Source organism: Brucella sp. H1_1004, from assembly GCF_047308065.1.
In the GTDB taxonomy this organism is placed as follows: Bacteria; Pseudomonadota; Alphaproteobacteria; order Rhizobiales; family Rhizobiaceae; genus Brucella; species Brucella pseudogrignonensis_B.
Window position 1 is genome coordinate 1,384,941 of sequence record NZ_JAYKZA010000001.1, and the last position, 106,407, is coordinate 1,491,347.

Here is a 106,407-nt window from a genome sequence, read left to right on the forward strand (position 1 = left end):
TCCTTCCATTTTTGTTACTGAAGACGAATGGCGCCATACCGCACGCGATACGTCACCAGTAGCCCCCCGTTTTCTTCCGCAGTCGAACGACCAGCCTGCAGTTGAGTGGTTGATTGCTGAAGGTCTAACAAACTACGAAGCAGCGCTCACGTTCATGGAAAAGCGTGTGCAAGCAATTCGCGATGGCACCGCAAACGAACTTGTCTGGCTTGTCGAACATCCGCCGCTTTACACTGCTGGCACCAGCGCTCATACCGAAGACCTGCTGACGCCGGATCGTTTCCCAGTTTTCAACACCGGACGTGGCGGTGAATACACCTATCACGGCCCCGGCCAGCGCGTGGCCTATGTGATGCTGGACTTGAAGCGTCGCCGTGAAGACGTCCGGGCATTTGTCACCGCACTTGAACAATGGATCGTCGAGACATTGGCGCAGTTCAATGTCAAAGGTGAACGCCGCGCAGATCGTGTTGGCGTATGGGTTTCACGCCCGGAGAAGCCACTGCTTACCAATGGTGGCATGTGTGAAGATAAGATCGCCGCTATCGGTATTCGTCTTCGCCGCTGGGTGAGCTTCCACGGCATTGCCATCAATGTCGAGCCAGAGCTCGAACATTTTGGCGGCATTGTGCCCTGTGGCATTGCGGAATATGGCGTGACCAGCCTTGTCGATCTAGGCCTGCCGATCACCATGGGCGACGTTGACGTGGCACTGGGAATAGCTTTTGAAAGCGTCTTTGGCCCACGTCAGACGAAATAATCAGACGGCTTTTATTCGCCTTTCGCGCATGAAGACGTAAAAGCCAGATCCCACGATAATGAAGATACCGAACCATTTGGACGGTGTCGGAAAATCACCAAATATAATCAACCCAACCAAAACCGCATTGACGATTTCCAGATACTGAAACGGTGCCAGCATGGATGCTGGTGCAAGCTTAAATGCCTGCACAACCAACAAATGGCTGATTGTGCCAATAGAGCCCAGCAAAAACAGCAACAACCAAGGCTGTAGACTATGAGGCAGCGCGAAGCTCAAATCTTCAATGCCGGCAGCCGTGCCAAAAATCATAAACAGACCTGCGATCAACGATCCGCCGACGCCTGCATAAAACTGCATGACGACAGGACCTTCTTTAGCGCCGTATTTTCGGTTCAAAATCAGATAGATTGCAAAAGTGACGGCAGTCGCCAATGGCAACAGGGATACCGCGCCAAAAATCTCAAAACTTGGCTGAATAACAATCATCGTTCCGATCAGACCAATCCCGACCGCACTGAACCGACGCCAACCGACATTTTCTTTAAGAAAGACAGCAGATAGCAATGTTAGGATCAGCGGCTCGGCAAAAAACACCGCCATGGCGTCGGCGAGCGGCATATATTTAACGGCAGTGAAGAAACATGTTCCGCCGAAACCCATCAGGGCGCCACGCACAAGATTGCCCGTAAGATGCTTCGTATGCAGCGCACTCAGACCGCCCATAACAATAAGCACAAGAAACATCAGCCCTGACTGAATGAAAAAGCGCATGAAGGTGACAGTCGCCGGTGGCATATTGTCCATCATGGCAAGCCACTTGCCGATGGCATCCATAAGCGGCAGTAGCAACACCGAAAGCACCATGATCGCCATGCCTTTAACGTGTGCTTCGGTACCGCCTGTCGCCTTGCCCTGCATTTTATTACTCACAATTTCATCACTGCAATTGCGCTTACGCGAATGGTTGGCCGGTTTCTATCTTAATCCGCGTAAGGAAGCATGCGGTTTGACTTTAGCCGTGCTTATGGTGCAAATCGGTCTCGCTTTAGGCAAAACCACTTGATAACTTGGGACTAAACTGGAACGTAAGGCGAACTTTATTCGCAATGCGGGTATTACAGTGGCATTATATATGTGATTCGCAGATATAGATTTGGTGCCGTTCGCTGGGGGCGGTCCTTCAGGTTTCAGATAGAAAGCTTTTCGGACAAAGATGGACGATAACGATCTCTTTTCCAGAGTAGTGAACAATGCCCGTGAACGGCAGATGGAACAGCAGCCCAAGAAGGCTTCTGTATCGACGCCTGCTGCGCAAACGGCAACGGCACCGTCTACAACGAAGCCAGCGCCTGTCGCGACCAAGGCTCCACCTGTTTCATCTGGTGCTGATGATTACAACGCCTCCTCCATTCGTGTTCTTGAGGGCCTCGAGCCTGTGCGTCTGCGCCCCGGTATGTATATCGGCGGCACCGACGAAAAGGCGCTGCATCACCTTTTTGCAGAAGTCATTGATAACTCGATGGACGAAGCCGTTGCAGGCCACGCCAACTTCATCGAAGTCAATCTTGATGCCGAAGGCTTCCTGACCGTCAGCGATAACGGACGCGGTATTCCGGTCGACGAACACCCACAGGTGCCTGGAAAATCGACCCTTGAAGTCATTATGACAAAGCTGCATGCAGGCGGTAAGTTTGACGGCAAAGCCTATGAAACCTCAGGCGGTCTGCACGGTGTCGGTGTTTCGGTGGTTAACGCGCTTTCCGATGTTCTGGAAGTCGAAGTTGCACGCAATCGCCGCCTTTATCGCCAGCGCTTTTCGCGCGGCATTCCGCAGGGTGGTCTCGAAGATGTCGGCGAAGTGCACAACCGTCGTGGTACGCGCGTCCGTTTCCATCCCGACCCGGATATTTTTGGCAAGAATGCACATTTTGATCCGCACCGGCTTTATCGCATGGCGCGCTCAAAGGCTTATCTTTTCGGTGGCGTAGAAATTCGCTGGAGCTGCGATCCCGCACTTCTCGACCCGAAAAAGGAAACACCGGAAAAGGCTGTATTCCACTTTCCCGGTGGCTTGAAGGATTATCTTGCGGCGTCGCTTGGCAAAGAGCATCAGGTGACGCGTGAGATTTTCTCCGGTCGCACTGAAAAGCAAGGCGGTCACGGCGCTGTTGAATGGGCCGTGTCGTGGTATGGCGGTGACGGCTTCGTCAATTCCTATTGTAATACGATCCCGACGGGCGACGGCGGCACGCATGAAGCAGGTCTGCGCATTGCATTGACGCGCGGCCTCAAAGCCTATGCCGAACTGACCAACAATAAGCGCGCTTCGATCATCACCACGGATGATGTGATGATTTCAGCGGCAGCCATGCTTTCGGTCTTCATTCGGGAACCGGAATTTGTCGGTCAGACCAAGGACAAGCTCGCAACAGTTGAAGCGCAGCGTATCGTGGAAAATGTCATCCGCGATCCGTTCGATCATTGGCTTACAGCCTCGCCACAGGAAGCATCCCGCCTGCTCGACTGGGTTGTCGATCGCGCGGAAGAACGCCTGCGTCGCCGACAGGAAAAGGAAACCGTTCGCAAAAGCGCGACGCGCAAACTGCGACTTCCGGGCAAGCTTGCAGACTGCACGCAGAATGCGGCTGCGGGTGCTGAATTGTTCATCGTGGAAGGTGACTCAGCTGGCGGCTCTGCCAAGCAGGCACGCAATCGTTCCAATCAGGCGATCCTGCCGCTACGGGGCAAGATTCTGAACGTTGCCAGTGCAGGCCGTGAGAAGCTGACAGCCAACCAGCAGATTGCCGATCTTGTGCAGGCGCTGGGTAGTGGTACCCGTAAGAATTATCGCGAAGACGATCTGCGTTATGATCGCGTCATCGTCATGACCGATGCTGACGTGGATGGTGCGCATATTGCATCACTGCTGATCACGTTCTTCTATCAGGAAATGCCAGACCTCATCCGCAACGGTCACCTCTATCTGGCTGTCCCGCCGCTGTATCGTCTCAGTCAGGGTGGCAAAGTCGCTTATGCTCGTGATGATGCGCACAAGGACGAGCTGCTTCGTACGATGTTTACCGGACGTGGCAAAATTGAAATCGGCCGCTTCAAAGGCCTTGGCGAAATGCGCGCCGAGCAGCTCAAAGAAACCACCATGGATCCGAAAAAGCGCACGCTTCTTCGTGTTCATGTGGATGAGGATTATATCGATGAAACGCGCAGCACCGTTGATGACTTGATGGGTACAAAGCCGGAAGCGCGCTTCCGCTTCATTCAGGATCGCGCTGCGTTTGTGGAAGAGCTTGATATTTAACTCAGCCTGACGATAGGCAATCAATTCGTTGGATTATCAATCCGTGAAAGATAGCGGGCGCATATAAACGCCCGCCATCACTTTATTTATTGTGCTCTGTCAGCCATTGCTGCATCATTTTGATTTCGGCTTCCTGTGCGGAAATGACTTCTTCCGCGAGCGCCTTCACCTTCGGATCAGAACCATATTTTAGTACCACCCGAGCCATATCAATGGCACCCTGATGATGAGGGATCATTCCACGCATAAAATCTGCATCAGCATCACCGCTATATTCTATAGCCATACCTTGATGCATACGGTCATTGGCAGCTTTATAAGCCAACACCGCAGAATCTTCAGAAGATGCGTCAGCTTTCTCAGGGCCACCACCATGGTGCATATGTGCATCGCTAGTTCCAGTCTGCGCTTGAGCAATACCCGCTCCGAGACATGCAACCAATACGCTCACTAAAAAAGTCTTTGTTATGCGTTTATTGCCACCCAAAAGCATATTCAAAAATGTCATGAGAACCTCCATGGTTTATCTCATGTCAAAAAATAAGGGTTCCCATCGCTGGAAGGTCAAGCGATCAAGTGCCAAAAAACGAAGAAAAGCCAATCGCTGATCGCGTGATTTATTGTTTCACATCGATGCCTAGCTTCGTTTGTAAGTCATCAATAGATTCCTTGACGAAGAATGTGAGATCAGCACTCAGCGTCACAATACGCGTTCCCGTACCATAGGCATTATATGACAAAACATGGTTGAAATTGACCGCAACCCGTTCGCCGCTAACGTCCGTAAGCATAATCCACATGTGCCCCTCCTCTGAAAAAAACGATTCCTTACAAGAGGATAGGCGTATGTCTCAAAATGGCAATGACGCTTTATAAGTCAGCACGCATTCGCACTTTTTCAACGATGCACCCAAAACTCGCCGACCATTCTTCGCCGCGCTGATTAATGTGAAAACCAAATTTCTCATACAGCCCAATCGCTCGGAAATTATCGGCATGAGTTCCGATTTCAGCGTCAGAAAAACCATTCAGAATGATCTGCGCCATCAGCGCATCAAGCAGTGCTCCGCCAACTCCCTGACCATGATGGAGCGGATGAACCCAGAGGTCTGAAATATAGTTTGTGTTCGGGACATAAGCGCCCCAGCCGAGAATCTCACTGCTTCGTTCCACCAGCAGAACACCATCGGCATTTTCATGTAAATCCCGCAAGAATTTGGTTTGAAGCGCCAATCTGCTTTCATCCGTCAGCGTAATGTCACGTGCAACCGTTTGCCATGCGCGAACTGCTAGATCAGCCATCAAAACAAATTCGCCGGGGAATGCCCGGCGAATGAGAGTTTCAGATTTTACCACCATTTTTTCGGGGTAAAGCGTCCGGCTGCCTGCTCAATTGCACCTGCTGCCTGGAACAAAGTTTCTTCCTCGAACGGGCGACCGATCAGCTGCAAACCAAGCGGCAAGCCCTGATCGTTGAGGCCCGCAGGAACAGCGATTCCCGGAAGACCAGCCATATTGAGTGTAATGGTGAAGATATCATTGAGATACATCTTGACCGGATCGTTCGCGAGTTCCTTATCGCCGATGCTGAATGCAGCAGAAGGCGTAATCGGCGTCAGAATTGCATCAACACCGCTTGCAAAAACATTTTCAAAGTCCTGCTTAATCAGCGTACGAACCTTCTGCGCACGCAGATAATAAGCATCGTAATAACCTGCCGACAGAACATAGGTTCCAGTTAGAATACGGCGCTTTACTTCCTTGCCAAACCCAGCGGCGCGACTCTGTTCGTACATGTCGGCAATGTCCTTGCCCGGCACACGCAGACCATAACGTACACCGTCATAACGTGCGAGGTTGGAAGAAGCTTCCGCAGGTGCCACGATATAATAAGCAGCAAGTGCATATTTCGTGTGGGGTAGCGAAACATCGACAATTTCAGCGCCAGCATCTTTGAGATATTGAATGCCCTTCTGCCAAAGCGCTTCGATTTCTTCTGGCATACCATCGATACGATATTCGTTCGGAATGCCGATCTTGAGGCCCTTCAGTGACTTGCCAATCGCTGCTTCATAATCTGGAACCGGCAGATCAACTGAGGTTGTATCTTTCAGATCGACCGATGCCATGGATTTCAGCAAAATTGCGGCGTCGCGCACATCGCGCGCAATCGGACCAGCCTGATCAAGCGACGACGCATAAGCGACAACACCCCAGCGCGAAACGCGGCCATAGGTTGGCTTGATACCAACGGTGCCGGTAAATGCCGCTGGCTGACGGATTGAACCACCCGTATCAGATGCCGTGGCACCAGCACAAAGATGCGCGGCCACCGCCGCTGCTGAACCGCCCGACGATCCCCCCGGCACCAGATCAACATCTGAGCCGTTCGCACGCCAAGGGTTTTTCACAGGGCCGTAATAAGAACTTTCATTGGACGAGCCCATGGCGAATTCGTCCATGTTGAGCTTGCCCAACATAACAGCGCCGTCAGCCCAGAGGTTTGAAGTGACAGTTGATTCATATTCAGGCTTAAAGCCGTCCAGAATATGCGAGCAAGCCTGCGTGTGAACACCCTTCGTCGCAAACAGATCTTTTACGCCAAGTGGAATGCCTTCGAGAGCACCGGCCTTGCCTTCGGCAATGCGTGCATCGGAAGCTTTTGCCATCTCGCGCGCCTTTTCAGGCGTTACAGCGACATAGGCATTGAGCTTGTCATTGGCAGAATCAATAGCCGCAATATAGGCTTCAGTCAGTTCCGTCGCAGTGAAGGCTTTGGCCTTCAGCTTATCGCGCGCTTCGGCAATGGTCAGTGCGGTCAGTTCGCTCATCATCTAATCCTGTAAAGTCATGCCTCAGCAAGGCGCTTTTCAAAAAAGGCGCTGTATTCGGAATCGGGATAATCTAAAACCACTCCGCAGCGCGCAAAACCCGAATTTTCATAAAGCCGCCAGGCACTCTCAAAGCCGGGACCAGTACCCGTTTCAAGGACCAAATGCGAAGCACCCTTGGCTTTTGCCTGCTCGACAATCGCATCAACAAGATGTGAGCCGATACGCTTACCGCGAACTTCAGGGCGCGTGAACATGCGCTTAAGTTCACCAACATCGTTGTCATGCATCTTCAATGCGCCACAGCCGACGGCCTTGCCGTCTTCATCTCGCGCGACGAAAACTGTCGTGTCTGGCTCCGCCATCTGTTCAACAGTCATCTTGAACTGGAACTCGATAGGCGAAAGCGGCAGCATATGCGCGTTCAATGCTTCAACAAGATCACGCACATCATCCTGCAATGGGGTCTCGATGGAAACCCGGATAGCCATCGGCTTACTCCACGACCTTTGGCACGACAAAGAAATTGTCTTCGGTCACAGGCGCATTGGCAACAACCGCACTGGCGATATTTCCATCTGTCACTGCATCTTCGCGCAAGCGCATTTTCATCGGCGAAACCGACGTCATGGGCTCAACGCCTTCGATATCGACTTCGTTCAATTGCTCGACAAAGCCCAGAATTGCATTGAGTTCGCCGGTCATGCGCTCTGCTTCGTCTTCAGTGACAGCAATACGCGCAAGATGCGCGACGCGCTTGACGGTGGAAATATCGACGGACATCCTGTTCTCCGCAATTATATGTTTAGGACGGCACGAAACCACCCCGAAAAGGTTCTTTTACCGGCTATAACGGTGTGGGTGCGGAAGCGCAACATTTCTTGCGCTTCCATCCATAGTTAGAAACTATGAACCGTGCCCGCTGGAGCAACCAGAACTTTGGTATTCGTCTGTCCTTCCATGCCAGCAACGAACTTATCCGCATTCTGATCAATGATCGGGAAAGAACCGTAGTGGCATGGCAGTACGGTTTTAAAGTTGAAATAACGCTGACAGGCAAGAGCTGCCACAGCACCACCCATTGTAAAGCGATCGCCAATAGGAACTATACCGATCTCCGGCTGATGCAATTCATTGATAAGCGCCATATCGGAGAAAATATCCGTATCTCCCATGTGATAAAGCGATGGAGAATTGTTGAAATGGAATACCAACCCGTTCGGGTTGCCCAGCGCCTGACTTTCACAGCCGTCCGTCAGGGTAGCTGATGAATGGAGCGCATTGACAAATGTGACAGTAAATCCGTCAAAAGAAAGCGTGCCGCCAGTATTGCCCGGATCCAGCTTTTCCACACCCTGACTCCCAAGCCAAGCGGCAAGATCGGCATTTGCTATGACCGTTGCACCATGTTCCTTTGCGATTGCCACTGTATCGCCGATATGGTCACCATGACCGTGAGTCAGCGCGATATGCGTGGTGCCTTTAGTCGCTTCATTAAAATCGATGCCCTTGGCGCCCGGATTTCCATTGATAAACGGATCAATGAGAATGACCGCTTGTTCCGTTTCAACGCGATAGGCTGCATGGCCCAACCAGGTGATTTTCATTGTGTGTCTCCTTGCGGCTCGATTTTCAGTTTTAAAACAGATATTACGTTGCAATTCCATCAGGCAATATGAAGCCTGATCAAAATACTATGAGGACATATGGCCGTCGTTGAGATCGAAGACGTTTTGGAAATTCTGCAACCCGGCCAGACAGTCGCCGGGCTTGATCTTGGGACCAAAACTATCGGCCTTGCGGTTTCTGATCTCGGCCTGTCGTTCTCACATCCGCGTCCCGTGATTAAACGCACCAAGTTCACAATCGATGCACAGGTGCTGCTGAAAGCACTCGAAGCAGACAAGGTCGGCGTCATTATTATTGGCCTGCCGATGAACATGGACGGTTCAGCTGGTCCACGCGTTCAGGCGACGCGCGCCTTCGTGCGCACTATGCAGCCACTGACCGACCTGCCCTTCGTCTACTGGGACGAGCGCCTGTCTACAGTCGCAGCCGAACGCGCGCTGATCGACATGGACGTTTCACGCGGAAAGCGGGCCGAACGGATTGATTCGGCCGCAGCTTCCTTCATTTTGCAAGGTGCGCTCGATCGCCTGCAAATGCTGCGCTCATCGAACGTCGATGACAGCGATTACGACGCCGGATAAAGCTGGTCCAATATCCGATTGGCATTATGGCGTGCGTCCAGCATGCCATAGGTCGAACGCCACTGACCACCAAGACGCGTTTCGATAAATGCATCGGCCACATCATCCGCGCCAAGATTACGCAGTTCTGCGGCGGCAGCAGCATAAGCGAGTTGCTCCGTCAGAAGACGCGCAACGCCCTGATCGGTTTCGGTTAGCTGCAAGGCCGCCTGCAACACATCAATCGTCCCCTGCCCGCGTACGCCCAGCTGCCCGCTGATCCAGTCGAGAACTTCATCGAACAAAGCTGGAGCACGCGAAAGCACACGCGCCACATCAAGCGCCATCACATTGCCCGAGCCTTCCCAGATCGCATTGACCGGCGCTTCGCGATAGGCCCGTGCGAGATTTCCTTCCTCTATGTAGCCATTGCCGCCAAGGCACTCCATCGCTTCATAAAGCAATGCCGGTGCAATTTTGCAGACCCAGTATTTCACAACTGGCGTCATACAGCGTGCAAAAGCCGCTTCCGCGCGATCACTTGCAGCCATATCAAAAGCGCGCGCCAGACGCATGGAAAGTGCAGTCGCGCCCGCGACATCCAGTGCCATATCAGCGAGAACACGGCTCATGAGCGGCTGTTCAATAAGTTTTCGCCCACCCACCTCACGATGACGCGCATGATGGACAGCTTCGGCCAGCCCTGAGCGCATCAGCCCCGCAGAGGCAACCGCGCAATCGAGCCGCGTCAGCGTAACCATATCCATGATGGTTTTGACGCCTTCGCCCAGATTGCCGACCAGATGACCAATCGCGCCGTCGAACTCGACTTCGGATGAAGCATTGGATTTGTTGCCAAGTTTGTCCTTCAAACGCTGGAAGAAGAAACCGTTTCCAGCCGCTTCATTGGTCAGACGCGGCAACAGGAAGCAGGAAAGCCCCTCTTCCGCCTGTGCCAGCACCAGAAAAGCATCCGACATAGGCGCCGACATGAACCACTTATGGCCGCTAATTGTATAGGTGCCGTCTTCGTTGCGTTCTGCGCGGGTAGTATTGGCGCGCACATCCGTGCCGCCCTGCTTCTCGGTCATGCCCATTCCAAGCGTTATGCCTTGCTTCTGCAGAGCAGGCTTTTGCGAGGAATCATACTTGCGCGACAGAATCTGCGGCGACCATTCCTTGTAGAGATCCGGCGACGCCATGACGGCTGCAAGCGACGCATTGGTCATGGTCAACGGGCAGAGATGCCCTGCCTCAAGCTGTGCTGTCAGGAAGAAGCGCACGGCGCGAGCCTGATGGCGACGTCCGGCTTCAGCTGGATTGGCCTCCCAAATTGAGCAATGAAGGCCCTGCGCAATCGAACGGCGCATCAGCGCATGATAAGCGGGGTGATATTCCACCAGATCAGCGCGACGACCCTGACGATCATGCGTGCGCAGCTTTGGCAATTCGGTGTTGGCAAGACGCGCCAGATCCTGCGCTTCTGCCGACATGACGAAACGCCCGGTGTTTTCCAGATCAGAATGCAGTTCTTTTGGGAAACGCGCTGCGATCTGTATCAGAAGCGGATCGCCCAGATATGCATTTGTGCCCGTCATGGACGGTGTCTGGTTGGTGACTTCGTGCGTTTTCACAGGCTCATCCGTTTGGTTCTGTTCAATTCAAATTCAGCTCGTGAGCCTTTTGCGGCTCAGCGATTTAACATTCTATGCTTTCTTGCATCGTAATTTCCTAACATTTTCACACAGCCCACCGCTTTATGCCCAAAGAATACAGGTTTTTCTTTGTGAATCGGCCAAAGCCATTATAAGGGCGGTTGCGGTCCAGTTCTTGCGGCTCTATACGGGTGACTTGCCATGACAAATCAAACGGTCTCACCGATTTTCCCTCATCGCCACCTGCTTGGCATCAAGGGGCTATCGCCCCTGGACATTAATTGTCTTCTCGATCTTGCGGATCAGGAAGTGGCTGTCTCCAGACAGTCAGAGAAGAAAAAGTCCGTGCTGCGCGGTCGCACCCAAATCAACCTCTTCTTTGAAGCATCGACGCGAACGCAATCATCGTTCGAACTCGCCGGAAAACGGCTGGGCGCGGACGTGATGAACATGTCGGTGGGCAATTCATCGGTCAAAAAGGGCGAAACGCTCATCGACACCGCGATGACGCTGAACGCCATGCAGCCAGACATTCTGGTCATTCGCCATGCATCCGCTGGTGCTGCGGCGCTCCTTGCGCAAAAAGTCGGCTGTGCAGTCGTCAATGCGGGCGACGGTGCGCACGAACACCCCACACAGGCGCTGCTCGATGCGCTGACCATCCGCCGTGCCAAGGGCGACATCGGGAACCTGATCGTTGCCATTTGCGGCGATGTGCTTCACTCGCGCGTTGCGCGCTCCAATATCCTGCTTCTCAATGCACTTGGCGCGCGTGTTCGCGTCGTCGCCCCATCGACTCTGTTGCCTTCCGGCATCGCCGATATGAGTGTTGAAGTTTACAACACCATGGAAGAAGGTCTGAAAGACGCCGATGTCGTCATGATGCTGCGCCTCCAGCGTGAGCGTATGGCTGGCTCTTTCGTACCATCGGTGCGTGAATATTTCCGCTTCTACGGTCTCGACAAGGACAAGCTGAAAATCGCGCGGCCCGACGCACTCGTCATGCATCCGGGCCCGATGAATCGCGGTGTCGAAATCGCATCTGATGTCGCGGATGGTCCACAAAGCATGATCCAGCAACAGGTGGAAATGGGTGTCGCCGTGCGTATGGCGGTTATGGAAGCCTTGCTCGATCCGCGTCGTGCAGAAGCCGCAGGAGAACGCGCCAAATGACCAATATGAGTGCGATCCTTTTTGAAAATGCCCGCATCATTGATCCGTCTCGTGGGCTCGATGAAGTTGGTAGCCTTTTGATCAAAGACGACAAGATTGTCGCCAGCGGTGCAGATGCCCGTAATCAAGGTGCCCCGGAAGGTGCTGAAATCATCGACCTCAATGGCATGGCTATTTTGCCGGGTCTGGTTGATTCCCGCGTCTTCGTAGGCGAGCCGGGCGCCGAGCATCGTGAAACCATTGCATCGGCCAGTCAGGCCGCAGCGGCTGGCGGTGTAACCTCAATCATCATGATGCCGGATACCGATCCGGTTATTGATGACGTGGCGCTTGTGGAATTCGTCAAGCGAACCGCACGCGACACGGCTATCGTCAATGTGCATCCCGCCGCTGCCATTACCAAGGGCCTGCATGGTGAGGAAATGACGGAAATCGGCCTGCTTCGCGATGCAGGTGCGGTTGCCTTCACTGAAGGTCGCAACACGCTTGTTAATACGCAACTGATGCGCCGCGCTCTCACCTATGCGCGCGACTTTGATGCCGTTATTGCGTGTGAAACCCGCGATCCATATCTCGGCGCCAATGGCGTGATGAATGAAGGCTTGTTTGCGAGCTGGCTTGGACTTTCGGGAAGCCCGCGTGAAGCGGAAGTGATTCCACTGGAACGTGATCTGCGTTTGGCTGCTCTAACCCGCAGCAAATACCACGCAGCCCAGCTCTCGTGTGCCATGTCAGCCGATGCACTCAAACGCTCGAAAGATCTTGGCAGCAACGTAACGGCAGGCGTTTCGATCAATCACTTGTCGCTTAACGAAAACGACATCGGCGAGTTTCGTACCTTCTTCCGGCTCTCACCACCGCTTCGCAACGAAGAAGATCGTCTGGCAATGGTTGAGGCCGTCAAAAACGGTACCATCGACATTGTAGTATCAGCCCATGATCCGCAGGATGTAGACACAAAACGTCTGCCTTTTGCAGATGCGGAAGCTGGCGCGATTGGTCTGGAAACGCTGCTGGCAGCGGCTCTTCGTCTTCACCACAACGACAGCATTCCCTTGCTTCGCCTGGTTGAAGTGCTTTCAACCGCTCCTGCGCGGATTTTTGGTCTCGATGCTGGAACGCTGAAGCCCGGCGCAAAAGCTGATCTTGCGATTGTTGATCTCGATGAGCCTTGGGTAGTTCGCGAAGAAGACCTGCATTCGCGCTCAAAAAATAGCTGTTTTGAAAGTGCCCGCTTCCAGGGCCGTGTCAACCGCACGGTCGTTGGCGGGAAAACCGTTTATACGGCTTAGCATTAACTAAATAAGCATCAAGAATAATGCCTTAGGCTTTTCTTATCGCTCTCACAAATTTTGAAAAGCCGTCTTGATTTTAGGCGGCTTTTCTTCTCAACTGATTTCATAAAGAAGATATGGGGAATTTCATGGCCGACACAGGTCTTATCAATTTGGTGACACTCGGCACGCTGATATTCGGCTATATCCTTGGTTCCATTCCCTTTGGGCTTATCCTGACAAGGCTTGCAGGATTGGGCGATGTACGTTCAATCGGCTCGGGCAACATTGGCGCTACCAATGTTTTGCGTACCGGCAATAAGAAACTCGCCGCAGCAACTCTCCTTCTCGACGCACTGAAAGGCACAGCAGCGGTTCTTATTGCATCAAAATTCGGTCCGGATGCGGCTATTGCAGCCGGTTTTGGTGCCTTTATTGGCCATTTGTTTCCGGTCTGGATAGGCTTTAAAGGTGGCAAAGGCGTCGCGACCTATCTCGGTATTTTGCTCGGCCTCGCATGGCCAAGCGCACTCATTTTTATCGCAGCTTGGATCGTAACTGCCCTTCTCACCCGCTATTCGTCGCTGTCTGCGCTCGTAGCAAGCCTCATTGTCCCAATCGCGCTTTATGTGCGCGGTGATCTGTCGATTGCGACACTGTTTGCAATTATGACGATTATCATCTTTATCAAACACCATGCCAATATTTCACGCCTTCTCAGCGGTACCGAAAGCAAGATTGGTAAAAAAGGATGAAACAGAGCGCGAATTCAAAAAACGGAATTCGCCTCTCAGATAAGCAGCGGCTCAACTGGCTGCGTCTCATTCGCACTGAAAATATCGGACCCGTCGCATTCCGCGACCTCATCATGTTTTGTGGCTCTGCGGCCAGCGCCATAGAACGTCTTCCTGATCTTAATATACGTGGCGGTGGTTCAAAACCCGTCCGTGTTACGCCGCTCGAAGATGCCGAACGCGAGATTGAAGCAATTGCGCGCATGGGTGCGCGGCTTGTTGGCATGGGTGAGCCGGATTACCCAAAACAGCTTAAAAACTGCGAAGCACCGCCCCCGCTTGTCATCATAAAGGGCAATCCAAATGTCTTTCGCAAACCACCCGTTGCCATTGTAGGATCGCGCAATGCATCCGTTGTCGGCGCCCGCTTCACGGAAAAACTGGCTCGGGATCTTGGAGACGCTGGCTTCGCAGTTGTTTCAGGCCTTGCGAGGGGCATCGACGCTGCGGCACACAAGGCAAGTCTAACAAGCGGAACAGTCGCTGTGCTGGCAGGTGGTCTCGACAGACCTTACCCCCCCCGAAAACCTGCCCATCTATCGCGCAATACCGGAACATGAGAGCGCATTAATCAGCGAAATGCCGATGGGGGCAGAACCACGCTCACGCGATTTCCCACGCCGTAACCGCATCATTGCAGGGCTGTCACTCGGACTGATCGTCGTTGAAGCAGCGGAACATTCAGGATCGCTTATCAGCGCACGTATGGCAGGTGAAATGGGCCGCACGGTGTTTGCCGTACCCGGCTCACCGCTTGATCCGCGCGCTCGCGGAACCAATTCACTGTTGAAACAAGGAGCCACACTCGTCACGAATGCCGATGACGTTATTGAAGCCTTGAACCCACTGATAGGTCGAGAAGCAATTCAGCGAGACGCAGATCAACCGGACCTGCTCAAACAATTTGACGAGCCGCCAGAACCGCCTCATGCAGTCACCACTGATGAACAGCGTGACATTCTGCTTGATGCGTTAAGCGTCGTCCCGATTGATGTGGATACCCTTGTGCGACATACCAGCCTTGATGCCAGCAGCGCGCAACTCATTCTGTTGGAGCTTGATCTTGCCGGGCGACTTTTACGTTATCCCGGCAATCAGGTGGCATTGGTGCCTCAGTAGAAAATATATTTGAATATTATTTTGCAGACTTGCGTTTGCGGCTGCCTTCTTTCGCCTCCTGCAACGCCATGTCCATCATGTAAACAAGTAAAGGCTGATTAGTTTCTTTAGCCATCACTATCAATTCCCCAAGCATTTGCTCAATATACATTAACAACTCCCGGCGTGTCGCCACCCGTTGAACCATACTTGCCCCCAAGATCGTTCGTTTATCTCCATCCTAAAATCATCTATTTGGCATATGCATTTGGATAATTCCGACAACAATTCTACCATCTGGTTTATAATTAACAATATCAATCTTTGGTTGTATTTGACGAATTTTCGCTTGTCGCTCTTGACCAAACGCAAACCGCTGTTCATGTGAAAGGCAACAATTTGAACGCGATGAATTGGCATTTTGCCTGTGAAGATCGCGAATCTGGGCTGCTTTAATGAATGTTGTCGTCGTAGAATCGCCTGCAAAGGCAAAAACCATCAATAAATATCTTGGCTCGAACTATACGGTTCTGGCCTCGTTCGGTCACGTGCGAGATTTGCCAGCTAAAGATGGTTCAGTCCGCCCGGATGAAGACTTTGCGATGTCATGGGAGGTGGATGGCAATTCTACCAAACGTCTGGGGGATATTATCAAAGCGCTGAAAGACAGCGACGCATTGTTTCTCGCAACCGATCCGGATCGCGAAGGCGAGGCTATTTCGTGGCACGTGCTGGAAGTTTTGAACCAGAAAAAGGCGCTGAAAGGCAAAACCGTAAAGCGTGTTGCGTTCAACGCGATCACCAAGAAATCCGTTCTGGATGCTATCGCCAATCCGCGTGATCTCGACATCCCATTGGTCGATGCGTATCTGGCGCGCCGTGCACTGGATTATCTGGTGGGTTTCAATCTATCGCCGGTTCTTTGGCGTAAACTGCCGGGCGCACGTTCTGCTGGACGTGTTCAGTCGGTTGCATTGCGCCTTGTCTGTGACCGCGAATCTGAGATCGAACGCTTCATTCGTGAAGAATACTGGAACATTGCCGCATCGTTGAAAACGCCGCGCAATGATGCGTTTACCGCACGCCTGACGGCAGTTGACGGCAAGAAGCTCGGCAAGCTCGACATTAAGAATGAAGAGCAAGCAACGGCAATTCGCACCATGCTGGAAGGCGCAAGCTTTAAGGCTGTGTCTGTCGAAGCAAAACCAACCAAGCGCAATCCCGGCCCTCCATTCACCACCTCAACGCTCCAGCAGGCCGCATCTGGCCAGCTCGGTTTTTCGGCCTCTCGCACGATGCAGATCGCACAACGTCTTTATGAAGGTGTCGATATTGGCGGCGAAACTGCCGGTTTGATCACTTATATGCGTACTGACGGTGTGCAGATCGCACCAGAAGCGATCAATGCCGCACGTGACACGATTGCTAAAAACTTCGGCCCAAATTACGTGCCGGAAAAGCCGCGCTATTATTCCAGCAAGGCCAAGAATGCGCAGGAAGCTCACGAAGCAATCCGCCCAACGGATTTCTCGCGTCATCCAAAAGAAATGCGCCGTTTCCTTGATGAAGATCAGGCGCGCCTTTATGAACTGATCTGGAAGCGTACCATCGCAAGCCAGATGCAGGCAGCAGACATTGAACGCACCACAGCTGACATCGAAGCCACCAACGGCGCGAAATCAGCCATGCTGCGCGCAAATGGTTCGGTAACAAAATTCGACGGCTTCCTCGCTGCCTATACGGACCACCGTGAGGAAGAAGACGAGGATGAAGACAGCGCAAAGCTGCCTGAAATCCGTTCGGGCGAAGCAATCGCACGCGAAAAAATCGATGCGACACAGCATTCGACAGAACCACCGCCACGTTATTCTGAAGCTTCTCTCATCAAGAAGATGGAAGAGCTGGGCATTGGTCGTCCATCGACCTATGCCGCGACACTGGCAACGCTTCGCGATCGCGAATACATCACGATCGACAAGCGCAAGCTGACACCTGACCCGAAAGGTCGCTTGGTAACGTCGTTCCTCGAAAGCTTTTTCAAGCGTTACGTGGAATATGATTTCACCGCTGATCTCGAAGAAAAGCTCGATCTGATTTCTGACGGCAAGCTGCTGTGGAAAGACGTATTGCGGGATTTCTGGCGCGATTTCTCCGGCTCAATTGATGACATTAAAGAACTGCGCGTTACTAATGTTCTTGATGCGCTTAATGAAGAGCTTGCACCGCTCGCCTTCCCTGATCGTGGCGACGGCAGCGATCCGCGCTCGTGCCCAACGTGTGGCACCGGACAGCTATCGCTGAAGCTTGGCAAGTATGGCGCATTCGTTGGCTGCTCGAATTATCCTGAGTGCAAGTTCACGCGTCAGTTGAGTGGCGACGGCAATGGTGAAGCTGCGGCTTCAGATGAGCCAAAGTCGCTCGGCAAAGATCCATTCACTGGCGAAGAAATCACCGCGCGCAGTGGGCGCTTTGGTCCCTATATTCAGCGTGGCGAAGGCAAAGAAGCAAAGCGCGCCAGCCTGCCAAAAGGTTGGTCGCTGGATACAGTTGACCATGAAAAAGCGATTGCCCTTCTGTCACTGCCACGCGATGTTGGACAGCATCCTGAAACCGGCAAAATGATCTCGGCAGGTATTGGCCGTTATGGTCCTTATGTCAGTCATGACGGAACTTTCGCGAACCTTGAAAACGCGGAAGAAGTCTTCTCTGTTGGCCTGAACCGTGCTGTTGCTGTACTTGCGGATAAAAAGGCCAATGGCGGCGGTCGTGGCCGTTCAACGCCTGCAGCACTTGCAACACTTGGCGATCACCCAGATGGCGGTTCAATCACTGTTCGCGATGGCCGTTATGGTCCATATGTGAATTGGGGCAAGGTCAATGCGACACTTCCAAAGGGACAAGACCCGGCGAGTGTGACGTTGGAAGAAGCCTTGGTCCTGATCACCGCAAAGGCTGGCAGCACCAAGACCAAGAAAGCTCCTGCTCGCAAGTCAGCTGCTAAGACGGCAGACGGCGAAAAGAAAACCGCACCCAAAAAAGCTGCTGCTAAAAAGCCAGCGGCGAAGAAAACAGCAGCTTCCAAAGCAAAAGCCCCGTCTAAAGCAACAGCGAAGCCGGCAGAGGAGTAAGAATTGGCACGTCGTTTCCCCAAACCCGATACCGGACGATCCGCACGGACCGAACGGCGTGCCGCAACAGCGAAATTGAACGAGGCAAAATCAGCCGACCCTATTGCTTATCTGCCAACGCGTGAGGAAGTCCTCAAATTTATCGAGGAAAATCCCGACCGTGCAGGCAAGCGCGAATTGGCTAAGGCGTTTAACATTAAGGGTGATGCGCGGGTTTATCTCAAAGACCTGTTGCGTGAGTTGAGCGATGAAGGCTTGGTCCAAAAACGTGATCGCCGCTTGTCGCGCCCGGGTTCATTGCCGCCTATTGCCAGCTTGAACATCACCGGTCGCGATAAAGAAGGCGGTCTCGTTGCTAGCCCTGTCGATTGGGACGAGGCAGAATATGGCAAACCACCCGTCGTTCTGATCCGTCGCACACGCTTGAACAAAACCTCTGATGGACCGGTTGTGGGCGTCGGTGATCGCGTTTTGGCGAAGATTTTCCGCAGCAAAGAGCATGACGGCCCGGAATACTCGGCGCGTGTCATCAAGGTTCTTGAGCAGAACAACAATGCCGTTCTTGGTGTTTTGCGCAAGCTTAGCAATGGCGAATGGCGGCTTGAGCCGGTCAATCGCAAGCAGCCGGAAGTGCAGCTTGACGCGCAATCACTGCAAGATGCCAAGAGTGGTGATCTGGTCGAAGTGGAACTTCTGTCGTCGCGCCGTTATGGCCTGCCTTCTGGCAAAGTGCGTCAAGTCGTTGGTTCCATAGACAGTGAAAAAGCGCTGTCGATGATTGCTATTCATGAGCATGAAATCCCGCATATCTTCCCTGAGGAAGTTTTGCGCGAAGCAGCGGCTGCAAAGCCTGCAACGCTGGATGGTCGTGAAGACTGGCGCGAAATGCCATTGCTCACCATCGATCCAGCAGATGCAAAAGACCACGATGATGCCGTTTATGCGGAGCCGGATACGGATCCAAAGAATATCGGTGGCTTTGTCGCTGTTGTTGCGATTGCCGATGTTGCAGCTTACATTCGCCCCGGCTCTGCTCTTGATCGCGAGGCATTAAAGCGCGGCAATTCGGTCTATTTCCCAGATCGCGTCGTGCCGATGCTGCCGGAACGCATTTCAAACGATCTGTGTTCATTGCGTGAACTGGAAGATCGTCCGGCACTTGCTGTGCGGATGGTGTTTGACGCAAACGGCCATAAGAAATCACATAAGTTTCATCGCATCCTGATGCGCTCACACGCCAAGCTGTCCTATCAGCAGGCACAGGCGGCGATTGACGGTGCAACGGACGAGAAGACCGCACCTATCCTCGACACCATCCTGAAGCCGCTTTGGGCTGCCTACGCAGCACTTAAACGCGGACGTGATGCACGAGAGCCGCTTGAGCTTGATCTGCCGGAAAAGAAAATTATCCTCGCGCCTGATGGCAAAGTCGAAAAAGTCATCGTGCCGGAACGTCTGGATGCACATAAGCTCATTGAAGAATTTATGATTCAGGCCAATGTGGCGGCCGCAGAAGTTCTGGAAGCGAAGCGCCAGCCGCTCATTTTCCGTATCCATGATGCACCGGCGCTTGCCAAACAGGAATCGCTGCGCGAATTTCTGCGTACGCTTGATATGAACCTCGCCAAAGGTGCAGAACTTAGGCCGGGCCAGTTCAATCGTATTCTTGAAGCAGTCGAAGGCACCGACCATCAGGATCTGGTCAATCAGGTTGTGTTGCGTACGCAAAGCCAAGCCATTTATAGCCCTGATAATATCGGGCATTTCGGTCTGCATTTGCACAAATATGCGCATTTCACCTCGCCTATCCGCCGTTACGCCGATCTGATCGTGCATCGCGCTTTGGTGAAGGCTCTCGGACTTGGAAATGATGGCCTGACCACGGCTGAAGAGGCGCAGCTCGTAGAAATAGCGGCACTTATTTCATCAACCGAACGCCGCGCCATGCTGGCCGAACGCGAAACCGTTGATCGCCTGATTGCGCATTTCCTCGCAGCGCATCTTGGCGATGAATATGAGGGCCGTGTTACCGGCGTTACGAGAGCCGGACTTTTCGTTTCTCTTGCGACATATGGCGCGGATGGACTTGTGCCCATTTCAAGTTTGGGCAATGAATACTATCTGTATGATGAAGCAAACCACGCAATCGCTGGTGAAAGAAGCGGAAAAGGCTTCCGGCTCGGCGATACAGTCACGGTGAAGCTTGTGGAAGCGCTCCCTGTCGCGGGTGCGCTTCGTTTTGAGATGGTTTCGGAACCGCACTCTCTGCCGATGTCGACGCGTTCGCATCATAAGGCAACCAAGGGAATGCGCGGACGCACGGGAAAGCCAGCAGGCGTTTCGCGCTCAAAAAGAAAAGGTCGCAAATGAACACGTTAGAGGCCAGTTCAACAGATAATCAAATCCACGTTTTCGGCGGCGATAACCAGAAAACAACCCGGCCAACCCGCAATCTGGGTCAGGCAATGTGGCGCGGATTTAAATCCCGCTGCCCGCATTGCGGCGAAGGCAAATTGTTTCGTTCTTTTGTAAAGCCAGTTGATCATTGCTCTGTCTGTGATGAAGATTATACCGAACAGCGCGCCGATGATCTTCCTGCCTATCTGACGATTTTGATTGTTGGTCATATCGTCGTTGGTGCCTTCATGGGCGTTGAGGCGACGACAGACCTTTCACTCATAGCGCATATGGCCATATGGGGACCGATGATCGTTCTGATGTCACTGGCGCTTCTGCAACCGATCAAGGGTGCGACCATTGGACTGCAATGGGCCTTGTTCATGCATGGTTTTGGCGGAAAAGGCGAAGGTGAATACGGCGACGTCACCTGACAGGGTTTTTCCCGTGACATCCGCCTCACACACCACAAATGATAAAATAAAACCGCTGCTTCGCCCTCTTGATGCAGCGTCGCTTCTTCTTGTTGATCGCACCGAGCGTATCCCGCGTATTCTGATGGGACGCCGCCATCAATCTCTCGCCTTCATGCCAGGAAAATATGTGTTTCCGGGAGGTCGGGCTGACCCCGGCGATGGCAGCATGGCCGCTGCATCCGAATTAACCGCTGAGGACACGGTTAAGCTTATCACAGGCATGGGAGTGCGCGCGACGCTAAGGCGAGCACGAGCGCTCGGGCTTTGTGCCATTCGCGAAACTTTTGAGGAAACCGGTCTTCGTTTTGCCCGACAAAACCATCAAGCAGCCATGTCGTCAAACGATGGCAATTCTCCTGCAAACAAAGACTGGTTGTCATTTCTGGAGGGTGGCGCGCTGCCTGCGCTGGGCGATCTGCGCTATTTCGCACGCGCGATCACGCCGCCCGGAAATGTCCGACGATTTGATGCGCGTTTTTTCATTGCTTTTCGTGACAGCCTGCCAGAACTGCCAAAGCAGAAACTTGTTCCCGGTGGAGAACTTCAGGATTTAAATTGGGTTTCGATTGATGAGGTTGATAAACTGGATGTTGCCCGTATTACTCAGGCCATTCTGAAGGAAGCGAAGACGCTGCTGACAGAAACCCGGTACGAATTGCCAGCCACCCTTCCGGTGGTACAATACAGCAAGCGGTATGGCCGCTTTGTGCGTGAAGTGATCTGACCTTATGAACAAAGAAATTCATCCCGCCGATCTTGCAGCGCAGCAACCCGGCAAGGGGCCCAGTGAAGGCGAATTGCATTGGCCTTCGCTTGCGGCAGCGATTGCTACGATCAGCGCTATGGGTGCCGCTATCGGGCTAGGCATTCCGCTTTTGAGCGTTTTGCTGGAAAGCCGAGGCCACTCAGCCAGCCTGATTGGTGCCAACACCGCTGTCGCTGGGCTTGCATCCATCGTTGCAGCACCACTTGCAGCACCGATTGCAGCGCGCCTTGGTGTTGCGAAAGCAATCGTTCTTATGCTGCTTATCGGCAGTTTCGCATTTCTTGGATTTCATTTTTTGCAGCCACTTTGGGCATGGTTCGCACTGCGAATCGTACTGCATTTCGCACTGACCGTGCTTTTCGTTCTTTCCGAATACTGGATTAACGCTTCCGCTCCACCAGAAAAACGAGGCTTGGTACTTGGTATCTATGCGACGTCGCTCTCACTCGGCTTCGCACTCGGGCCGTGGTTATTCTCAAAAATCGGCAGCGCGGGTGGCATGCCCTTCTATGTCGGTTTCGCAATCATCATAATTGCCATCATTCCAGTATTGATCGCATGGCGCGATAGCCCAGATTTCGAGGAAGGCGAGCACGTCCCCTTCCTGCCATTTATCTTTGCAGTTCCAACCGCGACAATGGCTGTGTTTGTTTTTGGTGCCGTCGAGACCGGAGGCTTCGCACTGTTTCCAGTCTTTGGCGCACGCGTCGGCTTTAGCGAGGGAGACGCAGCACTACTCCTGACCATGATCGGACTCGGCAATGTGTTGATGCAGATTCCATTGGGAATCATCAGCGACAAGATTTCGGACCGTCGAAAATTGCTTCTGTTCTGTGCTCTCACAGGCCTGATCGGAATGATCGCCCTACCGTACTTGATGTATAGCTGGTATCTCATGGCTGCCGTGCTATTTTTGTGGGGTGGTGTGGTCGCTGGTCTTTATACCGTGGGTCTTGCCCATCTCGGTTCTGAGCTCACCGGACGCGAACTTGCATCTGCGAATGCTGCATTTATTTTTTGCTATGCAATTGGCATGCTGGCAGGCCCGCAGGCGGTCGGAGTCGGCATGGATGCGATGGGACCGAAGGGATTTCCGCTCACACTCGGCATCTTTTTTGCGGCTTTTGCACTCTTTGCTGCGATTAGGCTGGTTCAAAAGAAGAAGCGGGGTTGACTTTTCGCTCTCAAACCGTAGTGTCGCGCCGAATTTCCGCTTCTTACCAATAGGTGAGACTCGTAGCGGTTTAATCATGAAAGAGCAGGTATTTCGATATGGCCAAGGCTACGACCATCAAGATCAAGCTTTTGTCGACCGCTGACACCGGTTTCTTCTACGTAACGAAGAAGAACAGCCGCACGATGACGGATAAGATGACAAAGACTAAGTACGACCCGATCGCGCGCAAGCACGTCGAGTTCAAGGAAACGAAAATCAAGTAATTCGTTTCTTCCGCCAGGCTAACTGGCAGGAATCAAAAAGCCGTCTCTATGAGACGGCTTTTTTCTTGGGCGCTGTCGACGGCATTCAGGCCGCAGAAAGGACAATACGGTTCCGACCTTTCTTCTTTGCTTCATAAAGAGCGGCATCCGTGCGGGCAAAAAGCGCTTCCACCGTATCGCCACCCATTAAGCGAAGCGACGCAATCCCAATGCTGATCGTCATCGAAATCTGATGCTTTCCGCCAAAAAGCAAAAACGGCTCTTCTGATACCGCATCACGTATCCGCTCGGCCACGGCTGCAGCATTGGCCAAATCAGTGTCAGGTAGCACAATAGCAAACTCTTCACCGCCATAGCGACACATCACATCCATACCGCGAATATTCTTACGCAATCGTGCCGCAAATTCTCGAAGCACATCATCGCCACCATCATGACCATATTGGTCATTGACGCGCTTAAAGTGGTCAAAATCGATCATAATGACCGTTAACGGCCTCTCGCGGCCTGTAGCACGTGTTAGAAGCACTGGCATATGCGTATCAAGGTAACGGCGGTTATGCAGCCCTGTGAGGCTATCTGTAACCGCCATAGTGATGGTGCGGTGCAAGCTCTGACGCAAAAGATCATTGTAGCATTTACGCTTAATCTGCGTACGCAAGCGCGCATAAAGCTCAAGCTTTTCCAATGGGCGCATGACATAATCATTCACCCCCAGTTCGAGCGCGCGCACCACCAGCGAGCCTTCATCTTCATTGACGATCAGAATGATCGGAACAAGCCTCGTGCGTTCAATCGTTCGTATCTGCGAACAAAGGCGCAGCGGATCATAATAAGTAAAATCAGCTGAAATGACGATGCTGTCATAATCGTTTTCTATCGCCTTGATAAGCGCATCATTGGCATCATTGGCGACATCGACGAAATAGTCGTCGCCCAGAATCATGCGCAGTCGCGCAGCCGCGATTTCGTTCTCATCAACAATCAAAATGCATGCTGCGTCTTCTCCTCCACCGAAGCGACCAGAAAGTTTGGTGACAAGCAACGCTTCCACCTCTGTATCCGCAACCGTCCCGGTTCGTTGAAACAATTCATCCGAAACCATCTTTAAACGAGCTAGACTTTTAACACGCGAAAGCAGTCGCTGATCATTGACGGGCTTCGTCATGAAATCGTCTGCGCCCGCTTCAAGGCCTGTGATCTTATCTTGAGCTGTATTAAGTGCCGTCAGCATCACGACCGGTATATTGGTCGTGCGCGGATCGTCTTTCAGACGACGACATACTTCAAAACCATCAATACCCGGCATCAAAACATCCAGAATGACGACATCAATCTGCCCCCCCAGACAGATTTCAATCGCCTCCGACCCGTCATAAGCGGACACAACTTCATAATATTCGCGCAAAAGCAGAGCTTCAAGCAGCTTTACGCTCGATTCTTCATCATCCACGACGAGAATTCGTGCTGTCATGATCCCCTGCCCCCCTAAGATCTTATATCGCGAGCGTGCCTTTATTCAAAATAATCAGGCATCGCCGAGATAAGACTTTATCGTCTCAATAAATCGCGGAACAGAAATTGGCTTGGATATGTAAGCCTCGCAACCGCCCTGCCGAATGCGTTCCTCATCACCCTTCATCGCAAATGCGGTAACAGCAATGACTGGAATATGCTTGAGTTCCTCATCGTCCTTAAGCCATTTTGTGACTTCCAGACCCGATACTTCAGGCAACTGAATATCCATCAGAATGAGATCAGGGCGATGTTCACGGGCAAGATCAAGCGCTTCAAGACCACTTCTGGTCCTGATGGTCTCATATCCACTGGCTTCGATTAGATCGCGAAACAACTTCATATTCAGTTCGTTGTCCTCGACGATCATCACAGTTTTGGTCATCGAATATTCCCTGGTCTTATTCTTGTCCGCCAAACGACAGGTTTGTTGCGCCCATTACGCCCAAATGGATTCCATGTAGTTTAAGCCTATTTGATTGACGAATAGCAAATATTCTCCCAAATCCCGCATTGCAGCTATTTCACCCAAAAGCTGAATCTGCGTTGCATTTTAGCGTATAGTGCAAATCAGCGTGAATCGAAATTTCAGCGATTTACGGTGCAATGGATAAGCTTAGAGCGGAGAAAAGTGAGATGAAAACTGTTATGAGTGAGACCGAGGCAGAAGCTCTTGCAGTAGAGGCACTCGTATGGATGGCTCAGGATAATGAACTAATGCCGCGTTTCCTCGCTTTGACAGGCATCGAGGTTTCTTCCATTCGCTCGGCTGCGCAAGAGCCAGGCTTTCTTGCTGGCGTGCTGCAATTCTACCTAAGCCACGAGCCAACGCTGCTCCGCTTTTGCCAGGAAACAGGCCGCGATCCCGCAACAATAGAAAAAGCAGCGATGCTTTTGCCGGGCGGGATGACGATACAATTTTAAAAATATTGTGAAGCAACAGTCGGACGGGGAAAGAACTCGTCTGCCATTTCGTTGGCCACAAAAAGAAACCGAAAAAATCTTTGTGTTTTCTATGCCGTCATGTTCGGTTGACACGACCATCACTTCCATAAGACAAACGGCTGCGTCGCAAAACAGTTCCCTCACCTCTCGCATGACGCTTAAAATCTTGCGAATTAAAATTGATTATAAAACTCAATTTTAAATTAATCAGGTGTAGATCGTGCAGGGGCTTCTATGTTTCAGATTCTTATTCGGGCAATTTTTCTCTGTTTTAGTTTAGCCTTTATCAGTGGCTGCGTGACGACAGAGGCGGAGAAAGATGCTCAATATTCTACGCCCAAAATCCCATTAAGCGACGGCACATTTTTCACGCAACGCGTGACACCAGCCTCAACATGCCGGCAGAAATTCGCAGAAGTTAAACGTGTTGATCGTATTCTGGATCAAAAGGGCTTTGTTAAGCGAGGCAGAGGCGAGTTATTGGTATTCATGTATCATGTGAACGTCTTCAGTGACTTCATCGATAAATGTTTGCCGAAAAAACGAACAACAAAAGTCAACCGAACCAAGACTGTTTAAAAAAAGCCCCGGAAACGGGGCTTTTTTGCATTTTGTGAAAACCCGATCAAGCGTTCGCAGATGCAGGTTGAGAAACGCTCAGAACGCTGAGCTCATGTGCCTTCCCATCACGTGCAATCCACGACATCGACTGACCGGGTGTCAGGCCAATAAGCGCGGTACCAATCGGTGTGAGAATTGAAATTTTACCCTGCGCAATATCTGCTTCACCCGGATAAACGAGTGTTACCTTCCGTTCGTGGCCGTCATTGGAGCGAAACTCCACCGTCGAGCCCATGCAAACAACATCAAGCGGCAGCTTTTTCTGCGGAACAACCTTTGCGCGATCCAGTTCCTGTAACAGTTCCTCAGCAACTTCTTCCAGTTTTTCGGAAACGTTACCAGCCAGAATTGTCAGGCGTTCGTTGTCAATGTCGCTTACAACGATCTTTGGCTTCTTACGGTTCTTTACGCTCATGACGTTCTCTCACTGCTGTCTAGTGATGATTGCTCTCCGTGACGATTCTCGTCCGGAATAACTGATTATTTTTTTAGAAAGCGCTTTTAACAATTCCGCTTGTTGGCAAGCGGCAAACCGTCCCCCGGAATCCTCTGCGCTGAGCAGGATTCGAGGGTTGCTATCCCATGATCGGTTGGAGCCGATGGAGTATGGATGCGAAACGGTTGTTCATAATGCTAAACTTGGTGATATCCTTGGCAATGTCAAGTGCACAACTAACAGTGTGACCGAGTAACGGTGGTAATACCATAGTTTAATGGTATAAAGTGATGTTCCTTTTATGTTCACAAAACAGCATCCAGCTATGACCGATTCTCATGCCACAAATCACTCGGAGCAAGGTTTCTGCCGCGATTGCCTATCGCCGCAAAAATTTGCAACGACGCGACGTTGCAGTGCGTGCGGCAGTCCGCGGCTTGTGCGTCATGCAGAGCTTTACAAACTCACGCTCGCCCATGTTGATTGCGATGCTTTTTATGCTTCTGTGGAAAAGCGCGACAATCCAGATATTCGCGACAAACCAGTCATCATAGGAGGCGGTACGCGGGGCGTTGTTTCAACCGCTTGTTATATTGCACGCATTCATGGCGTGCGCTCCGCCATGCCGATGTTCAAAGCGCTGGAAGCTTGCCCTGACGCCGTGGTTGTTAAACCCAACATGGAAAAATACGCACGTGTAGGCCGTGAAGTTCGAAAATTGATGCATGAACTCACGCCGCTCGTCGAGCCCATCTCTATTGATGAGGCATTCCTTGATCTCGAAGGCACCGAACGCTTGCACCGTGCACCTGCAGCTTTGGTTCTTGCGCGCTTTGCCAAACGCGTGGAAGACGAAATTGGCATTACAATTTCGGTCGGACTTTCCTATTGTAAATACCTCGCCAAGGTCGCTTCTGATCTACAAAAACCACGTGGATTTTCTGTCATCGGAGAAGCCGAAGCAGTGGATTTTCTGCGCGATAAGCCTGTCAGCATGATTTGGGGCGTTGGAAAGTCGTTTAATGCGAAACTGGAAAGCGACGGCATTCGTACAATCGGCCAGTTGCAGACAATGGATGAAGGCTCGCTGATGAAGGCCTATGGCACGATGGGCCAGCGCCTTTTCAGACTCTCGCGCGGGCAAGACAGCCGTAAGGTCGAGCCAGAACATGACATGAAAAGCATTTCGGCAGAAACCACCTTCAACAAAGACCTCTCGCAGGCAAACGATCTCGTACCCGTCCTACGCGCTTTGTCGGAAAAGGTTTCACACCGCCTTAAGACAGCCGACATTGCGGGGCGCACTGTCATCCTCAAACTCAAGACACAAGATTTTAAACTACGCACCCGCAATCGCCAGCTCGCAGACCCCACGCAACTTGCGGATCGCATTTTTCGCACGGGCCTTCAGCTACTAGAAAAAGAAATCGATGGAACAAAGTTCAGACTACTGGGAATTGGTGTAGGGGAATTATCCGCTGACGATCGTGCCGATCCACCCGATCTGGTTGATACCGCGGCCACAAAACGCGCGGTAGCAGAAGGTGCAATTGACAACTTGCGCAACAAGTTTGGGCGCAATGCAGTGGAAACCGGCTATACTTTTTCCAAAGGCAATCTCGCACGACCACAAACCCCATCAGACCGCGACCCCGACGAATAATAGCGATTAAGCCATTTGATTAGAAAGCCTTGGAGAAAAAACGTACAATTGCCGGTAACGGCTTGACGAAGCGTGTCTGGATCAATATTGGAACTCATCAAGAGTGTACTGACTGATTTGACAGCGCTCTTCGGAAGGCCTCATGGCGGAGTGGTTACGCAGAGGACTGCAAATCCTTGCACCCCGGTTCGATTCCGGGTGAGGCCTCCAAAATATTTCCTAACAAAAACAATGCATTAAGATACATCACAGGTTAGCTACAGCCTGATTTCATGTTGCATCTTGTCACAAATAGATTCCCCGCAATTACAACTGGTTACAAAAAATCCCAGCAAATCCATGCAACATGAGATGTGCGTTTCATCCCTTCATCAACGCCCAAATCTTTTTCCCAAAGGTGGCGAATAATCCGCCGAGGGATGCGGTAGCGAAGGATACACGCAAATTGCTCCTACCCCACGCTCACGCCAGCGGTTGAAATCTGCAACGGGTTCTTCCACCTTTTCAAGGCGATGGTTCATGCCTTTCATCTGCCTGCTCATTTCCTAAGCAGACGTCCGGTTTTCTCTTGTCGCTCATATTGCTGTTTACGGTCTGATCGAGCCTGCTTCTGATCCCTGATGATATGATCAAGCTTGCCTTCGACACGGCCTAATGCCCGCTCCTGCCCTGCATCAGTCATTACCAACAACCCCGCGCAGTACCGAATTGATTGTGCGATGCGATATTGCGCCATAGTGCATATTCATAATTTTCATCCGAGATTTTGTGATCGAAGTCGTCTTGAAACGAATAGTTTTGTGACTAAATCGATACCGTCAATCCAACTTTATCGTTCTATCAAATGGAGGTTCAAGTGAGCGACCGTTTGTTTGACAGCCCCATTTTTGTCAGGGACACCAAAAATCTGGTTCAAGAGATTGCGGGATTAGAAGACGCCATAGACTTTCTGCGCGAGTGGCCAGACGGTGACCGCGACGTCATTTATGAGATGGCGTGGAAAACATGCTGTGACGCACATAATGGCTTTAAGCCGATATTTATTGCACGCAACGCCATTGAAGGGTTTGCGAAAAAACGCAACATTCTTGAAAAGCCAGAAGTAGCTATTCCATGGATGACCGCCAAAACATCACTCGGCGGGCGAATGTCAGCTTAGAGCATTTCCAGTTTTCATTGAAGCATTAGAAATGCTCTATCTTTTTGTTTTTTACGCGCATCTTGTTCCGAAAATGGTTTCACACTTTTCGGGATACGCTCCAGAGGTCCAGCGATGCATTGGTATTTTCTGATTGAAGGAACCATACTTGCCGCTCTGTTCATCGTTACCGCGATAATCGTCAAAGATACGATGCGCAGGGAATAACCATCAAACCCCGGCTCGTCCGGGGTTAATCTTTTCCGCGTCACTCTACCCCCTCCTAGCGTGACGGGGATAAGCCGCAACCAATATGTGGCTTTCTTTTTTTCTTCTCACACCTGAACCTTTTCATCTCCAGCCAGTTAATCCACTGGAGGAACGCGAATGGGTATGTTCATCACTACGATATCGACATCTTGGTTTGTTCTAATTGCCTATTCAGTATGGCTAGAGCGAAACGAGAAGTGACGCCTTTCCTTTCAGCAATAAAACTGCCCTTAGGCGGCGCATCGGTCAGGCTGTAGCTGTGATTAAGCCAAAGCCCACCACATCTGGACATCATCAAGCTGCTCTGCCGTAATGCCGAGGACCTACTATAGCATAACGATATTTTGATACGTGCGGTGAAATTATGCCGTTTGTTCAATCTCAATACTGATTTGTTGATCAGCAGCAACAGCCAGTACATCGGCTTTTGACAATCAGAGGCTATCAACGCAGAGCCACAATTGGCAACGAGTGAGCGGCGGCATTTGCGTCCGTAGCTCATCTGGCGTGAGAGCGTCCGGTGAGGCGGCGCATATCCAGAGACCTTTGCACCTTATCAGCATCTCAGACCAAAATTGTTCTGAAAATCGCCCCACTCGTCGGCGGATGTTTAAACCGTTCCTGACGCAATATCCTCTCAATGCACTTCACGGAAGTAGAATTCTTTCGGTAAACCATCGCCATCAAACAGAGCAAAATACGATACTACGTTATACATATCAGTTAGCATACGCTTGCCACGATATATAAGGAGAATTCCCGATGCCGGCTGCGCACATGATAGCAAGAAAATAATCTTTAGCTCTATTTGCGCCGTACCCATCTGGTCCTATGCTTATGTTTCGGAGCGCCATAGACCTTGCCCGTCAAACGAATAACAAAGGGGGGCTGATGTCATCAAACGATGACGTTTCGTATGAACCGCAAAACTGCTTTTCTTTTAGAGTGGTCCAATTTCCCTCAACGTTACGGGAGCGTCTTTTGAAGCTACGCCGTGCCATTCATTCTCAGGAACCTAAATCGGGGGCCATAAAATCACGCGTATTGCAACTGTTATTGAACATTTTGATATGTAATGACAAAAAAGCCGAAGCATCATTACAGATGCTCCGGCCCAAAAGATTATAAACTACTCCGATAAAGCAGCTTTGTTATTTTATATGTGCGCGATTACGCGAAGTCTTCTGGCAGAAGTTCCTTCGGGAAATTCTGATAGGAAACGGGGCGCAGGAAGCGACGGATAGACATTGTACCCACGCTGGTTGCACCAAAGTTGGTCGATGCAGGGTATGGCCCACCGTGAACCATTGAGTCCACAACTTCAACACCCGTTGGGAAGCCGTTGACCAGCACACGGCCAGCCTTGCGCTCCAGAACAGGCAGAAGCTTTTGCGCTTCGCCAATATCGCCTGCATCCATATGAATGGTTGCAGTCAACTGACCTTCAAAGCCACGCGCGAGTTTTTCCATCTCGTCAACGGAGCCAACGCGAATGACCAGTCCGAGAGGACCGAACACTTCTTCGCCAAGCGCATGGTCAGACAGGAAGCGCTCGCCAGTTGTTTCAAACAGGTTTGGCGAAACCTGACGACCCGATGACTCGGTTTCGTAGAGCGGCTTTACAGCATTGCGCGTTTCAAAACGCTCTTTGCCTTCGTGGTATGCCTGCGCGATACCATCAGTCAGCATGGTCTGCGGAGCGACTTTCTTAAGGCCCTCAACCGTTGCCGCAGTGAAGCGATCGGCATCAGCACCATCAAGAACCACGGCAATGCCGGGATTGGTGCAGAACTGGCCCGCCCCCATTGTCAACGAACCAGCCCAGCCCTGACCGAGTGTTTCTGCCCGCGCTTTCATGGCCTCAGGAAGAAGGAACATTGGATTGACGGAACCAAGCTCACCGAAAAATGGAATTGGTTCTGGACGCGCAGCACAAAGGTCAAACAATGCGCGGCCACCAGCCAGCGAACCGGTGAAGCCTACAGCCTTGATGTTTGGATTTTGAACCAGCGCATGACCAACATCGCGGCGTCCGCCCTGGATAAGCGAGAACACACCGGGGTGAACGCCGGTCTTTTTGATCGCGGCTTCAACAGCCTGTGCTACGATTTCACCTGTTCCCGGATGCGCCGAATGGCCCTTCACGACCACAGGGCAACCCGCAGCAAGAGCTGCTGCGGTGTCACCGCCAGCTGTCGAAAATGCCATTGGGAAGTTCGAGGCGCCGAATACCGCAACAGGACCTATGGGGCGCTGAACCAAACGAATTTCTGGGCGTGGTGCTGGCTGACGATCAGGAAGGGCAGCATCAAAACGGCGATCAAGATAATCGCCCTTTTCGATATGGTCAGCAAACAGGCGCAGCTGACCAGTCGTGCGGCCGGTTTCACCCTGAAGGCGTGCTTCCGGCAAGCCAGTTTCCTGCGAGCCGATCACGACGATATCAGCAATACGTGCTTCAATTTCGTCAGCTATTGCGCGCAGGAATGTGGCGCGTTCCGCGCGTGTCGAATAGCCATAAGACCAAAAAGCATCTTCCGCAGCTTCACAAGCGCGGTTCACCAGATCGACTGTACCGACTGCAAACGAATGCGCTGGCCCACTTGCTGGTGAAGATTCAAAAGTTCCGGCTCCATCGAGCCATTCGCCAGCAACAAAGTGTTTCCCTTTGGGCGTAAATGCCATTCGTCCATCCTCCTGTAGAAATCAACGCACAATTAAACCAGTATCTCACTGCATCTAAATTGTACTTGTCTAATGATTGTATACCCTGTTTGTTTGTATACAGTGTGTGCGCACATATCAATTGCCTGCGGGACGTTCCATGCAGGTTTAGCCATGAAAGATGCATGATGAGCGAGACCACCATCCTGAGCATTTCCACGCTTCACGACCGCGTAGAGGCGATTTTTCGTAAAGCAGGGCTGAACGCTATACAGGCTGCTGCCGTCACGCGCGTTATTATCGCGGGTGAACGCGATCACTGCAAATCCCATGGCATATATCGTATCGAAGGTGCGCTGCGCACAGTCAAGGCCGGAAAGGTAAAGGCAGACGCGATTCCTGAAATCGTAGCCGATGAAGCTTCAAGCATCGTACGGGTGAATGCGAATTTCGGCTTTGCCAATGCTGCGTTTGAAACAGGCGTTCCTGTGCTTGCCGAGCGAGCGCGTAAGAATGGCATTGCAGCGCTTGTCATCAATGATTGCACACATTTTTCGGCACTCTGGCCTGAAGTCGAAGCACTGACAAACGAAGGTCTGGCAGCACTCGTAATGTGCCCAAGCTACGCGACCGTTGCACCAACCGGGGGCAACAAACCACTGCTCGGCACAAACCCGTTTGCATTTGGCTGGCCACGCAAAGAAACCTCACCTTATGTTTTTGACTTTGCAACATCGGTTGCAGCACGTGGCGAAATCGAACTGCATCGCCGCGCTGGTAAGCAATTGCCGGAAGGCTGGGCGCTGGATGCAGAAGGCAACCCGACAACCGACCCGGAAACTGCACTTGCTGGTGCCATGTTGCCATTTGGCGGACATAAGGGTTCAGCAATCAGCACGATGGTTGAACTCCTTGCAGCCATCATGATTGGCGATTTGACCAGCCCGGAAGTGCTCGACTTTCTTGGCACGACAACCCTGTCGCCAGTGCACGGCGAACTGATCATCGCATTCTCGCCAGAAGCTTTTGCGAAGGGCCGCCCGGGCGATCCGTTTGCACGTGCGGAAATGCTTTTTGACGCTATTGTCGGACAAGGTGCCCGCCTGCCCTCGCAGCGCCGCTTCAAGGCACGCGCTGAGTCCGAAAGTGAAGGCATCAAGCTCACCAAAGCAGAAATTGACCAACTCGATGTTCTGCTGGAAAAAGGCCTAGACGCCATTAGTTAAAAACAAAAAAGCCCTCCAAACGGAGGGCTTTTTCAATCTATTTCTATATTCAAGCCTTGTAGGTCTGAACAGCGCCCGGAAGCTTGCTCCACTCGGCATACCAGCTGTTGAACAGCTTGAACTGTGCTTCAACATAACCACGCTGGCTGTCGGAGAGCTTATCGCTTGCGTTGAAGTGCAGCGTATATTCCTTGTCACCCTTCAGAACCATCATATGCTTGAAGTAAAGCACGAGGTCCGGGCCTTCGTCGAAAGACGAAAGAACTGCAAGAGCCTGTTCGAGTTCAAGCGCACGCTGGCGCGCATCGGCGTCACCCTTTGCTGCTGCCTGCGACAACTTGCAAAGCTGGATAACTTCCTTCGGCAGAACATTGCCGATGCCAGTGATAGCGCCGGTTGCACCGCAATTCACAAATCCATGGAACACAGCCGTATCAACACCGATCATCAGCGTGACATCGTCATCGCGGCTGGTGATGTTTTCGGCTGCATAACGCATGTCAGCAGGACCGCCGAATTCCTTGAAGCCAACGAGGTTAGGATGTTCCGCACGCAATGCGAAAAACAGATCGGCGCGGGTTGCAAACCCATAATAAGGGCTGTTGTAGATAACTGCAGGAAGATCAGGTGCAGCCGAAAGCACAGCCTTGAAATGGTCCTTTTGTGCCGCAATCACCGAGCCACGCGACAGAACGCGCGGGATAACCATAAGGCCCTTTGCGCCGACTTTCTGTGCGTGGGCAGCATGGGCGGCAGCAACAGCGGTGTTTACAGCGCCAGTACCAACGATAACCGGAATGCCAGCAGCGGTCAGGCGAGCAACGCCTTCCATGCGCTGTTCATCAGTCAGCAGAGGCCAGTCGCCCATCGAACCGCAATAAACGACCGCCGACATACCAGCGTCGATCAGTTCCTGCCCCTTGCGCACCAGCGCATCAAAGTCAGGCGTGCGGTCGTCCTTGCACGGGGTCATCAGAGCCGGAATCACGCCGGAAAAAATATTGGCAGCCATCGAAAACTCCTCTCAGCGCACTTCCGTCGAACTGCAGCGCAGCTTTGCTACGGACAATGCAACAAACAAAACCAGAGCGATTTGACTGTTATGACCTTTGCCATTTTCAGCTCGCTACAACTGATATATCAGTCTGTATTTTATTTGTCGACAAAAATTACACGGCGCTACAGGTTTATTTCCAGACGGTCATCGCGCATCACCAGTTTCTGCACCTGCCGCACGATCTGCTCTGCATGTTCATGCGCCAACTGTTCGGCCAGTTTTATGTCCCGTGCGGCGATTGCCGCGATCATTTCTTCATGCTCTTCGACAAAACGCCGTGGCAGACGATCATTATAAGACTGATAATAGAGCCGCAGAATGCGTCGGCCTTCATCGAGCAAGCGTTTGAAGAGGCTCGTGAAATATGGATTGCGACCCGCCTCTGCGATTGCGAGATGAAGCTCCGCATTGGTCGCTATCATTAAAAGTGCATCCTGCGCTTCCACAGCTTTGGCGAATTCCACCTGATGAACAGCGATGATGTCTAGGTCTTCCCGTCGATGGTTCTTTGCTGCAAGCTGGGTCGTGACGCGATACATCAGGGTCAACGCATCGAAATAGGTATGCATGTTAAGAAAATCGATGTTCGACACCATCGTCGAGCGATTTGGCAGGGTGTCGATTAGGCCCTCGCCTGCCAGTCGCACCAAAGCCTCACGGATCGGCGTACGGGACATTTTGAACCGCTCTGCCAGTTGAACCTCGTCGATCGGGCTGCCGGGCGGCAGCACCAGATCAAGGATTTCATCGCGCAGCAGGTCATAGACCATTTTCCCGCCAGAACCGCGCTTGCGTTCAGGGATGGCGTTATTATCGCTTTCCGTCATCAGCATATCCTTTAAAGCATTTCCAGCAAAAGTGCGTAGCGGTTTTGCGTAGGATAATGCGACAAACAAAAATCACGCGAATGGTTCTGTTGGTCCTTTTGCGGGCTGCGTAAACCACTGCGCGCCCTCGGCGCTCATGTAAATATGATCTTCGAGACGCACGCCAAACTGTCCCGGCACGACAATCATCGGCTCATTTGAGAAGCACATACCCGCTGTCAGCGGCAACTGATTACCACGCACGATATAAGGCGCTTCATGGATTTCCAGTCCCAAACCGTGGCCCGCACGATGCGGCAGGCCGGGGAGCTGATAATCCGGCCCCAACCCATGTTTAACCAGCACGGAGCGAGCAGCATCATCGAGACTGGAACAGGCAGCACCGAGCTTCGCAGCGTCGAAAACGGCTTGCTGCGCTTGCCGTTCAATGCTCCAGATGCGTTCAAAATCGGCTGTCGGCTCATCAAGCATATAGGTGCGTGTCAGATCGGAATGATAACCATCGATCCGGCAGCCGGTATCAACCAGAATGACATCGCCATTCTTATAGAACTGTTCGCCATCTGCACCATGAGGCAGAGAGGTGGCCTCGCCAAAAGAAACGATGCAGAAGGTCGAGCCGCCTGCACCCATTTCGCGATGCTGCTCATCGATAAAACGAACGACATCGGACGCCGCGATGCCCGGACGAATGAACTGATGCGCACGGCGGTGCACTTCCAGTGTCAGCCCCATGGCATATTTGATAATGTCGATTTCGGTCTGCGACTTGACGATACGCTGTTCCCGAATGATCGGTCCAGCATCGACAAGGCGTTCTGCACCAATTTCACGGCGCAATGCGTTATAAACAAACAGCGGAACAGCATCGTCAACAGCGAGCGTTTCACCGGCTTTCAGGAGGGAAGCGACGAGAGCAGCACTATTTTCCTCTTCCTGCCAGATGCGGATTTCGCCAGCCGAATGCGGAAGACTTTCAACCCGGCTCTGCTCAAACCCCGGAACAATATAAACAATCTCGCTGGATGTAACGACTGCGCCAAGCAGTCGCTCGCTGGAATGCCAGACGAGGCCTGTGTAATAAAGCAGGCTCTCGGTCGACCCAAGCAGCAAGGCCCCAATGTTTTTTTCGCTCAAATTGCGACGCAGAACATTGATACGTTCCAGTCGCTCCTCGTTGGAAATGCCTGGATGTTGGGTATTGAGAGACATTGCTTATTCCTTTCAGCCTGCCACGGACTCGGTGACAAGCAGAAAGGATAAATCTCTGTACGCAATTTGTCGACAGTATTAGATTTTGACCAAACCTGTGCGCTTTAGCAGCCCCATCAGCGCCAGCGGCAGCAACGTTGTAAGCAGGATTGCGATGAAAGCCATCGCCATGCCAAGCCCAATCGACCCCTGCTCAAACTGCCGCCAGATGAAGATTGAGATCGTCTGCATGCCAACGGGTGCCACGAGAATTGAAGCCACAAGTTCGCGCGTTGCCACTGCAAAGACCAGAAGCATTGCGGTAATTAAGCTTGGTGCGATCAGCGGCAGCATGATGCGGCGAAAGGTCGTGAAGCTACCCGCTCCACAAACGCGCGCGGCGGCTTCGAGATTGTCACCAATCTGATGAAATGCCGCTGTCGCATAACGGATCGGCTGCGGCAACAGAATACAGCAATAAGCAAGCAGCAGGATCAGCGGCGTATTGTAAGGTGAAATCAGCAGCGATGGCTGGTTCCATGCAAGGATAAGGCCGACAGCCACCACGACACCGGGAAGCGAATTTGGCAGCACCGTCAGAACATCAAGCCAGAAACGCCCACGGAAACGCATCTTAGGCTCAGGACTCATTGCTTTCCGAGCCAGAATATAACGGCTGCTGCAAGATCTATTGCTGCACGGAACACAATCGGGCAGCGATCATAACGGGTAGCAATTCTTCGCCAGTCTTTCAGGCTGCCAAACATGATTTCGATACGATTGCGTCGCTTGTATCGACGTTTGTCATACTTAATAGGCTTCTTACGGTTTTTGCGACCCGGGATGCATGGCTTTATCTCTTTGTCTTTTAACCGTTTTCTGAACCAGTCGGCATCATAGCCTCTATCAGCAAGAAGCCAGTCGACCTTCGGTAACGTCTCAATTAAGGCTGCAGCTCCGGTGTAGTCGCTGATTTGTCCCGCCGTGACGTGTAACCTGATAGGGCGACCCTGCGTGTCGGTGACGGCGTGCAACTTGGTATTCATGCCACCTTTTGTCCGGCCGATCAGGCGTCCACCATCCCCTTTTTTAGCCGTAGGCTTGAGGCCGTGCGGTGCGCTTTCAAATAGGTCGCATCTATCATGACAGTCTTTCCGACCGACGACTTGGAAGACAGGCCTTCAAGTATTTGAGCAAATATCCCCTTGTGACACCAACGGTTCCAACGATTATAGAGCGTTTTAGAGGGCCCGTATTCTCGAGGGGCATCACACCACCGTAACCCATTACGAAGAAGGAATATAATTCCACTCAAGACACGCCTGTCATCAACGCGTCGACGTCCATGGCTCTTGGGAAAAAAGGGCCGAAGGCGTGACATTTGCCCTTCGCTCAGCCAGTAAAGATTGCTCATCGTTCAGTCTCCTCAAGAGAAACTGAATCAGCTCTTCATTCTCAAATCAATAGGTCCTGAGCCTAAGGCAGGAAAGTTCAGATCTGATCTTTTCTATCGGCTTGAGACGGTGCGCATACGAATTCCCCCACTCAGGGAGCGCAGGAAAGATATAGGACTATTATTTTCCTACTTTATTGATGAAGCTGCGAAGCAATTTGGCCCTCGTCCACAAATGGATGCAACCATTGAAAACCGATTGAATTCGGACGACTGGGCGGGAAATGTGCGCGAATTACGTAACTTTGCAAAGCAAGTTGTCCTCGGTCTGCATAGCGATTACGCAAAAAATGCAAACCTCTTGCCGCTTTCCGAACAAATGGACGAGTTTGAAGCCAAAGTACTTTCCGAAACACTTAAGAGATTAAATGGGGATGTTGGCCAAGCCGCTATTGTACTGAAAATGCCACGTCGTAGCCTTTATGCGCGATTGAACAGACATAAACTCGACCCAGCGTTATTCAGGAAGCGAAACTAATAACTTTAATTTTTATTAACGTATAAAATGCAATAAGCCCGCAAAAGCGGGCTTATACAATAATCTACTTCAGACCAAAAATGAAATCATTCCCATTCAATTGCTTATAACACAGTCAAATCATTGATTTAACTGTGTTTTTTCTTGTCCGCAGCATCAAAAGCCGACCCATAGGCCGTCAAAAACTTACGGTGTTGATTTTAAAGGGAAATTCCCCTGAAAATTTTTTTGCGTGGCTTCGGTATCTATCGAGGTCGATCGCCTCTTGAGACCCGTTTTCGACCGCACGGATAGCTCTCACTGCGAACCAAGAAAGTACCGTCGCGAAGCTCATATCACGGTACGCTCTGCGATGCGATCCGCCACAGCAGTGTCATCCAAGCGCCATCCCTTCATCCGGCGACCAGACAACTACGTCACGCGGCCGCCCACGGAAGGGCTCTCCCAAGAGCGCCAAGCCGTCGCGGAAAAGCGCATAGTGGTAAGGCTCGTCGGCCTCGGCCACGGCAGCGCGATCTCCTGCGGAGAGCGCAAACCCCGTTGGTTCGACGGTTGGAAGCCTCATCGTCGCTGGCGGCCCCACGCCTCGGCCGCGGATCGCATTGCTCAGTGTGTTCAGGAATTCAGCCCCCGCCTTCTCCTCGATCGCGAACGAGCCGAAATCAGAACGAGGATGACCTGGTCGCGAAAACCGTGTGCGCTGTGCAAATCGCCACCAACCGTGGTGATCGAAGAAATCATCGATCCACCATGGAGGGCCTTCTGGTCGCGAAAGCCACGGCGTCGCCGCCAGATAGGTTCGACCGGCATAGTCAAATCGAAGAAGCGGAACATCGGTTCGCTCCGGAGGAGCGGAATCCGGAAAACGGAGCCAGTCGATCCAATTTGTCACATCCGGCGCGCCCATCAGCAGAAAGTTAGACCGATGAGTCGCCAACGCCATCGACGCAGGCGTAGCTTCGGGTGCCTCGTCAGCATGAACGACATCCGTGGATGCGGTCCGTTTTCGCGGCTTGGAGATCCGCGTCTCCGATACGGCCAGGAAGCTCCCGGCTGTCGTCGGCTTTGACCCGAATGCAATCGAATAGCCGTGGATTACCTTTCCGAACGGCGACGGCTTCGCGACAAAGGGCTTTACCTGCTTGATGTACTTTTTCTTCGCCGAGTTCGCTATTTTCGCTGCGCTCGCATCTTTGGCGAACGAGCCGTGCGCCTCGGCAAGCACAACACCGTGGCCGGACGCGTTGCCGCCTTCGTAGATGAAATCCGCATGGGGATCGAGCGACGACGACAGGCACGCCGCGTTCGCTCGCCATGCGTAGCCGAGAGCGTCCATGTAGAGGTGGGCAATGCCAGCGCCGACCTTGGCCGCAAATTGAGACCCGGCAGTATCCGCGAGAAATTTGAAATGAGATTCGAGCGCAAACGCCGATCCATCCTGGAGCAGCGTCTGCAGTTCGATCAGAGCACTTTGCTGCAACCCGTCGAGCAAGGCGACGGGCGCATCATCCCAGGTCGTTGCAGTCCTCGCGATCGCGGCCGCCAACGCCATCGGGTTGAAAGATAGACTCGACTGGGCCGGCGGCGCCACGAAATGCGGAGAGACCGGGTTTGGTACGTGACCGTGTTTCGTATGCTTCGTCAAACCAATCAGCTTGGTCGACGTTCCCAGCCCCGAGGTCGACACGAGCCCGCTCATTCCTTCAACTCCGTAGCCTGGGCTACAAGGTCGACGAGTTTCCACCCTTGATCCGTGGCAGGCCCCATCAGCGCCGTTGCTTCAGATTTGCGCAACGCCAGGCCAAGCAATTCCCGCGGTCGAGTCACACCCACGAAGACGTTGGTCGCGGCGGTGAGTCCCACCCCCGTAAATGGCTGGTCGGTAACGCCGAATGCACGGGGAAGCACTGTGGTAAGATCGATGCACTGCTCGCCTGCGCTGCTGCCTTTCCATACCTCGCTCTCGACGACGAGAATTCCGTCCACACTCTTTCCCTTGACCGAGTGGATCGATCCCAGCCGCAGTGTGAGCTCGTCGAACCGCACCTGCTTCGTGGAGCGGCGTTCAGGGTCGGTAAGGTCGGCCTTTTGCTCGGCGACGAACCCACAAAATGCGGCGATATCGTCCTCAGCACCGTCAGGATGCGGGGCGAAGAGAGGCAGCAATAGTTCCGTGAACGCTTGCCATGCTCCCTGATCCCACACGGCATCGCCGGCAAGCACATAGTCCCGTAAAACTCGCCGTACAGCGCGCGGCAACGCGAGGTCGCGACGCGATAGTGCCGCCCACACATTATGCGCGGTAATCGGACGTTCATTTGCCGCTTTCCACCCATGGGCGCGCGCCAAACCGGAAATGCCGACCGCGAGCATCTCGCCAACCTCAGCGGGAGGGCGTGCTGCGGCATGGTGTACCGCAGCCTTCCGAAGCTGCCGGCAAAGGAGGTTGGCCTTCCCGCGAGAACCACCCTCGCTGCGATATGCCGGATGATAGTCGACGAGACTCTTCGGCTGCCACGCTCCCTTCTTGGCGGGCAGATTATGACGCGATGCGACCGCCCAGACGTCGCGCCTACTGCAATCGTCGCCCCACAGCGCGCGCGCTTCTTCGGCGAAGGCTTCCAGAACCCCGCCGATCGTACCCTCGTCGAACAGAAACATCACCCGCGACGCGGGCCGTATGCCCAAGCCCACAATCGTCTGAGCCTGGCGCGCCGTCAGCCGGCTTGCAAAACCGGCGATCTCCCCACCGAACCTGCGGCTCGTGTCGAGAGGGATACAACCGGGCCCCGGTGTCCAATAGGCTGGCGCCGTTCCATCGTCCTCATAGAGCGTTTGATTGCTGTCCCCGAGGCGTTGGAACGCCGCCCCGTCTTGCTTGAAGACATGCTCCAGCAACCGAAGTTGTTCGCCATGGGTGTCCTGTGCCTCATCAAGAATGACGAGCGGGAAGCGATCGCGAAGCCGCTCGGCAAGAGCCGGGTTTTCACGGAGCGCACGCCACGCGAGCGCGGTCATGTCAGCGTATCGATAGAGCCCGCTCTTGACCATCGAAGCCTTGAGCTGGGCCAATGCTTTCCCGCAAGGCGTGTCGACGCCGTGCTGCCCCTTACGCCGGCGCACCGCTAACGATGAAGGGGATATCGCAGCGTCGGTGAAGGCGGGATCGAGAACCAGGTTAGCTATCCAATCCTCAAGCCCTCGCTTCAGCTTGAGTTTCGGATTCTTGGCGAGACTGTCGAGTACACCCCAGTTTGGATAACGTCGCAGCGCCTCGGCCGCGAAGGCATCGTCGTCAATTTGCCGCACGCTCCAACCCAGGCCCCGAAGATAGGGCAAGGCAAGATATTGGTTGATGAAGGCCGTGACCGTGCCGGTAAAATGAGGATAAGCCGTTAGCCGTGCTGCGGTCGGGTGGCGGGCGATCAGGTCTTCGACCTCCGTCCGTGCGGCATTGGTATGTGAGATCACGCAGACGCCTCGCCTGCGGGTCAACCAGTTACGCGAAAGCAGCGCGAGCTTCGCCGCCAGCAGCGTCGTCTTACCATTGCCGGGCGCAGCCTGGACGTCACATGGGGTGGCCTTCGCCAGAAAGTCGGCCTGGCTCGGGTCAGTAAAATCGCAACCGCCCAGCTCGGCGCCAAGTTCAGCAAGCAGTTCGGGTGTGAGCGGCAGGATCTCGAACATGATGTTACCCCTCCACCGCCGCCGCGCCTTCAATCCCGGCGGCCCCGATCTCTTCATCTTCAGCATCCGGCTCAGGAGCAGTCGCTGGCGCGCCGGGAAGATAACCACCCGTCACGTAGTCGATCGCGCGCACCAGATAAGGAGGAAGCCAGTCGCGCATCTGCTCCGGTGTATCCGCGCGCTTGCGCAGGATGGCGGCGAGTTGTTCGGCGACCTCGGCCTTGGAGGCTTCCTTGTCATGGACGGGCTGGTAGATCTTGACGGCGATCTCGGTCGCAGAGTGTCCAGCCTCTTTCCAGCCCGCGTAGGTTTCACTGGCCTTCTTCACGATCTTCGCGAGCCACTCGGGCTTACGGCTGCTGGTCTTGGCGAGTTGGACGGCTTGGTGAACGCTCTCGGCAAGCTCGGGCCGAAGCGCGAGATCGAATTCAAGTGTCCAGCTATCGGCGATGAAAGCGTCGACGGGATCTCCGACGTCGCGCCGCAGCGTCTTCAGCCGCGCTGCGATCTCGTCCTGAGTCAACTCGTTCTCGGTCTTACGGTCGCCGACGAGGTCTTTCGCTTCGGGCGGCGGGATGTCCCTGTCGGGGATCAGCGCCACGGGCACCGGGATCGCGTTCCCGGCCTTACGCTGCAGAATCCGGCTGTAGCGGAACAGACCACGGTGGCCGACATTGACGATCGACACGCCGTGACGGCTGAGCGGACGGTCGAGCTTCTCGGCGATTGCCGGCAGCAACAGGTGCTCACCGTCGCCCTCGACGACAATCAGCGCACGGGCGAAGAACAGGTTGGCCTTGGTCGCGTCGAGGAACCGACGAAGGAACTCATAATCGTCCACTTCAAGCCGGGTATGGGCCGCTCCCAGCGGAAAGGCGCGGTGACCGACGATCATCGTCATGGTCTCAAGCTCGGCGCCGGCAGCGAGCTGAGGGCTATGGGTGGTGAGTAGCACCTGGACCTGCTGATGGGTCTCGCCCTTGTCGGGGTCCGGCTTGGCAGCACGGGCCGCCAGCACTTCCATGAAGAGCGTCTGGTGTTGCGGATGTAGATGGGCCTCGGGCTCCTCGATCAGCAGAAATGGCACCTGATCGGGATGGGACTGGAGCAACAACAGCTCGGCCGCCATGAATAGCAGGTTGTTGTAGCCCAGGCCGCGCTGGATGCGCTCGGTGCCCGCCTTGGCATTCAGGTAGAGTTCGAACCGCTCAAGAATCTGATCGAACGAACCGCCAGCGCCGAGATCCAGCGTCGCGACGAGGCGGTCGTCCACGAATGACAGCTTGTCGAGGAAATCCGTGTTGACGCTGCTGGCGACGCCGCCAACCGCGGCGTTGTTTCGGACGGCCACATCAGCCGCCGTCAGCGTGTCATGGAGCGTTGCATCGCTACCCTGCGCGGCGGGTTTGCTTTGCGGCCCCATCGTGGGCATCGCGCCGAGGATTCGCGACAGGCGTGACCGTCGGCCCGCACGCATCTCGCGCTCGGCGTCGCGCAACGGTTTGAGATAGGTGGCCTTCAGATACTCGCGCAGTTCCCCGTCGAGCGGCAGACCTTCGCCTTCCGCGCCGGCGCGATGCTGGCTGGAAATAATGCTGCCGCCACCTGGCGAGACGCGCCGGGAGCCGCGCATGCAAACGTGCAGGCGAAGCTTTCCCTTTTCGTTGGCGCACCATTCAAGAAACCGGGCCTCTTCGTCAGCACTGAGATCGTCGAAGGTGCAGCGAACGATGAAGTCGCATCCGCGCGTGCCGTCTGCACCAACATGGAAGTCGTGTTCGTCCGGACGGATATAGTCGTCGCCGCGTGTCCAAAGGACGTAGCGGGCAGCATCGATAATCGCGCTCTTGCCGGCGTCGTTTGGCCCGACGAGAATGTTGAGGCCGGACGAGAGCTTTAGCAGCAACGGGGCGGTCGGGTCGAAGCACCGGAAGCCACTCGCATAGATTTCGGAAATGTACATCGCCGCCCCAGCTCGCTTTTTGTTATCCTGCCGCGCTATTGGCTCGCGCGGTGATGTCTGCGCAGCGCTCCATGAGCGTCTCGAAAGGCTCGGCTTCATCGAGAAGGAGCCCATCGTCGATCATCCGCGCGTAATCTTCTGCGAGAGCCTTCGCGCCGTCGCCGGCCGGCACGAGTTGCAAACCGCCGTTCACGGCTGAGGCGTAATCGATCGGAGATCGGTCGGCGGCCTTCTCGGCGAAAAACATCGCCTTGTGACGTGCCACGGCGTTGGCCAGTTCGCGATCAGCGAAGGCCGCCGCCGCGAAGCCGGCTTCATCGAGACGCACCACGTCATGCCAGTGACGCGCGAAACGATCACCGCGCAGCCGCTCCTGAAGGCAAAAGACGTGGATCGCGGTCGCCTTCTCCCAGAACGTCCGCTCGGCATGCATGACCCTCGGTCGAGCCGTTGGAAAGACCACTCCATCCACCAGCCCGGCCGCGTCGCAGGTGACATCGCGCGGGGTCGCAGGTTCACCCGTCGAGCGGGCGCCGAATTCGAGCATGACGCTAGGGGCAACGTAGCCGGACCCTGCCGTCGTCGCCTCATAGTCGATGAAGAGCTTATCGCCATCGACCCGGATCGCCGCAGACAGGTGGCCCCTCGCCAGGGCTTCGGCGATGACCGGCTGAACGGCTCCGGTCACCCATTGCGGCAGGCGCTCGCGCACTGCGCTGGTCCAGCGCTTTTCCTCGCTTCGCGTCCTGGGTAGCGCCTCGCCATTGTCTCCAACGAGGTCGGGGGCGAGCGCACGGATGTCGTAAGTCAGATCGACATCCTCGGAGAAGCGTCGGATGACCTGATAGGCCTTTGAGAGCGACGTGCCGCCCTTGAAGACGAGATGTTCTCCAAGCGGCGAGCCGTAGAGCGTCGCCAGCGCCCACACCACCCACGCGTCCTTCTCCAGAAGGTGTGCTGGTCGGCCTGAACGGTCGGCCGCGACGCTCAAGGCCTCCCGGCGATCCTCGGCCGGAAGGAGCAGGAAGGCGTCAGCCATGCGCGACCTTTCCCACGCTTTGCGCGAGCCAGGTCGGAAGCTGCGGTGCCGCCGCCACCAGCTCGCTGAAGGCGGCGGGCGGCAGCTTCCGTTTCAGGGTCTTGAGGGCCGCCTCGGCCTTCTCCGGCCCCAACCAGGCGAGTGCTCGCACGGCCTGACCCGCTGGCCGATGCGGCATGGCGAGCTGCCAGCGAGGTGCGTGGCGAAGCTCGACGGTCTGCTTGCCAAGGCTCATTTTCCGGGTGCGCCCCGACGTCAGATAGACGGACCGGACCGGCACCTGCGTGGTCAGCCCGAGGCTATTGGCGGCAGCAGCACCGCTCGAGACGATAACCTCGCCGCGCTGGGCGGCGAGCGCCTCGACGGCCTGTTCCACCGACGGCGCCCTGGTCCCAAACCGGCTCGTAACCGGCAGGAGGTAGACTCCGCGTCCGGCCCGGATCAGTTGCCCCCGCTCGGCCAGGCGCGACAGGGCCTGATCCACCGCGGCGCGATTGCCAAGGTGAAGCAAGCTCTTAGCTGCAACGGGCGTGCCCTCCGACAGCCGCGTCGCATGCTCAAGAATCTGTTCAGTCAAGCGCTGCATCGCAAATCTCCTGTCAGAAATATACGCGGTTTTCTGACAGTTTTCAAGATTGGCTAGATGCCTGCCCTCCCGACCTGCCCATCTGTCGAGAGCGGCCCCCGTTCGAAGAGGAGGGTCGTTCGATGCGAAGCCTAACCTTTCAGCTTCTGCTTGCCCTCTTCGAGAAAGCCCGACAGCAATGTCTCCATTGCGCCCATCAAATCGTCCGGCTTCTCTTCGCGGAGTTTTTCGGCCTGTTCGACGAAAGGCGTGAGCAGGCCCTTCATTGCATCCGGCGACGTCTCCAGCCGCTCGAGCATCTTCAGCCCGCTTTGTGCATAGCCGAGAAACTCGGCGTTGCGCTCGGTGATCTCGGCCAGCATCTCTTTGGTGATGCGCTCGCTTGGCGCGGTGAACTCACCATCAACCCAGTCCACGTAAAGGGAGGCATTCTTGGCGCGGTTCGACGTCTCGTGAAACTCGTCCTGGGTCTGCCTGAACGCCTCCATGGCAGCCTCCCAGTCGCCACGGGCCTTCGCATCGGTTTCGGCCTCCGAACCCTTCAGCATGTATGCATTCGATTTATTCTTGGCCGCGTGACGCCCGAAGGCGGCGAGCACCTTCTTCTGATCGACTTCGAACCCAAGAACCAGGCTGACCGCCCAGGCGCCGAGGTTGTTGACCTTCGAACACTCCTCGAGAGAGATCTGGTGAAGGCAAAGGGCACGCGCCACCGCGCCAGCTTTCGCCAGAAGCTCCGCCTCGAAAAAAAGGCGCTCCGCATTATCGAATGTCTTCTCGGCGCCGCGGACGAGAACCGCCAACGGCGCCTGGTCGCCTTTCGCGGCTTTCTCTCCCCTGTCTTCCCTTTTTACATCGTTCATTGTTGTCCAGCATTTTGTAGACTGAAATACTTCAGCGATCGTAGGCGCCGTACACATTCCGCGACCGACTTGCTCGCTGATTGGTTGGTGTATTAATCAGATCAGGGCACATTCTCGATCTGGCGGGCAACCCACTGGGTATGTTCACGAGAGAACGCTCGTTCGGCTTCATTCACGAACGCAGAAAATTTCACCTCAGAGTCGATCGTCGCGACGCGGGTCTCAAGGATGCCAATTTCGTGGGCGGTGAGGCTGTACGCCGAAGCAAGCTCATTGAACTTCTTCAGTTGTATCCATCCTATGGCGGAAGAGGCGATGACAAGTAAAGGTTCTGTCGGCCAAATCATCCACGATGGATCATGGCGAATTCGAAGAAGCGCTAAGCCAATAGCGGCGCCTTGAACAACGACGCAGATTCCGATCCAAAGACGAAATCGTCTCCTGTTCCACTTAACTTTTGCGACATACCATTCACGTTGATCTGTGATCCGGTCTGTGATGTATTTTTGAATACGGTCCTCCAGCGGCAGAGCGCGTACTCGGTTCATATCGTTGGTGATCTGACCGCCTGTTACGGGCCGACGACTGATAGAATCGCGTATGTGGCTATTGGCGTCTAGAATGGCCTTGAGGAAACCCGAAAACTTTTCGGCTACCTCCGACAGTTTTGGTGCGTCCTCGAACGGCTCCGCACGCATCATGTAGCGCCAAGTGGATGTCTTGATAGACTCTGCTAGCGCACGGCAACCATACCACTCTTTTTCGGGCTTTTGAACCGCCATGTAAAGTAGTAGCACCGTCGATGCTGCCAAAACCAGCGCGTAAACAATGTATAGATCCGGAGAGTTGCCGAACCATATGGATATCGTCGCCGCAATCGTGAGGAGGACATATTGCAAACGGATAAGCCATAGATACGTACGCTGAGCATCTGCGGCGGAGCCATCCGCGGACCGATACAATGCGGGAAAGTTTTCAGGCTCCATATCGACGGATCTCCGGAAATGTGGTCGCGATCAGGCTACTTCAGTTCTGCAGCTAGTTTATTCCATTGGACTACCTTCACGCCGTGCTTCGCCACCCAAGATGGATTTTGCCGTGGAGCGCCACCTTTGGGATGAACAGCTACCACCTTTTTTCCAAGAGCGAGGCTGGTCTCTACCTCCCAGGTCACCCACCGGCTTTGCGCGGTATTGTCGGAAATGTAGACGACACAAACCGATGAACGCGATATCCGCTCGCTAATCTTTTGTTTGATGTATTCCGCGCGCTCGCTGTCATAGGGCTCGCGAACGGAGTGATCGTTGAACTCGATATCACTGTTCTCGTTCTTTGCATGCGCGCGCAGAAGATTAACCTCGTTCATATCTTCTGTTGCGAAACTGATAAAGACATTTCGTTTTCCCCCCTGAAGTGCCGCTTTGGCCTTCTCCTCCAGGGACCGAATGTCGCCCAACCTGCTCCAGCTCCCGCTGCTCCCACCACCCATATCAGACCCCTTCGAGCTTGAATTCGTTACATGCGATGCACGCTCCACAAGGTGTTTCATCGCCCAGATGGCACGAATAGGTGCCTTCGATACCTTTCAACGTCGCGAGCTCGATAACCTCCTGCTTGTGGAAGGAGGACAGCGGCGCAAGCACCCTTATCTCCCGGCCCATGCTGCGTGCGATCATTGCCTCCGCCTCCCGCAAGAAGGCCGATGTCTGATCAGGAAAAAGACTTGTTTCCTCATGGAGCAGCCCGATCGATATGGCATCAGCGTCGCGCTGAAAGGCATAGGCTGCTGCTACAAGCAGAAAGAGGAGATTTCGACCAGGGGTGAAGGCATCCTCCAGCACGCGCTGGTTTGGGTCCGTCAACCCGGATTTGATAAGGCGGCCATAGCCGGACAAGTCGGCCACTTTCAAATCTGGCAGCTGCAATTTGGCCATCGCTGACCTGCAGGCGGCGAGCTCTCGATCACGGGATCGTTGCCCATAGTCGACAAAAAGTGGGAACTGCTGGATCCCTTCCTCTTTAGCGAGGTAGGCGACAAGCGTGGAATCGAGTCCACCGGAAACGAGAGGGACAATGCTCATGCTAACGCGCGCTCCGTATCTCGAGAACCCGCAACCCGCATGACTATCCAGATCGCCCAATCCAGAAGACCCACTGCAAAGCCAAGCCTGTTTGCATGTGAAATCAGCTTATCTTCTTGCGTGCGATAGTGTGAAAGCGTCGAGATGGCCCGCTCGGCACCTGTGTAGAGCCCGATTGCGGCCATATAGTTCAATACGTGACGATCCAGGACCGCGAGATCGTAGCTGATTCCTGCGTTGCGCAGGAACATACTCGCCTGCTTTGGCCCGATTCCTGCTACGTTGGACACAAGCCATGAGCGAGCGGATGGCGCATTTGCGAAAGCATGCATGAGTGAGCACAAGTCCCCACTCTCATGGGAGACCGACGCGCGCGCAGAGGCCAATTGCATCGATTTCGATCCGGGAAAGCGGTAATTTCGAAAGCTGCCGTTCACTAGTACCGGCTGACGGAGGACCCCGAGGATTTCATCGACGAGTTCGGCGCGGGGTGCCGATGCGTTGAGGAGAAGCTGCCTTTTATCCAAAGCATCGGCGGTCGCCACGGCAAGCCCATACGGTACCTGACTGCTGAGCAGGCAGCATGAGAGCTCCCACCAAAGATTCCGCTCGTCAAGCGCACTCTGGGAGCGCTTGGCCCGTTCCTCAATATCGGGGCATATTGCGGCAACGGCATGTTCCAGCCTGGCAGCATCATGTTTCATTTGAACAAGTCCGGCATCTGATCCCTAAGTTGCTTTGAATTGGATTGACCCAAAAGGCCGACTGCGAATGCTTCTAATCGATTTGTTGAAGCGGCAGCCTGCAAATCGTGGGTGAGTTCTTGATAGTAGTCGAGATTATGAAATGCGACTTTACCAGCGTAGTCGATATTGTCGTCGGAAAGCGCAGAAACAGTTATTGGCGAAGCCGCCATCTGCGCTTGGTACGCAAAAAAATCGAAATGTTGGTAGTGATTTAATCTGTGTTGCTGCCGGTCGACGGCAACCCGGCACCATTCTAATCCATCGAAGCTGTCGGCCCCTGCTGCTGTCAGGACCGCAATACTCCATGGATTTCCGGTGCCCAGGAGATGAATCGGTTGATAAAAGGATAGCCGATCAAGCTCGTTTCGGACGCGTCTCATGGTCCGCGCGCGCTGAATCAACCCCCGGCCCAACTCCCGCTCTGCCAGTGCGATCATCGGCGGCTGGAGCTGGTCGGCTACATCCCGTACCACTGCGGGAAGAATTGTAAGGTCGTACCCTTTCGAGGGAGTGGCTGGGGCATGAACGATTGGAAGCACGGGGGCTTTGGTGAACTTCCTGTCTCTTTCGACGGCAGCGATGACTTGCCCGACCGCGCGCTTTCGGTCCCTCGACGGGGTCATCTCATCAAAGCAATATACCCAATCGTGTGGGATCCCCTGCAACGCCAATTCGAAATCCTCGGGCTTCCATCCGTCGTCGTCGCGTCGCGTCGCTTCATAATTCCCAGAGTCGACGAGGACGAACCCGCCCTGGGCGCGAATACGCTTCAGTTCCTGCTGGATACCTCGCGGGCGACGGGGTGGAAACAGGTCGTAAGCGGAGACGAGGATCGTCGATGTCCCAAAGAGACGCAGTGCCTTCAGAGCTTCAAGAGGAACGAGTTGTGTCTCGTGTGACGACACGGAAAGGAATAAACTCGGGAGGGGGACCCTATCCCCTGCGATCGCTGATGGACGGGTCGGTGCTGTCCTCGGCGGGACAACAGTCGAAATCTTCCGCATCAGGTGCTGGATGCCAGGATGATCACCTTCTCCGGTCCAGCCCAGAAGATCAACCGCACTGTACCCATTAAAGCCGTACGGTGCATTTGTCGGAATGATCCTAGCGGGAATAATCGGAATATTATATTGTTCTGCTAAGCGAAGCTCGTCCTTTACATTGCTCTTGTCCTTCGCCGTCGGGGACCAGAGCGGAACAATACATTTTGTATTCTGGATTTCACGCTCGATCACGGTCGAGAAGTCGCCAACGATTTTATCGTCCCACCAAACATCCCATCGCGTTGAAAGAGTTTGAACTAACCTCTCAGCCTGCCGGACATCTTCTCGTGAATATACTATGTAGACGTCCGACATACGCAATTACTCCCCCCAGAGTAGTAAATCAGAAGTCTCACAGTTCACGCGTCGCTGCAACCATTTAGCTTCGGCAAAATGCACGAGGCCAGGCAGATCGGTACAAAGACGAGGCGAAGTCGGAAATAATAGTGACCCCCAAACTTGATAGCTCAGCGACATCAGGTCGGCGCTCTTCGTCTAATACAATAATACCTCTATAAGGCTTCGTTTCACAGAGCCGCCGAATTTCCGTTGTGCTCAATCCATCGGCTACTACAAGTGAAGGTAAATTTTTGGAGAGTGGTTCTGGGATCTCATCGAGCTGAGGTGAGAGCGCATCGATACCAAGCTCTTTCAGACGGAAGCGCGCCTCCTCAAGCGTATACCGCCTTCCGATTGTCGATGTTGAGCCATGCAGGATAATCCGGCTTGGTGCCTGCCCTGTTACGGGCTCGCGGCTTTTGAGGGATTCAGTTGGCACCGGAAGGGTCATTGTCTCACAGTAAGCGGAGACCGATCGGGACGCGAGGTCCGCTGCTTCAGGTGCGGAAGTGCCCGCTTCGCCCCAATGATGCGCAAACACAGCGCTGAAGACATCTCCAGTTCCGATTTTGAACACCTGAGATGAGTAATACGCGGGAACGGTGATAGGCTCGACATTGCGCTCGTAGACAGTGACACCACGCACTCCTCTTTTTACGACTATCACGGTCACCTGGTTGTCATTCGACATGGCGTTCCCAGCGGCAGTCGCCAAGTCGGGACAACCCGTATAACGGCAGAGCTCCAGCTCATTCATGACCAGGGCAAGTCGCTTCGCTGTTGAGCCGTTTGCTCCAAATGGCTCAGGATGAACAGCTGTTTGAGGATCGTAAATTGCTTTGGCGGCATGCACTAAAGCAGATCCTTCGAGGAAGCCAAATCTCAGGACCACCTCTCCCGAAACGTGTATCGGAGGCTCCTGGGGGATTGTCCCCGGTCGGGGCTCGATGTGCGGCTGAGAAAGTGGGTGGAAGTATGCAAATGCGATCGCAATGTCGGAATGGGTACGGGACAGCTGCACGCCGAGGGCCGATAGCTCGTCCGCACCCGCGTTGTTCCCGTCTCGTGCATAGGTGTGGAGAGTGCTTCCTGGCGACATAGCGCTGACGGCTGCCGCCGCGCGGCCACCCGAGCCAAACTGGGCGTTCCATGTCGGCGTTTCACACAATTCTCGATACAGTCCACCTGCGATGTGCATATATTTAGTGATCCACGTGGGCCAGCTAGTGTCCGATGATTGTCTGAATCCGGGCAAGTAGCGCCGCCGACAACTCGGCCCGGCCTTGGTCATTGTTGAGGTAGCGCACATATCGGAGATGGCGCAGATCGAACGGGATATCGTGATCGCTTTGCGCAATGAGGATGACCTCTCGACCTAAGGTGTGAGCAATACCAGCTTCGTAAAATACATTCGGATTGCGCCCTGAGCAGTCACAGATCACGATGCGCGAACGATCAATCAGAGAGACGACGTCCTGAATAATTGACGCATTCTCCCAGATGTCGTCCGCTCGTCGGCAACGAAGCCCGACGCCCTGAGCAGCGTTGCGGATAGCATCAAACACAGGATTGAAGGCCGCATCAAAGGGCATCATGGCGGACGCAAGATGAGGGTCCAAATTCTCATGCTCGGCCAATGGGAAGACCGTAGGCCGCTGTCGCCGAGGGCGTACTCGGCGAAGCAGAAAGCGATATAAGTCGACCTCTTTCACAGCCCAGTGGTTGCGAGAGAATTCGAACTCTCTGGGCATGTCGAGTTCAGCTCGGCTATCATAGATTTGCGAGTTTCTAAGAGGAGGAACGTCGGCGTCAAAACCTATCTCAAGCGAAACGTCGCCCCCAACAATGCGTGCCCGGTTTATTTGCCCTATGTACGCGACCTCATCGCCGGTCCCCTCTTCACAGAAGAGGCAAGGCAGAGCCGTAAGCTTGTCCAAGAGCGGCGCATTGTTCGCTCGGAATTGTTCGATGATATGTGCTTCCGTATATTCGAACATCCGGCCAACAGGGACAGTGACTCTCCCTGATGGCCAATCGGCATTAAACATCAGTAGGTTAAAAATCGACGTCCCCTCCGCGTTGAATTGCAGGCCCCAGCTACGATACTGATTCGCGCCGTAGTTTCGTGTTCCTGCCGCCCTTGTTGTACGGTTCAAATATTGGAATTCATCTGGCCAGTGCGTTCCAGCATGTACTATTGACCCAGATTGAAGGGTCCTGAGTTGTCTTTTCATCATATCATAATGATACCCTGGACAGGTGCGACGGCTGAAAGTATCCCACTACAGTGTCAGAGGCTCGCGCAAAATTCTAACGGAGATTGCGGCATGGGGCAGGACGCTGGATGGTGCGATTGTGGGGGTGAGACTGAGACTGGTGCCTCGGAAAATCCAGAGCAACCTGCCCATCCGTCTGCTTCGCCCGCAACCGCCAGCGGCGAGCGTGATAATGACCACGCAGGGTTGATCAAAGCAGACGTATGTCCGCAGGCAGGGCAGGAGATAGGGCATGCTCACGCTTGAAATCTTCGATGACGGCGGTGTTTTCCGTTATGGCGACGGTTATGAGCAGATCGTCGAGGAACTGGATGACGCGCTTGAGCAGCGCGACGGCGGCACGCTTGCGCCTGCAAAGTACGTCAGGACGCTGAAGGCGCTGGTCGATCGTCATCCCCACTTCATCGATGGCCATGCCCATCTTGGCTATGCGCTCATGGAAGAAGGCAAGCCCAAGCTTGCACTGCAAGCCTGCCTTCAAGGTCTGGAGGTGGGAGAGCGTGCGATCCCCGCCGGTTACGCCGGTTCGATCGAATGGGGCTTCCTGGAAAACCGCCCCTTTCTGCGCGCGGCACATGGCGTTGTCCTGTCGCAGCTCCGGCTTGGCCAGTGTAACGACGCTATACGACTGATGGAGAAGATGCTCGCCTGGAATCCGAACGACAATCAGGGAATCCGCTATCTGATTGGTTCGGAATATCTGCGTGCTGGCGAAACCGCCAAGGCCGAGCGCATCTTTACGGATGAAGCCGCGCACTACCCGCCTTATCACTATGAGCATGCCCTGTTGCACCTGAAGGCCGGCAATCACGTCTCTGCCGCGACCAAGCTGCGCCATGGCTTTGTTGCGAACGGCTATATCGCCGAGATGTTGTCAGGGAACTCCGAGCCGGCGGCGCTTGCGATCTGGCACGGCTCGAACCTTGCAGAACCCGAGATTGCCCGCGACTATCTGAATCAGTGCGGCGACCTATGGCAGCGAACACCGGATGCTATCGCCTTTGTACGCTGGCTGCATACGCATCCGAAAGTCCTCGCCGAAAGGGCCGCAGTCCTCGAATGCCAGGAGGCGCTGTTGTGGGAGCATGACTTTGAAAAGCGCCAAGCGCTGGGCTTGAAAGAGGAGGCAGCACGCGCGCGGATAGATGACGTTCTTTCGGCAGAGATCGTTCGGAAGAAACCCGACCGTCACGGGCGCCTGATCGAACCATGGCGATATCATCGCACGCGTTTTTGAAGCCTTGAGTACGGTGCCCCCGGGTTCATGGTTCTTTGGTTCGTCCCATGACCATTGAAGCAGCGCAGCAGAGTTCATGAGGCGGATCGACCCTCGAAGCCGCTCATATTTGATAAATTATCGGGATTTATCCGTCAGATATGACTTAAATAGCGTGCGCCGTTTCCGTCTCAGCGCCGACGAAAGCAGGCTCGTAGTCACGCGCCAGCGCGCCAGAAACGCCAACCTGTCTGAAGGCTTCCCGCCATCCGTCCGAAACACGCTGCGCCGTTGTACGGATCATCTCCCGTGCCTCCGCCTCCGGAATCTCGAAAAACTCGCAGGCTTCCAGGGCAAGATTGATCGACCGATCATGTGCCCCTCCTTCAAGGATCGCCGTCTCGAGATGCGGATTGCGATCCGGTGCTGGGTTCACGTCGAACACCGGCGACAAGCGCCACTGACCCGCCCCCACATAGAGGAAGCCGTGGTTCTTCAGGTGATCGTCTTTGTTGGACACGAGGATCGTGAAGATCAGACGCCGATAGAGTTCGCGAAAGTCGGCCATGGGGTCGGGTGAGTAAGCCCGCATAAAATCGACGATCTCGGTATAGGACCCCAGTTCCGCTCCTGTCTTGCCGAGCGCAGTGCGCGCGGAGATGTAGGGAATCCGTGCGGCCCCACGCCGGTCGAACCGCTGGATCAGCGCGACCGGGAACGGCGTGTCCGCCAGTTCCAACCGCGTCTCGGGCGTGCGGATACCGCAGGCTGCCGCCAGGCGGAGGGTTGCGACCTCGACGCGCTCGATCGGTTGTTGATCGTGGACCGAGGTGAACTTCGCCAGCCACAGCGCATCGCCGTCCCTGACATTGGCTTTGGGGCGAGCTCCGCCAGAGCCGCCCGCGCCGGCCAGCGCCTGCATTTCCTCGGGCGAGATTTCCTTGCCTTGCTCATAGGCCCGCGCGATCGCCGTGATGGTTTCGAGATCGACCAGACGCGGAACGGCGTCCGCTGCCTTGCCGCGAATGACCTCGCCCTTGTCATCCAGAAAGCGCAACGCGCCTTGCCGGCACGCATCGTCGGAAAGCGTCAGATACTCAAATTCGTTGAGACCATTGCCATAGGCGCGTTCGAGCAGCCTGCGTCCCCAGCTGTCCGGAGCCGCATCGGCGAAAACCCCCGCCAAAGCGTCGCGCATGTTGCTGGGCTGCCCCGAGGTGTGAAATGGGCCGGCCTCAAGAGGGAAATCGGGCTGTATGGCGAAGGCGCGCGGGTTCTCGATCCATTCGGCGCCATAGGCGAAGGTCGAGAATTGCCGTGGCCCGGTATGGGTGAAACGCAACTGGCCCACCGATGTCCGGCCTTCGCCAAGCGCGACATGGGCGACGAAATCGGCCATCAGAAGGACGCCCCGTCAGGGTCCACAACGTCCTGTCGATCCTGCTCTTCTTCCGTCTGAGCCTTCTGCTTTTTCAGCCTTGCCGCGAAGGAGCGGCCCCGCCGCGGTCCATGCTCCGCTGTCAGCGCCAGCCCCAGATCGTCCTTGCGGATATCGATCAGGTCAGCGAGCCGCTCCAGAAGGCCCAGCACAACGAGAACGTCGGCAAGCGTTCCGATGGCAACGCCCGGATCACCCCGTTCAAGGCGGGCGATGGAACTTGGCGAGGTTCCCGCACGCACGGCGAGATCCGCCACGGCAATACCACGCCGTAGCCGCGCGTTGCGGATATCCTGGCCCAGCCGTTCCAGTGCTGGCTTCGCCTTGGGAGAACCCATCTCAATCATCCATATATGATGCAAAACATCTATAAACCGATCATATATGACTAATTAGCTCCAAGGTCAAGAATTCTAGTCCGCGCCCGCCCGGTCCACCATCACCTCGTTTTGGCAATCTGCGACAGGCGGGGCGCGAACTGAGGAGCCGATATTCTCGATCTCCTTGGCCATTGGCGGTCAGTGCCTCGAGATAGGGCCGCATGACCGTGGCGACCGTTCCTCGCTCGGCCTGGCTGGCAATCTCGCTTGGCGTCGTCTTGCGCTGGCGGAGCGCTTCCTGCAGGCCTTCGATCGCCACCGACAGGCCAATCTTGTTCCGATATCGGAAGCAATCGGCGATCGTCTTTGCGACGCCGAAAACCTTCACGGGCACCCTCTCGACAGGGTGGGTTTCAACCCCCTCCGTCAGGAGACGATCTGTGAAACGTACCAGCCGAATGGGCGTGCCTTCGGATCTCGGGGGCCAGTCCTTCTGGCCCACGGCGAGCCAAACCTGCCTCGGCAGTTGATCGGTCAGCCCGTGGAACGCCAGGGCGGAAACGAGGCAAACGACGCCCTTGGGAACCCGTTTGGCGGCCTCTGCCAGACTGTGGTGAACGTCGAGAGGTGCATCAGAAAGTTGATAAAGTCCTCGCGCGAGCCGAAGCACCTCGCCGTCGCGTTCCATGCGGCTCATGGTGGCGGCTGTTACGCCTGCCTCGCGCAGCTCTGCCAGGCGCGAAATGCCGCGCGCGGTCAGCACGGTATGGGCAATCTGGCGTTGGGACATGGATGACGGCACGATACGGAAACTCGGAACATAGGACTTACTGTCCGAGGATTTGTATCATTTTCGCATGGTGAGGAAAGGTGCGAGGTAAGAGGCTGCCGTTTTACGAAACGCGTTCGCCTCAAACGGACCCCTGAGCCAACAGCGACGACGGCTCACCGAGTCACCTTGTACATCCGCACCGGGAGGGGAAAGCCTTCCCCTGCGTCCGAGCCTTTGGTCTCGACCGACCCCTTCTGCGGGGCGGCTGCCCCGCAACGCCCCGCTGAGAGTGAGAGAGTGGACTTGTTTCCCGTGACGGGTTGAAGGTCGGAGAAGAGGTCTCTGACGCCCGTCATGGAGATTGGTCCCATGAATATGCAGGTCCTCGATGCGCGCCGTGACACCAGCGGCGGTTACAAGGTCGATGTCGGCCGGGGCGAGCGGGTCGGCCGCGTCTCGTCCGAATGGTTCTCGCGCCCGGCCGACGAGCGCTACCTGTCGCTGTCCGAGTTGGCGCGATCGGTCCGCGACCGCACCGAACGCAGCCGGACGCGGGTGGTGGAGAGCGCGCTCATCCATGTCGAGGCGAACCGCAACGACCCGGAGCGGCTGGCCCTGATCCTGCCGGGCACGGATGCGCCAGTCGCGCCGACGCACTGGTCCTTCGGCCAACTCGCCAGCCTGGTCGGAGCGCCCGCCGCCTATTTGCGGCAGCTCCCCGCCGCACTTGCTGGCATCAACCTGCAATACGGCCTGACCTCCAATCGGGCCGAGCAGATCAAGACGCTCGAAACCGACAATGGCCGGGTCGAACTGCGCGCCGTCACTGGTCCGGACTATGGCCGCATCTTCGACCACGAGCTGGTCGAGGCCGTGCAGCGCATCGCCGGCAACGGCACGGGCGACACCCGCTGGAAGGTGCCTGGCGTGCTCGACTGGTCGACCGGGATCTACAATCCGCGCGTGGACATTACCAAGGATACGACCACGCTCTATGCCTCCGACCGGGACGTCTTCCTGTTCCTGGTCGACGACCTGAATCCGATCGAGGCCGGCCGACTGCCAGACGGATCGCCCGACCTTTATTTCCGCGGCTTCTATTGCTGGAATTCCGAAGTCGGCGCCAAGACGCTCGGCATGGCGAGCTTCTATCTGCGCGCGGTTTGCCAGAATCGCAATTTGTGGGGCGTGGAGGATTTCGAGGAAATCACCATCCGCCACTCCAAATATGCGGCCAATCGCTTCGCGCACGAGGCGGCCCCAGCGCTGCTGAACTTCGCGAACTCCTCACCCCTGCCATTCGTCAACGGCATCAAGGCGGCGCGCGAGCGGATCGTCGCCAGAACCGACGAAGACCGCACCGACTTCCTGCGTCGGCGCGGCTTCTCCAAGGCCGAAACCGGCAAGATCATCGACAGGGTGCTGGCCGAGGAAGGCCGTCCGCCCGAGTCCATCTTCGACTTCGTGCAGGGCATCACTGCCGTTGCGCGCGACAAACCGCATCAGGACGCCCGCCTCGACATGGAGGGCAAGGCCAAGAAGCTGCTCGATCGCGCCGCCTGATTTCCGCAATGCGGGGGATGCGGTGTTCCGTATCTCCGGCTTTGCGCTTCCATGCCTTTCTGGTTTGCCGGTCCGTGGCGCTGCCCCCTTTAGAGGAAGAGGGCGGCGCTTCGCTTCGTGACGGGTTGGAGGTTGAGAGAGAGTCTCTCGGCCGCCCGTCGCGGAGTAAATCCCTATGGCTACTGCCGTTCAGAAGATCGTCCTGTCGTCCTCGCGCGACATCCCCTTCAACAAGCTGGTGCTCAGCCAGTCCAACGTCCGGCGGGTGAAGGCCGGCGTCTCGATCGAGGACCTCGCGGCCTCGATCGCTCGTCGCGGCCTGATCCAGAGCCTCAGCGTCTTCCCCGTCGTTGACGCCGAAGGCAACGAGACCGGCATGTTCGAGGTGCCCGCCGGCGGCCGCCGCTTCCGCGCGCTCGAACTGCTGGTGAAGCAGAAGCGTCTCGCCAAAGTCGCGCCCGTCCCCTGCGTGGTCCGCGATCGCGACGGCGCCATCCTCCCCGAGGAGGTGTCGCTCGCCGAGAACATCGAGCGCGCTGCGCTCCATCCGCTCGATCAGTTTCGCGCCTTCCACGACATGCTGATCAAGGGCATGACCGAGGAGGAGATCGCCGCGGCGTTCTTCGTGCCCGTCAACGTGGTCAAGCAGCGGCTGCGCCTCGCGACCGTCTCACCGGTCCTCCACGACGTCTATGCCGACGACGGCATGACGCTGGAGCAGCTCATGGCCTTCACGGTCTCCCAAGACCACGAGCGTCAGACCCAGGTCTGGGACGCGATCAAGGACGCCTGGTCGAAGGAGCCCTATCAGATCCGGCGCATGCTGACCGAGACCACGGTGCGCGCGTCCGACAAGCGTGCCATCTTCCTCGGCATCGAAGCCTATGAGGCGGCTGGCGGCATCGTCATGCGCGACCTGTTCCAGTCCGACGATGGCGGCTGGCTGCAGGACGTCGCGCTTCTCGATCGCCTCGTCGCCGAGAAGCTGAAGGCCGAGGCCGAGGCGATCGCCGCCGAAGGTTGGAAGTGGATCGAGGTGGCGGTCAGCTTCCCCTACGATGCCGTGCGCGGCCTTCACGAGGTCTCCGGTACGCCGATCAATCTATCGGCGGAGGAACAGGCGACCATCGAGGCGCTCACCGCCGAGCAGGCCAGGCTCGAAGCGGAATATCAGGACGCCGATGAACTGCCCGATGAGATCGACGAGCGTATGGGCGAGATCGAGACGGCTCTGGCAGCCTTCGACGACCGGCCCGAGCACTTCGACCCGGCCGACATCGCCATCGCCGGAGTCTTCGTCAGCATCGACGCCAACGGATCGCTTTCGGTCGATCGCGGCTTCGTCCGGCCCGAGGATGTGCCTCAGGGCCGGACCGATGGTGAGGAAGGATCGGAGACGAAGATCGAATCCGATGGCACCGCGAGCCCGTCGGTGCAGCGCGCCGTCATCACCATCGGCGGCCGGCCTGTCGAACCTGAAGAGGACGATGAGGACGACAGCATCAAGCCGTTGCCCGAACGGCTCGTCGTCGAGCTGACCGCCTACCGCACCCTCGCGCTGCGCAACGCGGTGGCGGAGAACCCGCACATCGCCATGACGGCGCTTCTCCATAAACTCGTCTCGGACAGCTTTATGACCCGCATGTACGCGGGCGCCATGGAAGCGGGGGTGAAGCACATCTTCTTCCCCGTTCAGGACGAGGCGCTGAAGGACAGCCCTTCCGCGCGGGCCGTCCAGGACCGTCATGACGCCTGGGCCAGCGACATCCCGAAGGACGACGACGCCCTTTGGAATTGGCTCGCTGGTCTCGACGATGCCAGCCGCATGGCGCTACTGGCGCATTGCGTCAGCTATGGCGTCAACGCGCTCTATGAGCGGCCGAACCCGCACAGCGCTGGCGGCGTGTCGCAGCATACGCTCGACATGAGGCTCGCGCAGGCCGACCGGCTGACGCGGGCGACCGGGCTCGACTTGGTCGAAGCTGGGTGGCGGCCGACCTTCGGCAACTACCTCAGCCGTGTCACCAAGCCGCGCATCCTCGAAGCCGTCCGCGAAGGCGCCGGCGAACGGGCGGCCCAACTCATCGACCATCTGAAGAAGGGCGACATGGCCAAGGAAGCCGAGCGTCTCCTCGCCGATAGCGGCTGGCTGCCTGAGCCGCTTCGGATTGCCGGCGTCGACGGCGATCCCGCAGCGGATGCGGACGGCGGCGGCGTGGAAGCCGAGCTGCCCGACTTCCTCAGCGCCGACGACGAGTCCGAACCGCCGGCCGATGGCGAGGACGACGAACGTCACCTCATCGCCGCCGAATGAGCGGGCTCGCGGGACGGCTTCGGCCGCTCCGCACCTTCCAATCCCATCCACTCAGAGCCCGGCCCAGCGCCGGGCTCTTTTCGTTTCAGGAGCCAGACATGCCCGATTTTCTCACCCGCTTCTCCTGCCTGCTCGACGTCGGCTCGGTGGCCAATGTCGCGCGGGCCTTCGACATCTACACCGCGCTGATGGCCGAGAACGGTCGCGAGGACCCGCCCGCCGAGCCGTTCCTGCTCTCGCTGACGCCCGAGCATGGCGCGACGCGCCTTTGGCTTCGCGACCCCGGGACCGCCGATCCGCAGTTGCTGATCACCTTCGTCACCCGCTGCGCCGAAACCTTCGCGCTCACGGGCACATGGGGGTTTCAGTGGGCTGGAGTCGCCTCGGAACCTGTCGTCGACGGTTTCTCCGGTGGCGCCCATCTGCTCGATCTCTCCACCGGCCGCACCATCCAATGGATCAGCACCGGCCGCTGGCTCGCCGAGGGGGGTGCGCGATGATTCCCGATCACGCGCGCGTCAATTTCCAGACCTTGCTGCGCGCCGCGGAAAGCGGCGATCTGGCGCTGATCGAATGCACGGACGCCGCAACCGGCGAGCCGCGCTATGTCGTCTGCGCCGTGGGTCGGGATGGCGCCGACTATATGTTTACGCCGTTCGGTCATCTGGCGGACGGTAATCCCTATGACGCTTACCTTCCGCCCAATACTGGCGGCGAGATGGTCGCCTGATCCTACCAGACGGCCACTTCCCACTGACCGTTGACGCGGGCAAAGCCGACCGGCCGGTTCTGGGGCGTGGCGTTCGCCCTGGTCGTGTCCATCGTGAGCTGCGTCATGCACGTCACGCCAGGCCCGACACCACCCGGCGAACAATCACCCAGCTTCAGCGTCGCATTGGCCAGCGACGTACCCGTGAAGAGGCGATGGCGGCGGACTGCTGCGATGGCCTCCTCTTCTGTTGGCTGCGCGACGCCCGCAACTGCGACCGCCGATGCGCCGCCGCCGGGCGCGATCACCGGGCGGAGCGCGAACCCCGCCCCAAAGCCCACAACGAGGCAGCCTGCGGCCACCATGCCGATCACACTTCCCTTCATCACCGTCTCCCTTCGGGGCCTCGCTCGGTCGGACGGACATGCGTCCCCGATCGCCCGGGTCGCCGTCCGCCATGTGTTGGAGGAAGGAATGTAGCGCCGCGCATCCCACCTCGGAAGGCCGCGCGATCAGACGGTCATGCCGCGCGCCAGAGCGAGAGGACGGCCGGGACGGGTTCGAGCCGGTCCGGTCGAGAGAGCGCCGCCGGTTCGTTCCGATCCGCTTTCCGGAGAACCCCCATGCCCGACACCAACACCAGCACTGACGATTCCTCGGCGCGCGCCGTGGCCCTCGTACCGGAGACACGCCGGATAGGCTTCCTGCCAATGCTTTTTGGCCGCCAGCATGTCCTCGTGGCGGAGATGACCGTCTATCACCTGATGGAGCGCCTGAGCCCGCTCGACTATCGTGGCGGTCTCTGGGACTTCTATGAGCGCGACGGGAGGCCGCTATACCTCGCGCCGACCTCGAAGCCGCGCTTTCAGATCGTCTGCAACACCAACGGCTATGAGGGCAAGGTATCGGCCGACGCCGCCGGCATCATCGCGACGCTTTTCGCCTTCTCCCATCTCTCCTTCAAGTATCCGGTCGACGCGATGTCGGAAGGATATGGCCGCCTTTACGACCACGCCGCGGACCATCCGGAATCCGCGGAGATCTTCCAGGCGATCGACTGAAATCGGCTGCTTCCCTCAGCGCCCGGCCTCACGGTCGGGCGCTTTTTTATGTCGGCGGATCAGAGGAAGAGGACGGCCGGGACGGGTCGAGTCCGGGCGGTCGAGAGAGAGCGCCGCCGGGCTTGTCCCTTCCGCTCTCCCGAGGTTGCTCCCATGAACATTTTGTCTCCCGTGGCCCTTCCGGCCGCGCCCGTCACCCGTGCGCCCCCGATCCTCGCCGTGGCGCTACAGCTTCTCGATCATCTCGAACGCGGCCAGCGCATCGATGCAGCGATCCTCCGTGCAGCCATGGAAGCGGCTTTCAGCGCATCCGACACCAGCGGCGCCTGGGACTGGAAGGCGGCCTATGAGGCATGCGAGGTCGCGACAGTCCTCTTCCTGCGCAAATACGGAAAGGCGCTTTTCCGTAAGGCCACATCTCCGGCTGCACGTTTCTCCGTTCTTACAAAGATCGCCGGGCTCCTGCCGACGCATACGCGGCGCTCGGAAGAATCGCAGGCGCTCCAGCAGTTCTCGACGCCGGCACCGCTCGGCCTCGCCGCTATCGCGGCCGCCTCCATTGCTGCTGGCGACATCGTGCTGGAGCCGTCGGCTGGCACCGGCCTGCTCGCCATCCTGGCCGAGATATCAGGCGGAACGCTCCTCCTCAACGAGCTGGCCGAAACCCGCGCCGATCTGCTCGCTGCGCTGTTTCCGGCCGTGGCCGTCACGCGCTTCGACGCCGCCCAGATCGATGATCATCTCGCGCCGGGCGCCATCCCCTCCGTCGTGCTGATGAACCCGCCGTTCTCGGCCATGGCAAACGTCACCGGCCGCGTGGCCGATGCAGCCTATCGCCACGTTGCCTCAGCACTGGCCCGGCTCGCCGATGGCGGGCGGCTGGTGGCGATCACCGGCGCCAACTTCAGTCCCGACCACCCGGCCTGGGCAGCGGCCTTCGTCCGGCTTCAGGAGCGCGGGCGCGTCGTCTTCAGCGCCGCTATCGACGGCTCGGTCTATGCCAAGCACGGCACGACCATCGACACGCGGCTGACGGTCATCGACAAGCGGCCGGCCGACGATCGGGCGGCGTTCCCCGCTTCGCCCGGCACCGCGCCCGACGTCGGCACGCTGCTCGGCTGGATCGAGACGCAGGTTCCGCAGCGCCTGCCTGCGACCCTCCCGCCAACAGCGACCTTGGCACCCGCCACGATGCCCCGCACCGTTCGCGGATACCTTGCGCGCACCACCGCTGCACGTCGCGCGACGCCTTCGTCCATCGAGCCCGAAGGCGTCGAACTCGCCTATGAGACCTTGGACTGGACGCCCGCCGAAGACGGCCGGATCACCGACGCGATCTATGAAGAATACGGATTGCAGGCGATCCGTATTCCCGGTGCGCTGGCCCATCCCACCAAACTGGTCCAATCTGTGGCGATGGCCTCGGTCGCGCCGCCCAGGCCGAGCTACCGGCCCCGGCTGCCCACCAACATCGTCCCAGATGGTCTTCTCTCCGACGCCCAACTCGAAACCGTCATCTACGCCGGCGAGGCGCATGCCGACTTCCTTGCCGGGTCGTGGACGCTCGATGAAACCTTCGACGTCGTCTCGGCCGCCCCCGACGATGCGCCGAACGCCGTGCGCTTCCGCCGCGGCTTCATGCTTGGCGACGGCACCGGCGCGGGCAAGGGTCGTCAGTCGGCCGGCATCATCCTCGACAACTGGATGCAGGGCCGTCGCAAGGCGGTGTGGATCTCGAAATCCGACAAGCTGCTGGAGGACGCGCAACGCGACTGGTCGGCCCTCGGCATGGAGCGCCTGCTGGTCACGCCGCTGTCGCGCTTCCCGCAGGGCAAGGACATCACGCTCTCGGAAGCCGTCCTATTCACCACCTATGCCACGCTACGGTCCGACGACCGGGGCGAGAAGCTTTCCCGCGTCAAGCAGATCGTCGAATGGTTGGGCTCCGATTTCGATGGAGTGATCATTTTCGACGAGAGCCACGCCATGCAGAATGCCGCAGGCGGCAAGGGCGAACGCGGCGACGTCGCCGCCTCGCAGCAGGGCCGTGCGGGCCTCCGGCTCCAGCACGCCCTGCCGAATGCGCGCGTCGTCTATGTCTCGGCGACCGGCGCGACCACCGTCCACAATCTCGCCTACGCCCAGCGCCTCGGCCTCTGGGGCGGCGAGGACTTCCCGTTTTCGACCCGCGCCGAATTCGTCGAGGCGATCGAGGACGGCGGCGTCGCGGCGATGGAGGTGCTGGCCCGCGACCTGCGCTCGCTCGGCCTCTACACGGCCCGCTCACTCTCCTACGACGGCGTCGAATACGAACTGGTCGAGCACCACCTCACTCCCGAGCAGACCGGCATCTACGACGCCTATGCCGGCGCCTTCGCCATCATCCATAACAATCTCGACGCCGCCATGCAGGCCGCCAACATCACCGGCGACAGCGGCACGTTGAACCGCCAGGCCAAGTCCGCGGCTCGCTCAGCCTTCGAATCCGCCAAGCAGCGCTTTTTCGGCCATCTGCTGACCTCGATGAAGACACCGACCCTGATCCGCTCGATCGAGCAGGACCTGGTCGACGGCCATGCCGCCGTGATCCAGATCGTGTCGACCGGCGAAGCCCTGATGGAGCGCCGTCTCGCGGAGATCCCGACAGAGGAATGGAACGACGTCCGGGTGGACATCACCCCGCGCGAGTACGTTCTGGATTACCTCGCCCATTCCTTCCCGGTGCAGCTCTATGAACCCTTCACTGACAGCGAGGGCAACTTGTCGTCGCGGCCGGTGTTTCGCGACGGCCAGCCCGTCGAGAGCCGCGACGCCGTTGCCCGTCGTGACCGCCTGATCGAGAGGCTCGCTTCGCTGCCGCCGGTCCCCGGCGCGCTCGATCAGATCGTCCAGCGCTTCGGCACCGATATCGTGGCGGAGGTGACGGGACGTTCTCGCCGCATCGTCCGCAAGTCGGGTGCCGACTCCATGACCAACCCCGGCGGCATCAACCGCCTCGCCGTGGAGAACCGCGCCGCCTCGGCCAATCTGGCCGAGACGCAAGCCTTCATGGACGACCAGAAGCGCATCCTGATCTTCTCCGATGCCGGGGGCACCGGACGCAGCTATCACGCCGACCTGTCGTCGCGGAACCAGCGGCTGCGCGTCCACTATCTGCTTGAGCCGGGCTGGAAGGCCGATGCCGCCATTCAGGGCCTGGGCCGCACCAACCGGACCAACCAGGCGCAGCCACCGCTGTTCCGGCCGATCTCGACCGACGTGAAGGCGGAGAAGCGCTTTCTTTCGACCATCGCCCGCCGCCTCGACACGCTGGGCGCGATCACGCGCGGCCAGCGCCAAACGGGCGGCCAAGGCCTTTTCCGTCCCGAGGACAATCTGGAGAGCCACTACGCCCGCGACGCCCTGCGGCAACTCTACCTGCTGTTGGTGCGCGGCAAGGTAGAGGGGTGCTCGCTTCAGATGTTCGAGGACGCCACGGGCCTCTCGCTGATGGATTCCACCGGCATCAAGGACGAACTGCCGCCGATCACCACCTTCCTGAACAGGTTGCTGGCGCTGACCATCGAGCTTCAGGGCGTCCTGTTCACGGCGTTCGAGCAACTGCTGAACGCCAAGATCGAAGGCGCTATCGCTTCCGGCAGCTACGACGTCGGGCTGGAGACGCTGCAGGCCGAGAGCTTCATCGTCACTGATCGCCGGACCATCCACGTTCATTCCGGCACCGGCGCCGAGGCCCGGCTCCTGACCATCACCCAGCGCCACCGCAACCGGCCGGTGACGCTGGCCGAGGCACTCGATCATCTTGGCGACGCGGGCGCGAGGCTACTGATCAACGAGCGCTCGGGCCGCGCCGCCGTGCAGATACCAACCACCAGCATCATGCTGGACGATGGCGAGATCGAACGGCGCGTGCGGCTGATCCGGCCGATGGAGGCGCACAACATTCCCATCAAGATGATGGACGAGACCCATTGGGTGCAGGCGGAGCGGATCGCCTTCACCGCGGCATGGGATGCCGAGGCTGCCGAGGTGCCGGAGTATGCCGATAGCACCATCCATGTTGTCAGCGGGCTATTGCTGCCGATCTGGAAGCGGCTGCCGAACGAATCGACGCGGGTTTATCGACTCCAGACCGATGACGGCGAGCGCATCGTCGGCCGCCGCGTCTCCCCCGCATGGGTGGCGGGCGCGCTCGCGACCGGCACGTCAACCCTGACGCCCGACGACGCGTTCATAGCGCTGATGGACGGCAAAACCATCCTCGATCTCACCGAGGGCCTTCAGCTTCGTCGCGTCCGGGTCATGGGCGCCAACCGCATCGAGCTGTCAGGCTTCACCGACGCCATGCGAGATCGCCTGCGCACCTATGGCCTGTTCCACGAAATCATCTCGTGGAAGCTACGGATGTTCGTCCCGACCGATACGACCGGGGCTGCGATCCTGGCCAAGGTCTTGGAGCGCTATCCCGTCGAGCGCATCGGCGAGCGGGAGGCGGCGTGATGGCTAGGCAGGACGCCTCCGAACTGGCATTCCGTCTCGGTCGGCAGGCCGAGGCGGTGTGCCGCCACTACCTCTCTGCCGGTCATCGGGAGGGCCGCTATTGGCTGGTCGGCGATGTGCGCAACACGCCCGGCCGCTCGATGTTCGTGCGGCTAAAGGGCGGCGAAATCGGCAGGGGCGCGGCTGGCAAATGGACCGACGCCGCCACCGGCGAGCATGGCGATCTACTTGACGTCATCCGTGAGAGCTGCGGCCTTGTGGACTTCAAGGACATCGCCGATGAGGCGCGTACCTTCCTGTCGATGCCCCATCCTGAACAGGACCGTCCGCATGGTGGCGAGCGCAAATCACCGGCGCCATCCGGATCACCGGAAGCGGCACGCCGGCTCTTTGCCATGGCGCAGCCGATCTCGGGCACGCTCGCAAAGACGTATCTCCGTACACGCGGCATTACGGATTTGCACGGAACCGGAAGCCTGCGCTTCCATCCCCGCTGCTACTACCGGCCTGACGAGCACTCCCCGACCGAGACCTGGCCGGCGATGATCGCATCGGTCACCGATCTCGCCGGGCATAAGACCGGCGCGCATCGCACCTGGCTCGCACCTGACGGCTCGGACAAGGCCCCGATCGACACGCCGAGACGGGCGATGGGCGACCTCCTCGGGCATGCCGTTCGCTTCGGTGTGGCGGGTGAAGTGATGGCGGCGGGCGAAGGCATCGAAACGATGCTGTCGCTCAGGATGGCGCTGCCCACCATGCCGATGACGGCGGCCCTCTCGGCGGCACATCTCTCGGCAATCCTGTTCCCCGACACGCTGCGACGGCTTTACATCGCCCGCGACAATGATCCGGCCGGCGACAGTGCGATGACGACGTTGATCGAACGGGCGAACGCGGCCGGGATCGAGGCGGTCGTGGTGTCTCCGCGCCTGGGCGATTTCAACGAGGATCTCCGCCTGGCGGGGCTGGACAGCCTCCGGGCAGCGACCCGGGTGCAGATCGCGCCACAGGACGTCGCACGCTTCATGTCGCTGGCGGCATAGGCCGCAAGGAGAATGCAGGCGGCGGCAGCGCCGTCGCAGGCATCGCTCGGATAATCTTGAGGTCGGAGAGAACCGCGCCCCGGCCTTCGAGAGGGCGATCGGCCAGCAAACGGCCCGGACCCGCAACGCCTGCGGCGGACTATTTTCCGGCGCGGCCAGAGGCCGCTTTCCATCGCGAAACAAAATAGCCCGCCTTCGTCATCCTCCGCTGTGCTCCGGCCCTCCGCTTCGCTGCGGGTGCAAGTCCGAACCGCCCGCCGGCTTTCGTCGCCATGAAGGCCGCGAGGGTCGCGGTCGAACCGACGGAGCATCCCGATGAGCGAGCACGACGACTTTGAGCCGCATCACGCCTCTTCACCCACCGACCATGTCCTGAGCGAACTCCAGCTTTACGGCTACCGTCCCTTCACGGATGAGCCCGATCCACGACCGCTTCCGGAGGGGGACCATATCGCTGGCGCCATCGCCGATATCTTCGACGCCCTGATCGTCACTCTGGAGGACACCCGCCTCGAGCCCGACCTCGACGATCTCCTCTGGTCGACGGTCAACGTCTTCCACCGCGCCAACGAACGGATCGAGCGCGAGTTGGACGACAACGAGCAGGCGCAGCGTCGCGGTCAGCGCGAACAGGATGGCAGCGAAGTAAAGGCCGTCGAGCTGGAACGCCTGACGGCGGAGGGCCAAACCATGATTGAACGCCGCAACACCTTCGAGTTAATGCGCGACCAGGCCGCCGAACACTATGAGCGCCACACCGGGTCGAACTGGCGTCCCCGCAGCGGGTCGATGGTCAACCACCGCAATCTCACCTCGGCGATGATCGACAGCCGGGACTTCCTTGCCGCCAAGAAGCGCACCGACAATCAGGTGCTGCTACCCGCCGGCCCGAAAATCGCCTTCACCGGCGGGCTCGACTTCAACGATCACCACCTGATCTGGACCAAGCTCGATCAGGTTCACGCCAAACATCCCGACATGGTGCTGCTGCACGGCAAGTCGCCGAAGGGCGCCGAAAAGATCGCGGCCAAATGGGCCGACACCCGCAAAGTGCCGCAGGTCGGCTTCGCGCCCGACTGGACGAAACACGCCAAGGCCGCACCGTTCAAGCGCAACGATCAGATGCTCGACGTCCTGCCGATCGGGGTCATCGTCTTCCCCGGCACCGGCATCCAGGACAACCTGGCCGACAAGGCGAAGAAGCTCGGCATCCCACTGTTCGATTTCCGCCCGAAGGGAGGTGGCGCGTAAGCGCCGCCTCTCACAGCATTTCGGGTCGAAACAGCGATCTGCGGCTGATGACCTTGCCGGACACCACGAACACGCCGTCGCCGGTATAGTGCAACGTCTCGGGATGTTTTGGCGACGTGGCGACATGCGCCTTCACCACCTCGAAGATGAAGAAGTTGTACTTGTCGACCAGTGCATCGTCATGAAGGCGGCATTCGAAGCTGGCATGGCATTCGCCGATGAGCGGCGCATTGATCTCGCTCGCGTCTTCCGCCGTGAGGTCGAACTTGGCGAACTTGTCGATTTCGGCTCCCGACGTATTGCCGATCCCGACCACGGTATCGGTCAGCGCCGTCGTCGGCAGATTGATCACACACTCCCGGCTCTCGCGGATCATGCGGTGACTGTGATTGCCGCCGGAGATCATCAGGCCGACCAGAGACGGCGAGAATTCCAGGATCGTGTGCCAGCCGAGCGTCATGATGTTCGTCGCGCCCTGCCACTTCGACGACACCAGCACGATCGGGCCGGGTTCCAGATAGCGCCGCACCTGGCTGACGGGGAAGTCGATGTTCTTAGGCAACTTCGGCACGGGCGTCCTCTTCGGCTGTTGGGCTTTGCACGACCATACCCGCCCATGTCGGCAGCATCACGACCGGCAGCATGGCGACGATGCTTCGGCGCGAAAGCATTGAACGGGCGATCCCATCGTGGCCCCGGTCATGGCGGAAAACCATCTCTCGCTTCCATTGCGCTGATCCTTGGTCCAGCCGCTGGCCTGACGCCATCAACCCGTAAAGGGTCGGACTACGCAAAGCGTGCCGCCGCTCCGGCTTTGCCTGCGCGGTGATTGCGGCCATCGGTCGGACACATCGGGCGCCTGTCGCGCGGGAGATGGTCTCCCGCCTCCAAGACAGGAGCCGGTCACATGTCCCTCAATCAAGCTCACGCATACGCCTTCAGCCTCGCCACCACCCTCATGGTCTCCATCGTCATCTTCCAGGCCGGCGACGGCACCATGGGCGTCATGCCCGCCGGCGAATATGACGGCGATTTCGCCGCCATCATTCACGAGGTCGATCCCTTCGCCCGCTGACCACGGGCAAGGCGTCACGGCGGCAAGCGGAAGTCCTACGGGATTTCCGCTCCCGTCCTGCCTTCTCTTCGGCTACACTATCAATGCGCCGTGGTGGTGGAGGCGCAACCGTCAGACCTTTATCTCACGGAGAACACCACCATGATCTTCATCGGCATCATCTCCAGCATCGCGGCGATCGGCGTTCTCTGCTGGCTGCTGTTCACACTGGCCGTCGTCGCGCTGCCGTTCTTCGCCGGCGTCAGCGCCGGGACATGGGCCTATCAGACCGGCGCCGGCTGGCTCGGCGCGATCATCGTCGGCCTTGTCGCTGCCGCACTCACACTCGGCCTCGGGCAGTTCCTGCTCGCCTTTATCCGTCCGCTCTGGATACGCCTCGCGATCGCTGTCGCGTTCGTCGCGCCTGCGGCGCTCGCCGGCTACCACGCGACGCATGGCATCGTGAAACACACCGTGCCCTCCGACACCTGGCAGATCATCTTCTCCGTCATCGGCGCGATTGCCGTTGGCGTAACGTCGCTGATCCGGGTGACAGGAATGGCCGCACCCGGGCCAACCGTGCAGAACGTCGCGCGCGCTTGAACATCCTTACCGGGGGCGGACGGACGACCGGTTAATGTATGACCTTTCGCGCTCCCCGTCGTCAGTGTCGTTGTCAATGGCGTTGATCGGATCGACGGCTGACCCAGCCGGCGCGCCATTCCCCGGTGATGGTGCTGGGGGCAATGCCGTGACGGCGTGCCCGATGACGGTAGAAGTGTCGGGAGAAGGCGATCTCGCGGGCAACGGGCAGGAGTCGGCGGGACGTACCGTCTGGCGGAGCTGGTCTGAACCGCGGTGTCAGGCTTCGTCCCGGTCCATCGGTGCGGGATGGTCGCCACGTTCTCCTGTGATGCGTCTCTGTCAGGTCGACCGCTCCAAAACGGCCTCTTCAATGGGCTGATCTGGCCGAAGGTCGGCTGCGCCTCGATCGCCTATGCCGCAACAGCGGCGTCGAAACTTTCTTCCCCTGCCGGCTGCGCCGTCATTCCTCGCGCGCCAAGAAAGCCCCTCCTTTGCTGTCAGGCCCCATCCCCACCCCAGCGCGCAAGCGCGCTGGGGACCCCGAGGTCGGGGTGCGCCGTCAATCGCCTCCGGCCTGTCGATCGCCATCGAGGCCGCAATGGTGCGGGCTCGGAACAGAGTTCAAGGAGAACTACCATGGCGACCATCGGCACCTTCAAGAAGACCGGCAACAACGAGTTCAACGGCGAAATCGTCACTCTCAGCGTCCAGACGAAGAACGTCCGCATCGTCCCCGAGGCCCGCGCCACCGGCGAGAACGCCCCCAGCCACCGCGTCTTCGTCGGCCGCGCCGAGATCGGCGCCGCCTGGTCCAAAACCTCCAACGAGGGCCGCGCCTACCTGGGCCTGAAGCTCGACGATCCCAGCTTCAACGCCCCGATCTACGCCAACCTCTTCGACGACGAGGAAGGCGAAGGCTTCAGCCTCATCTGGTCCCGCCCTAACGGCCGCCGCAACGGCGAGTAAGGGTAGCGCGACGCCCCGCCCGGACAAACCGGGCGGGGCCAAACGCCTGCGCGAACCGAATCAGTTCGCGGCAATGCGATTAAAACGAGGCGCCAAAAAGCCAGAACCGCTGGCCCCAGTCCGCAAGAACGACTATTATAGCCGTAGTTCTAGCGTGCGAGTAGGTCCAAGTGGGAGGTGATCATGCATGATCACCGCCCGACAATCGCGGGCCGCACGCGCGTTGCTGGGTTGGACACAGGAGACGCTCGCTGACAAGGCCCGGGTATCACTGACCGCGTTGAAGCGCCTCGAATCCGACAGCGGACTTGGGGTGTATGAATCGACTCGCGATCAGGTCCGGCGCGCCTTTGAGGCCAGCGGCGTCGTCCTGCTCAACTCCGGCCAAAGCGTGGGAGTGATGCTGGTTGGTGACAAGGACAACCCTTGACGACTTTTTCGGGCGAACCCGCCCGACCATCCTGATTTTGCGTCAAACCGCGGCGGTGTGGCACGGGATATCATTACGGTTAACAAACCGCTCCAAATTGGATACGAATGACTCGTGGGGCTCATCGTGACCAACGCAGAATATCTGGACGAACCGCCGCTCGGGGCGGCGCTCACCGCCTACGATCAGGCGCATCTCAAACTGTACCTCAGGCTGCTCGACGCCGAGGCGGAAGGTGCGGCTTGGGAAGAAGTGGTCGAACTTCTGTTCGGACTTGACCCCGCAGCCGAGCCCCGTCGAGCAGCCCAGATTCATGCCACTCATCTCGCCCGCGCCAAATGGATGACCGAAAACGGATACCGCCATCTCCTCCGTGCGGGTTACCATTGAGCGGCGACGTGATGCAGGACCTGCATCACGTTCGTCTGCCTTCGAACTTCCCAAGCTAAACTCAACTTGGAATCGTCTCTCATGCACAACTCGCGTTCAACGCGGGCATGGGAGAACAGAGGATGCCCCAGGAGAGCGATTGGCGGTCTAGCGACGCCTACGATTATATTGATCAACTCCATACTTCAGATCTCGCTTGGGAGTTCCTCCGGCGAAACCGCCAATATCGCGAGTCTTACTATGAGCTTGCTCGCGGCGGGCAGGTAAGCGGCGAGCAAGCCCGCCGCTTCGCAGAGCAATGGGGGTTATCCTTTCGCTTTGGACCCGGCGCTTACTGCCCTCCGCCAACCGGTCTTTTGGACCCCGATCACCGACCCCGGCGCCGTTCTGCTCGAACCGCAGCCTGCGCTTTTGGGCGCCCCGGCTGCCGCTGACGACGTTCTGCGGTCCCACGCAATCTTTGAAGCTGACGGCCGTCACGCACGGCTCGCCGTTCGCGATGAAAACATCAACGTGACCTTTCTGCCGCCAACTGACGGCAGGGGACTCGTTGCCGTGGTCATCCTGGACGAAGATACCCCCGACCGGCTCTACGCTATCAGCCGCCTGTGGGCTGCGATCCGCGGCCGCCCTCTCCCTGCCGACAACCGCATGACCGAGCAGCGGCGTCAGCGCGCCCCGCAAATGCTGCGGGTCGTCGACGCACGTCTTGCCGGGGCGACGTATCGGTCGATCGCAGAATCCATGTTCCCTACGCATAAGATCGATGCCGCCTCCTGGGCCGGGGACGCTCTGCGGGAAACCACCATCCGGCTGGCACGCGACGGCCTAAAACTCGTCGAAGGCGGTTACCGTTCGCTTCTCCGTCGACCCCGCCGATCATAGCCCGTCGTCGACCGCCCGAGGCGTGTCGAAATTAGATACCTATCTTCGACATCGTCCGACCCACCGCCTTCACGCCACCGTGCTCTCGAACCGCCGCCTGACGGCAGCGGCCCCCGATGAGACCACGGAGGCTCGACAATGGCCGAAACTACCGCCGGCATCCCGCCACGCTACCTGCGCACGCAAGAAGCCGCCCGCTTCCTTGGACTGTCGGAGCGCACGCTTGAGAAGCATCGCACCTACGGGACCGGCCCGGCTTATCGGAAGCTCGGCGGCCGAGTCGTCTACGCCATCGAGGATCTCCAGACCTGGGCCGACCGCGGCCTCGTCAACTCGACCTCCGACCCGCGCGGCTCAGTGCTTCCCGCCAAGAGGCAGGAGTCATTGGACCGCCGCCTCGCCGGCCGCCAGCCGCGCTGAGACGACCGGCCATGTCGTCCCGCCCGCACCACCGCGACGAGCGCGCGCAGCTCGATCTGTTCCGGGCGCTGCCCGGCGATCTTGCGCCGCGCGATGCGCAGGACCTCATGGCCTATCCGTTCTTCTCGCTCGCCAAATCGAAGCGCCTGACACCGATCGACTTCAAGGCCGGTTCGGTGAAGATCCGCGTCGAAGCCGTGCCCGAACACGGCATGGCGACGATCTGGGACGCAGACGTCCTGATCTGGGCGGCCTCGCAGATTGTCGAAGCCCGTGACGTCGGCCTGCGCCCGTCTCGCCTCATGGCGACCACGCCCTATGAAATTCTGAACTTCATCGGACGCGGCGTCTCGCTGCGCGATTACGACCGCCTGAAGGCCGCGCTCGACCGACTTCAATCCACCACCATCGCGACCTCGATCCGCCAGCCCACCGAGCGGCGGATGCACCGCTTTTCCTGGATCAACGAATGGAAGGAGCGCGCCGATCACCGCGGCCGGCCGCTCGGGCTCGAACTGATCGTACCCGACTGGTTCTACGGCGCCGTCCTCGACGATGCTTTGGTCCTCACCATTGACCGTGACTATTTCGGGCTGACTGGCGGCCTGGAGCGCTGGCTGTACCGCCTCGTGCGCAAGCATGGCGGCAAGCAGGAATTCGGCTGGAGCTTCGATTTCCCGCATCTCCACGCAAAGTCTGGCAGCCTCTCGCCGCTCAAACACTTCGCCTACGACCTGCGAGACATCGTTCGCCGTCAGCCGCTACCCGGCTACCGCCTGACCATCGAGCAATGCGTCGGCGGGCCCGAAATCCTGTCCTTCGTACCAACCGATCCCGACGCGCTCGGCATCCCGCGCGGCCGTCGCCGCTCGACAACTCGACCTGGGGATAAGCTGTGAATCATCTCGTGCTATCAGGGACCGGCGCTATCGTGCCATCGGGGACCGGACTCTCGTGCTATCGGGGACCGGAATCGTCGATTCCTCGCGCTGAATCAGCAGCTTGCGAGCCCCGTAACTTATCTAACCTAGATTCCTACGGAATCTTTCTAACGCAAACGCGTTTTTCGACCGCTGTGGACGAGTCCCCGATCGCCGGGAGACCGTCATGATCGTCGCGTTCCTCAACCAGAAGGGCGGCGTCGGAAAGACGACGCTCGCCCTCCATCTCGCCGGTGAATGGGCTCGGCATGGGCAGCGCGTCACGCTGATCGACGCCGATCCGCAAGGCTCCGCGCTCGACTGGTCACAGCAGCGCGGCCGGGAGGGATTGGAGCGGCTGTTCGGTGTTGTTGGCCTGGCCCGCGACACGCTCCACCGCGAAGCGCCGGAGCTGGCGCGCGACGTCGATCATGTCGTCATCGACGGACCGCCGCGTGTCGCCGGTCTGATGCGTTCGGCACTGCTCGCCGCCGATCTTGTACTGATCCCGGTGCAGCCGTCACCGCTCGACGGCTGGGCGTCGGCCGAGATGCTGACGCTGCTCAGCGAAGCGCGGATCTATCGACCGGACCTCAAGGCGCGGTTCGTGCTGAACCGCTGCGCGGCCCGCACGATCCTCGCCCGCGAAACCGCCGAGACGCTCGCGGAACACGATCCCCCGCCGCTCCTCACCACGATCGGTCAGCGCATCGCTTTCGCCGATGTCGTGCAGACCGGACGGCTCGCAGCCGAACAGGACGATACATCGCCCGCCGCGCGCGAGATCGCCGCGCTCGCTGCCGAAGTCACGAGGATCGGGGCATGAGCGAGCAGTCCTCGAAACGCCGCTTCGCGTCCCGCCCTGCCGATCCGGAAAGCTGGATCAAGGCGCCGGACCGTCCGTCGCCGCGCGCGGAGGCCGCCGCCGATTTCACCGCCAGGCTGACGATCGACGTCACCGCCGACATGCGCGGCCGGATCAAGATCGCCGCTTTCCAGCGCGGGCAGACCGTCGCCGACATGCTGCGCGCCCTGTTCGAGCGCGAGTTCCCAACCAGCGAAGGAGGACCACGATGATCGGCGTCGCCGACACGTCGGTGCGCAGCAGCTTGCTGCCTGCGATTACTACCGATGCCCCGACCCATGTCGAGCTGACGTGGATCGAGAATAAGATCGAATTCTGGATCAGGTTCGGTCGCGAGGCCGCCGAACAGATTCTCGACCGCCGCCGCCGCGTCGTCTCGTTCGCGCCGGACAGCGTCTTCGCCTTTGTTCGCTGGACCTCCAACGACTACGGCACTGCGCTTTCGCGGCTCGACATTGTACGCGCCGTTCGTACCGGCGAGCGCTGCCAGACCCTGCCATTCGTGCGCCCCGGTGGCGACATCCTGTTGCGCGCCGATGGATGGCCTAAGGTCGAACGCGTACTTCAGCTCATCGACGCGATCGAGGCGCGGGACATCGATGCGACGGATGTTTCGCCCGATCACTGGCGACACGTCCACAACCGTCTGACGGTCGGTGAAGCGCCCCGCGCCTATGACATGCAGCAGCATCGCGCCTTCCTCCTGCGCCGGGAGATTGGCGCATGACCCGCCTCGGCTATGCCTTCGCGACGACTGCCGCCGTATCGCTGCTCGGCATCACGTCGATCGCGTCATTCGCACCAAAGCTGGTCTGGAATGCCTCGGCCAGCACGCCGATCGGTCTGTATGCGATCGGCGAACCCGGCCGGGTCGACGTGACGGATCTGGTCGCCGTGCGCGCGCCAGAGCCGCTCGCCACCTTCCTTTCGGATGGCGGATATCTGCCGCGCGGCGTTCCGCTGATGAAGCACGTTGCTGCGCTTCCCGGGCAACGTGTGTGCAGAACCGGGCTCGCCATCACGGTCGATGCCGTGCCGATGGGCGATGCGCTGGACCGCGATCGTCGCGGTCGCTCGCTGCCGATCTGGCAGGGCTGCCGCATGGTCGCGGACGGCGAACTGTTCCTGATGAACTGGCAGGTCCGCGACAGCCTCGACGGCCGCTATTTCGGGCCTCTCCCCGCCAACTCGGTCATCGGCCGGGCCACACCCCTCTACACCGACGAGGACGGCGATGGCCGCTTCGTCTGGCGCGCGCCGACGCGGTGACGGCACGCCCATGACCTTGTCCACCGCAATCTGAAGGAGACGACCCATGTCCGTGATCGGTCAATTCACGCGCGAAAATGATGGCTTCGTCGGCCACCTGACGACGCTGTCACTGCACCAGGACATCATCATCGTTCCGGCCGAACCGTCCGATGCCGAGAACGCGCCCGACTTCCGCGTCCATGTGCTCGACAGCATGAACAACGAAACCGGCGCGGAGATCGGCGCCGGCTGGAAGCGCACCGGCGAGAAGGCCGGCGACTACGTTTCGCTTCAGATCGATGATCCGACCTTCGGGCATCCGATCCGCGCCAACCTCTTCCAGTCGGCCGACGACAAGTCCGCCTGGGGCCTGCACTGGAACCGCCCGCCCAAGCGGGCCGAGCGGGACTGAGCGATGTCGGCTCCGCACCTCAAAGCTGTCGTCGGGCGGTCCAACGCCGCCCGGCGCACAGCCCTCCTTCTCCTTTCCGGCCTCCTGCTTTCCGCGCCGCTTTGCGCCACCGCGACTGCGCAGACGGTGTCGGTCGAGGGGCCCTCTCGCGCCGATTCCTACGCCACATTCATCACCGAGGCAGCGCAACGGTTCGGCGTTCCAGAGCACTGGATTCGTGCCGTCATGCGCATCGAAAGCGCTGGCGACGTGCGGGCGATCTCGTCGGCCGGCGCGATGGGACTGATGCAGGTCATGCCCGCCACATGGGCCGATCTGCGCGTCCGTCACCGGCTCGGCGCGAATCCTTACGATCCACGCGACAACATTCTGGCGGGCACTGCGTATCTGCGCGAGATGCACGACCGCTACGGTTCGCCGGGGTTTCTCGCGGCCTATAATGCTGGTCCCGGCCGCTATGAAGAGTATCTCGCCGGCCGTCCTTTGCCGGCCGAAACTCGCGCCTATGTCGCCGCGCTCGCACCCGTCATCGGCGGCGCAGACGCGCTTGCTCCCGTTACGGTCGCGGCAGCCGATCCCAACGCCTGGACGCGGTCTCCGCTCTTCATCGCGCAGTCCGAACACGCGACGACCGCCGTTCCGACGTCCAACAATGGCGCTTCCGAGGACACTCCGGCCGCCATTCCGGTGCGCGATGTCACAGCCATCGCTCCGCAATCCGCAGGCCTGTTTGTCGCCCGAAACGCCGATCGGGGGCCGCGATGACGGTGTTCGCGGCATTTCGTGGAATGGCGTGCTCTGGCGCAGGGATGGCGGTCCGAGGACGGAGAGCAGGCAACACAACCGCACGATGGCGAGATAAAAGCGCGCGATGTGCGGCTTGGTGCGGTCGTGTGTTTTCAGAGACTTATGGCGAATTGGCGCGAGGTGCGCCTGATCGACGCAGCCTGCGCATTCGCCATTTCGCGAGGGATTTCCGCGCGTTTGCGCGATGTGCGGAGCCTCGGCCATGAGCGGCGAGGACGACTTCCGCATCCGGCCAGGCCGTATCCGCTCCACCCGCGCACAGCAAACGCGGCCCTTCATCGCCCAGGCCCTCGCCGCCGCCCAGCGTGCCGGCGGCAGGGTCTCGCGCTCCGGCAAGATCAGCTCGGGCAACCGCTCGCGTTTCGGGCGCGGCCAGCGAGCGACCGTCCAGGCCAATCGACTGCTCACCAACCGATCGCGCAACACCGTGATCAAGACGCGCGTCGTCCGGCACACCGCTCGCTCGGCGCCGCTCAACGCCCACCTCAGCTATCTGCAGCGCGAAGGCGTCACCCGGGATGGGGAGAAGGCGAAGTTGTTCGGGCCGGAGACGGAGGCGGCCGACGCCAAGGCTTTCGCCGAGCGCACTCAGGACGACCGACATCACTTCCGCTTCATCGTCTCACCTGAGGACGCGACCGAGATGTCCGACCTCAAGACTTTCGCCCGCGAGCTGATGGGGCAGATGGAGACAGACCTCGGCACCAAGCTCGACTGGGTCGGCGTCGATCACTGGAACACGGATAATCCACATGTCCATATCATCCTGCGCGGGCGCACCGATGACGGTCAGGACCTCGTCATCTCGCGCGACTATATCAAGGAAGGCATGCGCGCCCGCGCGCAGGACCTCGTCACCCAGGAGCTGGGGCCGCGCACCGATCACGAGATCCGCCGCAATCTCGAACGGCAGATCGACGCGGAGCGCTGGACCAATCTTGACCGCCAGCTTGCCCGCGACAGCTATCGCACCGGCGTCGTCGATCTCGCCCCGCTCCCTGACCGCCAGCCCGACGAATTCCATGCGATGAAGGTCGGCCGCCTCCGCAAGCTGGAGACCCTCGGCCTCGCCGATCAGGTCGGCCCCGGACAATGGGTCGTGTCCGAGAATGCCGAGGCGACGCTGCGGGAGCTGGGCGAGCGTGGCGACATCATCAAGCGCATTCACCGTGGCCTGACCGAGCGCGGCATCCAGCGCGGCGCGGCCAGCTACGTGCTTGCCGGTGAGAGCCTCGACGATCCGGTCATCGGCCGGCTGGTCGACCGTGGTCTCGACGACGAGTTGAAGGGCACCGCCTATGCCGTGGTCGACGGCACCGACGGACGCACCCATCACATCAAGCTGCCCGACCTCGACGCCGCTGGCGACAGCGCGCCGGGCTCGATCGTGGAGCTGCGCAAATTTGACGACGCGCAGGGGCGCAGGCGCGTCGCGCTCGCCGTCCGCTCCGATCTCGAAATCGAGCGGCAGGTCCATGCGACCGGCGCCACCTGGCTCGACCGGCAGGCGATCGCCCGCGATCCCGTCGCGCTCGGCGGCGGCGGATTCGGCGCGGAGGTTCGTCACGCGATGGACAGGCGGGCCGAGCACCTCGTTGGTCAGGGCCTTGCCGAGCGGCAGACGCGCGGTGTCAGTTTCTCCCCCGGGCTGATCGACACGCTGCGCCAGCGCGAGGTCGACGCCCTTGGCGAGAAGCTTGCGGCCGAGACCGGTCGGCAATTCTCGAAGGCCGCGGCGGGCGAATATGTGGCCGGCACCTATCGCCAGCGCTTTGCGCTCGCGTCGGGCCGCTTCGCCATGATCGACGACGGCCTCGGCTTCCAGCTCGTGCCCTGGTCGCCGTCGATCGAGCGTCAGATCGGTCAGCACGTCTCCGGCGTGTCGCGCGGCGCCGGTGGCGTCGACTGGAGCTTCGGCCGCAATCGCGGCCTCGGCATGTAGCCCAATCAAGAAAGGAGTGCCCGCCATGTCGGCGACCAAAATCCTCTGGGGCCAAATCCTCACTGTCTTCCTGATCGTGCTGATGACGACCTGGGCGGCGACGCAGTGGACGGCCTATCGGCTCGGCTTCCAGCCGCAGCTCGGACTTCCGTGGTTCGAACTGGCCGGCTGGCCGATCTACTATCCGCCCGCCTTCTTCTGGTGGTGGTACTTCTACGACGCCTATGCACCTCCGATTTTCATCGAGGGAGCCTATATCGCGGCGTCCGGTGGCTTCATTTCCATCGCCGTCGCGATCGGCATGTCGGTCTGGCGGGCGCGTGAAGCTAGGAATGCCGAGACGTTCGGCTCCGCCCGCTGGGCGGTCGCCGCGGAAGTCCGCGCCGCCGGCTTGCTGGGCGCGGACGGCGTCGTGCTCGGGAAGTTCGACCGCGACTATCTCCGCCATGACGGCCCCGAGCATGTGCTGTGCTTCGCGCCCACGCGATCCGGCAAGGGCGTCGGCCTGGTCGTGCCGTCGCTGCTGACCTGGCCGGGCTCCGCGATCGTCCATGACATCAAGGGGGAAAATTGGACGCTCACCGCCGGCTATCGCGCGCGTCATGGTCGCGTGCTGCTGTTCGATCCAACCAACACGAAATCTGCCGCCTACAATCCGCTTCTCGAGGTGCGCCGCGGCGAATGGGAGGTCCGCGACGTCCAGAACATCGCCGACATCCTCGTCGATCCGGAGGGCTCGCTGGAGAAACGGAACCACTGGGAGAAAACCAGCCACGCATTGCTGGTAGGCGCAATCCTGCATGTCCTCTACGCCGAGGCTGATAAGACGCTTGCCGGCGTCGCGGCGTTCCTCTCCGATCCGAAGCGGCCGATCGAGTCGACGCTCGCCGCCATGATGAAGACAGCCCATCTCGGCGAGGCCGGACCGCATCCGGTGATCGCCAGCGCCGCGCGCGAGCTGCTGAACAAATCCGACAACGAGCGATCAGGCGTGCTGTCGACAGCGATGTCGTTCCTCGGCCTCTATCGTGATCCCGTCGTCGCCGAGGTCACACGCCGCTGCGACTGGCGCATCGTGGATATCGTCGGCGGCAAGCATCCGACGACGCTCTACCTCGTGGTGCCGCCGTCGGACATCAACCGGACCAAGCCGCTGATCCGCCTGATCCTCAATCAGGTCGGCCGCCGGCTGACCGAGGACCTGCAGGCGAACGGAAACCGCCACCGGCTGCTCCTCATGCTCGACGAGTTTCCCGCCCTCGGTCGTCTCGACTTCTTCGAGAGCGCTCTCGCCTTCATGGCGGGCTACGGCCTCAAGGCCTTTCTCATCGCCCAGTCGTTGAACCAGATCGAGAAGGCCTACGGCCCGAACAACTCGATCCTCGATAACTGCCATGTCCGGGTTAGCTTCGCCACCAACGATGAGCGGACCGCCAAGCGGGTCTCGGACGCACTCGGCACCGCAACCGAGATGCGGGCGATGAAGAACTACGCCGGCCATCGCCTGTCGCCCTGGCTCGGCCACATGATGGTGTCGCGCTCGGAAACGGCGCGGCAACTGATGACGCCCGGCGAGATCATGCAGCTCCCGCCCGCCGACGAGATCGTCATGGTCGCCGGTACGCCACCGATCCGCGCGAAGAAAGCGCGGTACTATGAGGATCGCCGGTTTCAGGAGCGCATCGTAACGCCGCCGAACCTGGTGAAACGGACAACGGCACGGCCCGATGACTGGAGCGCGCTGCCGCTTCCAGCGGCGCCGACCGTGTCGATCGCGACCGACGGCGAGCGCGGATCGGAGGATGAGGATACGACCGACTCCGAGCGCCGGCATCAGCCGGAACTGAGCCGCGCAAAGCCCGTCGAGCCAATGCAGCCCATCGAAAACGAATTCGAGATCGATCCCCGCGACGATGCCGATGAGGACGCCGCTCGCCTCTCGCGCATGAATCAGACCATGCGCCAGGTCGCACGCCAAGCATCGCTCGATCCCGGCGACGGTATCGAGCTTTAGGAGGCACCATGGCAAAGCCTCCCAAAAAGCAGCGGCTATCGGTGTATCTCGAACCCGACGTCATGAAGGCGCTCGCCGCGCACGCCGCCCGGCGCGATCCTCTCGCTGATCGCGGGAAGCTGGCATCGCCTCCTGTCGCCCTACGCTGCCGAACGGCAGGAGGCGGCTACGACGAAACGGCTCGACCAGCTCGACCGGCGAATGGCGCGTATGGAGCGTGACCTTGGAATCGCCGTCGAAACGCTGGCCGTCTTCATCCGATTCTGGCTGACGACGAACCCGCCGCTCCCCGAGCCCGCCCAGGCAGCGGCGCGCGCCAAAGCCGGCGAACGCTACGAAGCGTTCGTCACCGCGCTCGGCCGGCGACTCGCTCACGGGCCGAAGCTTAGGCAGGAAATTTCCGAGGACATCACGCCCGCGCACGACGCGGATTAATCACGGCCACGTCCACTTCAAGTATTCCGGCGTTCCGCCGTTTCCCTGTATTTGTACGCTACAGTACGACGACCACATTATGGTTGTTGTCAGGCCATGATTTCTGCCTCTTCTACTCATCCCCGATCCAGGGCCGCATGTCGCGGTCCCGCAAGAGAACGGGGACGACGTGGCGGCCACTCACCAGAAATCGGAGGCGATCCTTCGCGGCGCGCGCATGCTGCGCACGGCCCTCGGGCCGGCGATCGCCCGGTTTCTGGAAGACCCCGCGATCGTCGAGGTGATGCTCAACCCCGATGGGCGGCTCTGGGTCGACCGGCTTTCCGAAGGACTTTCCGACACGGGTGAACTGTTGTCGCCGTCAGACGGCGAGCGGATCATCCGCCTCGTCGCCCATCATGTCGGGGCCGAGGTTCATCCCGGCGCCCCACGTGTCTCAGCCGAGTTGCCCGAAACGGGGGAGCGGTTCGAGGGGCTGTTGCCGCCCGTCGTGTCCGCCCCGGCCTTCGCGATCCGCAAGCCGGCCGTCGCCGTGTTCACGCTCGACGACTATGTCGCCGCCGGGATCATGGCGGCGCATCAGGCCGAGACGCTGCGCCAGGCCGTCGCCGATCGGCGCAACATCCTCGTCGCCGGCGGCACCTCGACCGGCAAGACGACCCTCACCAACGCTTTGCTGGCTGAGGTCTCGAAGACCTCCGACCGCGTCGTCCTGATCGAAGACACGCGCGAACTGCAATGCGCCGCGCCGAACCTCGTCGCCATGCGGACCAAAGACGGCGTCGCCTCGCTCTCCGATCTTGTCCGCTCCTCTCTTCGCCTGCGCCCTGATCGGATTCCGATCGGCGAGGTCCGGGGAGCCGAGGCCCTCGATCTGCTGAAGGCCTGGGGCACAGGACACCCCGGCGGTGTCGGAACCATCCACGCGGGTACGGGCATCGGCGCGCTGCGTCGGATGGAGCAGCTCATCCAGGAAGCCGTCGTCACCGTCCCGCGCGCCCTGATCGCCGAGACGATCGATCTCGTCGCCGTGCTTTCCGGCCGGGGCACGTCGCGCCGCCTCGCCGAACTCGCCCGCATCGAGGGCCTTGGCCCCGACGGCGACTACCGCGTCACGCCCGCAAGCCAGCCCCTCACAGGAGGTCCGTCATGATCCAGCATGCCCTGCGTTTCCGCCGCCATATCGCGACTGCGGTATCCGTCACCTTCGTCTCGCTGGCGCTCGCGCCTGCCGCTCACGCTTCCGGCTCCCAAATGCCCGGGAGGGCCCCCGCTACAGTCCATCCTCGAATCCATCGAGGGCCCGGTCGCCAAAATTATCGCGGTGATGATCATCATCATCACCGGCCTGACGCTGGCCTTCGGCGACACGTCGGGCGGCGCGCGCAAGCTCATCCAAATCGTCTTCGGCCTGTCGATCGCCTTCGCTGCGTCCAGCTTCTTCCTGTCCTTCTTCTCGTTCGGCGGCGGGGCGCTCGTCTGATGGCCAACGGCGCAGATCATCATGGCGAGCTGGCGGGCTTCTCGGTCCCGGTCCATCGGTCGCTGACCGAGCACATCCTGCTCGGCGGCGCTCCGCGCTCGATCGCCATTCTCAACGGCACGCTGGCAGCCGCGCTCGGCCTTGGCCTCCGCCTCTGGCTGGTCGGCCTGGGCCTTTGGGCTCTCGGTCATTTCGCGGCCGTCTGGGCGGCCAAGCGCGATCCGCAGTTCGTCGATGTCGTGCGCAAACATCTGCGCATCCCCGGCCACCTGTCGGTTTGAGGAGCGACGCCGATGATGAACCTCGCCGAATATCGCAACCGCAATACCCGTCTCGCCGACTTCCTGCCCTGGGTCGCTCTGGTCGGCGAAGGCATCGTCCTGAACAAGGACGGCAGCTTGCAGCGAACTGCACGGTTTCGCGGACCCGACCTCGACAGTGCCGTTCCGGCCGAGCTGGTCGCGGTCGCCGGGCGCCTCAACAACGCCTTCCGTCGCCTGGGCTCCGGCTGGGCCATCTTCGTCGAGGCGCAGCGCCATGGTGCCGCGACCTATCCGGCCAGCGTGTTCGCCGACAGCGCGTCGGCCTTGGTCGACGCCGAACGGAAAGCCGACTTCGAGGAAGCCGGCGCGCACTTCGAATCGAGCTACTTCCTCACCTTCCTCTACCTTCCCCCGGCCGAAGACGCGGCGCGCGCAGAGACCTGGCTCTATGAGGGTCGCGATCACGCTGGCGTCGATGCGCACGAGATCCTGCGCGGCTTCGCAGACCGCACCGATCGCATCCTTCAGCTCATCGACGCCTTCATGCCGGAATGCGCCTGGCTCGATGACGGCGAGACGCTGACCTATCTGCATTCGACCGTCTCGACCAAGCGGCACCGCGTCCGCGTGCCCGAGACGCCGATATATCTCGATGCGCTGCTGGCCGATCAGCCCCTGACCGGTGGGCTCGAACCCCGGCTCGGCGACGCACATGTCCGCATCCTCACCATTGTCGGCTTCCCGACCGCGACCACGCCCGGCATCCTCGATGAGCTGAACCGGCTGGCCTTTCCCTATCGCTGGTCAACACGCGCCGTCCTGCTCGACAAGACCGACGCCACCAAGCTGCTGACGAAGATCAGGCGTCAGTGGTTCGCCAAGCGCAAGTCGATCGCCGCCATCCTCAAGGAGGTGATGACCAACGAGGCCTCTGCGCTGGTCGATACCGATGCGGCCAACAAGGCCGCCGACGCCGATATGGCGTTGCAGGAGCTGGGCGCCGACTACGCCGGCCAGGCCTATGTCACCGCGACGATCACCGTCTGGGACGATGATCCGCGCATTGCAGCCGAGAAGCTGCGGATGGTCGAGAAGGTCATCCAGGGCCGCGACTTCACCGCCATGCCCGAGACGATCAACGCCGTGGACGCCTGGCTCGGCTCGCTGCCCGGCCATGTCTACGCCAATGTCAGGCAACCTCCGATCTCCACATTGAATCTCGCCCACATGATCCCGCTGTCGGCGGTGTGGGCGGGACCGGAACGGGACGAGCACTTCGATGCACCCCCACTGCTTTACGGCAGAACCGAAGGCTCGACCCCGTTCCGGCTTTCCATCCATGTCGGCGATGTCGGCCATACGCTGATCGTCGGTCCGACCGGCGCCGGAAAATCCGTTTTGCTCGCGCTGATGGCGCTTCAGTTCCGGCGCTATCCACAATCCCAGGTCTTCGCCTTCGACTTCGGGGGATCGATCCGAGCAGCCGCGCTCGCCATGCGGGGCGACTGGCACGATCTCGGCGGCGGCCTGACCGAAGGCGCCGACGACAGCGTGTCGCTTCAGCCGCTGGCCCGGATCGACGATGTCGCCGAACGTGCCTGGGCCGCCGACTGGCTGGTCGCGATCCTGGGGCGAGAGAGCATGCCGGTCACGCCCGAGGTGAAGGAGCATCTCTGGTCGGCGCTCTCCTCGCTGGCGTCCGCGCCGATCAACGAGCGGACGCTCACCGGCCTGTCCGTCCTGCTGCAGTCCAACGACCTGAAGCAGGCGCTTCGGCCCTATTGCGTCGGCGGTCCCTATGGCCGGTTGCTCGACGCCGAGGCCGAGCATCTGGGCGAAGCGAATGTCCAGGTCTTCGAAACAGAAGGGTTGATCGGCACGGGCGCCGCCGCCGCCGTGCTCGCCTATCTCTTCCACCGCATCGAGGACCGCCTCGACGGTCGCCCCACGCTGCTGATCGTCGATGAAGGCTGGCTGGCGCTAGACGACGAGGGTTTCGCCGGTCAGCTCCGCGAGTGGCTGAAGACGCTGCGCAAGAAGAACGCCAGCGTCATCTTCGCGACGCAGTCGCTCTCCGACATCGACGGCTCAGCGATCGCGCCAGCCATCATCGAGAGCTGTCAGACTCGCATCCTGCTGCCGAACGAACGCGCGATCGAGCCGCAGATCACCGCCATCTATCGCCGCTTTGGGCTCAACGATCGCCAGATCGAGATCCTCGCGCGGGCGATGCCTAAGCGCGACTATTACTGCCAGTCGCGGCGCGGCAACCGGCTGTTCGAGCTGGGGCTGTCGGACGTGGCGCTCGCGCTCTGCGCCGCGTCGTCCAAGCAGCACCAGGCGCTGATCGCGGACGTTCACGCCCGCAGCGGCACGGATGGCTTCCTCGCTGAGTGGCTCGCCGAGAACCGGCTTGCCTGGGCCGCGGACCTCATCGCCGACCTCACCAATGTCATCCCCCAAACCGATCCGGAGACACGCCCATGACCCGTTCTACTCAATCCCGCTCGCTTGCACTGCGTATCACCGCAGCGCTGCTTGCCGCGCCGATCGCGCTTTCGCCGATCCTGTCGGCGCCTGCCCGCCGCTGCGCAATGGATCGTCTACGATCCGACCAACTATGCGCAGAACGTCCTGACGGCGGCGCGCACCCTCCAGCAGGTCAATCAGCAGATCACCCAGCTTCAGAACGAAGCGACGATGCTGATCAACCAGGCCCGCAACCTCGCCAGCCTGCCATACTCCTCGCTCCAGCAGCTTCAGCAGTCGGTTCAGCGCACCCAGCAGCTCCTGCAACAGGCGCAGGGAATCGCCTACGACGTCCAGCGCATCGACCAGGCGTTCACGTCGACCTACGGCAACGCCTCCATGTCCGCCTCCGACCAGGCGCTCGTGGCGCAGGCGCGGGAGCGCTGGCAGAACACGGTCGGCGGCCTGCAGGACGCCATGCGCGTCCAGGCCGGCGTGGTCGGCAACATCGACACCAACCGCGCCGAGATGTCGTCACTGGTCGGCCAGAGCCAGGGCGCGACGGGAGCGCTGCAGGCGACGCAGGCCGGCAACCAGCTTCTCGCGCTGCAAGCGCAGCAGCTTGCCGATCTCACCGCCGTCGTTGCCGCCAACGGCCGGGCGCAAAGCCTGTCCGAGGCCGAGCGATCTGCCGCGGCCGAACAGGGTCGCGAACAGCGCCGACGGTTCCTGACGCCGGGCACCGGCTATCAGCCCGGCAACGCCCGCATGTTCCCGAACGGCAACTGAGGGCGCGGCCATGGACGGCAAGATGCTCGCACGGCTCGGCGCTGTGGTGTTCGTGGCCGTCGCGATCACTGCGACCGCGATCGAGATGAACCGGAAAGAGGAAGTGCGGGAGGCGTGGCCGTCCGACCGGACCACCCAAGCGCAGGGCGATCCGTTGCGCGACGAAATGATCCGCTGCCAGGTGCTCGGCGAAGCGGGGCCGCGCGATCCGGCGTGCCTGCGGGCCTGGGCCGAAAACCGCAACCGCTTCCTCGCGCCCGGCGCGCGACCTACCGAGCGCTTGCCGGACATCCCGCCAGCGCCGCGAAACACTCTCATACCCCAATCGGACCGCACCGATCAGCCGGCCTTCGAGCCCGCCGCACCGATCGCGCCGCCGCAGCTCGACGAGGCGAGATAAGATCATGGGCGGCACCGGCGTCATTGACCATTTTCTTGAGGTCTTCACCCGCTACATCGACAGCGGATTCGGGCTACTCAGCGGCGAAGTCGCCTTCATCGCCACCACCCTGATCGTCATCGACGTGACGCTGGCGGCGCTGTTCTGGAGCTGGGGCGCCGACGACGACATCATGGCCCGCCTGGTGAAGAAGACGCTGTTCGTCGGCGTGTTCGCCTACATCATCGGTAATTGGAACAACCTCGCCCGGATCATTTTCGAGAGCTTCGCCGGCCTCGGCCTGAAGGCTAGCGGCACCGGGTTCACCACGGCCGACCTCTTGCGCCCTGGCAAGGTCGCTCAGACCGGGCTCGACGCCGGACGGCCGCTGCTCGATTCCATCTCCAGCCTCATGGGCTACTGGTCGTTCTTCGAGAACTTCATCCAGATCGCCTGCATGTTCCTGGCCCTGGTGCTGGTGCTGCTCGATCCTCGCCATCCAGCTCTTCGTCACGCTCATCGAGTTCAAGCTGACGACGCTCGCCGGCTTCGTGCTGATCCCGTTCGGCCTGTTCGGCAAGTCGGCCTTCATGGCCGAACGCGTGCTCGGCAACGTCATCTCCTCCGGCATCAAGGTGCTGGTGCTGGCCGTCATCATCGGCATCGGCTCGACGCTCTTCTCAGAATTCACATCCGGTTTCGGCGGCCAGAACCCGACAATCGACGAAGCGATGGCGATCGTGCTCGCCGCGCTGTCGCTGCTCGGCCTCGGTATCGACCTTCAGGATCTGGAAGCGGCATCGTCTCCGGCGGTCCCCAGCCAGCGCCGGAGCAGCAGTCGGCACTGGCCTGGCCGCAGGCGGCATGGTCGCGCTCGGCGCTGGCGCCGTCGGCGCCGCTGCGTCGGGTGGTGCTGCGCTGGCCGGTGGTGCCGCCGCCGCCGCTCGTGGCGGTGCTGCGATCGCCGGCGGCGCGTCCACCGCTTACAGCCTTGGCTCAGCCGGGCAGGCCGGCGCGGTCGGTGTCGCTTCCGGTCTCGGCGGGGTCGTGCGTGCCGGCGGCAGCGCCGCCGTCTCACCTCTGCGTCGCGCCGCATCGCGTGCCGCCGAAAGCATGCGCTCAAGCTTCAACGCTGGCGGCAAGGCCGCCTTTGAGGCGACAGGCGGCACTTCCACCATGGGCTCGATCGGCGGTGACGCGGCCGGTGATGGCGCCGCTGCCGCCGGTTCCGCGAACGCCGGCGGTCCGCCGGCCTGGGCGCAGCGGATGCGCCGATCCCAGCACGTGACCCATGCCGTCCAGGCCACGGCCCATGCCGTCCGCTCCGGCGACGCCCACGGCGGCGGCTCTTCCATCAATCTTTCCGAAGGCGATCGCTGATGTTCAAACGACCCTCTACCCATTATGGCAAGGCCCCCGAGCCGGCGACGCCCTATCAACGCGCCACCCAGGTCTGGGATGAGCGCATCGGCGCCTCGCGCGTGCAGGCCAAGAACTGGCGGCTCATGGCGTTCGGCTCGCTGATCCTATCGGCCGGGTTCGCCATCGCGCTCGTCGTGCAGTCAGCACGCGGGACGATCGTACCCTGGGTGGTCCAAGTCGATCGCATCGGTCAGGCGCAGGCCGTCGCGCCCGCCGAGGCCGACTATCGTCCGACCGATCCGCAGATTGCCTTCCACCTAGCGCGCTTCATCGAGCAGGTCCGGAGCATTCCGGCCGATGCGATCATCGTCCGGCAGAACTGGCTGCGCGCCTACGACTTCACGACTGACCGCGGCGCCATGGCGCTCAATGACTACGCCCGCTCCAACGACCCCTTTACACGGGTCGGCCGGCAGCAGGTCGCTGTCGACGTCTCCAGCGTCATCCGCGCGTCCCCGGACAGCTTCCGCGTCGCCTGGGTCGAGCGCCGATACGAAAATGGCCAGCTCGCCGAGACCACGCGCTGGACCGCGATCCTGACGATCGTCGTGCAGATCCCCCTGAACGCCGACCGGCTCAGGGCGAACCCGCTCGGCATCATGCTCAACGCCATCAACTGGTCACGGAGCTTGTGGGGGTACCAAGCCGTATTTCCGTAAAGCCGGAAACCCGGCTTCACACACACACGTACTCCCGGCTCTCCGTAGAGCCGCATTCCCGGTCGTTCTGCTAGCGGCGACCGCGCTCGCGGGCTGCGCGACCACCAATCCGCCGCCGGAGATTTCCTACGACAATGCGGCTCCGGCGGTGCAGACCGTCGATCCACCCGCGCCGGTCACCGTGGTCGAGCTGCCCCGGCCGCTGCCGCTGCCTGGCCAATTGCAGCGTGTGGAGGAGACGCGGCGTGCCCCGGAGCCTTCTAATCCGACCGCTCGCGTCAACCAGGCAAACGAGGCGGCACGAGTCCAGCCGGTGCGCGACGGCTTCATTAACTCGATGCAGGTCTACCCGTGGACTCAAGGGGCGCTTTATCAAGTCTATACCGCCGTCGGGCAGATCACCGACATCGCGCTCCAACCCGGGGAGCAGCTTGTCGGCGCAGGCCCGGTGGCCGCCGGCGACACAGTGCGCTGGATCATCGGCGACACCGAGAGCGGATCGGGGGCAACGCGCCAGATCCACATCCTAGTAAAGCCCACCCGCGCCGACCTGATGACAAACCTCGTCATCAACACCAACATGCGCACCTATCACATGGAGCTGCGCTCGACAGAGCGCACCTATATGGCGTCGGTCTCATGGCAGTATCCGCAAGACCAGCTCATTGCGCTGCGCCGTCAGAACGCCGAGGCGCAGGCGGCCCAGCCGGTGGCGAGCGGCGTCGATCTCGCGAACGTCAACTTCCGCTATGCGATCGAGGGCGACCGTGCGCCGTGGCGGCCGCTGCGCGCCTTCGACGACGGACGCCAGGTCTTTATCGAGTTTCCGCGCGGCATCGGTCAGGGCGAGATGCCGCCACTCTTCGTCGTCGGCCCCGAGGGCAACACCTCTGAGCTCGTGAACTATCGCGTTCGCGGCCACCACATGATCGTTGATCGTCTGTTCGCGGCTGCCGAACTTCGCTTCGGCTCCGGCCGCGAGCAGAAGCGCGTCAGGATCGTCCGCACAGACGGGAGGCCGACCTCGTGAGCGAGAACCCGCCCCGGATTGAGGAAGTGCCGGACGACGATGCGCAGCCCCTGACCGGCGAGCCGGTCGGGCCTGCGCCGATGCGGCTGCGGGCCGAACCGCCCCGCGTCACCCGGTTGTCGCGGAAGGTTCTCGCCGGCCTCGGTCTTGTCGCCAGCGTCGGGCTTGCAGGTGCGCTGATCTACGCGCTTGAGCACCCGCGACGCCGGTCGGCCCAACGACGAACTCTATTCGACCGAGAACCGCTCGACCGCGACGGACTGGCCGGCCTGCCGCGAGATTGCAGCGGGCTGGCCGCCGACAGCGACGTCCCCCTCTTCCCGGTGACCTCGGCCGGCCGATCCTTAGTACCCAGGATCGCGGACAGCCGGTGCCCACACCCGGGACGGCCACGCCCAATCCCGGCATCAGCCCGGAAGAGCAGCGCCGCCTTCAGGAAATCGAGACCGCGCGCACCAGCCGTCTCTTCTCCGGATCGGAAAGCCGGGGCACACCCGCTGCTGGGGAGCTGCCCCAGCGCTCGCGCCGGTGCCGGATTTGGCGAGCATTGGCCTCGCTCCGCCGCCCGCCACGCCCTCGGCGCAGGACCGGCAGAACGCGTTTCTGAACGCCGCGGCCGATCGCAGGACGGTTGCGCCCGATCGCGTCGCTGCGCCAGTATCGCCGAACGTCCTTCAGGCGGGAGCAGTGATATCCGCGGCGCTGATCACCGGCATCCGATCCGATCTACCCGGCCAGATCACCGCGCAGGTCACCGAAAACATCTACGACAGCCCAACCGGCCGTATCTTGCTTGTGCCGCAAGGCACTCGTGTGGTCGGGCAGTACGACAACAACGTGCAGTTCGGCCAGAGCCGAGTCGCCGTTGGACTCGGCTCGTCTTCCCGAACGGTGTCGATCGTTCTCCAAGCGCCAGCCTGGTGCCTGACGCTGAAGGGTTCGCCGGGCTGCAGGATGGCGTCGATTACCATTGGTGGGATCTGGCCAAGGCTGCGGGATTGTCGACACTGCTGAGCGTCGGCGCCGAACTCGCGGTCGACAACGACGATCAGCTCGTTCAGGCGATCCGGAACGGTGGGCAGGACACCATCAACGACGCAGGGCAGCAGATTGTGAGGCGTCAGCTCAACGTCGCGCCCACGATCACTATTCGGCCCGGATTTCCCGTGCGCGTTATCGTGACGCGAGACTTGGTACTGGAGCCATATGGAGGTTGATGATGTCGAAGCTTAAGCTAGGCCCCATCGCGGACGACAAGCCGCTTAAGGTACAGGTCGAGCTACCTGCAGCTCTCCACCAGGACCTTGTTGACTACGCCCACCTATTGGGCCGAGAGCAAGGTCAGTCCGCTGTTGACCCAGCTCGGTTAATCGTCCCGATGTTACAACGGTTCATCGCGACAGACCGTGGCTTCGCCAAAGCCAGGCGAACGTTGACGCCGGGGAGCGCCGATTAATCCGTGGTCCCCGCTCTAGAGGGGGTGTCGAAACACTTCAGCAGCAGCGGCAGAGTCGGGTTGTCGTTGTCACTGGAAGAAATTATAGCGGCCGTCGGCGCCCGCGCCGATGGGAGCGGGATCAACGCGATATCCGGCCGGTAGATCACGCTGGTGATGGTCAAGCCGAAGCCCTGTTCGACCATCGTCAGCAGGGTTTCTCGGCTGACTTGTTGGATCGAGAGTTGAACCGCTCCGTCTCCGGCGCCCACCATGCGCCGGAGTATGCCAGCGAGCTCACGCCCAGCGCCATCCGAGCGAACGAGGAAGACTTCGTCACAAATGTCCTCCCACGACAGCTGTGGCCGTGCTGCCAACTCGTGAAGCGGGGACAATGCCACGAACAGATCTGGTTCGCAGAGACGTCGAACTTGGAACTGAGGGCTCTTGCTCGCACTCAGGCTGATTGCTGCTCCAGTAATCCGCGCTTCACCCCCAAAGTGTTTTCTTCTGAAGTGCCTTCCTCAAGCTTTACCTCGATCGTCGGATGTCTATTTCTGAATGCCGAGAGAATGTTGATGATCGGGCACGCCGGGAACGCTTCAAGCATTCCAAACCTCACGAGCCCGGTCTTGAGTTTCCGCGCGGAGCGGATCTCCGTTGCGGCGTTACGAAGGTAGCGCGCTCCCACCACCGCTTGTTGAAGGAAGCGCTCACCTTCTGGAGTCAGCCCTGCCCCCGCTCGCGTACGCTTGAAGAGAGAAAAGCCAAGTTGGCGCTCAAACAGCTGCAAACGTCGGCTGACGGTGGATTGCGATATCGATAGGCGCTCCGCCGCTCGGCGGAAGCTGCCGGCCTCGGCGACCTGAACGGCGTACTTCAGGTATCGGAGATCAAGAGTCAGGTCGGGCATGAGACCCGTCCGATCATACCGGCGGTCTCATCGGCGAACCGCCTGCGCCCGGTGAGCCACTGATGCACGTCCACTTTCATCCAGCCTACCCCCCGCTAGCGCCTGGGAACGAGCACGTCCGTTGATCTCAGATGTGGAATCCGAGCTGAGCCCCTCAATGAGCATGACCATGTCCGAATCTGTCATAGATGCATGCGGCGGTCATACATTTTCACACGCTTGAAGTCTATGCGCGAAGCATATATTCTTGCGGTATGGAGCCTGAGGTCGCCAAGTACCATTTAGGTGCACTCGCGTTGGCGGTTGCAGACAGCATCGCCAGTGTCTCGGCCTCGTTTTCACCAAGCGGCCCGGGGACCGCCGTGATGGTGTTACTCAGCATGGAGCCCGGACTGCCGATCAGCGTTTTGGCTACCTCGATCGGGCTTTCTCATGCCGGGACGGTGCGATTGATCGATAGGCTCGAGCGCGAACAGTTGGTGGAACGACGAAGACAAATCACCGACAGGCGGGCGCGCTTCATTCACCTCACCAATTCGGGGAAGAAGATAACGGACGCCTTGCTCAAGGCACGGGAGCAGGTGATCTCCGAATGTATTTCGCCCCTGTCGCCCAATGACCTCGACATTCTAGGCATGCTGTCGGAGCGGCTCCTTGTGGCAAACGGCTTCGACAAAGATGGCTCGGTCAGCCTTTGCCATCTGTGCGGCTACAGCAGGATCGCGCCTTCCCGTGGTAAAGCTAAGCCGGGGCGCTCGCCACGCTGGAACGTCGCATCAGAAGGCTGACGATATGATCAGGCAGGCTTGAAATAATGGGATCGTTTGCGCTCGAACTTCTTCTATGCGTACTTGCCTTCGGGTTCGGATATGCGGCGAACCAAGGCGGAACCTGTTTAGTGGTGGCCGCTCATGAGTTACACAGAAGACAGCCGCCGAAAATGTTCGTCGGATTTCTCGCAGCGTCGGCAGCGGCAGGCCTGGTTGCGGTCCCGATAGTCTGGACGGGAACACTGGGCGCAACACTCGCACCCTCGACCAGCATCAATTTCCTCCTGCTCATCGGCGCCATCGCCTTCGGCCTCGGCGCACTCATTAATGACACATGCCTGCTCGGATCGCTGGCGCGGCTTGGGGATGGGGAGATGCGACTTCTAGCTCTACCCTTGGGATTAACGATTGGTATCTTGGTTGCCGACCATGGCAGGTTCGGCTACGATTCAACATGGCCAAGCTTAATCTCCAAACCGAGCGCAACAGGCCTCGTCGACTCTCCTAGCCTTCCTAGTTGTGCTCGTGCTGGCACTCGTTTTCGTTTCCACGAAGAGCGTTCTGCGAACAAAGCCGGGTTGGTCGTTCGGCGCTTCGATGATTGGACTCGGTATCACTGGCGGACTTCTATATGCACTCTCGCCGGCCTGGACCTTCGCAGACGTGATTCAACGCGCCCTTCCTCTCAGAATGTCGCCGGCCGGCGAGGTCGCGCTCACTGCGGTGATCTCTTCGATCGCAGGCGCCCTAACCGCCTCCTTTCGCCAAGGCAATCTGCGTCTCCAACTGCCGACAGCCAATGGCATTCTGCGATCTATCGTCGGCGGCACATTGATGGGTATCGGCATCGCGCTCATACCCGGCGGGAATGATGGGTTGATCCTCGCAGCGGTTCCGACTCTTTCACCTGGTGGGATAGTCGCCTACCTTCTGATGACGACGACAATCGTCTTCGGATTTGCAGCGCGTGGTAAGTTATTCCGGCGCTGCCTTTCACGGCCATGATAGGGAACAGGCGCCGCCGACATGAGCATTTATCCCGACCGGGAATATCGGCTGACTAGCTCGTATGCCTTTGCAGGCCCTTGGACCATGATGACCACTTCAAAGGCCGCCGGCCCCAGAATCCTGTAGGTTGCATGGTAGGTGTCGTCTCCGCAGGCATAGACGCCACTCGCTTCCAACCCGGTATCCGTCCGCGAGAAACTCAAGCTGAGGAACTGCGTCCCGATATGAGGTCCGTCTGCGAACTCGACGACAACACTGTCCTCGCTCAAGCGATAGCGATACTGCCGGCACGCGGAGAATACTCTGCCATCTGCCAGTGAGAATGCCGCTCTCTCGATAAGCGAGCGCGCCTTCGCCGAAACGGGCGAAGACCGCGTCGCCATGCAGCTGAGCGCCTCCGGGCTCGATATCGCGACGGAGCATCCATGCCCCGCGGAGGTTCTGCAGGATTTGCACGCCGCCGTCACGAGAGGACCACAGTCACGAGGGCACAAGCGCCCCTCTGTGGCGGACCGAAGCACGCAGCAGCACGAGGGACGCCGCTAGCAGAACTGCGTCCTTCAGTAGAAACTGCCCTGGTGCAGCCGAAATCGCAGGAAAGCCGCCGGCAGTCTGCTCCGCGACACCTGGAGTGGTGATGAAAAAGGTCAGCGTGATCAGATAGGTCGCTGCTGACATTAGTGCGCCTAGCGCAGAGAAGAGTGGACGAAATGCACCAAGGATCAGAACGAGACCGGTCGATAACTCGATAACGCCGATGAAATAGCTTTGCCCCTGCGTCCCGAACATGCCGAGCCAATTCATGATCGGGCTGTGTTCGATAACGGGGCGATACCATAGGCCTCGTACGCTGTGAACTTCATCGCGCCGAACCACAGAAATACGATCACGAGAGCCCATCTAAGCAGGCCAAGATCCCTCCGACCGTGCTCGGGGACAAGAAATTCATAACGGTCGAAAATGCTCATCTAAAATTCCTCAACAGTGGTCCCGTGGGAACGTCACGAACGTCGTCTACGTGCTTCGGGCAGGCGTTGCAGTATATGCGCGACGCATATACTAATAAGCGAGATATGTCGAGCGGCTGGTTCGCGCTTCGCTGCCTCACGAAGCCATCCTCATCGGCGATGCCTTTACCCAGCAAACGCGCGACCTTTGCGGGATTTTGACTTGATGGGGCTGGCGCTCCGGGTGGGCCTATAGCCCGTTGGCAAACGTCCAGCCTGTACGGATGGACGCGGCCCTGGACGAGATAACCATGCCCACCGAAATCGTAGCAGCGATCGCCGCAATCCCCGACGTCGTGGAGCACGGACTGTTCCTCAATGGGATTGATACAATCGTGATCGCGCGCGGTGACACGATGGAAGTGCTCGACGCCGGGAGCGTAGGTCTCGCTGATCTGCACCTGCGCGGCCTGGATGACAGCGCGGCCACGCGGAGCGATTTGGGCGCGACCTACGGCGATTTCTGAGCGAAAAGGCTTGCCCTATAGCCGCCAGGATCAACGGTTCCGCTGCCTTAACGAGCCGACCCGTTTTTTTCGGCGCGCTCGATCAGTCGAAATCCTCCGAAACCCTTTTAAAACAGGACATTTTCCACAAGCCGCGCGGAGGAAGAGGACCACGGTATGGCTTGCTGTCTATGCTCCGCGCACATATAGATGTGGCAATGGATGGACCTCGAGATCGAAACATTTTCGGGGCGTTCGCACTCATGATCAGCGACGACATCGTTCGCGCTAGTTCATCGCGGGCGCCGGAAGCTGGACCCGCCGCCTCAGCGCTGGCGTTGCTCGCGCACAAGCCCGGGCTCTCGATCCGTATGCTTGCGATCGGGGTGGGCCTTTCACATGCTGGAACTGTTCGCCTGGTGGATAGATTGGTAAGCGAGGGATTGATCGAGCGTAGGGAGCATTCGACAGACGGGCGCGCGCGATCCCTCTATCTTACTCCAACTGGCAAGGTCGCGAGCGACGAGGTCCTGGCCTCGCGCGATCAAGTGATTGCCGAAGGGCTATCGATCCTTAATCCAGACGAACTGAAAACCTTATCGGACATCGCTGAACGCGTTCTCCGAAATCGCTTGGAAAACCTCGAGCAGTCATACCGCATCTGCCGCTTGTGCTGCTACGAGGGCTGCACGAACTGCCCCGTCGATGCCGAATTGCATGAGCGAGGTGTGGACCGCGAGAAGAACGACGACGCGTAGGAGACTCGCAATTGCGGCAGCTCAACGCTGCTCAGATGGCGGGGCTTCATAATGTCAGCGAGCCTACCATCAGCCGCATTCTTTTGGCTACGCGTCAAGCCGGCCGATCGGGCATGGCGGTCTCATTCTAATATGTCGGTGATCGCCCCACTTTTAGCCGCTCAATTGATCGGAACGCGGTTTCGGAAGCGGCCGTTCAAACCACTCGCTGCATTCCCATTTCTCTATGTCCGATAGGTAGTTTCGGGGAAAAGCAGTCGGGAACAGGTTTCGGGAACGCATGCTCCGGCAGGAGCGCAGCGCGCGTCCCACACGCGTTTTCCCGGTAGAGCTTCCCAATCGGCAAAGTGCGGGCCACCTCAGACTGCGAACGCGAAAAACCGCCTGGCTGGTCACTCAAGGCAGGGTAACGACGATTTTCGCTGCGGATACACCCGCCTTTCAGGGCTTCCAAGGCAGCCTGGAGCATTTCAAGGCCCTGGCCCACGATCTTCGCCGGAGGGGCGGGGACGAACGTGCGCGCCGCGAGAGCCTGCGGCAGGAATTCGCGGTAGATCATTGGACCAACCTCGTCATCCTTGAGGCTCGTCCCGGAGATGTGCGTCGCCTCGACTCCAAATGAACGCTCGTCGGGCGGGGCCAGCGTCGCTGCCACCCGGCGCGAGCCCTCGCATCTCGCAACTACGGCAAAACAGTCTTTCATGTGACCGGTCGCGTGAAGCGTTCCAGCGAGACTGCGCCCGCGCATTGCCTCAATCACGTCTTCCACGATGGCTGGACTCGAGTGGTCAAGAACCTCGCTTGCACCCAGCTCCTTCAACAGGCCGACGTTGCGCGCCGAAGCGGTGGCGACGCACCTGTAGCCCGACGCCACCGCGAGCTGGATGGCGTTGCAGCCAACGCTCGACGATCCACCCCAGACCAGAACGACCTCTGGACGCGCGGTCGGCGAGTGTAACGGTGGCGCGAGAGCCAACTGTGTCCGTCCGTAGAGCCCGCTTGCGGCGGTGCCAAGGCCAAGCGGGAGGACTGCCGCATCAGCGAAGGCAATGTTGTTGGGGATCGGCGCCGCCATGTGGTCCAGCACGATCGTGTGGTGCTGGGAACGCACCCTGCGCAGGTTGATTTACGGTTGTCCCGACCGCCTGTCCGATGACTCGATCCGCCGACCTTGAACCGCTCGACCGCGCCACCGACCGCCGCGACCTCACCGGAGACGTCGCTGCCGAGAATCGCGGGATAGTCGAGCCATGGCAAAAGCGCGACGTCCTGCAGAATCCAGTCGAGTGGGTTGATCGCGATGGCCGCGTTGCGGATCAATATCTCGTTCGCCGCCAGATGCGGCAGAGCGGTGACACCGATCCTCAGTGGCTGCCCCGGCGCTTTCTGCCAGGCGGCCTGATTAGTCACGGTTTCGGTCATCATCAACTCTTTCTGTCAAGTATTACAGCTGGGCGTTCGTCTGAGCGGTCCAACCGCCAGGTCGGGGCGCACGAAGTGGCAGCTATTCACCAGCAGCGCACCAGGGATTCGGCGCGCCGCCTCCAGAGGCTTCTTCTGGTTGATTCCACGACCGGCGATGCCAGCTTCCGATGCTTGATTTCCTGATGGGTCGTGAGGGCGACTTCCTTCTGCACTTCGGTGGTGTAGAAAATCGCCGATCGATAGCTCGGACCGACATCGCTGCCTTGTTGCTCGTAGGTCGTGGGGTCATGTATCTGGAAGAAGAGTTCCAAGAGCGAGCGATAGGCGAGAACGGAAGGGTCGAAGGTCACTTCCACTGCTTCCGCATGGCCGTAATGTCTCGCGTAGGTCGGATCAGGCATTTCTCCGCCTGTGTAACCGACACGCGTCGAAATGACTCCCCTGGCTCGGCGCAGCAAATCCTCCATGCCCCAGAAGCAGCCGCCTGCGAGAATTGCTCGCTCTGTCGCGGCCGCCCTATTGCCGGTAGGCGATTGGCTCACAGTCCGTTCGCCCTCCTCCGTGTGCGCCACGGTCAAGCCAGCCTCGCGGGATCCGCAGCCTGACTGGCGCTCAAGAGCTCGGTCTGCACGTCCGAACCCCGGATGAGACTCAGATCGACGGGACACCGATCAGCGATCGCGAGGATCCGAGCGCGCTGATCATCACTCAGCGGCCCATCGAGGACAATGGTGCGGGTGAACCGGTCGGGTGGCATCATGTCCGGCACCTTCTCGTGCTGCACGGTCGTGCTCGCCCGTTCGAGCGGAAAGCCCTTGCGGTTCGCATAGAGACGCATCGTCATCACCGTGCAGGCTGCGAGGCCGGCAGATACGAGTTCGTAGGGAGATAGTCCGGTCCCGAGGCCACCGACCGATGCTGGCTCGTCGGCGAACAGAGTGTGCTCGCCGCTGCGGACCTTGAGCTGGAACGTCCCTGCAAGAGTTTCGGTGGCGACGACGCCCTCCGCAACCTCGATCTGCGGAAGATCCGCGCTGAGTGGTGGGAGAAAGCGGCTCGCCCAAACCGCCACCATGGCCGCGGCGTAGTTCGCGTCCGCGACGTCGGTGAGAAGGTGATCCGCGTTGTCGAGCGAGATGAAGCTTTTAGGGTGCCTGGACGCGACGAAGATGCGCGACGCGTGGTCGATGCCGACCACCTGATCCAGCGGAGAGTGCATGACCAGCACCGGCCGTCGCAGGGAGGCAATGGCCTTCTCGACGTCGATCCCCTCAACCGCCTCAAGGAACCCTCGGCGAATGAGGAAGGGCCTACCGGCAATCTCCACCGAGGCCTCGCCCTCGCTCGCGATGGTGTCCAGATCATTCGGTCCGAAGAGGCGCAAGATATGCTGAAGGTCGGCCGGCGCACCAATCGTCGCTACCGCCGCAATATCAGGCATGTCGGCGGCGGCTACGATCGCAGCGGTGCCACCCAGGCTGTGCCCGACGAGGAGGGACGGTGACATGCCCGCCGCCGCCATCGCATTTGCGGCGGCCCGAAGGTCCTCGACGTCCGACGCGAAGTTCACAGGTTCTCCCGTCCCACCGCCGATCCCGGTCCCGGCGAAATCGAACCTCAAGACCCCGATGCCCGCACGCGACAGCGCGCGCGAGATGTGAACAGCGGCGCGACTGTCTTTCCCGCACGTGAAGCAGTGGGCGAAGATCGCCCAGCCCCGCGGCGTCCCTTCCGGCGGTTCGAGGTGCCCGGACAGCGGAGAGCCAGCCCCACTGACAAACGTAAATGATCTTCCTGCCATGTCCATCAAACCTCCAGCACGCGGCTTGGCGGTTGCGCTCTCAGAACCTTCGACGGAGCTGAGCGGAGCGCACCGCCAACCGGTAATCGTCATCTCAGGCTATCATTTATATGTCTGGCGCATATAGACAAGCCCCTATATCATGATTATATGCGCCAAGCATACTTCTGCGACCTGCGTTCCAAAGGCGGTCTCACGGAAGAGGTATCAGTCAGGCGCGTGGGCCAAAGGACTATGGAACTCAATCAAGTCAGCTATTTCATCAACTTGGCCGAGACGCTGAATTTCACAGCGGCCGCTCGCTTGAGCGGTGTGTCACAGCCAAGTCTGACCCGCGCGATCCGCCGCTTGGAAGATGAGCTTGGCGGGCCGCTGATCTATCGCGACGGGAAGAACAGCCGCCTGACTGGCCTTGGCCACTACGTCGAGGGGAGAATTCCGGCCATGGTGGTCGCGATGAAGAGCGTTCGCAATCACTCGGAGCACTGGGCGATGGTAGATCTGCGCGCCGGATGTCGCCGTCGCGCCCACCGTCGGACCAAAGGAATTTACGGCATTCTTCGAGAGCGCATTGGCGGAGATGCCATCCATCGAAATCAAGCTGCACTCGCTCCAGTCGAACGAGGACACATCGGAGGTGCTTTCAGGAAAATACCACGCGTGCATCATGCCGCGTGAAACAAGACCGGAACGCAAGCTGGATGTGCATCCTCTATTTCGGGAGCGCTTCGTGCTCGGCTGTTCTGCAAACCATCCCTTGGCTGCCAACGAGATCGTGCGCGGCGAAGACCTGCTCGAGTTTCCTTTTCGTCGATCGCCTGAAATGCGAGTTTCGCGATCGGATCCTCGATCACTTCGCGCGACGGGACTTGCTCATGCGACCTCGCTTTCGATCAGATCGCGAGGACTGGGTGCAACGGGTCGTCGCTGACGGCCACGCCATATGCATTCTTCCGGAACGATCGCCGACCGTGCAAGGCCTCGTCACTCGGCCGATCGACGGATTTGTCTTGGAGCGCGAAGTCGTGATCGCGACAGTATCCGGCTCCACGGCAACGGTCGAGATACGGAACATCGCGCAGCTGGCAGCCCGGTATGAGTGGAACTGAATCACGACGTGAAGAGCTTCGGCGCTATGGAAACTATACGCGCAGCGTATTGGATAAATCTGGGGCGCACTGCGATAGTCGGCGCAATGACTGCAAAGATAAATGACAGTGTGTCGAGCTCTCTAGATTAATTATTGGAGACTATCATGAAGTTTGAGAAGTCACAGGCAGCAGTTGACCGCCTGACCCCCGAGCAACGCCGGATTACCCAGGATTCGGGGACCGAAAGGCCCTTCACGGGTGAGCACAACGACAACAAGGAGCCTGGCATCTACGTCGACATAGTGTCGGGAGAGCCGCTGTTCGCTTCAACGGACAAGTTCGATTCGGGTACTGGCTGGCCCAGCTTCACCAAGCCGATCGTTCCGGCAAACGTGAACGAGGTGCGGGACAGTGCACACGGCATGGTCCGGACGGAGGTCAGGTCGGTACACGCCGACAGCCATCTGGGCCACGTTTTCCCGGACGGTCCTTCCGACCGCGGCGGTCTGCGCTACTGCATCAACTCTGCGTCCCTTCGCTTCATCCCGCGCGACGAGATGGAGTCCGAGGGATACGGTGAATATCTCGATCAAGTAGAGGAGGCTTAACATGCATCAGCGCGCTGTTCTCGCAGGAGGATGTTTCTGGGGCATGCAGGATCTGATCCGCAAGCGGCCCGGCATCATCTCGACCCGTGTGGGTTACACGGGCGGCGATATTCCGAACGCCACGTATCGTAATCACGGCACGCATGCCGAGGGGATCGAGATTGTCTTCGACCCGACAGTGACGAGCTACCGGCACATCCTGGAATTCTTCTTCCAGATCCACGATCCGACGACGCTGAACCGCCAGGGCAATGATCGTGGGCTCTCCTACCGGTCGGGCATCTATTATGTCGACGAGGAGCAGAAGCGCGTCGCCGAGGATACGATCGCCGATGTGGATGCCTCGGGGCTGTGGGATGGCAAAGTGGTGACCGAGGTCCAGCCGGTCGGCGAGTTCTGGGAGGCCGAGCCCGATCACCAGGATTATCTGGAGAAGCGGCCGGGCGGCTACACCTGCCACTTCGTCCGTCCCGACTGGGTTCTTCCAAAGCGGCATGAGGCCGGCGATGTGAGCCCTGCGGCCGGGGCTGCAGCGGAATAGGCTTCGCTGCCGTTAGTGCCGCGCCGATCCGGTTCGCAACCTCCGACGACCGCGTCAATCGACGCGGTCGTCGAACCCGGCCTTGAAGCAGATCATTCCATTCAGCCGCCGTCGCAGTGCCAGGATCCAGATATGACAGACCTCTCCTCCTTTCCCATCACGCAGCGCTGGCCAGCATCTTATCCGGATCGCTTGCAACTATACGCGGCCCCCACGCCCAACGGCGTCAAGGTCTCGATGATGGAGGAGACTGGCCTGCCGTATGAGCCCCACTTCGTCGACATCTCGAACAACGAGTCGAAGGATCCAGCGTTCGTGTCGTTGAATCCCAACGGCCGCATACCCGCGATCATCGATCCGGCTGGCCCTGACGGCCAGCCCATTGGCATATGGGAAACCGGTGCGATCCTCATCTATCTGGCCGACAAGACGGGGCAGCTCATCTCAACAACACCCGCCCAGCGGTACGAGACTCTGGCCTGGGTGTTCTTTCAGGTGTCGGGCGTTGGGCCGACCTTCGGACAGCTAGGCTTTTTCCTGCGATTTGCCGGCAAGGACTATGAGGACAAGCGACCTCGGCAGCGCTTTGTTGATGAATTCCAGGCGTCTTCTCGGGGTCCTGGATCACCGGCTGGAGGGCCGCGAATGGATTGTCGATGATTACTCGATCGCGGACATTGCGACGTTTGGCTGGGTGAATGCGCTGGTCGAATTCTACGCAGCGGGCGACATCCTCGGCCTAAGCAGCTATTCGAACGTGCAGGCATGGCTCGAACGCGGGCTGGCGCGACCGGCTGTACAGCGTGGCCTGCGAATTCCTGCGAGGCCTGCATGACCATTATCGCCGCATATTATTACAACGAAGGTAAGCGAGTCCGTGAAATCAGGCTCGATGAGCACGTCGAACTAAACGAGAATCGCTCGGGCTTCTGCTGGATCGCGCTTAGCGAGCCCACCGCAGACGAACTCAGCGCGATCCAGACGACGTATAACCTCCATCCTTTGGCGATCGACAACGCCATGCACCCGCTGTGCCCGCCCAAGCTCGAGGTCTACAACGATGAGTTGTACGTCGTCGCCCAGACCGCCGAGCTGGTCGGCGACCGGATCAGCTACGGCAAGATGGCGATCTTCACCGGTCACAATCACCTTATCACCGTGCGGCACGGCAATGCCGGAGCGCTGGGCAAACTTCGGGAGCAACTCGAGGCATCGCCGACGCAGTTCGGCAAGGGTGTCGACTATGTGCTGCACGCGATCTTGCACCGAGTGGTCGACCAGTATCTGCCCATCTTCGAAATGATCGAGGACGACGTCCTGGCGATGGAGCGACGGTCGCTGCACGATTTCCTCGGGCCAGAAGAGGTGGCGCGAATCTTCGAACTAAGGTCCGAACTCACGCGGTTCCAGCGCACGCTCGGGGCTATGGCCGAGCTGGTGCGAAAGCTCGTTCGCGGCCACTTTCCCTGCATCAGCGCCGAAATGACACCATATTTCCACGACGTCGCGGACCATGTCCACCGCGTGCAGTCCATGGTCGACGGCCTCCTGCTTGTCCTGTCCACGGTCTTCGAGGCCAGCAGCCTTCTGGAAGCGCAAAGGATCGGTGTGGTCACTCGCCAGCTCGCGGCCTGGGCGGCGATCTTGACGGTCCCGACGGCGATCGCCGGAATATATGGCATGAACTTCAAGCACATGCCGGAACTGGACACGCCATATGGCTACTTCGTCGTGCTCGGAGTGATAGCGGTGTTCTGCCTTCTCCTGTTCATGCGCTTCAAGAAGGCCAAGTGGCTATGAGTAACGCACTTCGCGAGCTTCTCCGTCCGCCGAGTCACAGCGCGCTTTGTGCGCGAGCGTGTCCAATCCAGTTCAAGATGAAGGTGCTTCCATGACCTCCCAGGTGACCGACGTTCTAGAAGCAGTCCAGTCATTCATCGCCAACGGCTATGACCGCGAATACCGCGTCAAGGACGGCAATCTCGTCGATCTCGAACTAGGGTCAACCCTCGATGCATGCAGCATTCGCGTCGATGCGGCGTTGCGCCTCGAGAGCGGGGACGACGGCGAAGATGCCTCCAACATCTACGCGATCACCGATCCGGCGACAGAGCATAAAGGCCTGTTGATCGACGCCTTCGACGTGTTCCACGAAATCTGCCCCCGCGACTTGTCCGAGCGCCTTGTGGAGCATCGGGAAACAGCACCGGCAGGTGACCAGGACGCGCCGAGCAAGCACGGACTACGGAAAGTCTTACAAGAGCGAGTTTCACAGCGATCCCGAGCGTTACGTTCTGCGCGAGGGCTTTCCAGACTTCCCGCCATGCCCTTTCTCGGTGATCCTTCAGCATCCTCGGCTTCGATACCGCCGAGCAGGAATATGTCTGGCTCGTCACGAGCATCATTCGAGATCCTCGGCTGATCAGGGTTCCATACCAGGGCGAAGACGTCATCAGCGACGAATAGCGGTGTCGCTTAGCCGGAAAGGCTGGCCATCCTGGCCCACACATCTGCAGGCTGAACTTTAAGAACATCGAAAATTAGGAGGTGATTATGGACTGGAACAAGGACCACATACGAGAAACTATGCTCTTGCTGGAGACAGCAGCGTTGCACAGCGCTCGCGAAAACTACCTGGACTATGTCTCTACCGCTCGGCTCGATCGGAGCGAACCGATCGAAAACGACGAACTAGCTCAGGCCGAGGTCGCGAGCGACTTCGCTGAAGCGCTCGATGACACGCTCCATGACTACGCCAATAAACTCGAAAAGCTCAGGACGATCGATTTCGGCCCCAAGTTGGCCGTCAACGAAGGCGCTGTCGTCAAGCTGTCCGGCCGCCACTTTGTGATCGCGGTGTCAACGAGCAAGTTTACCTGTCAGGGGCGTGAGCTCATGGGCATTTCCACGATGGCGCCGATCTTCGAAGCGATCGAGGGTGCCCGAGCCGGGGAGACCGTGCAGTTCAACGGCCGGGACCTCACCGTAGAAGACGTGGAATAAAGCCCTCCACCGCAGCCGGCGCGCTAGTGCCGAACGCCCTGCATCTCTTTCTGCATGCATACGGTCACTTGCAGCCGCATTGACCTGGCTCATCAAAGGCAAACTGATGACAACACCTTCATTCTTCATCACCC

General features: G+C 58.9%; 106 protein-coding genes, 1 tRNA gene and 13 pseudogenes. 71 read left to right on the forward strand and 49 right to left on the reverse strand.

Features of this window, described 5'->3' with window-relative positions:
* Positions 1 to 7: 7 nt before the first annotated feature.
* Positions 8 to 760, forward strand: a complete 753-nt coding sequence (gene lipB / locus U2P60_RS06620; protein ID WP_413572013.1) for a lipoyl(octanoyl) transferase LipB — start codon at positions 8 to 10, stop codon at positions 758 to 760.
* Here the strand turns inward: lipB and U2P60_RS06625 are convergent, their stop codons facing one another.
* Entirely contained in the window at positions 761 to 1,681 is a 921-nt protein-coding gene (locus tag U2P60_RS06625; RefSeq protein WP_413572015.1) for a DMT family transporter, read from the reverse strand.
* 295 nt (positions 1,682 to 1,976) lie between these two features.
* Here U2P60_RS06625 and parE point away from each other — a divergent pair, with 295 nt between their 5' ends.
* Positions 1,977 to 4,079, forward strand: a complete 2,103-nt coding sequence (gene parE, locus U2P60_RS06630) for a DNA topoisomerase IV subunit B (RefSeq protein WP_313829956.1) — start codon at positions 1,977 to 1,979, stop codon at positions 4,077 to 4,079.
* Positions 4,080 to 4,161: 82 nt separating this feature from the next.
* Here parE and U2P60_RS06635 read toward each other — a convergent pair whose 3' ends face one another.
* The 7 genes from U2P60_RS06635 to U2P60_RS06665 all read right to left on the reverse strand — a co-directional run bounded on the left by U2P60_RS06635 (position 4,162) and on the right by U2P60_RS06665 (position 8,517).
* Complete coding sequence (locus U2P60_RS06635) at positions 4,162 to 4,587, reverse strand: DUF305 domain-containing protein (RefSeq protein WP_413571906.1); 426 nt, start codon at positions 4,585 to 4,587, stop codon at positions 4,162 to 4,164.
* A gap of 109 nt (positions 4,588 to 4,696) precedes the next feature.
* Entirely contained in the window at positions 4,697 to 4,879 is a 183-nt protein-coding gene (locus tag U2P60_RS06640) for a hypothetical protein (protein ID WP_413571908.1), read from the reverse strand.
* Positions 4,880 to 4,949: 70 nt separating this feature from the next.
* Positions 4,950 to 5,381, reverse strand: a complete 432-nt coding sequence (locus U2P60_RS06645) for a GNAT family N-acetyltransferase (protein WP_413571909.1) — start codon at positions 5,379 to 5,381, stop codon at positions 4,950 to 4,952.
* A 47-nt stretch (positions 5,382 to 5,428) separates the two neighbouring features.
* A complete protein-coding gene (gatA, locus tag U2P60_RS06650) occupies positions 5,429 to 6,910 on the reverse strand; it encodes an Asp-tRNA(Asn)/Glu-tRNA(Gln) amidotransferase subunit GatA (protein WP_413571910.1) in 1,482 nt (493 codons plus the stop codon).
* A gap of 17 nt (positions 6,911 to 6,927) precedes the next feature.
* Positions 6,928 to 7,401 carry a GNAT family N-acetyltransferase gene (locus U2P60_RS06655; protein ID WP_313829962.1) on the reverse strand — a complete coding sequence of 158 codons (474 nt, stop codon included), beginning with the start codon at positions 7,399 to 7,401 and terminating at the stop codon, positions 6,928 to 6,930.
* A 4-nt stretch (positions 7,402 to 7,405) separates the two neighbouring features.
* Positions 7,406 to 7,693 carry an Asp-tRNA(Asn)/Glu-tRNA(Gln) amidotransferase subunit GatC gene (gene gatC / locus U2P60_RS06660; protein ID WP_313829964.1) on the reverse strand — a complete coding sequence of 96 codons (288 nt, stop codon included), beginning with the start codon at positions 7,691 to 7,693 and terminating at the stop codon, positions 7,406 to 7,408.
* A 116-nt stretch (positions 7,694 to 7,809) separates the two neighbouring features.
* A complete protein-coding gene (locus tag U2P60_RS06665) occupies positions 7,810 to 8,517 on the reverse strand; it encodes a metal-dependent hydrolase (protein ID WP_313829965.1) in 708 nt (235 codons plus the stop codon).
* A 99-nt stretch (positions 8,518 to 8,616) separates the two neighbouring features.
* On the opposite strand from U2P60_RS06665, the gene ruvX reads away from it, so the two are divergent.
* Positions 8,617 to 9,120, forward strand: a complete 504-nt coding sequence (gene ruvX, locus U2P60_RS06670) for a Holliday junction resolvase RuvX (RefSeq protein ID WP_413571911.1) — start codon at positions 8,617 to 8,619, stop codon at positions 9,118 to 9,120.
* Here ruvX and U2P60_RS06675 read toward each other — a convergent pair.
* Complete coding sequence (locus tag U2P60_RS06675) at positions 9,105 to 10,733, reverse strand: acyl-CoA dehydrogenase family protein (protein WP_413571912.1); 1,629 nt, start codon at positions 10,731 to 10,733, stop codon at positions 9,105 to 9,107. The two genes, ruvX and U2P60_RS06675, sit on opposite strands and share 16 nt — an antisense overlap.
* Positions 10,734 to 10,955: 222 nt before the next feature.
* Here U2P60_RS06675 and U2P60_RS06680 point away from each other — a divergent pair, with 222 nt between their 5' ends.
* The 4 genes and pseudogenes from U2P60_RS06680 (at position 10,956) to dprA (ending at position 15,114) form a co-directional block, all read left to right on the forward strand.
* Positions 10,956 to 11,927 carry an aspartate carbamoyltransferase catalytic subunit gene (locus U2P60_RS06680; protein ID WP_413571914.1) on the forward strand — a complete coding sequence of 324 codons (972 nt, stop codon included), beginning with the start codon at positions 10,956 to 10,958 and terminating at the stop codon, positions 11,925 to 11,927.
* Between the two features lie 5 nt (positions 11,928 to 11,932).
* Positions 11,933 to 13,219 (forward strand): dihydroorotase, encoded by a 1,287-nt coding sequence (locus U2P60_RS06685; RefSeq protein WP_413572016.1) that lies wholly within the window; start codon positions 11,933 to 11,935, stop codon positions 13,217 to 13,219.
* Between the two features lie 131 nt (positions 13,220 to 13,350).
* Positions 13,351 to 13,956, forward strand: a complete 606-nt coding sequence (plsY, locus tag U2P60_RS06690; protein ID WP_413571916.1) for a glycerol-3-phosphate 1-O-acyltransferase PlsY — start codon at positions 13,351 to 13,353, stop codon at positions 13,954 to 13,956.
* Positions 13,953 to 15,114 (forward strand): annotated as a pseudogene (gene dprA, locus U2P60_RS06695) (DNA-processing protein DprA). The gene plsY and the pseudogene dprA overlap by 4 nt, the downstream one beginning before the upstream one ends.
* Positions 15,115 to 15,130: 16 nt before the next feature.
* Here dprA and U2P60_RS06700 read toward each other — a convergent pair.
* The gene (locus tag U2P60_RS06700) at positions 15,131 to 15,301 is read right to left on the reverse strand and encodes a hypothetical protein (protein ID WP_313829977.1); all 171 of its coding nucleotides are present in this window, start codon (positions 15,299 to 15,301) and stop codon (positions 15,131 to 15,133) included.
* A 247-nt stretch (positions 15,302 to 15,548) separates the two neighbouring features.
* Between U2P60_RS06700 and topA the strand changes: the two genes are divergently transcribed.
* From topA to rpmG, 6 genes are all read left to right on the forward strand, one after another.
* Positions 15,549 to 18,221, forward strand: coding sequence for a type I DNA topoisomerase (gene topA, locus U2P60_RS06705; protein ID WP_413571917.1), 2,673 nt, complete (start codon positions 15,549 to 15,551; stop codon positions 18,219 to 18,221).
* Between the two features lie 3 nt (positions 18,222 to 18,224).
* On the forward strand, positions 18,225 to 20,591 hold the full coding sequence (rnr, locus tag U2P60_RS06710; RefSeq protein WP_413571918.1) for a ribonuclease R: 2,367 nt from the start codon (positions 18,225 to 18,227) through the stop codon (positions 20,589 to 20,591).
* Entirely contained in the window at positions 20,588 to 21,052 is a 465-nt protein-coding gene (locus U2P60_RS06715; RefSeq protein WP_313829982.1) for a DUF983 domain-containing protein, read from the forward strand. The genes rnr and U2P60_RS06715 overlap by 4 nt, the downstream gene beginning before the upstream one ends.
* Before the next feature lie 154 nt (positions 21,053 to 21,206).
* Positions 21,207 to 21,818 carry an NUDIX hydrolase gene (locus tag U2P60_RS06720; RefSeq protein WP_413572017.1) on the forward strand — a complete coding sequence of 204 codons (612 nt, stop codon included), beginning with the start codon at positions 21,207 to 21,209 and terminating at the stop codon, positions 21,816 to 21,818.
* A 73-nt stretch (positions 21,819 to 21,891) separates the two neighbouring features.
* Positions 21,892 to 23,034 (forward strand): MFS transporter, encoded by a 1,143-nt coding sequence (locus U2P60_RS06725; RefSeq protein ID WP_413572019.1) that lies wholly within the window; start codon positions 21,892 to 21,894, stop codon positions 23,032 to 23,034.
* A 98-nt stretch (positions 23,035 to 23,132) separates the two neighbouring features.
* Positions 23,133 to 23,300, forward strand: a complete 168-nt coding sequence (gene rpmG / locus U2P60_RS06730; protein WP_140903472.1) for a 50S ribosomal protein L33 — start codon at positions 23,133 to 23,135, stop codon at positions 23,298 to 23,300.
* Between the two features lie 85 nt (positions 23,301 to 23,385).
* Here the strand turns inward: rpmG and U2P60_RS06735 are convergent, their stop codons facing one another.
* Both U2P60_RS06735 and U2P60_RS06740 read right to left on the reverse strand, forming a co-directional pair.
* Positions 23,386 to 24,774 carry a PleD family two-component system response regulator gene (locus U2P60_RS06735; RefSeq protein ID WP_413571919.1) on the reverse strand — a complete coding sequence of 463 codons (1,389 nt, stop codon included), beginning with the start codon at positions 24,772 to 24,774 and terminating at the stop codon, positions 23,386 to 23,388.
* 54 nt (positions 24,775 to 24,828) lie between these two features.
* Positions 24,829 to 25,200 carry a response regulator gene (locus tag U2P60_RS06740; protein WP_250042903.1) on the reverse strand — a complete coding sequence of 124 codons (372 nt, stop codon included), beginning with the start codon at positions 25,198 to 25,200 and terminating at the stop codon, positions 24,829 to 24,831.
* Between the two features lie 251 nt (positions 25,201 to 25,451).
* On the opposite strand from U2P60_RS06740, the gene U2P60_RS06745 reads away from it, so the two are divergent.
* Together U2P60_RS06745 and U2P60_RS06750 are read left to right on the forward strand one after the other, a co-directional pair.
* Complete coding sequence (locus U2P60_RS06745) at positions 25,452 to 25,739, forward strand: DUF3572 domain-containing protein (protein WP_313829988.1); 288 nt, start codon at positions 25,452 to 25,454, stop codon at positions 25,737 to 25,739.
* 255 nt (positions 25,740 to 25,994) lie between these two features.
* Positions 25,995 to 26,339, forward strand: coding sequence for a hypothetical protein (locus U2P60_RS06750; protein WP_413571920.1), 345 nt, complete (start codon positions 25,995 to 25,997; stop codon positions 26,337 to 26,339).
* Positions 26,340 to 26,385: 46 nt separating this feature from the next.
* On the opposite strand, the gene rnk is transcribed toward U2P60_RS06750, so the two are convergent.
* Positions 26,386 to 26,796, reverse strand: coding sequence for a nucleoside diphosphate kinase regulator (gene rnk, locus U2P60_RS06755; protein WP_313829990.1), 411 nt, complete (start codon positions 26,794 to 26,796; stop codon positions 26,386 to 26,388).
* Positions 26,797 to 27,142: 346 nt separating this feature from the next.
* Here rnk and U2P60_RS06760 point away from each other — a divergent pair, with 346 nt between their 5' ends.
* Positions 27,143 to 28,480, forward strand: coding sequence for a DNA polymerase IV (locus tag U2P60_RS06760; RefSeq protein ID WP_413571921.1), 1,338 nt, complete (start codon positions 27,143 to 27,145; stop codon positions 28,478 to 28,480).
* Between the two features lie 136 nt (positions 28,481 to 28,616).
* Positions 28,617 to 28,690: transfer RNA gene (locus U2P60_RS06765), tRNA-Cys, on the forward strand.
* A 328-nt stretch (positions 28,691 to 29,018) separates the two neighbouring features.
* Here the strand turns inward: U2P60_RS06765 and U2P60_RS06770 are convergent.
* Entirely contained in the window at positions 29,019 to 29,162 is a 144-nt protein-coding gene (locus U2P60_RS06770; RefSeq protein ID WP_413571922.1) for a hypothetical protein, read from the reverse strand.
* Positions 29,163 to 29,336: 174 nt separating this feature from the next.
* Here U2P60_RS06770 and U2P60_RS06775 point away from each other — a divergent pair, with 174 nt between their 5' ends.
* Positions 29,337 to 29,639: a DUF982 domain-containing protein gene (locus tag U2P60_RS06775; RefSeq protein ID WP_313828682.1), complete on the forward strand. Its 303-nt coding sequence runs from the start codon at positions 29,337 to 29,339 to the stop codon at positions 29,637 to 29,639.
* 14 nt (positions 29,640 to 29,653) lie between these two features.
* Here the strand turns inward: U2P60_RS06775 and U2P60_RS06780 are convergent, their stop codons facing one another.
* Together U2P60_RS06780 and U2P60_RS06785 are read right to left on the reverse strand one after the other, a co-directional pair.
* Positions 29,654 to 29,890, reverse strand: coding sequence for a hypothetical protein (locus U2P60_RS06780; protein WP_313828684.1), 237 nt, complete (start codon positions 29,888 to 29,890; stop codon positions 29,654 to 29,656).
* A 1,168-nt stretch (positions 29,891 to 31,058) separates the two neighbouring features.
* On the reverse strand, positions 31,059 to 32,573 hold the full coding sequence (locus U2P60_RS06785) for an aldehyde dehydrogenase (NADP(+)) (RefSeq protein ID WP_313828685.1): 1,515 nt from the start codon (positions 32,571 to 32,573) through the stop codon (positions 31,059 to 31,061).
* A gap of 167 nt (positions 32,574 to 32,740) precedes the next feature.
* On the opposite strand from U2P60_RS06785, the gene U2P60_RS06790 reads away from it, so the two are divergent.
* Positions 32,741 to 33,778 carry an Ldh family oxidoreductase gene (locus U2P60_RS06790; RefSeq protein WP_413572020.1) on the forward strand — a complete coding sequence of 346 codons (1,038 nt, stop codon included), beginning with the start codon at positions 32,741 to 32,743 and terminating at the stop codon, positions 33,776 to 33,778.
* Between the two features lie 49 nt (positions 33,779 to 33,827).
* Here U2P60_RS06790 and U2P60_RS06795 read toward each other — a convergent pair whose 3' ends face one another.
* From U2P60_RS06795 to U2P60_RS06815, 5 genes and pseudogenes are all read right to left on the reverse strand, one after another.
* Complete coding sequence (locus U2P60_RS06795) at positions 33,828 to 34,790, reverse strand: dihydrodipicolinate synthase family protein (RefSeq protein ID WP_310011308.1); 963 nt, start codon at positions 34,788 to 34,790, stop codon at positions 33,828 to 33,830.
* 167 nt (positions 34,791 to 34,957) lie between these two features.
* Positions 34,958 to 35,662: a GntR family transcriptional regulator gene (locus tag U2P60_RS06800; protein ID WP_413571923.1), complete on the reverse strand. Its 705-nt coding sequence runs from the start codon at positions 35,660 to 35,662 to the stop codon at positions 34,958 to 34,960.
* A gap of 72 nt (positions 35,663 to 35,734) precedes the next feature.
* Positions 35,735 to 36,874 carry a M24 family metallopeptidase gene (locus tag U2P60_RS06805; protein WP_413571924.1) on the reverse strand — a complete coding sequence of 380 codons (1,140 nt, stop codon included), beginning with the start codon at positions 36,872 to 36,874 and terminating at the stop codon, positions 35,735 to 35,737.
* 78 nt (positions 36,875 to 36,952) lie between these two features.
* A pseudogene (locus U2P60_RS06810) lies at positions 36,953 to 37,489 on the reverse strand (ABC transporter permease); the annotation flags it as partial.
* Positions 37,490 to 37,500: 11 nt separating this feature from the next.
* Positions 37,501 to 38,267 (reverse strand): IS5 family transposase gene (locus U2P60_RS06815; protein ID WP_413571925.1). Its coding sequence is split into 2 segments (ribosomal slippage): positions 37,501 to 37,947 and positions 37,950 to 38,267, totalling 765 coding nucleotides; the frame shifts between segments, so codons are not numbered across the junction.
* On the opposite strand from U2P60_RS06815, the gene U2P60_RS06820 reads away from it, so the two are divergent.
* Positions 38,260 to 38,784, forward strand: coding sequence for a helix-turn-helix domain-containing protein (locus U2P60_RS06820; RefSeq protein WP_413571926.1), 525 nt, complete (start codon positions 38,260 to 38,262; stop codon positions 38,782 to 38,784). The genes U2P60_RS06815 and U2P60_RS06820 overlap by 8 nt on opposite strands.
* A 373-nt stretch (positions 38,785 to 39,157) precedes the next feature.
* Here the strand turns inward: U2P60_RS06820 and U2P60_RS06825 are convergent, their stop codons facing one another.
* From U2P60_RS06825 to U2P60_RS06885, 13 genes are all read right to left on the reverse strand, one after another.
* Complete coding sequence (locus tag U2P60_RS06825; protein WP_151690315.1) at positions 39,158 to 40,483, reverse strand: hypothetical protein; 1,326 nt, start codon at positions 40,481 to 40,483, stop codon at positions 39,158 to 39,160.
* Positions 40,480 to 42,471: a UvrD-helicase domain-containing protein gene (locus tag U2P60_RS06830; protein ID WP_192799397.1), complete on the reverse strand. Its 1,992-nt coding sequence runs from the start codon at positions 42,469 to 42,471 to the stop codon at positions 40,480 to 40,482. The genes U2P60_RS06825 and U2P60_RS06830 overlap by 4 nt, the downstream gene beginning before the upstream one ends.
* 4 nt (positions 42,472 to 42,475) lie before the next feature.
* A complete protein-coding gene (locus U2P60_RS06835) occupies positions 42,476 to 44,434 on the reverse strand; it encodes an ATP-dependent nuclease (protein WP_192799398.1) in 1,959 nt (652 codons plus the stop codon).
* Between the two features lie 22 nt (positions 44,435 to 44,456).
* Complete coding sequence (locus U2P60_RS06840) at positions 44,457 to 45,473, reverse strand: nucleotidyl transferase AbiEii/AbiGii toxin family protein (RefSeq protein ID WP_151690318.1); 1,017 nt, start codon at positions 45,471 to 45,473, stop codon at positions 44,457 to 44,459.
* Entirely contained in the window at positions 45,466 to 46,059 is a 594-nt protein-coding gene (locus U2P60_RS06845; protein WP_151690319.1) for a DUF6088 family protein, read from the reverse strand. The genes U2P60_RS06840 and U2P60_RS06845 overlap by 8 nt, the downstream gene beginning before the upstream one ends.
* Before the next feature lie 131 nt (positions 46,060 to 46,190).
* Complete coding sequence (locus U2P60_RS06850; protein WP_235918391.1) at positions 46,191 to 46,922, reverse strand: AbiV family abortive infection protein; 732 nt, start codon at positions 46,920 to 46,922, stop codon at positions 46,191 to 46,193.
* Between the two features lie 101 nt (positions 46,923 to 47,023).
* Positions 47,024 to 47,908: a DUF4231 domain-containing protein gene (locus U2P60_RS06855; protein ID WP_151690320.1), complete on the reverse strand. Its 885-nt coding sequence runs from the start codon at positions 47,906 to 47,908 to the stop codon at positions 47,024 to 47,026.
* Positions 47,909 to 47,943: 35 nt separating this feature from the next.
* Positions 47,944 to 48,411, reverse strand: coding sequence for a TIR domain-containing protein (locus tag U2P60_RS06860; protein WP_151664165.1), 468 nt, complete (start codon positions 48,409 to 48,411; stop codon positions 47,944 to 47,946).
* Position 48,412: 1 nt separating this feature from the next.
* Positions 48,413 to 49,003 (reverse strand): 7-cyano-7-deazaguanine synthase, encoded by a 591-nt coding sequence (locus U2P60_RS06865; RefSeq protein ID WP_151664166.1) that lies wholly within the window; start codon positions 49,001 to 49,003, stop codon positions 48,413 to 48,415.
* Positions 49,000 to 49,707, reverse strand: a complete 708-nt coding sequence (locus tag U2P60_RS06870; protein WP_151690321.1) for a DNA lyase — start codon at positions 49,705 to 49,707, stop codon at positions 49,000 to 49,002. The genes U2P60_RS06865 and U2P60_RS06870 overlap by 4 nt, the downstream gene beginning before the upstream one ends.
* Positions 49,704 to 51,107, reverse strand: a complete 1,404-nt coding sequence (locus tag U2P60_RS06875; RefSeq protein WP_151690322.1) for a toll/interleukin-1 receptor domain-containing protein — start codon at positions 51,105 to 51,107, stop codon at positions 49,704 to 49,706. The genes U2P60_RS06870 and U2P60_RS06875 overlap by 4 nt, the downstream gene beginning before the upstream one ends.
* A 64-nt stretch (positions 51,108 to 51,171) precedes the next feature.
* Positions 51,172 to 52,023, reverse strand: coding sequence for a PfkB family carbohydrate kinase (locus U2P60_RS06880; RefSeq protein ID WP_210251399.1), 852 nt, complete (start codon positions 52,021 to 52,023; stop codon positions 51,172 to 51,174).
* Positions 52,024 to 52,354: 331 nt separating this feature from the next.
* The gene (locus U2P60_RS06885) at positions 52,355 to 53,287 is read right to left on the reverse strand and encodes a hypothetical protein (RefSeq protein WP_235918392.1); all 933 of its coding nucleotides are present in this window, start codon (positions 53,285 to 53,287) and stop codon (positions 52,355 to 52,357) included.
* Between the two features lie 352 nt (positions 53,288 to 53,639).
* Here U2P60_RS06885 and U2P60_RS06890 point away from each other — a divergent pair, with 352 nt between their 5' ends.
* Complete coding sequence (locus U2P60_RS06890) at positions 53,640 to 54,644, forward strand: tetratricopeptide repeat protein (protein WP_151690324.1); 1,005 nt, start codon at positions 53,640 to 53,642, stop codon at positions 54,642 to 54,644.
* Positions 54,645 to 54,789: 145 nt separating this feature from the next.
* Here U2P60_RS06890 and U2P60_RS06895 read toward each other — a convergent pair whose 3' ends face one another.
* The 3 genes and pseudogenes from U2P60_RS06895 to U2P60_RS06905 form a co-directional block, all read right to left on the reverse strand.
* The gene (locus U2P60_RS06895; RefSeq protein ID WP_151690325.1) at positions 54,790 to 56,022 is read right to left on the reverse strand and encodes a type II toxin-antitoxin system HipA family toxin; all 1,233 of its coding nucleotides are present in this window, start codon (positions 56,020 to 56,022) and stop codon (positions 54,790 to 54,792) included.
* On the reverse strand, positions 56,022 to 56,399 hold the full coding sequence (locus U2P60_RS06900; protein ID WP_151690326.1) for a helix-turn-helix domain-containing protein: 378 nt from the start codon (positions 56,397 to 56,399) through the stop codon (positions 56,022 to 56,024). The genes U2P60_RS06895 and U2P60_RS06900 overlap by 1 nt, the downstream gene beginning before the upstream one ends.
* Positions 56,400 to 56,568: 169 nt before the next feature.
* A pseudogene (locus U2P60_RS06905) lies at positions 56,569 to 57,171 on the reverse strand (type IV toxin-antitoxin system AbiEi family antitoxin domain-containing protein); the annotation flags it as partial.
* 351 nt (positions 57,172 to 57,522) lie between these two features.
* Between U2P60_RS06905 and U2P60_RS06910 the strand changes: the two are divergent.
* The 4 genes from U2P60_RS06910 (at position 57,523) to U2P60_RS06925 (ending at position 61,760) form a co-directional block, all read left to right on the forward strand.
* Positions 57,523 to 58,716: a DUF932 domain-containing protein gene (locus U2P60_RS06910; RefSeq protein WP_151690327.1), complete on the forward strand. Its 1,194-nt coding sequence runs from the start codon at positions 57,523 to 57,525 to the stop codon at positions 58,714 to 58,716.
* 175 nt (positions 58,717 to 58,891) lie between these two features.
* A complete protein-coding gene (locus U2P60_RS06915; protein ID WP_151690328.1) occupies positions 58,892 to 61,030 on the forward strand; it encodes a ParB/RepB/Spo0J family partition protein in 2,139 nt (712 codons plus the stop codon).
* Between the two features lie 98 nt (positions 61,031 to 61,128).
* Complete coding sequence (locus U2P60_RS06920; protein ID WP_151690329.1) at positions 61,129 to 61,530, forward strand: hypothetical protein; 402 nt, start codon at positions 61,129 to 61,131, stop codon at positions 61,528 to 61,530.
* The gene (locus U2P60_RS06925; RefSeq protein ID WP_151690330.1) at positions 61,527 to 61,760 is read left to right on the forward strand and encodes a DUF6117 family protein; all 234 of its coding nucleotides are present in this window, start codon (positions 61,527 to 61,529) and stop codon (positions 61,758 to 61,760) included. Before U2P60_RS06920 ends, U2P60_RS06925 begins: the two co-directional genes overlap by 4 nt.
* A 2-nt stretch (positions 61,761 to 61,762) precedes the next feature.
* Here the strand turns inward: U2P60_RS06925 and U2P60_RS06930 are convergent, their stop codons facing one another.
* Positions 61,763 to 62,125 carry a hypothetical protein gene (locus U2P60_RS06930; RefSeq protein ID WP_235918393.1) on the reverse strand — a complete coding sequence of 121 codons (363 nt, stop codon included), beginning with the start codon at positions 62,123 to 62,125 and terminating at the stop codon, positions 61,763 to 61,765.
* A gap of 237 nt (positions 62,126 to 62,362) precedes the next feature.
* Here U2P60_RS06930 and U2P60_RS06935 point away from each other — a divergent pair, with 237 nt between their 5' ends.
* The 4 genes from U2P60_RS06935 to U2P60_RS06950 all read left to right on the forward strand — a co-directional run bounded on the left by U2P60_RS06935 (position 62,363) and on the right by U2P60_RS06950 (position 69,597).
* Positions 62,363 to 62,800: an antirestriction protein gene (locus tag U2P60_RS06935; RefSeq protein ID WP_151690331.1), complete on the forward strand. Its 438-nt coding sequence runs from the start codon at positions 62,363 to 62,365 to the stop codon at positions 62,798 to 62,800.
* A 153-nt stretch (positions 62,801 to 62,953) separates the two neighbouring features.
* On the forward strand, positions 62,954 to 67,300 hold the full coding sequence (locus tag U2P60_RS06940; RefSeq protein ID WP_151690332.1) for a strawberry notch family protein: 4,347 nt from the start codon (positions 62,954 to 62,956) through the stop codon (positions 67,298 to 67,300).
* On the forward strand, positions 67,300 to 68,346 hold the full coding sequence (locus tag U2P60_RS06945; protein ID WP_413571929.1) for a toprim domain-containing protein: 1,047 nt from the start codon (positions 67,300 to 67,302) through the stop codon (positions 68,344 to 68,346). The genes U2P60_RS06940 and U2P60_RS06945 overlap by 1 nt, the downstream gene beginning before the upstream one ends.
* Positions 68,347 to 68,661: 315 nt before the next feature.
* Positions 68,662 to 69,597, forward strand: a complete 936-nt coding sequence (locus tag U2P60_RS06950; RefSeq protein ID WP_151690334.1) for a DUF2493 domain-containing protein — start codon at positions 68,662 to 68,664, stop codon at positions 69,595 to 69,597.
* A gap of 10 nt (positions 69,598 to 69,607) precedes the next feature.
* Here U2P60_RS06950 and U2P60_RS06955 read toward each other — a convergent pair whose 3' ends face one another.
* The gene (locus tag U2P60_RS06955) at positions 69,608 to 70,168 is read right to left on the reverse strand and encodes a flavin reductase family protein (protein ID WP_151690335.1); all 561 of its coding nucleotides are present in this window, start codon (positions 70,166 to 70,168) and stop codon (positions 69,608 to 69,610) included.
* A complete protein-coding gene (locus tag U2P60_RS06960; RefSeq protein WP_151690336.1) occupies positions 70,152 to 70,436 on the reverse strand; it encodes a hypothetical protein in 285 nt (94 codons plus the stop codon). Before U2P60_RS06960 ends, U2P60_RS06955 begins: the two co-directional genes overlap by 17 nt.
* Before the next feature lie 68 nt (positions 70,437 to 70,504).
* Between U2P60_RS06960 and U2P60_RS06965 the strand changes: the two genes are divergently transcribed.
* The 30 genes and pseudogenes from U2P60_RS06965 to U2P60_RS07110 all read left to right on the forward strand — a co-directional run bounded on the left by U2P60_RS06965 (position 70,505) and on the right by U2P60_RS07110 (position 92,923).
* Positions 70,505 to 70,672 (forward strand): hypothetical protein, encoded by a 168-nt coding sequence (locus U2P60_RS06965; protein ID WP_192799400.1) that lies wholly within the window; start codon positions 70,505 to 70,507, stop codon positions 70,670 to 70,672.
* A gap of 141 nt (positions 70,673 to 70,813) precedes the next feature.
* Complete coding sequence (locus tag U2P60_RS06970) at positions 70,814 to 71,254, forward strand: hypothetical protein (protein ID WP_323873643.1); 441 nt, start codon at positions 70,814 to 70,816, stop codon at positions 71,252 to 71,254.
* A gap of 34 nt (positions 71,255 to 71,288) precedes the next feature.
* The gene (locus U2P60_RS06975; protein ID WP_413571931.1) at positions 71,289 to 71,615 is read left to right on the forward strand and encodes a hypothetical protein; all 327 of its coding nucleotides are present in this window, start codon (positions 71,289 to 71,291) and stop codon (positions 71,613 to 71,615) included.
* 257 nt (positions 71,616 to 71,872) lie between these two features.
* Entirely contained in the window at positions 71,873 to 72,202 is a 330-nt protein-coding gene (locus U2P60_RS06980; RefSeq protein ID WP_151690338.1) for a DUF736 domain-containing protein, read from the forward strand.
* Positions 72,203 to 72,389: 187 nt separating this feature from the next.
* The gene (locus U2P60_RS06985; RefSeq protein WP_151690339.1) at positions 72,390 to 72,632 is read left to right on the forward strand and encodes a helix-turn-helix domain-containing protein; all 243 of its coding nucleotides are present in this window, start codon (positions 72,390 to 72,392) and stop codon (positions 72,630 to 72,632) included.
* A gap of 126 nt (positions 72,633 to 72,758) precedes the next feature.
* Positions 72,759 to 73,022 carry a DNA -binding domain-containing protein gene (locus U2P60_RS06990; protein WP_210251400.1) on the forward strand — a complete coding sequence of 88 codons (264 nt, stop codon included), beginning with the start codon at positions 72,759 to 72,761 and terminating at the stop codon, positions 73,020 to 73,022.
* 122 nt (positions 73,023 to 73,144) lie between these two features.
* A complete protein-coding gene (locus tag U2P60_RS06995) occupies positions 73,145 to 73,456 on the forward strand; it encodes a transcriptional regulator domain-containing protein (protein ID WP_366849330.1) in 312 nt (103 codons plus the stop codon).
* Positions 73,341 to 73,907, forward strand: coding sequence for a DUF2285 domain-containing protein (locus U2P60_RS07000; protein ID WP_235918394.1), 567 nt, complete (start codon positions 73,341 to 73,343; stop codon positions 73,905 to 73,907). The genes U2P60_RS06995 and U2P60_RS07000 overlap by 116 nt, the downstream gene beginning before the upstream one ends.
* 138 nt (positions 73,908 to 74,045) lie before the next feature.
* Positions 74,046 to 74,327: a helix-turn-helix transcriptional regulator gene (locus tag U2P60_RS07005; protein WP_151690341.1), complete on the forward strand. Its 282-nt coding sequence runs from the start codon at positions 74,046 to 74,048 to the stop codon at positions 74,325 to 74,327.
* A gap of 11 nt (positions 74,328 to 74,338) precedes the next feature.
* The gene (locus U2P60_RS07010; RefSeq protein ID WP_151690342.1) at positions 74,339 to 75,226 is read left to right on the forward strand and encodes a replication initiator protein A; all 888 of its coding nucleotides are present in this window, start codon (positions 74,339 to 74,341) and stop codon (positions 75,224 to 75,226) included.
* Positions 75,227 to 75,434: 208 nt separating this feature from the next.
* The gene (parA, locus tag U2P60_RS07015) at positions 75,435 to 76,073 is read left to right on the forward strand and encodes a ParA family partition ATPase (protein ID WP_092160966.1); all 639 of its coding nucleotides are present in this window, start codon (positions 75,435 to 75,437) and stop codon (positions 76,071 to 76,073) included.
* Positions 76,070 to 76,324 carry a hypothetical protein gene (locus U2P60_RS07020; protein WP_151690343.1) on the forward strand — a complete coding sequence of 85 codons (255 nt, stop codon included), beginning with the start codon at positions 76,070 to 76,072 and terminating at the stop codon, positions 76,322 to 76,324. The genes parA and U2P60_RS07020 overlap by 4 nt, the downstream gene beginning before the upstream one ends.
* On the forward strand, positions 76,321 to 76,839 hold the full coding sequence (locus tag U2P60_RS07025) for a DUF2840 domain-containing protein (RefSeq protein ID WP_151690344.1): 519 nt from the start codon (positions 76,321 to 76,323) through the stop codon (positions 76,837 to 76,839). Before U2P60_RS07020 ends, U2P60_RS07025 begins: the two co-directional genes overlap by 4 nt.
* Entirely contained in the window at positions 76,836 to 77,381 is a 546-nt protein-coding gene (locus U2P60_RS07030) for a S26 family signal peptidase (protein WP_103243958.1), read from the forward strand. Before U2P60_RS07025 ends, U2P60_RS07030 begins: the two co-directional genes overlap by 4 nt.
* A 46-nt stretch (positions 77,382 to 77,427) precedes the next feature.
* Positions 77,428 to 77,775 (forward strand): DUF736 domain-containing protein, encoded by a 348-nt coding sequence (locus tag U2P60_RS07035; RefSeq protein WP_103243959.1) that lies wholly within the window; start codon positions 77,428 to 77,430, stop codon positions 77,773 to 77,775.
* A 3-nt stretch (positions 77,776 to 77,778) separates the two neighbouring features.
* On the forward strand, positions 77,779 to 78,540 hold the full coding sequence (locus U2P60_RS07040; RefSeq protein ID WP_151690345.1) for a lytic transglycosylase domain-containing protein: 762 nt from the start codon (positions 77,779 to 77,781) through the stop codon (positions 78,538 to 78,540).
* A 244-nt stretch (positions 78,541 to 78,784) separates the two neighbouring features.
* On the forward strand, positions 78,785 to 80,524 hold the full coding sequence (locus U2P60_RS07045) for a relaxase/mobilization nuclease domain-containing protein (protein ID WP_103827475.1): 1,740 nt from the start codon (positions 78,785 to 78,787) through the stop codon (positions 80,522 to 80,524).
* Between the two features lie 25 nt (positions 80,525 to 80,549).
* Positions 80,550 to 82,538, forward strand: a complete 1,989-nt coding sequence (locus U2P60_RS07050; protein ID WP_103243961.1) for a conjugal transfer protein TraG — start codon at positions 80,550 to 80,552, stop codon at positions 82,536 to 82,538.
* Positions 82,539 to 82,546: 8 nt separating this feature from the next.
* Positions 82,547 to 82,973 (forward strand): annotated as a pseudogene (locus U2P60_RS07055) (CopG family transcriptional regulator).
* A 169-nt stretch (positions 82,974 to 83,142) separates the two neighbouring features.
* Positions 83,143 to 84,126: a P-type conjugative transfer ATPase TrbB gene (trbB, locus tag U2P60_RS07060; protein WP_103827476.1), complete on the forward strand. Its 984-nt coding sequence runs from the start codon at positions 83,143 to 83,145 to the stop codon at positions 84,124 to 84,126.
* Positions 84,123 to 84,456 (forward strand): annotated as a pseudogene (locus U2P60_RS07065) (TrbC/VirB2 family protein). Before trbB ends, U2P60_RS07065 begins: the two are co-directional and overlap by 4 nt.
* Positions 84,456 to 84,737: a VirB3 family type IV secretion system protein gene (locus U2P60_RS07070; protein ID WP_103243964.1), complete on the forward strand. Its 282-nt coding sequence runs from the start codon at positions 84,456 to 84,458 to the stop codon at positions 84,735 to 84,737. Before U2P60_RS07065 ends, U2P60_RS07070 begins: the two are co-directional and overlap by 1 nt.
* Before the next feature lie 12 nt (positions 84,738 to 84,749).
* Complete coding sequence (trbE, locus tag U2P60_RS07075; RefSeq protein ID WP_103243965.1) at positions 84,750 to 87,206, forward strand: conjugal transfer protein TrbE; 2,457 nt, start codon at positions 84,750 to 84,752, stop codon at positions 87,204 to 87,206.
* Positions 87,203 to 87,977: pseudogene (trbJ, locus tag U2P60_RS07080) on the forward strand (P-type conjugative transfer protein TrbJ). The gene trbE and the pseudogene trbJ overlap by 4 nt, the downstream one beginning before the upstream one ends.
* 10 nt (positions 87,978 to 87,987) lie before the next feature.
* Positions 87,988 to 88,377, forward strand: coding sequence for a putative entry exclusion protein TrbK-alt (gene trbK-alt / locus U2P60_RS07085; protein WP_103243966.1), 390 nt, complete (start codon positions 87,988 to 87,990; stop codon positions 88,375 to 88,377).
* A 4-nt stretch (positions 88,378 to 88,381) separates the two neighbouring features.
* A pseudogene (gene trbL, locus U2P60_RS07090) lies at positions 88,382 to 89,736 on the forward strand (P-type conjugative transfer protein TrbL).
* Positions 89,736 to 90,437, forward strand: coding sequence for a conjugal transfer protein TrbF (gene trbF, locus U2P60_RS07095; protein WP_413571934.1), 702 nt, complete (start codon positions 89,736 to 89,738; stop codon positions 90,435 to 90,437). The pseudogene trbL and the gene trbF overlap by 1 nt, the downstream one beginning before the upstream one ends.
* Before the next feature lie 67 nt (positions 90,438 to 90,504).
* A complete protein-coding gene (gene trbG, locus U2P60_RS07100) occupies positions 90,505 to 91,467 on the forward strand; it encodes a P-type conjugative transfer protein TrbG (protein ID WP_198149083.1) in 963 nt (320 codons plus the stop codon).
* Positions 91,464 to 92,684 (forward strand): annotated as a pseudogene (locus tag U2P60_RS07105) (TrbI/VirB10 family protein). The gene trbG and the pseudogene U2P60_RS07105 overlap by 4 nt, the downstream one beginning before the upstream one ends.
* Positions 92,685 to 92,686: 2 nt before the next feature.
* Positions 92,687 to 92,923 (forward strand): DUF2274 domain-containing protein, encoded by a 237-nt coding sequence (locus tag U2P60_RS07110; protein ID WP_026227538.1) that lies wholly within the window; start codon positions 92,687 to 92,689, stop codon positions 92,921 to 92,923.
* Here U2P60_RS07110 and U2P60_RS07115 read toward each other — a convergent pair.
* Both U2P60_RS07115 and U2P60_RS07120 read right to left on the reverse strand, forming a co-directional pair.
* Positions 92,920 to 93,384: a LysR substrate-binding domain-containing protein gene (locus U2P60_RS07115; RefSeq protein WP_413572021.1), complete on the reverse strand. Its 465-nt coding sequence runs from the start codon at positions 93,382 to 93,384 to the stop codon at positions 92,920 to 92,922. The genes U2P60_RS07110 and U2P60_RS07115 overlap by 4 nt on opposite strands.
* The gene (locus tag U2P60_RS07120; RefSeq protein WP_413571935.1) at positions 93,360 to 93,815 is read right to left on the reverse strand and encodes a LysR family transcriptional regulator; all 456 of its coding nucleotides are present in this window, start codon (positions 93,813 to 93,815) and stop codon (positions 93,360 to 93,362) included. The genes U2P60_RS07115 and U2P60_RS07120 overlap by 25 nt, the downstream gene beginning before the upstream one ends.
* Positions 93,816 to 94,180: 365 nt before the next feature.
* On the opposite strand from U2P60_RS07120, the gene U2P60_RS07125 reads away from it, so the two are divergent.
* The 3 genes and pseudogenes from U2P60_RS07125 to U2P60_RS07135 all read left to right on the forward strand — a co-directional run bounded on the left by U2P60_RS07125 (position 94,181) and on the right by U2P60_RS07135 (position 95,590).
* Complete coding sequence (locus U2P60_RS07125) at positions 94,181 to 94,603, forward strand: MarR family winged helix-turn-helix transcriptional regulator (protein ID WP_223296479.1); 423 nt, start codon at positions 94,181 to 94,183, stop codon at positions 94,601 to 94,603.
* Positions 94,604 to 94,755: 152 nt separating this feature from the next.
* Positions 94,756 to 94,965 (forward strand): annotated as a pseudogene (locus U2P60_RS07130) (hypothetical protein); the annotation flags it as partial.
* 145 nt (positions 94,966 to 95,110) lie between these two features.
* Positions 95,111 to 95,590: a YeeE/YedE thiosulfate transporter family protein gene (locus tag U2P60_RS07135; RefSeq protein WP_413571936.1), complete on the forward strand. Its 480-nt coding sequence runs from the start codon at positions 95,111 to 95,113 to the stop codon at positions 95,588 to 95,590.
* A 29-nt stretch (positions 95,591 to 95,619) separates the two neighbouring features.
* Here U2P60_RS07135 and U2P60_RS07140 read toward each other — a convergent pair whose 3' ends face one another.
* The 3 genes from U2P60_RS07140 to U2P60_RS07150 all read right to left on the reverse strand — a co-directional run bounded on the left by U2P60_RS07140 (position 95,620) and on the right by U2P60_RS07150 (position 96,561).
* Positions 95,620 to 95,976, reverse strand: coding sequence for a DUF6314 family protein (locus U2P60_RS07140; protein WP_413571938.1), 357 nt, complete (start codon positions 95,974 to 95,976; stop codon positions 95,620 to 95,622).
* Positions 95,977 to 96,073: 97 nt separating this feature from the next.
* Positions 96,074 to 96,397, reverse strand: coding sequence for a DUF417 family protein (locus U2P60_RS07145; protein WP_413571939.1), 324 nt, complete (start codon positions 96,395 to 96,397; stop codon positions 96,074 to 96,076).
* Complete coding sequence (locus tag U2P60_RS07150) at positions 96,394 to 96,561, reverse strand: DUF417 family protein (protein ID WP_413571940.1); 168 nt, start codon at positions 96,559 to 96,561, stop codon at positions 96,394 to 96,396. Before U2P60_RS07150 ends, U2P60_RS07145 begins: the two co-directional genes overlap by 4 nt.
* Positions 96,562 to 96,851: 290 nt before the next feature.
* Between U2P60_RS07150 and U2P60_RS07155 the strand changes: the two genes are divergently transcribed.
* Positions 96,852 to 97,067, forward strand: coding sequence for a hypothetical protein (locus tag U2P60_RS07155; RefSeq protein WP_413571941.1), 216 nt, complete (start codon positions 96,852 to 96,854; stop codon positions 97,065 to 97,067).
* A 242-nt stretch (positions 97,068 to 97,309) separates the two neighbouring features.
* Positions 97,310 to 97,804, forward strand: coding sequence for a MarR family winged helix-turn-helix transcriptional regulator (locus U2P60_RS07160; protein ID WP_004099028.1), 495 nt, complete (start codon positions 97,310 to 97,312; stop codon positions 97,802 to 97,804).
* A gap of 196 nt (positions 97,805 to 98,000) precedes the next feature.
* Here the strand turns inward: U2P60_RS07160 and U2P60_RS07165 are convergent, their stop codons facing one another.
* The 4 genes and pseudogenes from U2P60_RS07165 to U2P60_RS07180 all read right to left on the reverse strand — a co-directional run bounded on the left by U2P60_RS07165 (position 98,001) and on the right by U2P60_RS07180 (position 101,036).
* Positions 98,001 to 98,879, reverse strand: coding sequence for a zinc-binding alcohol dehydrogenase family protein (locus U2P60_RS07165; protein WP_413572030.1), 879 nt, complete (start codon positions 98,877 to 98,879; stop codon positions 98,001 to 98,003).
* A 95-nt stretch (positions 98,880 to 98,974) separates the two neighbouring features.
* Positions 98,975 to 99,229 (reverse strand): annotated as a pseudogene (locus tag U2P60_RS07170) (alcohol dehydrogenase catalytic domain-containing protein); the annotation flags it as partial.
* Between the two features lie 173 nt (positions 99,230 to 99,402).
* Positions 99,403 to 99,696, reverse strand: a pseudogene (locus tag U2P60_RS07175) (peptide-methionine (S)-S-oxide reductase MsrA); the annotation flags it as partial.
* Positions 99,697 to 99,803: 107 nt separating this feature from the next.
* Entirely contained in the window at positions 99,804 to 101,036 is a 1,233-nt protein-coding gene (locus tag U2P60_RS07180) for a bifunctional alpha/beta hydrolase/OsmC family protein (protein ID WP_045269764.1), read from the reverse strand.
* A 228-nt stretch (positions 101,037 to 101,264) separates the two neighbouring features.
* Here U2P60_RS07180 and U2P60_RS07185 point away from each other — a divergent pair.
* From U2P60_RS07185 to U2P60_RS07215, 7 genes and pseudogenes are all read left to right on the forward strand, one after another.
* A pseudogene (locus U2P60_RS07185) lies at positions 101,265 to 102,139 on the forward strand (LysR family transcriptional regulator).
* Positions 102,140 to 102,285: 146 nt separating this feature from the next.
* Positions 102,286 to 102,729 (forward strand): peptide-methionine (R)-S-oxide reductase MsrB, encoded by a 444-nt coding sequence (gene msrB / locus U2P60_RS07190; RefSeq protein WP_004099035.1) that lies wholly within the window; start codon positions 102,286 to 102,288, stop codon positions 102,727 to 102,729.
* Position 102,730: 1 nt separating this feature from the next.
* Positions 102,731 to 103,270: a peptide-methionine (S)-S-oxide reductase MsrA gene (msrA, locus tag U2P60_RS07195; RefSeq protein ID WP_004099036.1), complete on the forward strand. Its 540-nt coding sequence runs from the start codon at positions 102,731 to 102,733 to the stop codon at positions 103,268 to 103,270.
* 132 nt (positions 103,271 to 103,402) lie between these two features.
* A pseudogene (locus U2P60_RS07200) lies at positions 103,403 to 104,105 on the forward strand (glutathione binding-like protein).
* Positions 104,102 to 105,070: a magnesium and cobalt transport protein CorA gene (locus tag U2P60_RS07205; protein WP_002118270.1), complete on the forward strand. Its 969-nt coding sequence runs from the start codon at positions 104,102 to 104,104 to the stop codon at positions 105,068 to 105,070. Before U2P60_RS07200 ends, U2P60_RS07205 begins: the two are co-directional and overlap by 4 nt.
* Before the next feature lie 91 nt (positions 105,071 to 105,161).
* A complete protein-coding gene (locus tag U2P60_RS07210; protein ID WP_413571942.1) occupies positions 105,162 to 105,692 on the forward strand; it encodes a hypothetical protein in 531 nt (176 codons plus the stop codon).
* A gap of 131 nt (positions 105,693 to 105,823) precedes the next feature.
* Positions 105,824 to 106,273, forward strand: a complete 450-nt coding sequence (locus U2P60_RS07215) for a hypothetical protein (protein ID WP_004099042.1) — start codon at positions 105,824 to 105,826, stop codon at positions 106,271 to 106,273.
* The last annotated feature ends 134 nt before the right edge of the window (positions 106,274 to 106,407 follow it).

Coding starts and splice junctions, on each gene's coding strand:
- U2P60_RS06625 (WP_413572015.1), bottom strand. CDS start 1,681: ATGCAGGGCAAGGCGACAGGCGGTACCGAAGCACACGTTAAAGGCATG.
- parE (WP_313829956.1), top strand. CDS start 1,977: ATGGACGATAACGATCTCTTTTCCAGAGTAGTGAACAATGCCCGTGAA.
- U2P60_RS06635 (WP_413571906.1), bottom strand. CDS start 4,587: ATGACATTTTTGAATATGCTTTTGGGTGGCAATAAACGCATAACAAAG.
- U2P60_RS06640 (WP_413571908.1), bottom strand. CDS start 4,879: ATGTGGATTATGCTTACGGACGTTAGCGGCGAACGGGTTGCGGTCAAT.
- U2P60_RS06645 (WP_413571909.1), bottom strand. CDS start 5,381: ATGGCTGATCTAGCAGTTCGCGCATGGCAAACGGTTGCACGTGACATT.
- gatA (WP_413571910.1), bottom strand. CDS start 6,910: ATGAGCGAACTGACCGCACTGACCATTGCCGAAGCGCGCGATAAGCTG.
- U2P60_RS06655 (WP_313829962.1), bottom strand. CDS start 7,401: ATGGCTATCCGGGTTTCCATCGAGACCCCATTGCAGGATGATGTGCGT.
- gatC (WP_313829964.1), bottom strand. CDS start 7,693: ATGTCCGTCGATATTTCCACCGTCAAGCGCGTCGCGCATCTTGCGCGT.
- U2P60_RS06665 (WP_313829965.1), bottom strand. CDS start 8,517: ATGAAAATCACCTGGTTGGGCCATGCAGCCTATCGCGTTGAAACGGAA.
- ruvX (WP_413571911.1), top strand. CDS start 8,617: ATGGCCGTCGTTGAGATCGAAGACGTTTTGGAAATTCTGCAACCCGGC.
- U2P60_RS06680 (WP_413571914.1), top strand. CDS start 10,956: ATGACAAATCAAACGGTCTCACCGATTTTCCCTCATCGCCACCTGCTT.
- U2P60_RS06685 (WP_413572016.1), top strand. CDS start 11,933: ATGAGTGCGATCCTTTTTGAAAATGCCCGCATCATTGATCCGTCTCGT.
- plsY (WP_413571916.1), top strand. CDS start 13,351: ATGGCCGACACAGGTCTTATCAATTTGGTGACACTCGGCACGCTGATA.
- U2P60_RS06700 (WP_313829977.1), bottom strand. CDS start 15,301: ATGGTTCAACGGGTGGCGACACGCCGGGAGTTGTTAATGTATATTGAG.
- topA (WP_413571917.1), top strand. CDS start 15,549: ATGAATGTTGTCGTCGTAGAATCGCCTGCAAAGGCAAAAACCATCAAT.
- U2P60_RS06715 (WP_313829982.1), top strand. CDS start 20,588: ATGAACACGTTAGAGGCCAGTTCAACAGATAATCAAATCCACGTTTTC.
- U2P60_RS06720 (WP_413572017.1), top strand. CDS start 21,207: ATGCCAGGAAAATATGTGTTTCCGGGAGGTCGGGCTGACCCCGGCGAT.
- rpmG (WP_140903472.1), top strand. CDS start 23,133: ATGGCCAAGGCTACGACCATCAAGATCAAGCTTTTGTCGACCGCTGAC.
- U2P60_RS06735 (WP_413571919.1), bottom strand. CDS start 24,774: ATGACAGCACGAATTCTCGTCGTGGATGATGAAGAATCGAGCGTAAAG.
- U2P60_RS06740 (WP_250042903.1), bottom strand. CDS start 25,200: ATGACCAAAACTGTGATGATCGTCGAGGACAACGAACTGAATATGAAG.
- U2P60_RS06745 (WP_313829988.1), top strand. CDS start 25,452: ATGAAAACTGTTATGAGTGAGACCGAGGCAGAAGCTCTTGCAGTAGAG.
- U2P60_RS06750 (WP_413571920.1), top strand. CDS start 25,995: ATGTTTCAGATTCTTATTCGGGCAATTTTTCTCTGTTTTAGTTTAGCC.
- rnk (WP_313829990.1), bottom strand. CDS start 26,796: ATGAGCGTAAAGAACCGTAAGAAGCCAAAGATCGTTGTAAGCGACATT.
- U2P60_RS06760 (WP_413571921.1), top strand. CDS start 27,143: ATGACCGATTCTCATGCCACAAATCACTCGGAGCAAGGTTTCTGCCGC.
- U2P60_RS06770 (WP_413571922.1), bottom strand. CDS start 29,162: ATGACTGATGCAGGGCAGGAGCGGGCATTAGGCCGTGTCGAAGGCAAG.
- U2P60_RS06785 (WP_313828685.1), bottom strand. CDS start 32,573: ATGGCATTTACGCCCAAAGGGAAACACTTTGTTGCTGGCGAATGGCTC.
- U2P60_RS06790 (WP_413572020.1), top strand. CDS start 32,741: ATGAGCGAGACCACCATCCTGAGCATTTCCACGCTTCACGACCGCGTA.
- U2P60_RS06795 (WP_310011308.1), bottom strand. CDS start 34,790: ATGGCTGCCAATATTTTTTCCGGCGTGATTCCGGCTCTGATGACCCCG.
- U2P60_RS06800 (WP_413571923.1), bottom strand. CDS start 35,662: ATGACGGAAAGCGATAATAACGCCATCCCTGAACGCAAGCGCGGTTCT.
- U2P60_RS06805 (WP_413571924.1), bottom strand. CDS start 36,874: ATGTCTCTCAATACCCAACATCCAGGCATTTCCAACGAGGAGCGACTG.
- U2P60_RS06825 (WP_151690315.1), bottom strand. CDS start 40,483: ATGAGCGGGCTCGTGTCGACCTCGGGGCTGGGAACGTCGACCAAGCTG.
- U2P60_RS06830 (WP_192799397.1), bottom strand. CDS start 42,471: ATGTTCGAGATCCTGCCGCTCACACCCGAACTGCTTGCTGAACTTGGC.
- U2P60_RS06835 (WP_192799398.1), bottom strand. CDS start 44,434: ATGTACATTTCCGAAATCTATGCGAGTGGCTTCCGGTGCTTCGACCCG.
- U2P60_RS06840 (WP_151690318.1), bottom strand. CDS start 45,473: ATGGCTGACGCCTTCCTGCTCCTTCCGGCCGAGGATCGCCGGGAGGCC.
- U2P60_RS06845 (WP_151690319.1), bottom strand. CDS start 46,059: ATGCAGCGCTTGACTGAACAGATTCTTGAGCATGCGACGCGGCTGTCG.
- U2P60_RS06850 (WP_235918391.1), bottom strand. CDS start 46,922: ATGAACGATGTAAAAAGGGAAGACAGGGGAGAGAAAGCCGCGAAAGGC.
- U2P60_RS06855 (WP_151690320.1), bottom strand. CDS start 47,908: ATGGAGCCTGAAAACTTTCCCGCATTGTATCGGTCCGCGGATGGCTCC.
- U2P60_RS06860 (WP_151664165.1), bottom strand. CDS start 48,411: ATGGGTGGTGGGAGCAGCGGGAGCTGGAGCAGGTTGGGCGACATTCGG.
- U2P60_RS06865 (WP_151664166.1), bottom strand. CDS start 49,003: ATGAGCATTGTCCCTCTCGTTTCCGGTGGACTCGATTCCACGCTTGTC.
- U2P60_RS06870 (WP_151690321.1), bottom strand. CDS start 49,707: ATGAAACATGATGCTGCCAGGCTGGAACATGCCGTTGCCGCAATATGC.
- U2P60_RS06875 (WP_151690322.1), bottom strand. CDS start 51,107: ATGTCGGACGTCTACATAGTATATTCACGAGAAGATGTCCGGCAGGCT.
- U2P60_RS06890 (WP_151690324.1), top strand. CDS start 53,640: ATGCTCACGCTTGAAATCTTCGATGACGGCGGTGTTTTCCGTTATGGC.
- U2P60_RS06895 (WP_151690325.1), bottom strand. CDS start 56,022: ATGGCCGATTTCGTCGCCCATGTCGCGCTTGGCGAAGGCCGGACATCG.
- U2P60_RS06900 (WP_151690326.1), bottom strand. CDS start 56,399: ATGGGTTCTCCCAAGGCGAAGCCAGCACTGGAACGGCTGGGCCAGGAT.
- U2P60_RS06910 (WP_151690327.1), top strand. CDS start 57,523: ATGAATATGCAGGTCCTCGATGCGCGCCGTGACACCAGCGGCGGTTAC.
- U2P60_RS06915 (WP_151690328.1), top strand. CDS start 58,892: ATGGCTACTGCCGTTCAGAAGATCGTCCTGTCGTCCTCGCGCGACATC.
- U2P60_RS06920 (WP_151690329.1), top strand. CDS start 61,129: ATGCCCGATTTTCTCACCCGCTTCTCCTGCCTGCTCGACGTCGGCTCG.
- U2P60_RS06925 (WP_151690330.1), top strand. CDS start 61,527: ATGATTCCCGATCACGCGCGCGTCAATTTCCAGACCTTGCTGCGCGCC.
- U2P60_RS06930 (WP_235918393.1), bottom strand. CDS start 62,125: ATGAAGGGAAGTGTGATCGGCATGGTGGCCGCAGGCTGCCTCGTTGTG.
- U2P60_RS06935 (WP_151690331.1), top strand. CDS start 62,363: ATGCCCGACACCAACACCAGCACTGACGATTCCTCGGCGCGCGCCGTG.
- U2P60_RS06940 (WP_151690332.1), top strand. CDS start 62,954: ATGAACATTTTGTCTCCCGTGGCCCTTCCGGCCGCGCCCGTCACCCGT.
- U2P60_RS06945 (WP_413571929.1), top strand. CDS start 67,300: ATGGCTAGGCAGGACGCCTCCGAACTGGCATTCCGTCTCGGTCGGCAG.
- U2P60_RS06950 (WP_151690334.1), top strand. CDS start 68,662: ATGAGCGAGCACGACGACTTTGAGCCGCATCACGCCTCTTCACCCACC.
- U2P60_RS06960 (WP_151690336.1), bottom strand. CDS start 70,436: ATGGCCGCAATCACCGCGCAGGCAAAGCCGGAGCGGCGGCACGCTTTG.
- U2P60_RS06965 (WP_192799400.1), top strand. CDS start 70,505: ATGTCCCTCAATCAAGCTCACGCATACGCCTTCAGCCTCGCCACCACC.
- U2P60_RS06970 (WP_323873643.1), top strand. CDS start 70,814: ATGATCTTCATCGGCATCATCTCCAGCATCGCGGCGATCGGCGTTCTC.
- U2P60_RS06975 (WP_413571931.1), top strand. CDS start 71,289: ATGTATGACCTTTCGCGCTCCCCGTCGTCAGTGTCGTTGTCAATGGCG.
- U2P60_RS06980 (WP_151690338.1), top strand. CDS start 71,873: ATGGCGACCATCGGCACCTTCAAGAAGACCGGCAACAACGAGTTCAAC.
- U2P60_RS06985 (WP_151690339.1), top strand. CDS start 72,390: ATGATCACCGCCCGACAATCGCGGGCCGCACGCGCGTTGCTGGGTTGG.
- U2P60_RS06995 (WP_366849330.1), top strand. CDS start 73,145: ATGCCCCAGGAGAGCGATTGGCGGTCTAGCGACGCCTACGATTATATT.
- U2P60_RS07005 (WP_151690341.1), top strand. CDS start 74,046: ATGGCCGAAACTACCGCCGGCATCCCGCCACGCTACCTGCGCACGCAA.
- U2P60_RS07010 (WP_151690342.1), top strand. CDS start 74,339: ATGTCGTCCCGCCCGCACCACCGCGACGAGCGCGCGCAGCTCGATCTG.
- parA (WP_092160966.1), top strand. CDS start 75,435: ATGATCGTCGCGTTCCTCAACCAGAAGGGCGGCGTCGGAAAGACGACG.
- U2P60_RS07020 (WP_151690343.1), top strand. CDS start 76,070: ATGAGCGAGCAGTCCTCGAAACGCCGCTTCGCGTCCCGCCCTGCCGAT.
- U2P60_RS07025 (WP_151690344.1), top strand. CDS start 76,321: ATGATCGGCGTCGCCGACACGTCGGTGCGCAGCAGCTTGCTGCCTGCG.
- U2P60_RS07030 (WP_103243958.1), top strand. CDS start 76,836: ATGACCCGCCTCGGCTATGCCTTCGCGACGACTGCCGCCGTATCGCTG.
- U2P60_RS07035 (WP_103243959.1), top strand. CDS start 77,428: ATGTCCGTGATCGGTCAATTCACGCGCGAAAATGATGGCTTCGTCGGC.
- U2P60_RS07040 (WP_151690345.1), top strand. CDS start 77,779: ATGTCGGCTCCGCACCTCAAAGCTGTCGTCGGGCGGTCCAACGCCGCC.
- U2P60_RS07045 (WP_103827475.1), top strand. CDS start 78,785: ATGAGCGGCGAGGACGACTTCCGCATCCGGCCAGGCCGTATCCGCTCC.
- U2P60_RS07050 (WP_103243961.1), top strand. CDS start 80,550: ATGTCGGCGACCAAAATCCTCTGGGGCCAAATCCTCACTGTCTTCCTG.
- U2P60_RS07070 (WP_103243964.1), top strand. CDS start 84,456: ATGGCCAACGGCGCAGATCATCATGGCGAGCTGGCGGGCTTCTCGGTC.
- trbE (WP_103243965.1), top strand. CDS start 84,750: ATGATGAACCTCGCCGAATATCGCAACCGCAATACCCGTCTCGCCGAC.
- trbK-alt (WP_103243966.1), top strand. CDS start 87,988: ATGGACGGCAAGATGCTCGCACGGCTCGGCGCTGTGGTGTTCGTGGCC.
- trbF (WP_413571934.1), top strand. CDS start 89,736: ATGTTCAAACGACCCTCTACCCATTATGGCAAGGCCCCCGAGCCGGCG.
- U2P60_RS07110 (WP_026227538.1), top strand. CDS start 92,687: ATGTCGAAGCTTAAGCTAGGCCCCATCGCGGACGACAAGCCGCTTAAG.
- U2P60_RS07120 (WP_413571935.1), bottom strand. CDS start 93,815: ATGCCCGACCTGACTCTTGATCTCCGATACCTGAAGTACGCCGTTCAG.
- U2P60_RS07125 (WP_223296479.1), top strand. CDS start 94,181: ATGGTGTTACTCAGCATGGAGCCCGGACTGCCGATCAGCGTTTTGGCT.
- U2P60_RS07140 (WP_413571938.1), bottom strand. CDS start 95,976: ATGGCGACGCGGTCTTCGCCCGTTTCGGCGAAGGCGCGCTCGCTTATC.
- U2P60_RS07145 (WP_413571939.1), bottom strand. CDS start 96,397: ATGAATTGGCTCGGCATGTTCGGGACGCAGGGGCAAAGCTATTTCATC.
- U2P60_RS07150 (WP_413571940.1), bottom strand. CDS start 96,561: ATGAGCATTTTCGACCGTTATGAATTTCTTGTCCCCGAGCACGGTCGG.
- U2P60_RS07155 (WP_413571941.1), top strand. CDS start 96,852: ATGCCCACCGAAATCGTAGCAGCGATCGCCGCAATCCCCGACGTCGTG.
- U2P60_RS07160 (WP_004099028.1), top strand. CDS start 97,310: ATGATCAGCGACGACATCGTTCGCGCTAGTTCATCGCGGGCGCCGGAA.
- U2P60_RS07165 (WP_413572030.1), bottom strand. CDS start 98,879: ATGGCGGCGCCGATCCCCAACAACATTGCCTTCGCTGATGCGGCAGTC.
- U2P60_RS07180 (WP_045269764.1), bottom strand. CDS start 101,036: ATGGACATGGCAGGAAGATCATTTACGTTTGTCAGTGGGGCTGGCTCT.
- msrB (WP_004099035.1), top strand. CDS start 102,286: ATGAAGTTTGAGAAGTCACAGGCAGCAGTTGACCGCCTGACCCCCGAG.
- msrA (WP_004099036.1), top strand. CDS start 102,731: ATGCATCAGCGCGCTGTTCTCGCAGGAGGATGTTTCTGGGGCATGCAG.
- U2P60_RS07205 (WP_002118270.1), top strand. CDS start 104,102: ATGACCATTATCGCCGCATATTATTACAACGAAGGTAAGCGAGTCCGT.
- U2P60_RS07210 (WP_413571942.1), top strand. CDS start 105,162: ATGACCTCCCAGGTGACCGACGTTCTAGAAGCAGTCCAGTCATTCATC.
- U2P60_RS07215 (WP_004099042.1), top strand. CDS start 105,824: ATGGACTGGAACAAGGACCACATACGAGAAACTATGCTCTTGCTGGAG.